Source organism: Clostridium sp. AM42-4, from assembly GCF_003480105.1.
Classification (GTDB): Bacteria; Bacillota; Clostridia; order Lachnospirales; family Lachnospiraceae; genus Brotaphodocola.
The window spans coordinates 1-115,343 of the sequence record NZ_QUIK01000011.1 but is presented as its reverse complement, the minus strand read 5'-3'; the positions used below and the strand labels follow the sequence as shown (position 1 = coordinate 115,343).

The following is a 115,343-nucleotide window of genomic DNA, read 5'->3' as shown; positions in this document are numbered from 1 at the left end:
ATCTGGCTGAATTTGGCGTAAAAGTAATCTGTTACAATTTCATGCCGGTATTTGACTGGACAAGAACGGATCTTTACCATCCGGTAGGAGACGGATCCACTGCAATGTTTTACGAGACCAGTAAGATCCATGAAGATCCGAAAGAAATGGCGGATTATATTTTGAAGAATGCAAATGGTCTTACCTTCCCGGGCTGGGAACCGGAGCGTATGGCAAAGCTGGATGAGCTTTTTGAAAAATACCGTCCGGTTACTAAAGAAAAACTCTGGGAGAATCTGAAATATTTTCTGGAGGCTTTAATGCCAGTCTGCAAAGAAACCGGAATTGTGATGGCAATTCATCAGGATGATCCGCCGTGGGATATTTTCGGACTTCCGAGACTGCTTGTGGATGAAGAATCCATTGACCGCTTTTTAAAAATGGTGGATGATCCACATAACTGTCTCACTCTTTGTTCCGGAAGCTTAAGCTCCAATCCAAAGAACTGCGTGGCTGATATCGTGCGGAAGCATTGCGACCGCATTGCATTTGCGCACATTCGCAATGTGCATCATTTCCCAAATGGTGACTTCATCGAAGCAAGCCACCGTGACTGCGATGGGGAAACCGGTATTCTGGATATTGTGAAGGCATACCACGATTGTGGTTTTGAAGGCTATATCCGTCCAGACCATGGTCGTCAGCTGTGGACAGAGGGGCCAGGCAATGTACGTCCTGGATATGGCCTTTATGACAGGGCACTGGGAATCATGTATATCTGGGGAATCTGGGATATGCTGGAAAAACAGAAAAATGAGCAGGAGGGGCAGTAATCATGAAGCTTTCTGAACTGAAACATGAGGTGACTCCGGAATGGAAGGAAAAAGGATATGAATTACCTTCCTTTGATGTAGAAGCAGTACGGAAAAAAACATATGAAAACCCGACCTGGGTACATTTTGGTGCCGGAAATATTTTCCGGGCTTTCCCAGCGGCTGTATTGCAGAAAGCGCTGGATTCAGGAAAGTATGACCGCGGCGTGGTCGTTGTGGAAGGCTTTGACTATGAGATCATTGATAAAGCTTACCGTCCGTATGATAACCTGAGCCTTTTAGTGGTCCTTAAGTCCGATGGAACGATCCAGAAACAGGTAATTGCTTCTGTGACAGAAAGTCTGAAAGCGGACAAGGGCTTTGCTGATGACTGGAAACGGTTGGAGGATATTTTTGAAAACCCGTCCCTGCAGATGATCAGCTTCACGATTACAGAAAAAGGTTATTCCGTTTCTGATGCAGATCTCGAAAAAGGACTTAACCCGGGCCTGATCATGGGCAAGGTGACTGCTTTATTATATAAACGTTTCCAGGCTGGAAAATACCCGATTACGGTTCAGAGCATGGACAATTGCAGCCATAATGGAGATAAAGTAAGGCAGGCTGTTACTGCTTATGCAAAGAAGTGGAAAAGCATGGGTCTGGTTCCGGCTGGATTCCTGGAGTATGTACAGGATGACAAGAAGGTATCTTATCCATGGAGCATGATTGACAAAATTACCCCACGCCCGGATGAGAAGGTGAAAAAGCTTCTGGAAGAGGACGGCTTTGAGGATTGGGAAACGATCATTACCGATAAGAAGACCTATACGGCTCCTTTTGTAAATGCAGAAGAGACAGAGTATCTGGTTATTGAGGATAACTATACCAATGGGCGTCCACCGATGGAATTAGGCGGAGTGCTTTACACAGACCGGGAAACTGTAGATAAGGTAGAACGTATGAAGGTGTGCACCTGCCTGAATCCACTTCATACAGCAATGTCCATTTATGGATGCATGCTGGGCTATAGCCTGATTTCGGAAGAAATGAAGGACGAGGATATCCGCGGACTTATCACGAAGCTTGGATACATTGAGGCAATGCCGGTTGTGATCGATCCAGGAGTATTAAAGCCGGCGGACTTTATCAAAGCAGTTTTAGAGCAGCGTCTGCCGAACCCGTTCATGCCGGATGCACCACAGCGTATTGCTACCGATACTTCCCAGAAGCTGCCGATCCGTTTTGGTGAAACGATCAAGGGATACCAGAAGGCAGGCCTGAAAACAGATGATCTGGTGCTGTTATCGTTGGTATTAGCAGGATATTCCAGATATCTGAAAGGGATCGATGATGAAGGAAAGAGCTTTGAGCCTTCTCCGGATCCGCTGTTAGAGGAATTGCAGTTCATCGTTGCCGGATTAGAAGTAAAAGAGGGCGAACAGGACTTCTCCTGCTTAAGAAAATTATACAGCAGAACCGATGTATTTGGTGTGGATCTCTATGAAGCTGGTATGGGAGAGCGCATTGAAGCAATGGCAGCAGAATTGTATGGCGGTGTTGGCGCTGTCCGGAAAACACTGCATAAATATGTAGCAGGCAGATAAGGTGACGGCTATGAAATCTTTTATGGATGAAGAATTTCTTCTGTCAACAGAAGCGGCAAGAAAGCTTTATCATGAGTATGCTGAGATAATGCCAATCATAGATTACCATTGCCATCTGAGCCCGCAGGAAATCTACGAGAACAGAAAGTACGAAAATATCACTCAGGCATGGCTTGGTGGAGACCATTACAAATGGCGTCTGATGCGGGCAAACGGAGTGGAAGAAAAATACATTACAGGAGATGCCTCCGACAGGGAAAAATTCCAGAAGTGGGCGAAAACTCTGGAAAAGGCAATCGGAAATCCACTGTATCACTGGAGCCATTTGGAATTAAAACGATATTTTGGCTATGATGGCTATTTGAATGGATATACAGCTGAGACGGTGTGGAATTTATGTAATGAACAGCTTCAGGCAGATGGAAGACGGCCAAGGGATCTCATAAAAATGTCTCATGTCAGACTTTTGTGTACTACAGATGATCCAGTCGATACGCTTGAATGGCATCAGAAAATAGAAGCTGATCCATCGTTTGATGTGCGTGTGCTTCCGGCATGGCGTCCGGAAAAGGCCATGAATCTTACCGGACCGGATTATCTGGATTATCTGGAAAAACTGGAAACGGTAGCTGGAGTCAAGATTGACAGTTTTGACAGTCTGATCTGTGCATTGAAGATCCGAATGGATTTTTTCGAGGCAAACGGATGCCGGATTTCGGATCACAGTCTGGATTATGTTATGTACCAGCCTGCCACGGAAGAAGAAGTGGAAGCTATTTTTGCAAAGAGGCTGGCGGGAGAAAATATCACTGGACAGGAGAAAAAGCAGTTTGAGACAGCTTTTATGCTTAGGATGGGCAGGGAATACCATAAAAAAGATTGGGTAATGCAGCTGCATTATGGCGTAAAGCGGGATGTGAACATCCGGATCTATGATAAGCTAGGGATAAACGTAGGAACAGACTGTATCAGCAATTACGCGCCTGCCGCAGAAATGGCAGATTACCTAAATGCTTTGGCCCAGACAGGAGAGCTGCCGAAAACAGTCTTATACTCCTTAAATCCGTCTGACAATGCAACGATTGGGTCCATAATGGGATGCTTTCAGGACGATAGCGCATTCGGAAAAATACAGCAGGGGAGTGCATGGTGGTTCAATGACCATAAATCCGGAATGATAGAACAGATGACATCTCTTGCTAATTCTGGTGTGCTGGGCAATTTTATTGGAATGCTGACTGATTCCCGGAGTTTTCTTTCCTATACAAGGCATGAATACTTTAGAAGGATCATGTGTGACCTGATCGGAGGTTGGGTAGAGAATGGAGAATACCCGGCAGATTATGAGGTTTTGGAAAAGATTGTAAAAGGAATTTCATATTATAATGCTGTCAGGTACTTTGGTTTTGAAAAACAATTAAGATAAATCCTGACATTGTGCAGCAGAAAGCAAAAAAAGAAAACGCCTCACCGGTGGACAAAACACCGGTGGGGCGCTTTCTTTTGGTTGCAACCCTAATTTTTAAGGTTTTTTGAAAATAGCCATGTCCGGAAAAGAAAACGCAGCGGGTGTGATAGAGTGTAATGCATCAAAGGATTTCGTAAATAAATTGATTGTGTGATTGTGATATTTTTGCTTTGTTTTCTTTTACAGAACAGGACTCTTTTCATCCGTTCATAAGGTTAATGCAGGAGTTTGCGTTTTTATTGCATGAACAGGAAAAAAGTTTGAAATTTTTTGTGGAAGCGTGAAAAAGTAAGGAGCCGGTCTGAAAAGAGGCAGTCTGAAGGAACCAGGGGCTGTGAAAAATCCAGAACGTGCAAGGAATCATAATGCTGGGACTGTATGGGAGATAAGTGCACACTTATAAGTACAACAAATAATATATATAAGTAAAAACTATAAATACTAATAAGCAGAAAAAACACGCTATTCTTCGACGAAAAATTAACAAATCGAAACGCAACTGAATTCTGACAAATTCCAGGCTGATTCCGGCAGAATCCCATTATTGAACGCTATAGGAAACATGTCGAAATATTCATGTTTTTTTACAAAAACAAGCGGCGGTTTCACTCTGCTAACATCGTTCGCGAATTAACAAAAATTTCGGCCAAAAACTGTGAATCTGACATGTTTTCAAAGGAAAAAACGATTGTTATATTGTATACAATATGTAATTTTTGATTGTCGTAAACCGCGAATTATGTTATACTGACCATGATGGCAAAACGAGAGATTTTGTCGATAGCAAGTTGAAAATGTATAGAAAGAGGGTAAAGGAAAATGGGATTGGCTACATTTAAAGGCGGCGTTCATCCTTACGAGGGTAAAGAACTGTCCGAGAGCAAGCCGGTACAGGTCCTGATGCCGAAGGGAGATCTGGTATTCCCGATGTCCCAGGGAATCGGCGCACCGGCGAACCCGCTGGTAAAGAAGGGCGACAGAGTCCTGGCTGGTCAGATCATCGGTGAAGCAGGCGGATTCATTTCTGCAAATGTCATCTGCTCCGTATCCGGTACTGTTAAGGCTGTAGAGCCGAGACGTGTTGCCAGCGGCGGCATGGTAAATTCCGTTGTAGTGGAAAATGATGGACTGTATGAGGCAGTAGAAGGCATGGGCGCAGACCGTGACCCGTCCACTCTGTCCAAGCAGGAAATCCGCGATATCGTAAAAGCAGCTGGTATCGTAGGTATGGGCGGCGCTGGTTTCCCGACCAACGTAAAGCTGTCTCCGAAGAACGAAGATGCAATCGAGTACATTCTCATCAATGGTGCAGAGTGTGAGCCGTATCTGACTTCTGACTATCGCTGCATGATGGAGAATCCGGAAAAAATCATCGGCGGTCTGAAAGTTATCCTTCAGCTGTTTGACAAGGCAAAGGGCGTGATCGGCATTGAGAACAACAAGCCGGAAGCAATCAAAAAGCTGAAAGAGTTAGTAAAAGACGAGCCGCGTATCGAGGTATGCGAGCTTCTGACCAAGTACCCGCAGGGTGGTGAGCGTTCCTTAATCTACGCAATCACCGGCAGAAAAGTAAACTCCTCCATGCTTCCTGCAGATGCAGGCTGCATCGTGGACAACATTGGTACTGTCATCGCTATTTACGATGCAGTATGCAAGACCACTCCTCTGATCGAGCGTGTATTCACCGTAACCGGCGATGCAATCGCAGATCCGAGAAACTTCCGTATTAAGATCGGAACCAACACCCAGGAACTGATCGAGGCAGCAGGCGGATTCAAGACTGAGCCGGAGAAAGTCATTTCCGGTGGTCCTATGATGGGCTTTGCTATGTTCGACTTAGACGTTCCGGTCATCAAGACCAACGGTTCTGTCCTGTGCATGACCAAGGACCAGGTGGCAGCAAACGTGGAGACTCCGTGTATCCGCTGCGGTAAGTGCGTAAGCGCATGCCCGAGCCATATTGTTCCGGTTATGATGATGAAAGCAGCATTAAAGGGCGACTGCGATACCTTTGAGAAACTCAACGGTATGGAGTGTATGGAGTGCGGAAGCTGTACCTTCGTATGTCCGGCAAAACGTCCTCTGACCCAGGCTTTCAAGGAAATGAGAAAAACGGTTGCAGCCAACCGCAGAAAAAAAGCACAGGGGGGAAAGTAAACCATGGCTAAATTATTTAACGTATCCTCATCCCCGCATGTGCGGAGCGAGGAAACTACCCGCAGCATCATGATGGACGTGGCAATTGCCATGCTGCCGGCCACCGCTTTCGGTGTATTCCAGTTCGGCCTGCATGCCCTGCTCGTGATCATTGCGACTGTATTTGCATGCGTACTGAGTGAGTACGTATTTGAGAAAGTAACCAAGAGAACTGTTACCATCAGCGACTTCAGTGCCGTTGTAACCGGTATGATCCTTGCACTGAACTGCCCGTCCGAGATTCCGTTATGGATCCCGATGCTCGGTGGTGTATTTGCGATCGTGATCGTGAAGCAGATCTACGGTGGCCTGGGTCAGAACTTCATGAACCCGGCACTGGCAGCAAGATGCTTCCTGCTTATTTCCTTCGCAGGCAAGATGTCTTCCTTCACCCTGGATGGCGTAACCACCGCTACTCCTCTGAACGTGATGAAGACTGCATGGAAGGCTGGCGAGTCTAACCTTGGCGTAGACCTTATGGCTATGTTCATCGGTAAGATCCCGGGAACCATCGGTGAGGTTTCTGTAGTAGCCCTGTTAATCGGTGCTGCTTACCTGGTATTTAAGAAAGTAATTTCCCTGCGCATTCCGTTAACCTATATCGCAACGGTTGCAGTATTCGTATTCATCTTCGGCAGACAGGATCTGAACTTTGTTCTGGCTCACATCTGCGGCGGCGGACTGATCTTCGGTGCATTCTTCATGGCAACCGACTATGTAACCAGCCCGATCACCCCGAAGGGACAGATCGTATTCGGTATTCTGCTTGGCGTGCTGACCGGAACATTCCGTCTGTTTGGTGGTTCTGCAGAGGGTGTTTCCTATGCAATCATCATCAGCAACCTGCTGGTTCCGCTGATTGAGCGCTATACCCTTCCGGTAGCATTTGGAAAGGAGGGCAAAAAGGCATGAGTAAAGGTGGATTTATGAAAGATGCCTTCGTTCTGTGCGGCATTACCCTGGTAGCCGGCGCATTACTGGGCGGCGTTTATGAAATGACAAAAGCTCCGATCGATGCAGCAAACCTGGCAGCAAAAGAGGCAGCTTACCGTACCGTATTCCCGGACGCAGCAAGCTTCGACGCAGGTGACCTGGCAGACAAGATCCCGGCAGCAAACGAGGAGATCGCAGGACTTGGCTACGGCAAAGTTATGGTAGATGAAGCTGTAGCAGCAAGCGATGCTTCCGGCGCAGCAGCAGGCTACGTTGTAACCGCTACTTCCAACGACGGTTTCGGCGGTGCGATCACCGTTTCCGTAGGTATTCAGTCTGACGGTACCGTAAATGGTATCGAGTTCTTAACCCTGGCTGAGACCGCAGGTCTTGGTATGAATGCGGACAAGCCTGAGTGGAAAGGTCAGTTTGCAGGCAAGAAGGCAGAAGTGTTCTCCGTAACCAAAGACGGCGCAACTTCTGACGATCAGATCAACGCAATCAGTGGCGCTACCATTACATCAAGAGCAGTCACGAATGCGGTGAATGCGGCAGTTTATTTTGTAGATAACTGCCTGGCACAGTAGGAGGTAGGAAGTCATGAATAAATGTATCGAACGTTTATACAACGGTATTATTAAAGAGAACCCGACCTTCGTCCTGATGCTTGGTATGTGTCCGACCCTGGCAGTAACCACCACCGCGATCAACGGTATCGGTATGGGACTGTCCACCACGGCGGTTCTGGTTTTCTCTAACCTTATTATTTCCGCACTGCGGAAGATTATTCCGGATCGTGTACGTATTCCGGCATACATCGTAATCGTAGCATCCCTGGTTACCATCGTTCAGCTGCTTTTACAGGCATATGTACCGAGCCTGTACAGCGCACTGGGTATCTACATCCCGCTGATCGTTGTTAACTGTATCATCCTGGGTCGTGCAGAGGCATATGCAGCAAAGAACGGCCCAATCGAGTCCGCATTCGATGGTATCGGTATGGGCCTTGGTTTCACCGTAGGTTTAACCTGTATCGCAATCGTGCGTGAGCTCATTGGCGGTGGTTCCTTCTTCGGCATGGAGATCATTCCGGAGGACTTCCACGTAACCATCATCGGCCTGGCACCGGGTGCATTCTTTGTACTGGCTTGCCTGACCGCACTGCAGAACAAGTTCAAAGCTCCGAGTGCAACCAACGGTTCCGTACCGCAGTCCACACTGGCATGCGGCGGCAACTGCGCATCCTGCAGCGGTTCTGCATGTTCCTCTAACCACTCTGTCCTGGAAGAGAAAAAGGCAGAAGAGCTCAAGAAAGCAGAAGAGGCCAAGAAGGCAGCAGCTGCAGCAGCTCTCGCTAAGAAGCAGGCAGCAGAGGCAGCTAAGGCAGCAGCCGAGGCTGAAAAGAAAGACGAATAAGGAGGGACAGGTAAATGAAAGAGTTAATTTTAATTATTGTCGGATCTGCTCTGGTTAACAACATCATCCTGAGCCAGTTCCAGGGCCTGTGTCCGTTCCTTGGTGTTTCCAAGAAGGTTGACACCTCCATTGGTATGGGTGCAGCCGTTATCTTCGTAATTACGCTGGCAAGCATTGCAACAAACCTGGTTTACTCTCTGGTGCTGGTTCCGCTGCACTTAGAGTACTTACAGACGATTGCCTTCATTCTGGTAATTGCAGCACTGGTACAGTTCGTTGAGATGTTCTTAAAGAAGAGCATGCCGTCCCTGTACTCCGCGCTGGGTGTATTCCTTCCGCTGATTACGACCAACTGTGCAGTTCTGGGTTCTGCCCTGACCAACGTACAGAAGGGTTATAACTTCATTTTCAGTGTAGCAAACGGATTCGGTACTGCGGTTGGTTTCACCGTCGCAATCGTACTGCTGGCAAGCATTCGTGAGAGTATTGAAGACAATGATATCCCATACAATTTCCAGGGTTCTCCGATCGTTCTGATTACCTCTGGTCTGATGGCGATTGCCTTCATGGGCTTCTCCGGACTGATTTAATGGGAGGTAGTAGAATATGACAGGTTTGCTTTTAGCGGCAGTTGTCATCGGTGCCATCGGTATCATCATCGGTGTGCTCCTGGGCATTGCCAGTGAGAAGTTTAAAGTTGAGGTTGACGAAAAAGAAGTTCTGGTCCGTGCAGAACTTCCGGGCAACAACTGTGGTGGTTGTGGTTTCCCGGGATGTGACGGTCTGGCTGCAGCAATCGCTGCAGGCACCGCTCCGGTTAACGGATGTCCGGTCGGCGGCGCTCCGGTAGCAGACAAGATTGCTGCGATCATGGGTGTTGAGAGCGGCAGCTCTGAGAAGAAGGTAGCTTTCGTAAAATGTAAAGGTACCTGCGACAAGACCAACGTGAAGTACAACTACTATGGAATTACCGATTGTTCCATGGTAACCGTAGCACCGGGTTCCGGCGAGAAGGCTTGTGCTTACGGCTGTATGGGTTACGGTTCCTGTGTAAAGGCATGTCAGTTCGACGCAATCCACGTAGTAGACGGTGTTGCTGTTGTTGACAAAGAGAAGTGCGTAGCCTGCGGCAAGTGCGTAGCTACCTGCCCGAAGGGCCTGATCGAGCTTGTTCCTTACAAGGCAGAGCATCTGGTTCAGTGTTCTTCCCACGACAAAGGACCGGCAGTCAAGAAAGTCTGCACCGCTGGCTGTATCGGATGTACCCTGTGCACCAAACAGTGTGAGTTCGATGCGATCCATATGGAGAACAATGTGGCAGTTATCGATTACGAGAAGTGCACCAACTGCGGCAAGTGCGCAGCAAAGTGCCCGGCTAAGGTTATTATCTAATCTTATTAAAATGAAAGAGTTCCGCGCTCCTGCAGTCCTTATGGACTGCAAGGGCACGGAACTCTTTTTATATCTCCACCTCACAATACATATCAATATACTCCCCAAATCTCGGCAGAGCCAGTGTCAGGAGACCTCATTTTTTCATAGGCATAGGAGGCCAGTGCCTCATCAAATTCCGGCAGAATTTCCTCCAGGCTTGCATTGTGCTGCCATTTGAGGTATCCAAGGATCTGGAAAGCAAAAGGATAGCCTTTGGTAACAAGTGCCATCTGTACAGCTGTTTTTGGCGGAAGATTAAAAACGGTACGGTAGCTGGTGGTCATGGATGGAATGCTCAAAGGTTCCAGAAAGACTTTTGGCGCCCGGTGCAAATTATTTATATTTATATATTATTATTTATACGTATTTATTATATCAAAATGGCAAGGATATATGAAAGCAAACTTTTATCAGAAAAACATCAAAATGCATAGCAATTTATAAGAATAGATGATAAAATAGGGATGTTGTTAAAAAATCGTAAAATGTTATTGTTACTAAAAGGAGAGTTTTATGAATCTGGAAAAGCTATTTCATCTCAAAGAAAACCATACCGATGTGAAAACGGAGGTCATGGCAGGTATTACCACGTTTATGACTATGGCCTATATTCTGGCGGTCAACCCAAGTGTGCTGGGCGCGTCCGGCATGGACAGCGGAGCGGTTTTCACCGCAACAGCGCTTGCATCCGCAATCGGAACCCTGCTCATGGCATTATTCTCAAATTACCCGTTTGTACTGGCACCGGGCATGGGACTGAATGCTTACTTTGCGTATACGGTGGTTCTCTCCATGGGTTACACCTGGGAGATGGCACTGGCAGCAGTATTTGTGGAAGGTGCACTCTTTCTGGTATTGTCTTTAACCAATGTGCGTGAGCAGATCTTCAACTCCATCCCGATGAACTTAAAGTATGCGGTATCTGCTGGTATCGGTTTGTTTATCGCATTTATCGGACTGCAGAATGCAAAGATCGTTGTAGATAGTGCAACCCTGGTAGGAATGTATTCCTTTAAGGCATCGATCGCAAACGGCCTGTTCCACAGCGAAGGAATCACCGTTTTACTTGCGCTCATTGGAATCCTGATCACCGGAGTGCTGCTGGTAAAAAATGTAAAGGGAAATATCCTCTGGGGTATCCTGATCACCTGGGCACTTGGCATTGTATGCCAGCTGACCGGTCTCTATCAGATTAACCCAGAAGCCGGCTGCTACAGTCTGCTCCCGGATTTCTCCAACGGAATCGCAATTCCGAGCCTGGCACCGACCTTTATGAAGCTGGACTTCAGCCGTGTGGCATCTATTGATTTCGTGGTTGTGATGTTTGCTTTCCTGTTTGTAGATATGTTTGATACCTTGGGAACCTTGATCGGTGTGGCATCCAAAGCGAACATGCTGGATGAGCAGGGCCGCCTGCCGCGTATCCGTGGTGCTTTGCTTTCTGACTCCATTGCTACCGCAGTCGGTGCAGTGCTTGGTACCTCTACGACCACAACCTTCGTAGAGAGTGCATCTGGTGTAGCAGAGGGCGGAAGAACCGGCCTGACCGCAGTGGTATCTGCAATCCTGTTTGCATTATCCCTGTTCCTGTCCCCGATCTTCTTAGCAATTCCGTCCTTCGCAACGGCACCGGCACTGATCACCGTAGGATTTTTGATGCTGACCTCAATCTTGAAGGTAAACTTTGAGGATTATACCGAGGCGATCCCGGCATACATCGCAGTGATCGCTATGCCGTTTATGTACAGCATTTCCGAAGGAATCGCCATGGGTGTTATCTCCTATGTGCTCATCAACCTGGTGACCGGAAAGGCAAAGGAGAAGCACATCACACCGCTGATGTACGTGCTGGCTGTGCTGTTTGTGCTGAAATATATTCTGCTGTAATCTTGGCGCAAGATACTTTCTGTGGTATTACGGAAAGATTTGAACTGTGTTATGGTAATTGAATGATTGTGGAAAAGATCCCGTGGAACTGCCGTATGGATGTTCCATCCGGGATCTTTTTCTTTTGATTGTAGAATCAGGTCCTTTCTATTGTAGAGCGGGATTATTTCTATATTGATAAGACAGAGTTTATCCGGCAGTGGTGGGAACGTGGTGACAGTGCAACGCTGATCAACCGTCCGCGCCGTTTTGGAAAGACCCTGAACATGAGCATGTTGGAGCAGTTTTTTTCCGTGGAATATGCGGGGAGGAGCAATCTGTTTGTGAAGTTTTCTTATTTAAAAGACAGCGAAAAACTGACGGATACAGACCGTGCATTTTTCAACCGGATGCTGTCTGAACAGGGGAGAGACAGCGACGCGACATCATCTCTGTACCAGTTATCCAGCTTTCTGAACCGGTACTATGGAAAAAAGGTGATCATACTGCTGGATGAATACGATACGCCAATGCAGGAGGCTTATGCAGATGATTACTGGGAGAAAATAGTGCCTTTTACAAGAAGTCTGTTCAATTCCACATTTAAGAACAATCCATATATGGAACGTGGAATGATGACTGGAATCACAACGATCAGCAAGGAATCAATTTTCTCGGATCTAAATAATCTGAAAGTGATTACGACTACATCAGAAGAATATGCGGATGCGTTTGGCTTTACAGAGCAGGAAGTATTCCAGGCATTGGACGAATTTCACATGGCTGGAGAACGGGAAACAGTAAAGCTGTGATACGACGGATTTACGTTTGAAGGGAAACAAGTTCTGATCATAAAAGGCTGAGAAAGACAGGGCCTGTGGCTCTCTGGTTCTTCAGAGAGCGGCAGGCCCTGTTTGCAGCAGTGATATTTGCCGGATATACTGTGAAACAATAATATTATTTTTCATCCACCACCTGGAAGATGTAGAACTTTAAATAATAGGAAGCCTGTTCACCGCCGGTCCAAAGAATCGGATGGTCGGCTGCCTGGGTGCGGTATTCGACCTGGCGGAGACGTTTGTGTACGTTTCCTGCAGCTTCGCGGATGGTCTTGGTGAACAGTTCCGGATCCATGAAATGGGAGCAGGAGCAGGTCGCAAGATAGCCACCGTCCTTCACCAGCTTCATGCCGCGCAGGTTGATCTCGCGGTAGCCTTTCACAGCATTTTTGATGGAGCTGCGGGACTTCGTGAAAGCAGGCGGGTCCAGAATGACAACATCGAACTTCTCGCCCTTTTCCTCCAGCTCCGGAAGCAGATCGAACACATCGGCACACTGGAAGGTGACGCGGTCGGAAAGACCGTTTAACTCTGCGTTCTCGCGGGCCTGTGCCACACCCAGTTCTGAAGCATCGACACCAAGAACGGAAGCGGCTCCGGCGATGCCTGCGTTTAAGGCAAAGGAACCGGTGTGGGTAAAGCAGTCCAGAACCTTTTTGCCCTTGCACAGCTTCTGGATCGCAAGGCGGTTATACTTCTGGTCGAGGAAGAAGCCGGTTTTCTGGCCGTCCTGCACGTCGACGATGTAGCGGACACCGTTTTCCACGATCTCTACTTTGGTGTCGAATGGCTCGCCGATAAAGCCTTTTACGCGCTCCATGCCTTCCTGAAGACGTACCTTTGCATCGCTGCGCTCGTAAACGCCGCGGATGGAGATACCGTCTTCTGCCAGAACCTTTTTCAGTTTGTCCAGGATCACCGGTTTCCAGCGGTCAATGCCCAATGCGAGGGATTCGACAACCAGAACATCGGAAAACTTGTCGATGACGATGCCCGGCAGGAAATCTGCCTCGCCGAAGATCAGGCGGCAGCTGGAGGTATCCACGGTGGATTTGCGGTATTCCCAGGCATTGCGGACACGCATCTCGATGAATGCGTCATCTACAACGGTATCTTTTTTGCGGGTCATCATGCGGACGGTGATCTTGGAACGGGTGTTGATAAAGCCCTGTCCCATAGGATAGCCGTCGAAGTCGGAGACGGTGACCATATCACCGTTCTCAAAATCCCCTTCAATTTTATCGATCTCGTTGTCGTAGATCCAGGCGCCGCCGGATTTTAAGGTGCGGCCTTCGCCTTTCTTTAAAATAACATTTGCAGACATAATAGATATGCTCCTTTATGATTTTTTTGCTTCTCTCTTCGCCTCTAAGTTGGAAACAACCATGGTGCAGGCTGCGTCACCGGTGATGTTGACGGTGGTACGAGCCATATCGAAGATACGGTCCACACCGGCTACCAGGGCGATGCCATCGACCGGAAGTCCGACAGAGGTCAGTACCATAGCCAGCATGATCATACCGGCACCTCCATGCATTTCATGAAAATCTCGTTTAAGTCATTGAAAGCATTTACGACGCGGACATTTTTCCGCCGACCAGACCAATGGTAACGGCAAACGCGGTCGTGAACAGGTAGAAGATGACGGTCTTCAGTCCGATCGCGCACCGACTTTTTTGATATCACTCATGGAAATGATGCCGCACATAATGGAAAACAGAACAATCGGTACGACGATGAACTTGACCAGATTCAGAAAGATGGTTCCGAATGGTTTAATAAAGGTTTCTGCAAAATCTGCGTGACTCTGCAGCAGCAGTCCGGCGACGATGGCGAGGACCAGTGCAATGAAGATTTTCATTGCCAATGACATTTTCTTTTTTCGTTTATACTTGTATACCCCTTTCTCTTTGGTAATGTTTGTAAAAGATCACTACTGGACACGTTTTTGTGAGCAGTAATGAAAAATCTGAATTGGGGAAAAGCATTGGTGCGGGAAAGCCCGATTGGCTGCTGATGCAGTAAAAAAGGAGACACTGCACCTGAACACACAATGTCCCCGTTGACATTACTTTTATCTTAGCATATCCTTAACGGATGCGCAACCGCTATTGAAGGTGCAAAAAAAGCATGATAGAATAGAAATAATCATGAAAAAACAACAGAACCCCTCTTATATAGGAAGGAAAAAACGTATCTATATGAAAGAAAGCAGAACGGAAGAAACAAGAACGGCGGAAGTGAGAATGACGGAAACGAGAGCAGCAGAAACGGGAACGGAAGAAGCGAGAATGACGGAAGCGAGCAAAAGAAGAAGGAATAAAACGGGATCAGCAGAAACTGCAATGCTACCGGCTCTGCAAAAGCACGACCGGACGAAATATAAGCTGGCGGCCTCCATCAAGGAATGTATGAAGACCACGCCGGTCGACCGCATCACTGTAAAGGATATCGTGGAGGGCAGCGGACTCACCCGTCAGACTTTCTACCGCAATTTCAAGGACAAGTATGACCTCATCAACTGGTATTTCGATAAGCTGGTGCTACAGTCGTTTGAGCAGATCGGTATGGGAAATACGGTGGGCGAGAGCCTGACCCAGAAATTTGAGTTCATTTTAAATGAGAAAGCATTTTTTACCGAGGCATTCCGCTCCGATGACTATAACTCGGTTAAGGAGCATGACTTTGAGCTGATCCTGCAGTTTTACAAGGATCTGATCGCTCGAAAGACCAGCCGTCCGCTGGGAGAGGAACTTGAGTTTTTACTGGAGATGTATTGCCGCGGTTCGGTGTACATGACAGAAAAATGGGTGCTTGGCGGCATGAAGGATTCACCGCGCCGGATGTCTGATAAGCTGGTTGAGGCGATGCCGCCGAAGCTGGAAAAAGTCTTTTCAGAACTGGAACTCTTATAAAATGTTACAAATTAAACAAAATAAATTGTGAGGAATCCACAAAAATGAGAAGAAAGTGACAGAAGTGATACTTTGTCACTTTCTTTTTCTCATTATACTTGTTAAAATAATATCAGTTCGTGAGAGGAAAAATGCCAAACGATTTCGTTTTGGCAAAGTGTCACGAAGAAATTCAGCAAAACAAGAAATCAAATGAGCACAGACTCAAGGAGGATTTTATCATGGCAAACAGAATCGTTTTAAATGAAACTTCTTATCATGGCGCAGGCGCTATCAAAGAGATCGCAAATGAGGTAAAGACCAGAGGCTTTGCAAAAGCTTTCGTATGTTCTGATCCGGATCTGATCAAATTTGGCGTAACCAAGAAAGTAACCGACGTATTAGACGAGGCTGGTCTTGCTTATGAGATCTACTCCAACATCAAACCGAACCCAACCATCGAGAACGTGCAGACTGGTGTTGCAGCATTCAAGGCATCTGGCGCTGACTACCTGATCGCAATCGGCGGTGGTTCCTCCATGGATACCGCAAAAGCAATCGGCATCATCATCAACAACCCGGAGTTCGAGGATGTCAGAAGTCTTGAGGGCGTAGCACCGACCAAGAAACCGTGCGTACCGATCATCGCAGTTCCAACCACTGCAGGTACCGCAGCAGAGGTTACCATCAACTACGTAATCACCGATGTTGAGAAAAAACGTAAATTCGTTTGTGTAGATACCCACGATATCCCGGTTGTTGCAGTGATCGACCCGGATATGATGTCCAGCATGCCGAAGGGCCTGACCGCTTCCACTGGTATGGATGCATTAACCCACGCAATCGAGGGTTACATCACCAAGGGTGCATGGGAGATGACCGATATGTTCCACTTAAAAGCAATCGAGATCATTTCCAAATCCCTGCGCGGCGCAGTAGCAAACACCCCAGAGGGCAGAGAAGGCATGGCACTTGGTCAGTATGTAGCAGGTATGGGCTTTTCTAACGTAGGTCTTGGTATTGTTCATTCCATGGCACACTCCCTGGGTGCTGTTTATGATACCCCGCACGGTGTAGCAAACGCAATCCTTCTGCCGACGATCATGGAGTACAACGCTCCGTGCACCGGTGACAAGTACAAATACATCGCAAAGGCAATGGGCGTTGAAGGTGTCGATTCCATGAGCCAGGAAGAGTACCGCAAGGCAGCAGTCGATGCCGTGAAGAAACTGTCCGCAGATGTAGGTATCCCGGCAGACTTAAAGGCAATCGTAAAAGAAGAGGATCTGGACTTCCTGTCCGAGTCCGCATACGCAGATGCATGCCGTCCGGGCAACCCGAGAGACACCTCTGTAGAAGAGATCAAAGAGCTGTATAAGTCTCTGATGTAATAGCAATCTGATACATAAAACACGAAAGGACCGAAAGCTTCCGCCCCGCCGTATGGCTGGGCAGGAACTTTCGGTCCTTATTCATTGTGTTAACAATGCTGTTATATTGTTTCTTCTCCGCTCCGGTGCGCAGCCGGTGTCTGTCCGGTATATTTCTTGAATAGCACATAATAATATTTCACATTGGAGAATCCCACATTCCGCGCGATGCTGTCTATGGATTCCTGACTGTTTCGCAGGAGTGTTTTGCTTTCCTCCAGGCGGCAGGTGTTGATGCAGTCGTTGATGGAGTGACCGTAGGCGCTGCGGAACATGCGCCCCAAGTAGGCGTTGTTTAATTGCAGGCGGTCGGCAATGCTCTGGGCATTCAGTTCCGGATCGTGGTATTCCTGCTCTACGATTTCCTTTACCTTTTGCGCCAGATTGGAGTATTTCTGTGCTTTTTTCTCACTGTAATTTTCGCAGATCACAGCAAAAGCTTTTTCGAAAGTCCGGTCAATCTCGGAAAAATCGGAGATCTGCTCTACATGTTCCGGCAGCAGGCGTTCTTCCTCTGTAAGAAGATCGGAATGCAGGTCTTTTAAGATCCGGCAGATCGTGTCTTCCGTACGGTTCAGGATATACTGGAACGAATCGTAGCGGTAGGTATAAAGCCGGTCCCGGATTTCCTGCCACTTGGCGAGGCTGGATTCCAGCTTGCCGGCTTTTAAGCGTGCAGTCAGTTCTGTAAAATCTTTGGTGGAAACCGAGTTTTCCGCAGTCTTCTTTTCCAATTCAGTTTCCATAACAACGGTTTGTGCCGCATCCAGTACCAGCGCCAGGCGGTGCAGCTCCCGCAGATTGCCAAAGTGAGAGGTCAGTTCCTGAAAATCAGAAAAGAGTGTGCTGACAAATACCCGGCATTCCAGCGTATCCGCAAGCTGTTTTGCGAATGCGTTCTGTGCATCCGGAAAAGCGTAAGAGGCAATGCAGGCATAAATATTGTCGGATTTTGTGATCAGGATTTCCGGGTGCTCCTGCAGGGCGGCACGGTAAATATCACTGCGGTGATGTGCCTGAATGAGCATCAGTCCATAGGGCGGGACAGCTGTCTTGAAAAGGCGGTCTGCATCTGCCGGGCGTTTTTCCAGCAGCATATCATAAAGAATCTGCTCCAGACTGGTGCGCTCGGATTTGGAAACGACATTCTCAAGCTGTTTTTTTAGCGGAAGTGTTTCTTCATTTGCTGTTGCTTTGAGTGCAGAATCTGTTTCTGGCTCACCAGTCAGACAGGAGTCAATCTGCCGGATGGCATCTTTCATTCGGAGCATAGGCAGAAAACTGTAAAACAGAAGTGCCAGAAGCAAAGCACCGAACAGAAAGCTTAAGCCGATGATGATGCGGGTCGTGATCTGGCGGAACCGGTAAAAACGGGGAACCAGCTCCCGGATGGAGGTGATCCGCAGATAAATATGTCCGCTATCCGGTGACTCATAGTAGAGACAGATTTCATTCCGGTTTTTTCCGAGAATGTAGCCGGATGGCGGATTCTCGGTATCTTCATGGATCTGCTTGTAGTAAGGCTGGCTGGAGGCGCAGAGGGCTTCATCTGCGTAGAGCAGAGGGTTACCGGCAAGGTCCAGAACGATAAAGTCGGAGGAAGGATTGGCTAACAGAAGAAAGTTCTGGTACCAGTCATCGTGAATGGTGACAACCAGTGCGTTTGGCTTCGGCGTGCGGTCCGGGTAGAGCTCATAGAAGATAAAGGCATAGTAATTGTGGTCGCTGTGTTCCTCGTCCCCGTCTTCGTGGCAGTAGACTGCATGGAAGCGCTGGTCTACAGAACGGTCAGAGAGGAGATCGCGGATGGGAATTGCATTGACATCCTCCAGCTTGCGGGCAAAGAACGGACCGGTAGAGTAAACCGTATCCGTGTAACCGTTGTAAACGTAGATGGCTTCCGTGAAATCTGCCGCATTCAGGGAACTGTTCAAGTCCTTCATGATGTAAGATTTTTCTGCCTCGGTAAAGCCGTCTTTCCGGAACAGCGTGGAAATCGTATTAGAATAGAAAAGCTGCCGCTCGAAATTTACCATGGAAGAATTCAGGGTTTCCGTCATGGCATTCACGGAAACGGCAAAGTCGCGGTTGGAATCGGAAATGGCATCGTAGGTGATCTGCTCAAAAAAGCGGGTCATGGAAAATAAAAGGGATACTGCGAGTGCCAGAGTAAGAACACCGGCCAGGATATAGCGGAACTGCCGCTTTAAGGTTCCGGTCAGTTTTCTGTCAGAAACAGGAAAAGGGAGGAAACGGTCTGTTGTTTTACCCATAAAAAACTACCTCCAGGTTCAAAAATTGTACATAGTTCAATTTCCGTATATTTTGTACTTTACACATATTACCACAAAATATACAATGAACTCAACAACAAACGACAAAGAAACATACAAAACGCATAAAAGATGTTGAATTGTCGTTAAGATTCAAGTTTAAAAAAGGAACTTTATATTAAGGAGGGTTATGAAATGAGAAAATGGAGAAAAGCAGCAGCAATGTGTATGGCAGCCGTTATGATGTGTTCCATGACAGCGTGCGGATCCGGTAATAAGGAAAGCGCAGGCACAAGTGCAGCACCGGCAGAGACCAAAGCAGAAGCAAAGAGTGAAGGAAGTGAAGCAGTTTCTGGCGAGAGTTCTGCATCTGCCTGGACCCCGGAAGAAAATGTGACCATGATCGTAGCGTATAAAGCAGGTTCCGGTACCGATAATACCGCACGTGTTCTTTCCCAGTATGCAACCAAATATGTAGGAAAGACCATTGTCATCGATAACCAGGAAGGTGGTTCCGGTTCCATTGGCTGGACTGCTCTGGCAAACGCAAAGCCGGATGGTTATACACTGGGGTTTGTAAATCTGCCGACTCTTTGTTCTAATATTGTAGACGGACTTGCTAATTATACAATGGAAGACTACGTTCCGATCTGCAACCATGTAAATGAGACGGCACTGGTTCTGGTGGCAGCAAACAGCCAGTTTAATACGCTGGATGATCTGGTTGCTTATGCAAAAGAGCATCCGGGTGAATTAAAGGCATCCACCAACGGCAACAAGGCATCCAACCACATCGGCGCACAGCTTCTTGCAAACAGTGCAGACTTTGAATACACCGACATCCCTTATGGCGGTACCGCAGACCAGCTGCTGGCATTAAGACAAGGCGAGGTTGATTTCTCTGTAGCAAAAGAGGCAGATATTGCATCCATGACTTCGGAAGTAAAAGTTCTTGGCGTATTCAGCCCGGAGCGTATGGAGTCCATGCCGGATGTTCCGACACTTGGCGAGCTCGGCTATTATGACCAGTGGTATGGCAGTGCCCGTGCCATCGTAGCACCGAAGGGAACTCCGCAGGAGATCATCGACTTCTATGCAGATGCATTCAAGCAGGCTATGGAAGATCCGGAATATGTGGAAGCAGCAGAAAAAGCAGGCGTAACCACCGCTTATATGAATCCGGCCGAAACCCAGAAGCTGCTGGATGACCAGTACACCTTCTGTACGGATGTTACCTCCAAACTCTGGAACGATTAAGCTTGTGCAGCAAGAGTCAGATTGGTTTTGATTTTCCATGAGACAGAAATCAGGCTGTTTCATCTTGCATATGGGGACTGCGAACAATGGGAACAGTCCCCATATGCGCTAAGAATGGATGCATGTCTGTAAAACAGGCACAAAGGAAATCTGAGTATACATTTCGGCGGAAAGGAATGAGAGCATGAAAAAAACAGACATTGGTGTTGTAGGATTTATGTATGCAGTCGCTCTGTTATTTTTATCCATGACCTTAAAGCTTCCGAAACCAGCGCAGGCATATCCACTTTTTATCATTGTGCTTTTGCTGGGACTGACCACACTTTATGTGGTGCAGATGATCATCGGGGCAAAAAAGAAGGGCGTTGAGAGTGGTCTGGAGGATTTTAAAGGATTTCTTCCAAAACAGTTTTTTCCAATTCTGGTCATGATCGTGGTGTATCTGGTTCTGATGTATTTTGTGGGATTTTACATTTCCACGGCACTGTTCATGGTAGTATCCCTGTTATTTCTCAAAGTGAAAAAATGGCAGATCCTGCTGTCGACAGCAGTCATCCTGCTTTTGGTATACTGCGCATTTACCCTGTTCCTTGGCGTGAAGCTGCCGATGGGAATTGTGTTCGCATAGAGAGGAGGTCTGGCATATGTTAGGTACATTAAGCTTAATGGGCGGCGGTTTCATCAGTGCGCTGAATCCCATCAATATTCTGGCGATCATAGCCGGAACCACCATTGGTATCGTCATCGGATGTCTTCCGGGACTTTCTGCAGCCATGGGTGTTGCATTACTGTTACCGATGACCTTCTCCATGGGAGCATCCACCGGTTTGATCATTCTGGGGGCGATCTACTGTGGCGCGATTTTTGGCGGATCTATTTCCGCGATTCTGATCCATACACCGGGTACACCGGCATCTGCAGCGACTGCCATCGAGGGATATCAGATGACGCTGCAGGGCAAAGCAGGAAAGGCACTTGGAACGGCATGTATCGCTTCCTTCTTCGGTGGACTGCTTTCCTGCATCTCCCTTTATTTTTTTGCGCCAATTTTGGCCCAGTTAGCTATGAAATTCGGTTCACCTGAATATTTCTGGCTCTCCATTTTCGGTCTGACCATCATTGCAGGCGTCTCCTCCAAGTCTATGGTCAAGGGTCTGATCTCCGGTGCACTGGGGCTGCTTCTTTCCACCATCGGCATGGATCCGATGGAGGGTGTGCAGCGTTTCATGTTCGGCCAGTCTTCCTTATATGAAGGTATCAATGTGACCTGTGCCCTCATTGGTCTCTTCTCCATGAGCCAGGCTCTTATTCTGGCAGAAAAAGAAATACGTGCGCGTGGAACCGCAAAGAAATTCAAAGACCGGATGTTATTAAATAAAGAAGAAATAAAACAGATTGCACCTACCGTGGGACGTTCCTGGATCATTGGAAACCTGATCGGAATCCTGCCGGGCGCCGGAGCTTCCATTGCCTGCTTTTTAGGCTACAACACATCCCGCCAGTTCTCCAAACACAAAGAAGAATTTGGACACGGCAGCATTGAAGGTGTAGCGGGTTCTGAGGCAGCGAACAATGCCGTAACCGGCGGCTCCCTGATCCCGATGCTGACCCTTGGTATTCCGGGGGAGAGCGTTACGGCAGTGCTGATGGGCGGCCTGATCATTCAGGGGCTGACTCCCGGACCGGATCTGTTTGTGGGTGAGACCGCAAAGATGACCTACACCTTCTTTGCCGGCTTTGTACTGACCCAGTTTGCAATGCTCGGCATCGGCCTGTTAGGCTGCCGGATTTTTGCACAGATTTCCAGACTGTCCGACGCGATTCTGATTCCGGCAGTATCCGTACTCTGTGTGGTTGGTTCCTATGCGATCCACAAAAACTTCCTGGACGTTGTCATCATGATGATCTTCGGCGTATTAGGATACCTGCTCCGCAAGTTTGACTTAAACAATGCGGCAGTTGTACTCGCTCTGATTCTTGGACCGATCGGTGAAAAAGGTCTGCGTCGTTCTCTGGCACTGTCCAAAGGCAGTCCAGCCATCCTGTTCTCCACTCCGGTATGTTGGGTGCTGATTGTCCTTTGCATCTTCGGTATTCTGTCCCCGATCTTCATGAACCGGGTGGAAAAAATGTCCATGGAAAAGGCGGAAGAACAATGACAGGCCTCTGGCGAAGTCTGATGGATGCAGCATCAGGCTGGAATACTCTGGCAATTTTTCTGCGGCTGGTGCTGGCGATGCTGAGCGGCATGGCCGTCGGTATCGACCGCGGACTCAAACGGCGCGGCGCAGGCGTCAAGACCCATGTGCTGGTCTGCCTGGGCTCTGCCCTGGTCATGATGACCAGTGAATACATGGTGTATGCATTCCCGGGGGAAAAACTGGACCTGGCGAGACTTGGAGCCCAGGTCATAAGCGGTATCGGTTTTCTGGGAGTTGGAACCATTTTGGTGACAGGAAAAAACCAGATACGGGGTCTCACCACCGCAGCGGGACTGTGGACCAGCGCCTGTGTGGGACTGGCCATCGGCATCGGCTTTGCGGAGGGGGCCATCTTCACCCTGATCTTCATGATGCTCACATTAAAGGTGCTGACCCGGGTCGATGTCCTGCTCCACCGCTATGCCAAAGTCTTTGACCTCTATATCGAGTTTGATTCCAGCAAAAATGTCAGCCAGTTCCTGCAGCGCATGCAGGAACTGGAAGTCAAGGTCAACACGCTGGAACTGACAAAAGGAAAAGGCCCGGATAAAGTGCCAAGCGTTGTCATCAGCATAGAAATGCAGAAAAAAAGAATGCGGGTGAATTTGCTGGATGAGATCCGGACGTTGGAATTTGTGAGGTATGTGGAGGAGTTGTGAGGGTTGGGGGGAGAGATATTGCTCCCTGAAATTGGTGAAAATGAGAAAATGGCTGTCCCGGCTTGCGCAAGTGCGTGCGGGATAGCTGTTTTTATTTGTTATCGGTTCATTCGATTTCTGCGCTTTCGGCAAGCGGCAGATGAAAATATGGATGCGATTTATGTCAATTATGGTCGAGAAGAATTTCTTGCATTTTCCTGAACATGACCAGTAAAAATGGCACTCCGGAATTGATTAGTTTGTTACAATATATGAAAGACACAAGAAGCGATAATCCCAATATTTTGTGTTGGGATAACCGCCTTACCCAGATTGATGAAGTTGTAAAAGAGGTAAAGCAGTCAGAAGAATGGGAGGCTGTGCAGATGAGCATTTTATTGATAGGCATGGAGCGGGGACAGAAAATAGGAGAGGCTTTAGGAGAAGCCCGGGGAGAAGCTTATGTGTTGACGGATTTGATAATCAAAAAAATGAAAAGAGGTCTTGCACCGGAGCAGATTGCAGATATGTTGGAAATTAATCTTGCCATAGTGAAAGAAATATGCAACGTAGCCAAAGACTATGCACCGGATTATGATGTGAAAAAAATCAGTGAAGTTTATCAGAAGGAATCATTATGTCCAACCGCAAAATAAGTAACAATGAAATAAGACATGAAAAAGATGCCGCAGAATGGAGTTATCGGTATCTGTCAGCTGTTTAAAATAGCAGAGCATTCATTCGATTTCAATACTTTCTGCAAGCTGCTCCAACTCTTCCAAAGAGAATCCTTCATCGGTTGCAAACGATTCAAATGGGGTAGCCTCATCGAGAAATCTGCTCGGTACATGCAGATTTGCGCATAATGTTGATTACAGGAAATGCAACCCTTTGCATAATCGATGGAGCAGATGCAGCTGTTCATGGACTTGCAGGTGGAAATTTTGTGAGCTTTATCTGTCATCTGAATCTGGTAGGATGGGCAAGGCTGGTGATGTTGGTATTAAAAGAACTGGCAATTCGACTAGGCTCGGTGGCGGACCAGATCATAGAACGATTCTGGGATGAAATGGCAAATCATCTGACTCCGGTAGAGCGGGAGCGGATTCATGCATTTTATCAGCGTATGCAGGAATACGACCAGTATCTGGATTTACTGCTTGCCGAGTATGTGAAACAGGTAGAGAAAGAATACCGGGAATTATATCAGGAAATCCAGGAGACGTTCCGGGACGATACTTTTGTCGGTGAGCGGGCGGAGCATTCTGTGAGGCTGGCAGAGGCTGCGGGAGTAAAAAAAGAAAAGATTGTGCGAAGCCTGGATGACTTGGATGACCTGTTTTTGTAGCAGCGATGAGCATACAAGGGTATATATGAAAGATTGTATGCTAGTAGAAAATATAAGTGAAAATAAAAAGGAGTGCTACGAAAGGGTGTTGAAAATCCCACTCCGATGTGATATGATTTTTTCATTAGCGGACATTTCCAGATGCCGCAGCCAATACAAATGCAATGGTGCATCCTCTTAAGGAGGCAATGCACCATTTTTTGGTTGCAGCAATAGAACTCTCGTTACTGTTCACAGATAGGGATTTTCTGAACTGAAAATCCCGTATGATGCAGTTTTGGCAGCAGATTTTGCCGATTTGGAATGCGAAGCATCGGCAAAATCATGTTGTTGGGCACGCATGCGTGAACAGCAGCGAAAATTTGGTTCGCATCAAGGAGGATATTATGAAAAAGAAGCTCAGTCTTATGCTGGCGGCTGCACTGACGGCTGGCCTGGCGCTGACCGGCTGCGGCGGCAGCAAAACTTCCGATACAATAGAGAATACAGCGAGCGCAGAGAGTGAAACTGCTGCTGAGGTGAAGGGCGTGGACGTGGATACGACCGGTTACCTGGTAGCTGCATTGAATGCGGATATCCAGACGGCAGATGTCCAGAAGACCTCTAAGGATTACGAGGTTCCGTTCAATATTTTCGATCGTCTGGTTGATGTTGAGGTCGACGCGGACGGCAATTCCAAGATCGTTCCGAGTCTGGCTGAGAATTGGGATATTTCTGACGATGGCCTGGAGTACACGTTCCATTTAAGACAGGGCGTGAAGTTCCACAATGGCAATGATTTTACCGCGGAGGATGTGGCTTACACCTTCCACCGCATGCTGACCGTTGAGGGTGGCGTGAATACCGAGTTTATCGACCAGATCAAGGGTGCGAATGAGCTCTTGGCTGGCGAGACCGATACACTGGAGGGTGTTGAGGTGGTGGACGATTACACCATCAAAGTGACTTTAAAGGAGCCGTTTGCCGGTTTCCTGGCAAGCATTTCTTCCCCGGGTGTTTCCATTTATGACAGCGAGGCCACCGAAGCAGCAGGTGATCAGTTTGGTATGGATCCGGCAGTGACCGTTGGTACCGGTCCGTTTGAGTTTTCTTCCTGGAGCTTTAACAACCAGCTGGTTCTGACCCGCAACGAGGATTACTGGAAGGGTGCTTCCAAGCTTCCGGGTGTTGTCATCAAGATCATTCCGGATACCGAGACCCAGTCCATGATGTTTGAGAGCGGCGAGCTTGACATTCTCGACCTGGACTATGCGGCAGATTCTGTTGACCGCTTTACCGAGACGTATCCGGACCAGATCGTGCAGGGACCGCGTGTTGGTATCGTGTACTTTACCATGAACTTTAATAAGGAGCCGTTCCAGGATGTCAGAGTCCGCAAGGCGGTTCAGATGTCCATCGACCGCCAGGCAATCCTGGATGCGCTTTACGGCGGCAGAGGACAGGTGGAGCAGGGAATCTTCCCGCACGGCCTCATCGGCTTTAACCCGGATCAGGAAGAGATCAAGTACGATCCGGAGGCTGCAAAGGCGCTGCTTGCCGAGGCTGGCTATGCCGATGGCTTCGACATGGAGATTGCAGCAGACAGCTCTGCTTCTGACACCATGACCATGGCGCTGGAGATTGTCAGCGACCAGCTTGCTGAGGTTGGCATCCGCGCAGAGATCAAGAATTACGATGAATCTACCTGGTTAGAGACCAGAAAATCCGGTGAGCTTGGTTCCTTCATGTCTACCTGGTCTGCCGATTACAACGACCCGGACAACTTCATTTATACCTTCTTCGGAAATGAAGAGAAGACGAAGATCCGTTCTATCAACTACCCGGATACGGAAGTGATGAACCGTGTAGCGAAGGCGCGTACCATTGTGAACGAAGACGAGCGTCTGGCTGAGTACAAGGCACTGGAAGAGAAGATCGTCCACGAGGATGCGGCATGGGTGCCGATGTTCTCCAGACTGCATCTGTTCGCAGTCAGCAAGCGGGTTGAGGGCTTTGCACCGTTATGGAGCGGTCTGAGTGACCAGCTTTTCTACAACGTATCAATCAACGAGTAGGATCGTGACCGGAGGGAGTTTCCGAAAGGGACTCCCTCTTTTGCCATGTAGAAACGCAGAGGAAGGAAACATTCATGGCCGGTCTGCATGTCAACGGGCATGCCAGATTGTGTGTCTGCATAGAAGGAGGAGAAGGTTTTGTTTAAGAAGATACTGAAGCGGATTCTGATTTCTATTCCGGTTCTGGTGGGCGTGGTGCTTCTGATTTTCATCATGCTGCGCATTGTCCCGGGCGACCCGGTTACCACCATGATGGGCGAGCATGTGAATCCGGCGGTGATCGAGAAGATCAGCAAAGAGATGGGGCTGGATAAGCCTTTGTATGTTCAGTTTTTCCAGTATATTGCCCACGCGCTGCGGGGCGATTTCGGCACGTCCTACCGGCTGAACCGGAATGTGACGAAGATTATTTTAGAGGCATTTCCGAACACGGTAAAGCTGTCGCTTCTGGCGGCGGTAGTTGCCTGGGTGATCGGCATTGTGGCAGGTATCATTGCGGCGGTGCGCCAGAATAAGCTGCTGGACCGCCTGTTTATGGGTGGTGCCCTGATCGGTGTTTCCATGCCGGTCTTTATGACGGCGCTGGTACTCCAGTATTTATTTGCGTTTAAGTTCAAGTGGTTCCCGGTTTCCGGTTTTGATTCCTTCCGCGCCATGATTCTTCCGGCGATCGTGCTGGGGTGGAACTCTGCGGGAAGCATTGCCCGCATGACCCGCTCTAACTTGGTTGAGATCATGCAGAATGACTTTATCCGCACAGCGCGGGCTAAGGGTCTGTTGGAGTCTGGTGTCATTGTAAAGCATGCGCTGAAAAATGCCATGCTCCCAGTTGTGACGATGATGGCGCTGCAGGTGTCCAGCATGCTGTCCGGCGCTGTTTTAACGGAGAGTGTGTTCGGTGTTCCGGGCATTGGTCGTCTGGCAGTCAATGCCATTGAGACCAGAGATATGCCGCTTTTGCAGGGCACCGTTATTTTTACTACGATCCTGATCATTGCAGGAAACCTGGTGGCAGACCTGCTTTATAATGTACTGGATCCGAGAATCAGGGAGGGCGCGTAAATGACAGAAGAGAAGAAAACACAGGAACTGTCAGAAAACGGGCAGAACAACATGGAAAACACATGTGTATCCAAAAGTGGAGCAGATATGGCAAATGCACAGGAAAAAGAGAAGACCGTAGAAACCGTGCAGCAGGATGGCACAAATGCAAAAAACATGCAGACAGATTTCAGCGCTCAGATTGGCGAGGCAGACACCTGGCTGGACAAGGCGAAGATTCTGGTACGTCAGAATAAGCTGGCAGCATTTTCTGCACTCTTGATCATCCTTATGATCCTGATCGCAATCTTTGCCCCGGTGGTGGCGCCTTACGATCATTTACAGCAGAGCCTGGCAGACCGCCTGCAGCATCCGAGCGCAGCGCACTGGCTGGGAACCGATGAGCTGGGGCGCGATGTCTTAAGCCGCATTATTTTCGGTGCCCGTATTTCCTTAACGATTGGTCTGGTGCCGACGCTCATTTCCATGGCAATCGGCACCGTGCTTGGCATGTATGCCGGTTTCTATGGCGGAAAGGTCGATTTCATCATCATGCGTCTGGCGGATGTGATGCTGGCATTCCCGTCCCTGCTTCTGGCTATGGTGGTCATGTATACCATGGGTGGTGGTCTGATCAACATCTTCATTGCATTAAGCCTGGTAAACTGGGCGGGAACGGCCCGCATTGTCCGCTCCCAGACCCTTTCTTTAAAGGAAAAGGAGTATGTGGAGGCGGCACGCAGCATTGGCGTGAAAAAATGGGTCATCATGTTCCGGCACATCCTGCCGAACTGCATTCCTTCCCTGATCGTGCTGTTTACGTTAAATATTCCGTCTGCAATTTTGTCCGAGGCATCATTAAGCTTCCTGGGTGTCGGTGCACAGCCGCCGAGTGCCAGCTGGGGACTGATGGTTGTGCGCGGAAAGAAATATCTGTTTTCCGAGCCGTGGCTTTCCATTGCGCCGAGTGTTGCGATCATGATCGTAGTGATGGCATTTAACTTCCTGGGCGATGGTCTGCGCGATGTGCTGGACCCGTATCTGAAGGAGCAGTAATGCCGGAACTGCATGGAAAAAGACAGCAGTGGTGATTGGCTGTGCCTGACGGGCAGGAGCAGTTGCCAGCAGAGAAGGAGCATTTTTGCCTGACAGGGGCAGGAATGAAAAGGAGAAGAACATGAACGATTCAATCGTATTAGATATCCGTGATCTGAAATCCCACTTCTTTACCGCGAAGGGGGAGGTGCCGGCAGTGGATGGCGTCAGCATTGAGGTACCGGCTGGAAAGATCATTGGCATTGTAGGAGAGAGCGGATGCGGAAAGAGTATGACCGCCATGTCTGTTATGGGACTTTTGCGTTACCCGGGCAAGGTGGTAGGCGGAAGCATTACCCTGGAGGGACGCGACATTACCCACCTTTCCCCGCGGGAACTGGCGAAGGTGCGCGGAAATGAGATCTCGATGATCTTCCAGGAGCCGATGACCTCGTTAAACCCGGTCTATCCGGTGGGAAAGCAGGTGCAGGAGGCCATTCTTTTGCATCAGAAAGTTTCAAAAGAAGAAGCAAAGCAGCGCGTTATTGACATTTTCCGTGCAGTCGGAATCCCGGAGCCGGAGAAGCGCTATAAGAGTTATCCGCATCAGCTTTCCGGCGGTCTGCGCCAGAGAGTTATGATCGGTATGGCTATGGTGTGCCGCCCGAAGGTGATGATCGCCGACGAGCCGACCACGGCGCTGGACGTGACCATTGAAGCACAGATCTTGCAGTTGATGAAGAAACTCTGTGAGGACCAGGGAACCTCGATCATCCTCATCACCCACAACATGGGTGTGGTGGCGGAAATCTGCGACTATGTGTATGTCATGTATGCGGGCAAGGTCATGGAGCAGGCAGAGACCTTTGAGCTGTTTGACCATACCGCGCACCCCTATACGCAGGGACTTTTAAAGTCCATTCCGAAGCTGGATGGACAGGAAAAACGGCTTTACACGATCGAGGGCGTGGTGCCGAACCTCTTACATCTGCCGAAGGGCTGCCGCTTCTGTACCCGCTGCGAATATGCGGTGGAGCGGTGCAGAAATGAAGAACCGCAGATGTATGAGAGTGCCGAAGGGCATAAGGTGCGGTGCTTTCGGAGCGAAAATGCCGGAGCAGAGGAGGTGAGCGTGAATGGAGACAACTGAAAACACAACATGGCTGGCAGATCAGCCATGTCTGGATGGGCTGGCAGAAAACCAGCAGACAGAAAACAGCACGAGTGAACGCAAGCTTCTGCTTCGCACCAATCATCTGGTAAAGGAATTCCCTATTGGCGGCACAAAGAAGGATCCGCTGGTGGTGCATGCAGTGTCTGATGTCAACCTGGAAATTTACGAAGGTGAGACGCTGGCGCTGGTCGGAGAATCTGGCTGCGGAAAGAGTACGTTAGGGCGCTTGCTGATCCGCCTTCTGGAGGCAACCTCCGGTAAGGTGGAGTTTGAGGGGCAGGATATCACTGCCATGAAGGAGTCGGAGTTTGCGAAGATCCGCAGACAGCTGCAGATCATCTTCCAGGATCCGTACGCTTCCTTAAATCCGCGTATGAGCGTGGCGAAGATCATTGCAGAGCCGCTGACAACTTATGGAATGAAAGATAAAAAGCAGTTGGAAACACGGGTGAAGGAGCTCATGAAAGAGGTCGGGATCCCGGAAGAATTTTATAACCGGTATCCGCACCAGTTCTCCGGCGGACAGCGCCAGCGAATTGGCATTGCCCGTGCCATCGCACTGAATCCGAAACTGATCGTCTGCGATGAGCCGGTATCCGCGCTGGACGTTTCCATCCAGTCCCAGGTGTTAAACCTGTTAAAGGATCTGCAGGAAGAATATAAGCTGACGTATCTGTTTATTTCCCACGATCTGAGCGTGGTGAAATTTATCGCAGACCGTGTGTGTGTCATGTTTTTGGGAAGTATCTGTGAGATCGGGGATACGGAGTCGCTGTATGCGCATCCGCTGCACCCGTACACCCGCTTTCTTATGAACGCGATCCCGAAGGCAGACCCGCATCTTCGGACCAAAGAAAAGGAGCTGCTGGTCGGCGAGATCCCGTCTCCGGTGAATCCACCGTCTGGCTGTAAATTCCACACGAGGTGCCCGTATGCACAGAAAATTTGTGGAAAAGAGCAGCCGCCATGTAAGAGTTTTGGGGATAGAACGGTGTTCTGTCATTTCCCGCTTGAGAGCGCGGAGCAATAGAAAAGAGGAAACAGATCATGGAATTTGTATTTGAGCATGTGCGAAAAGAAGAGGCGGACGAGGTCCTGGCTCTCTACCGTTCGCTGGTCGGCACTCCGTTTTGTGCCTGGACAGCAGACTATCCGTCTCGTAGTGACGTAGACTTTGACTTGTCCCGCAATGCATTATTCTGTCTGCGGAACGAAGAAAACGGAGAGATTGCCGGAGTTATCTCCATCGATGAAGATCCAAAGGTGGAAACGCTGTCCTGCTGGACGAAAGAGCTTCAGCCGGGGCGGGAACTTTCCAGGCTCGGTGTGCGCGAAAGCTACCAGAACCAGGGAATTGCCAGAAAGCTGATGGCGGGGGCGATAGAGGAACTGCGCAGCCAGGAATTTAAAAGTGTACACATCCTGGTGGCAAAGGAAAATAAAAAAGCACTGGCGTCTTATAAGGTGTTTGAATATGAAACAGTCGGGGAGTGTTTTTTACACGAACACGATTACTGGTGTTACGAAAAAGCATTATAATAGAAAGAAAAAAGCTGATGACTTCTGCGGAAAAAACGCAGGGTATCAGCTTTTTTGATATGGATCCGGCTGTGACGGTAGGAATTCTGGATCCGCTTAGTTTGTTTTCTCGGTGAGCAGTTCCAGAAGCGCAATCGGAGCCAGAGGTCTGGAAAAATAATATCCCTGGATCATATTGACACCCCACTGTTCCAGCAGGTCCAGTTCTTCCTGGGTTTCCACACCCTCTGAAATGATCAGATAGCCCATCTGCTGGAATGCAGCCACGATACTCTGATAGAAGGTAGCGGCTTTGACATCAGAACAGATGTGAAAGAGCAGGGAGCGGTCCAGCTTGATCGCAGCAAACGGAAGCCGCATGACGGTATTAAAGTTTGCATAGCCGGAGCCGAAATCATCCAGGCACAAGAGAATCCCGGCATTGGAAAATTCTTCGACAGCCTGATTCAGGATATTATTGTATTCGGTTGCCACGGTTTCCGTAATTTCAAACTGGAAATAGGAATGCGGGAGACCGAATTCATCTATGATCCGGATAAAGCGGCGGCTGCAGTCATTTTTGATCAGATCCAGCGGAGAAAGGTTGAATTTGACCGTATGGAGCTGTTTCATCAGATCTTCATGGTCTTTGAGGAAGCGGCAGACACGGCGAAACTGCAGGTCGCTGATCTGGTCGACCAACCTGTTCCTTTCTGCAATCTGAATGAACATATCGGGAGAGATCCAGCCGTACGTCGGGTGACGCAGGCGGCTTAAGGCTTCCAGGGAAACGAAGCATTTTTCATCCAGGGAGTAGACCGGCTGGTAATAGACTTCAAACAGATCCTTTTCAATGGCGGTATGCAGAAACTGTTCGATTTCTTTATTATACACAAAGCTGCTCATGGTTTTCTGGTCATCCTGAACGGTCTCAACGATGCCATTTCGCGGAGCAAGAGATTCCAGATATTCTGCATATTCCAGGATGGACCCTCCATCATTCAGCTTTTCTGCATTGAGGATACCGCAAAGAATGGCAGGGGAGGATAGCTTGTCAGAAGTTTCTGCATTCAGTCCGGAATTCTGCTGAAAAAGCTTTTTTATTTCCGTCAGGAAATATTCATATTCCTGCAGGGAAGAGGCCAGTACGAGAAATCGTTTTCCGGTGATGCGGAAAACCTGCAGTCCGCAGATTTCTTGAAGCTGTTCGGAGATGAGCTTTAGAAACTGGTCCCCACTCTGGGTACCGGCTGCCCGGTTGATCTGGTTTAACTGGTAAAAGGTTATGGTGATCACGTGGAAACTTTTCTTTTCCGCGAGAAATTCTTCTGTTTTCCGGATGAAGTATGGTTTGTCATAGAGCCCGGTCAGACTGTCGGTATTGGCATGTGGATTGTTAATGGTCAAAAACAGTGTCAGGACTGCAAGGCTGAGCCCAAATCCAGTCATCAAAAGCGGTTGATACAGCGCCTGAACGATGACACCGAAAGCCGACAGTACAAGAATCTGAAACAGTGCCTTGATGGTCGCCGGACCAAGTGCTTTTCTCCGGAAAATGATGATCAGAGTGGCTTCTGCAATATGGAGCAGGGCACAGTAATACATGAGCATGTACAGTGGGCCTTTTACGTAACCGGTCTGAGATTCAAAGAAAAACATATTGCCGGTAAACTGATTGCTCAGGATCAAAAAGAGCAGGATAAGTGTTGGAAAGCCCAGGATGAACATTTCACCGGGATGAATGTGCTCTTTTTTATGAAAGGTCCGGATGTAACAGACCAGAACGAAAGGAAGCAAGGTCTGCATTAGGTAAAAGATGGTAGTGGACAAAATGGCGCCCATTCCAAAATCACTATGACCGGAAGCAATGTAGTAAGTGCTGATCAGTTCAAAAAATACATCCAGAATTCCAAGCACTGCCAAATAAAGAAATGTGCGGTTATTCAGATCGTTTGGGCGCTTCTGATTAAAAAACTGCCACAGAACGATGGTAAGAATGATGAACGCGGCAATCAGAAAATCGGAATTATAACTCATAAGGATTCCTCCTGTTCGGACATTCTTTTGTATGGATTGCTGACCTGGGAAGCGGCGGTCTGTCCGCTGCTTTTGTGCTGGTCATAATCGGCCTGGCTCTTCCAGCTGCTGATACTCTGTGTATTTCCCAGGCTGTCTTTAAAATAGCTGTGTCCCAATGTAAGACATACCTGGCAGCGGCTGCTGCCGGACGCATTGAATCTGCGAATCTCTTTCTGCAGCATGGTTTCATAGTCAGAAAAAGAAATTTTTGGATCGGTAAGAATGACGGCAAATTCATTTCCATCGGTACGGAAACATTCAATCGGTTCCGGTGAAAGTTCCCTGCAGACATTCTGGATACACTGCGCGGCACTGATGATCAGTTCATTTCCGGCACTCATGCCATAGGCCGCATTGGCTTCTTTCAGATCCTCCAGTTTCAGAAATGCCAGGAATGCATTTGCGTATTCATCAGAATGCCGTTCCAGTTTTGCAAGATAATGTTCGAAGGCTTTTTTGTTTTTCAAGCCGGTCATCCGGTCTTCCATGGACATTTTTTCCCGGATTTCCTGTTCCATGCGGAAGCGGATATCGTTTGTGATCTTACAGATCAGACCCCAGAACAGAAGCAGGATATACAGCATGATTCCAAACTGGAAGATGGCATCATACCAGTAGATCTTAAAGAGCCAGTATAAGATCAGGGAGATAATGCCGCCCACGCCAAGGATCGCGAATGCAATCAGACAAAGCCCGGCTCCCCGGTTGTGTGTGGTCAGGTATTCGCGGCGTAACAGCAAAATCATGGTAATGACTCCGGAAAACAGCAGGATATGTGTGAGGAAAAGCATATGGATAAACGGTATGCCTGTCAAAAGGTACCAGATCCCCTGGAAAAAAGCATTGGCATAGAGGGCTGCGATCCAGAGACCGGGAAGCGGACTCCTTTTTAATGTCACAGTATTTTGTACGAAGTGAAGCATGGGAACGGACATCAGCATGAATGCGTAAAAGGAGATGAGGCTTCCAATCGCAATTTCTTTTCCATATACATGATAAATCCCTGAGTCGGTAAAGGACCACAGAGAACACAGGAACAGAAACAGTGCGACATCCAGAAAACGTGGTTCGTGAAAATCGTGATATTTCAGGTACAGGTAAATGGCAAGGGAAAGAATCCCAATGCCCAGCATGCCCGCCAGGACGGCAAAGGAAAGCGCATGGTCAATCAGATGCTGTCTTGTCACTGCTGAAGTGGGACCGAAAATGGGCGCGTAAATAAACTGGGGGCTGTCTGGCATGTTTCTATAGACCAGGCAAAGCGGACTGCTTCCGGTCGTTTGTGGGAGGAAAACATCAGCCCAGAGTTTTCCCTTCATCTGGTCATTTTTCAGAAACGCATTTTCCCGGTACTGATAAAGAAGGGAGTCTCCCATGCGGATCTCAAGGCCATACTGGATGCCGCGGGCGGAAAAAATTTTCCCGGCATCGGATCTGGTCAGTTTGTCACAATACAGCGTGAGGCTGCCGTCAGGTCCCGGTGTCAGGTTTGCCGGAAGTCTCACTTCGATGCGCTGTCCGTCCTGCAGTCGGTACCAGTCGCTCACAACGGATACCGGCGCGTTCACGGCAGGCTCTGGTTTATAAAAGCAAAATGACAGAAAGACCAGACACAGCAGCAGAAAACCAATTGCTGCGTATTCCAGTTTTTTCCATTTCGAAAGTTTATTCATGATCCATCTCCTAATGTAGAATGCAGGTATAGAATTTTGCCTGATAGTCTTATTATATCGTACAGAGTGTTTGGATGACAAGATTAGATGGCAAAAATGAGAATCTTCGCTTTACAAACCGTGGAAAATACAGTAAAATAGCGCCTGGGAATGAAGTTCTCCCGTGGGAAACCAAAACCGCTGAAATAAGGCTGATGACTTCTGTGAGAAAATCACAGGGGTCACCAGCTTTTTTTGCATTGCATATCGAGGAGTCACCAGTGGCGCGTCCGATGATTTCGCGTACAATAAGGAGGAGAAAATATGTTAACATCACTATCATTCATTTTTCTGGCAGGTCTGGCCATGGCGGCGATCTGTGCACGTATGAAACTGCCGCGCATCATCGGTATGCTTCTGACCGGTATTGTGCTTGGGCCGTATGTGCTGGATCTGCTGGATCCGTCCATTTTGTCTATTTCATCCGAGCTGAGGCAGATGGCGCTGATCATCATTCTGGTAAAGGCCGGACTATCCTTGAACCTGGCCGATCTAAAGAAGGTGGGACGGCCTGCCGTGATGATGGCCTGCGTTCCGGCGAGCTTTGAGCTTCTTGGGTATGTATTGTTTGCGCCTGTGATCCTTGGTGTGAACCGGATCGAGGCCGCTGTTATGGGAGCTGTTCTGGCCGCTGTTTCACCGGCCGTTGTTGTGCCGCGCATGGTGAAGCTGATCGAAAACGGATATGGTACGAAAAAGAGCATTCCGCAGATGATACTGGCGGGTGCTTCTTGCGATGATATTTTTGTCATTGTCCTGTTTTCTACGTTTTCCGGGATGGCGCAGGGCGGAAGTGCCAGACTGATGGATTTTGTGAATATCCCGGTCTCCATCATCAGCGGCGTGATCGTTGGTGAGGTGGCAGGATGGCTGCTGAGTCTGTTCTTTGAGACGGCTTATGCGAAGGAGCATTATGTCCGCAACAGCATGAAAGTGATCATCGTACTCGGAGTTTCCTTCCTTCTCATGTCGGTGGAAACCTGGTTAAAGCCATTCATTTCCGTGTCCGGGTTTCTGGCTGTGGTCAGCATGGCCTGCGTGCTGAAATTGCGCAGTATCAAAGAGGTGTCTGCACGTTTGTCTGAAAAGTTTGGAAAGCTGTGGCTTGCAGCAGAGGTACTTTTGTTTGTGATGGTGGGTGCGGCGGTGGATATCCGTTATACTGTGGGAGCTGGACTGGCGGCGGTTGTTATGATCACAGTTGCCCTGTTTTTCCGTACCGTGGGCGTGCTGCTCTGTCTGGTAAAGACAGCGCTGAACTGGAAGGAGCGTCTGTTCTGCGTGATTGCTTACCTGCCGAAGGCAACTGTGCAGGCCGCGATCGGTTCTGTTCCGATGGCGATGGGATTGCCCTGCGGGCAGATCGTACTTTCTGTGGCAGTCATGGCGATTCTCATCACGGCACCGCTTGGTGCGTTTGGCATGGATAGCAGCTTTGAACAACTGCTGGGAAATAACACTCTGATAAAAATTGACAAAAAACGATAAAATTCAGAAAAAAGCCAGGATCAGTTTTTGAAAGCTCTTGGTTTTTGCGAGCTGATCGAAGAATACCAGGTTATGGAATATGTATGGGAGATAGTGGACAGCGAAATTTTCCTGTGAAATTTTTATAAAATAAAGCCATTCTGTGCTGACAATTTCACAAAAATCGGATATACTTGTGCCTGGTAATTGCGGAGTATTACGCAGTTGCCAGGTTTTCAGATCGCATAGAAAGAGAGTGATACCCTATGATAGATGAAATTATGGAATACAACCGGAAATTTGTGGAGAACAAGGGCTACGAGCCGTACTTAACCAGCAAGTACCCGGACAAAAAGCTGGCTATTTTGACCTGTATGGATACCCGCCTGTTGGAGCTTCTTCCGACTGCGCTTGGCATCAAAAACGGCGATGCCAAGATCATCAAGAATGCAGGTGGCGTGATCGTGCATCCTTACGGCAGCGTGGTGCGAAGCCTGCTGGTCGGTATTCTGGAACTGGGCGTGGAAGAAGTTATGGTCATCGGCCATACCGACTGCGGCGTACAGGGCATGGATGGAAGCGAGATGTTAGAGAAGCTGGTGGAGCGCGGCATTGACCAGCAGCACATTGATATTGTGCGCCACAGTGGTGTTGACCTGGAGCGCTGGCTTGGCGGCTTTGAGTCTGTGGAATCTTCCGTTCACGAGACTGTGCGCCGCTTAAAGGAGCATCCGCTGATGCCAAAGGATGTGCGCATCAACGGATTTATCATGGATTCTGCGACCGGAGAGTTAAGACGGGTCGAGGGCTAAAATAAGAAGTCTACCGGTTGACATAGCGCCACAGCGTGGTGCGGCTGATGCCGAGCCGTTTTGCGGCGGCGGTCTGGTTCCCATCGCAGAGTGCCAGAACGTGCAGCACAATGTCGCGGCTGATCTGGTCTAAGGACTGCTCCAGGTTTAAGGAGAAGGCTGGTTTTTCTTCGGCGGCTGGCTGCCCGTGAGACATCTCATGAGATATTTCATGGGATGTGGCGTGTGCGGGATGTTCGGCCGGAAACAGAACAGATTCTTCTTTTAATATAGTTTCAATGGTTTCACCGGATATATAGGCGGTGCTGGTTCCCAGCACTGCCTTTTTTAGTATCCGTTTAAACTGCGTCCGGTTGCAGGGGTAGTCGTAATCCAGAAGAAGGCGTGCGGCCTCATCGCTCAGGCCGACTACCTGGCGGCCAAGGTCCTGGTTTAACGTATCGATGTAAAGACTGGCCGAAGCGACCAGATCGTTTTTCTGTTCTCGCATCGGATTGGTGGGAAGCGGGATGCAGCCGAGCATGTTGCTGTATTCCAGAGCAGCGTGGGGAAGATGTCCGTCCCTTGACTGGGTGCAGGAAAAAATCAGCCGGTTGCGGACTTGAAGGTTCGTATCCAGGATAATGGATAGAAGATGCTTCTGGCGCTGCAAGGAGAGCACGCCCAGGTTGGAAATGTAGATCGTGTTCCCATTATCCGTGAAGGGGGAATTGTAGTGGTTGATCAAGAAATTCCAGGTCTTGTCGTTTAACAGGGCACAGTTGATCACATACAGCGGATTGTTGCAGCGATGGCTCTTGGCGTAGTAAATGTAGGCAATACGGTCCTTGCTGGTCCCAATCTCGCCGGTGATCATGAGCGGTGCGTCGGAGGCGGCGAATTTTTCGGTGGCAGCGATGATGCCGCGTGCGAGCTCTGTGTTGCTGTAAAAGCTTTCAGAAAAGTTTTTTTCTGCCCTTTCTTTGTCCATAATGGTGATGCCGTATTTGGAATGGCTGAGCGGGATCTTGGATGGCATGATACGGAAAATGAGGTAGGACTCCTCTCCCTCCTCGGAGAAGCTGGAGCGGATGGAATAGAGCTGGTTTTCCAAGGTAATGAAAAAGGAACGGCGCGGGATGTTTTTGGATTTGGAGATTTCCTTTTTCAGGCATTCGATGAAGGCGTCCTCTTTTCCTGCATCCAGGGTGGAGTACAGGCAGTTACCGTTTAGATCCAGGATCAGGTGGCGGTTGGAGCTGCTGTGGATCAGCGTCTGCATCATGGCGTTGGAGGATAGCAGTCTCTGGTTCTGGTGCCAGGTGCGGATTGCCCCCTCGATCGCCAGCCGCACACTTTCTGCGCTGGAGGTCAGGATGATCGGGGTAATGCCGATCAGCTTTGCGTGGTCGTAGGGGATCATATCGCAGATAACGGTTTTGTAGCCCTGTTCCTTCATATTATCAAGCAGACGGTCGGAATCCTTCCAGTTTTCAGGGGAAAAGGAAAAAATATCCAGCTTGATCTGCAAAAGATCGCAGAGATTTTTGGCAATGGTGGTCAGGGACTGGAAGCCCAGCAGAGCAAATTTGGTTCTGGTGTTCTGGGCCATTTTGATACAGCGCAGAACATCGTAGTAGCTGATGCCGATATCGATGACAGGAATGTGGACGGCCTGTGAGATCATGTTTGCGGTATTTGCACGGGATACGATGATGTCGTATTGCTCGCTGTAGCGTCTGGCAACGGCAAGTCCCTGTTCCATGCTGCCGGCCATGGCGTTGAGCTCAATTTCCGGGTACTGCAGTGCACATTGTTTCATGAGTGTGACAAGTCCTTTATAAGGTGCGATTCCAAGAATGCGGATTTTTTTCGTCATAAAAACCTCCAAGTGTTACAAAGTTAAACATATTATACAATAAATTCATTGAAAATCAAAGCTATTTGCGTGTAGAATATAAATCGTATGAGAAATAAATCTTAAATTTTTGAAAATTAAGATATAAGTGTTTCAAAAATGAACAGTAAGAGAGGGGTGAACACAGTTGGAGGACAGATACCTGATCATTGCGGACGATTTCACTGGCGCGAATGACACTGGTGTGCAGCTTCGGAGAAGGGGCTTTGCAACGGAGGTGTTGTTTTCCGGGAAACCGGTCGGAACGGAGCATTCGGTTGTGATCGATACGGAATCGCGGACGGTACATCCGGACCACGCATACGAGATCGTATCCCATGCGGTAGAGTCGGTGGATTTCTCAGGTTTCCGCTATGTGATCAAGAAGGTGGATTCTACCATGCGAGGAAACATTGCGGCGGAGGTCAAAGCGGTCGATGAAAAGTTCCAGCCGGAGCTGGTCGTTTTTGCACCGGCGCTTCCAGATCTGGGGCGTACAACGGTAGATGGAGTCCAGTGCTTAAACGGTGTGGAAATCTGCCGGACAGAGCTGGCTCTGGATCCGAAAAACCCGGTTGTGGAAGACAATCTGGTCCGTATGCTTGCAACAAGCTATGACGAAAAGGTATTTTTAAAACGCCTTCCCGATGTGCGCAGCAGGGACTTAAGCTTTGATGAGGGAAGAATTTACGCCTGCGATGCAGAGACGAACGACGATCTGAAAAAGATCCTGGTTGCAGCCGGACAGACCGGGAAAAAGGTGTTATACATCGGAACGGCTGGCCTTGCGGACAATCTTATGCAGCTGGAGCGTCCGTCCCTTCCGGCGTTTGGTGTCGTGGCGAGTGTCAGCACTGTCACAAACCGCCAGATGAAATATTGTGAGAAAAAGGGAATCCACATGGTGCAGATTCCGATGCACCGGATCCTTTCCGGCGAGGAGGATACGGCTTCCTATCTGGAGCAGACCATAGAATCCTTAAAGAATGGGGAGGACACCATTCTTCTTGCGAACACCTCGTATGACAGGGAGGAGCTGGAGCTTTCTTTTGAGGCAGGCGAAAAGCTTGGCCTCGGACCGGTAGAGACCGGCGATAAGGTCCGTTCCATCATCGGTCATCTGGCCTTGCAGGTACTGAATCAGGTTCCGGTATCCGGAGTATTCCTGACCGGAGGCGATACTGCATTGGGAATGCTGGCAAACATCGAGGCAGACGGATCGGAGATCCTCTCCGAGATCCGGGTAGGCATCCCGTTAGTCCGGGTGAAGGGCGGTTCCTTCGAGGGCTTAAAGCTGGTTACCAAGGCGGGAGCGTTCGGGGAAGACGACGCGGTTGCATTTGCACTGAGAAAGTTAAAGGAAACGATTTAATCCATATATCATGAAGGAGGAATCACAATGAAAGAATTTGCATTACCTTACGGAAAAGAAAAATTAACAGCAAAGATCGAAGATGAGCATTTTGCAGGTGTTCTCTTATCTGAGCTTCACAGCTACAAGGCACCGAAGAGCGGTGCAGAGCTGGTACAGGATGCCCTGGAGCACCCGATCGGAACCCCGAGACTGTGCGATATGGCAGCAGGCAAGAAAAAGATCGTGGTTATTTCTTCTGACCATACCAGACCAGTACCGAGCCATATCATGATGCCTCTGATCTTAGCCGAGATCCGTAAAGGAAACCCGGATGCCGACATCACCATCTTGATCTCTACCGGTCTTCACAGAACTACAACTAAGGAAGAGCTGGCAGCAAAATTTGGTCCGGAGATCATGGCAAACGAGAAGATTGTAGTGCATGATTGCGACGATAAGGACAATCTGGTTTACTTAGGAAAGCTTCCGTCCGGCGGCAACCTGATCATCAACCGTCTGGCAGCAGAGGCTGACCTGTTAGTAGCAGAGGGCTTTATTGAGCCGCACTTCTTCGCTGGCTTCTCCGGCGGCAGAAAGAGTGTCCTTCCGGGCGTTGCAAGCCGTGAGACTGTTATGTACAACCACAACTCCGGTTTCATTGCTGACCCGCATGCACGTACCGGCGTGATCGAGGGCAACCCGATCCACAACGATATGCTGTACGCAGCAAGAGCAGCAAGACTGGACTTCATCGTTAATGTTGTCATCGACGCAGCACATGATCCGATCTTTGCAGTAGCTGGTGACTGCGATCTGGCTCACAGAGTTGGCCGTGAGTTCCTTGCTTCCAAGTGCCAGGTAGATGCGATCCCGGCAGATATCGCAATCTCCACCAACGGTGGTTACCCGCTGGATCAGAATATTTACCAGTCTGTAAAGGGCATGACCGCAGCAGAGGCAACTGTAAAAGAGGGCGGCGTGATCATCATGCTTTCCAAGGCAGCAGACGGACATGGCGGCAAGTACTTCCATGAGACCTTCCGCGATGAAAAAGATCTGAACCGTATGATGCAGACCTTCCTCGACAGAAAGCCGGAGGAGACCATCATCGACCAGTGGCAGTCCCAGATCTTTGCAAGACTGCTGTTAAAGGCAACCGTAGTATTTGTTTCCTCCTGCGATGACCAGCTGGTAGAGGATTTGCATATGGTTCCGGCACACAGCATGGAAGAGGCTATGGAGAAGGCAAAAGCAATCGTGAAGAAGGACGATTACAAGGTAACCGTAATCCCGGATGGCGTATCCGTGATCGTAAGAGAATAATCGAAAGAGGAGGAATATTATGAAATTTATCCTGATACCGGATTCCTTTAAAGGAACCTTAAGCTCTGAGCAGATCTGCGAGATCGCAAAGGAAAAGGTAGAGAAGCATTTTCCTGGGGCAGAAACCGCATGTGTTCCGGTTGCGGACGGTGGTGAAGGCTCTGTAGACGCATTCTTGACTGCGCTTGGCGGCAGCAAGGTATCCGTAAAGGTAAAGAATCCTTACTTCGAGGACATGGATTCCTACTACGGACTGATCCATGAAGGAAAAACTGCAGTCATCGAGATGGCTTCCTGTGCAGGTCTTCCGTTAGTAGAGGACAGAAAGAACCCGAAGCTGACCACGACCTATGGCGTTGGCCAGCTGATCCTTGCAGCAGCAGAAAGCGGCGTTGAGAAGATCATCGTAGGTCTTGGCGGCTCCAGCACCAACGATGGTGGATGCGGGGCAGCAGCTGCAGTAGGCATCAAGTTCTACGACAAGGACGGCAAGGAGTTTGTTCCGACCGGCGGAACCACCGCAGACATCGCAAAGATCGACCTGAGCGGAAAAGCAAAGGTTCTCGACCAGGTTGAGATCGTTACCATGTGCGATATCGACAACCCGATGTACGGACCGAGCGGAGCATCTTACATCTTCGGACCTCAGAAGGGTGCTGACGAGGCAATGGTTGAGGAGCTGGATGCAGGCATTAAGAATTTAAGCCGCGTGATCGCAGAGGCAACCGGCGAGGACATCAGCCAGGTACCGGGAACTGGTGCAGCAGGTGCCATGGGTGCCGGCATGATCGCTTTCTTTGGCTCCCGTCTCCAGATGGGCATCCAGACTGTACTGGATACCGTAAACTTCGACGAGATGATCAAGGATGCAGATTACATCATTACCGGAGAGGGCAAGCTGGATTCCCAGAGCCTTCGCGGAAAGGTAGTTATCGGCATCGCAGAGCGTGCGAAGAAACAGAATAAGAATGTGATCGCTGTTGTAGGTGGTGCAGATGACAGTGAGATTGATAAAGCTTACGAGATGGGCGTGACCGCAGTATTCCCGATCAACCGCCTGCCACAGGATTTCTCGGTCAGCCGTCACCACAGCAAGGAAAACCTTGGCTACACGGTCGATAACATTTTAAGATTACTTGCAACAAAGTAAATGCTTTAAAAGGGGGATAACAGAATGAACATTTTAAAAACTGTGAAAAAGATTCCTGGCGGATTAATGGTAGTTCCGCTGCTGTTAGGTGCGATCATCAACACGTTTTTCGGCGGCACCATCTGGACCATGTTTGATGGTACCTTTACCACTTACCTCTGGAAATCCGGTGCAATGCCGATCCTGGCAGTATTCATTTTCTGTAACGCGACAACCATCAACTTTAAGAAGGCTGGTGTTACGATCTATAAAGGCGTAACGATCACGCTGGTAAAGGTTGGTATGGGTATCATCATCGGCTTGATCTGCGGTAAGCTCTTTGGCGAGGCTGGCTTCCTTGGCCTGTCTACCCTGGCAATCGTAGGTGCGCTTGCTAACTCAAACGGTGGTCTGTACGCAGCTCTTGCAGGTGAGTACGGCGATGCGACTGACGTAGGTGCAGTTTCCATCCTGTCCATCAACGATGGCCCGTTCTTCACCATGGTAGCATTAGGCGCTGCCGGTGTTGCAAAGATCCCGATGTCTGTTTTAGTTGGATGTATCATTCCGGTTATCGTAGGCTGCATTCTTGGTAACCTGGACGAAGATATCCGTAAGTTCTGCGAGCCGGGTGCTTCCATGCTGATCCCGTTCTTCGCATTCCCGCTGGGTGCAGGCTTAAACATCATGAACCTGTTAAAGGCAGGCGCTCCTGGTATCCTCTTAGGTATTGGATGTACCGTGATCACCGGTCTTGCCGGTTACCTGGTTTACAAGCTGTTAAAGATGGATTATCCTGAGGTTGGTGGTGCGATCGGTACTACTGCAGGAAACGCAGCAGCAACTCCGGCATCCGTAGCAGCAGTAGATGCAACCCTGTTAGCAGTATCTGAGGCAGCAACTGCACAGATCACCGCAGCGATCATTGTTACCGCGATCTGCTGTCCGTTACTGGTATCTACCCTTCACAAGATGGAAGAGAAGCGCAGAGCAGCTAAGAAATAAAAAAATGAATGGATTTTTGGCCCGTGACTGTGAAGCATTGGCAAAATCCGTTGTGTAATCGCTCAGGAAAGGGCCGGATGGATTGACGCCTCCGGCCCTTTCCGTGTAAGATAGAAGTGTGATATGAAATGGAAGATTCAGGAGGTTTTGGTATGAGCGAAAAGAAGATTGTGGGAATTACCATGGGAGACCCGGCCAGCATTGGACCGGAGATCACCGTGAAGGCTTTTGCGGACAAGTCTTTATATGACCTGTGCCGTCCGGTCGTAGTGGGAGATGCCTGTGTGATGGAGGCAGCACTGCCGATCGTAGGACACACGGAAATGAAGATCAACTCGGTCAAGGATGTTGCGGATGCAAAATTTGAGTACGGGACCATCGACGTGCTGGATATGGGACTGGTCGATATGGACCAGTTAAAACGCGGTGAGGTTTCCGCTATGTGCGGCGAGGCAGCCTTCCAGTATGTGGCAAAGGTGATCAACCTTGCGTTAGAGCATAAGGTGGATGCAACTGTCACCAACGCCTTTAACAAAGAGGCTGTTAACCTGGCTGGACATCATTATTCCGGTCACACCGAAATCTATGCAGAGATGACTGGAACCAAAAACTACACCATGATGCTGGCCCATGAGAACTTAAGAGTGGTTCATGTTTCCACCCATGTATCCCTGCGCGAGGCATGCGACCGCGTGAAGAAGCAGCGTGTGCTGGATGTCATCCGGATCGCAGATAAGGCATGTAAGGAGCTGGGAATCAAGGAGCCGAAGATCGGTGTTGCAGGCCTGAACCCGCACAGCGGCGAGCACGGGCTGTTTGGCCATGAGGAGATTGATGAGATCATCCCGGCAATCGAGGCAGCCCAGGCAGAGGGCATCAACGCAGACGGCCCGGTACCGCCGGACAGCTTATTCTCCAAGGCAAGAGGCGGCTGGTATGACATTGTGGTTGCCATGTACCACGACCAGGGACATATTCCGTTAAAGGTAGTAGGCTTTGTATACAATCATGAGAAAAAGGCGTGGGATGCAGTTTCCGGTGTGAACATTACCCTGGGACTTCCGATCATCCGTGTATCCGTAGACCACGGAACCGCCTTTGACCAGGCAGGAACCGGAACTGCCAGCGAGCTGAGCCTGCGTAATTCCATCGAATACGCAGTCATGTTTGCAAATAACCGGCAGTCATAACATTTAGGCTGCTGCAGAACAAACTGCGGCAGCCAGTTCAAGTGAAAAAAGCCGGACAGTCCCCGAGGGCACTGTCCGGCACATAAATCTGGCAAGATACGGGGACATCGGCGCAGACGCTGGTATCTCCTGTTTTTTAATGTAAGGAAATTCTTCTAGCGCATGACATTTGTGTCCCCGGTTTTCATAATGCGGAGGATTTCGTCTTCGCTGACCAGATTGAAGTCATGCTGGATCATCAGCTTCATAACGCTGGCGGTAATGGAAAAGTCGATCAGCTTCTGTGGGGAAAACTGGTGGACAAGCCCATGAATCAGGGCACCGGCAAAGGCATCCCCTGCGCCGACAGCTTCGAAGCTATGCACGGTATGGACAGGACTTTCGTAAAAATGTCCGTCTTTCAAATAAATGCCCATCCAGTCCCCGTCCTCAGCGGTTTTCAAATTGCGCAAGACACTGGCAACGGCGCCGCAGTTCGGGTAAAGCTCCTGAATCTGTTTCATTCCCTGACGGTAAGTTTCAATCTGGTCGATGCCGTGGGCCATGTCACCGTCGAAGGCGTGGATGCCAAGGGTTGCTTCGAAATCCTCGTCGTTGGCGATACACAGGTCTACATACTGCATCAGCTCCTTCATGACGGACTGGGCCTTCTCGCGGGACCACATTTTCGCACGGTAATTTAAGTCGCAGATGACGGTGATGCCATGTGCGTGGCAGTATTTCAGTGCACCCAGAACCGCCTGTTCCACAGAATCGCTGATTGCGGGAGTGACACCCGAAAAGAAGAAGATACCGACACCGGAAAGCAGCGTTTCCCAGTCAAATTCGTTGGCAGCTGCTTCGGCCAGGGCGCTTCCGGCCCTGTCATAAAGCACGTTAGTCGGGCGGATATCGCTGCCCTTTTCAAAGTAATAAATGCCGAGTCTTGGACCGCCACGCAGAATGCGGGAGGTATCGACCCCGTAGCGGCGCAGCTCATTAAATGCGGCATCGCCTACCGGGTTTTTTGGAAGTTTGGTAACGAATGCAGCGTCATCACCAAGGGTGGCAAGTGACACGGCAACATTCGATTCCGCACCGCCGTAGCTGGCCTCAAAGCCGTCTGTCTGTACGATCCGAAGGTGGTCCGGTGTTTTTAAACGGAGCATGATTTCTCCGAAGGTAAGTATTTTCATGGAAAGATTGTCCTTTCAATAAGAATCGGTTATGGATTGTCTTTTTAGGTTCGGTGGTTTCATTATACCACGCTTTTGGGTAGAGAGAATGTATTTTGTGGCTGAAAGAGGGGAAAAGCTGTGGTAGAATGTTATTGTACACGGATAGGAATTTTCTGAACTGAATTTATGTAGTGAAAGGCATGAGCCGCGAAAAATAGGAAATGGAACCGGCATATCGTGTGCAGAAAGAGGAATCAGTATGGACGAACGTTTACAGAAGCAGATTGACTTTATTCTGGAAATCGATAAAGAGAAAAATATTTTCCGTCAGACGCACCTGACGGGACACGGGCGTAATGAGAACGACGCGGAGCACGCCTGGCATATGGCGCTCATGGCATATCTTTTGCAGGAATATTCCAATGAAAAGATTGATGTGGCGCGGGTTATGCTTATGTGCCTGATCCATGATGTGGTGGAGATCGATGCGGGGGACACCTACGCCTACGATACGGAAGGATTGAAAACCCAGAAGGCAAGGGAAAACGCAGCAAAAGAACGCATCTATTCCCTGCTCCCGGATGACCAGAAAGAGAAGCTGGTGGAAATCTTCGATGAATTTGAAGAGCGCAAGACCCCGGAAGCAAAATTTGCAAGAGCGCTGGATAACCTGCAGCCGCTTTTATTGAATAACAGCAATGACGGTGGAGACTGGAAACGTCACGATGTTACGGCCAAGCAGGTTTACGGAAGACAGTCCCGTACCCGCGAAGGCTCGGAAAAGCTGTTCGAGATCACGGACCAGATCCTGAAAGAGAATATTGCAAAGGGGAATATCAAAGAGTAATTTTATATAGGAAATACAAACGGGGCGCAAGTTCCGCAGCCGCCATGTCTGGCAGCTGCGGGAACTTGCACCCCTTGTTTGTTATTGTACGGAATTATTATTTCGTTGCAGGTGCTTCTTCCTCGGTATCTTCCTCAACCTTTGCATATTCACCAAGATGGAACAGCTGGGAATCGGCAGTGGTAACTACGGTAACACCTTTTTCTTCCAGCTTCAGGTCTTTGACATACAACGTCTTGGTTCCCTGCGGAAGTTTTGCCAGATCGATCTCGATCGGGTCAAGCAGATGTGCCGGGTCTGCTTTGTAATGAATCTCGGTAATCTCTGGTTCGAAGACGCCCTGAACGACTTCTTCATTTACAAAGGTGACCGGAACGGTTGCAGATACAACTTCACCTGCGACCAGTGCCTGGAAATCCAGTGCCAGGATTTTTTTGCTCAGTGGATCGTAATCAATATTTTTTACCAGGGCATCGACCTTTTCACCTGCGATATCCAGCATGGTCTGTGCACCCTCTTTGGCTTTTTTAATGAAGCTCAAGGCATCCTTTTCTGCGTATTTCAGAGCTACATTTTCTTTCATCTCACGACCATATAAAACGCCGGTGGTGTAGCCTTCTCTTCTTAATTTTTTTGCCTTTACCTCAGGGTCTCTTTTTTCAGCTGCTAATGTCATCATAATAATCTGCCTCCTACTTTGAATGGCCGGAGAAAGAAATCCTTCCGGTCTTATAATCGTTATTCATTCGTGTAGCTGGAGAGCTTGATGTGTTGCTTTAAACATCGATTGGTTCTTCTTGCACTGACTGTATTATAGCACTTCTGGAAAAAAGTGAACCTTGAAAAAGTTACAAAAAAACAGTACACAAAGAAATAAAATTAGCAATATTTTCAGAAATTAGCACTCTTTTATGCAGACTGCTAATAATAAACGGGAGGAAATTAGGCATTTTCCCGGATTTTGATGGAGTGCTCAACAAAATTTTTTTCCTGAACCGGTAGTGTCCCGGCAGTCAGATATTCAAAAAGCAGATTCAGGGAGAGGGAACCCTGTCTGCGGGGCTGCTGGCTGATGGTGGCGGATATGACACCGGAGCGCAGCATATCCAGGGTCGTGGGGACTTCATCAAAGGTAACAACTTTTGGATGACGCCCGGATTCCTGAATGGCTTTGCAGCCGCCGGATACACCGGCAGCAACAAAGAACAGGGCATCAAGATGTGGATTTTGCTGCAAAAGCTGCTTTGTCAGTGCATAACTTTCAAATTCGTCGTCATGATTTTCCAGAATCTCGGCGATGTGGATTCTGGGATAGGACGATTCCAATGTTTCAGTGAGCCCGCGGATACGTTCGGAGTGGCATAGCACATTCCTGGAACCGGTGATGATGCCAAGTCTTGTTTCTCCATCAGTCATGAGTGCAAGGAGTCCGGCAGCAGTCTGGCCACCACGGATGTAATCGCTGCCAACGTAGGCCATTCGCCGGGAACCGCAGATGTCCGTGTTGACTGTGATGACCGGAATCCCCCGGGAAACCAATGTGTCGATTTTTTCCTGGATCGAGGGATGGTTGTATGGTGCCAGCAGCAGTCCCTGAATGTTTTCCTCTAGCAGTTCATCAATGGCAGCAAGCTGGGCAGTTACGTCGAATTCAACCCGTCTGGTCAGCGTTGTTATGCCATAGTCAGCAAGTTCCCGGGCTTTTGTCTGTACGCCCTCGCTGACTTCATCAAAAAAGGGGTTATTCTTGCTAAATAGGACAACGCCGATCTTATTTTTTTTCTTTTGTGCAGCCAGAGCCAGCCCGGCTTTGTTGGGACGGTAGTCCAGGGCTTTTGCGATTTCCCGTATTTTATCGGCAGTCTGCGGACTGACACCGCTCCGGTTATTCAGAACCCGGTCCACGGTCCCACGGGAGACGCCGGCCAGTTCTGCGATATCTTTGATTCGTGCCATGAAAATCCTCCATGCAGTTTTCTGTATTTCCCGGTCCTTGTGAAACAGCCGGGAAAGACCGTTGCTGTTCATGGGCAATGTCAGGAACAAAAGATCCGGGGTACAGGAAGGTATTCTTTATGAAATAAACAATACACAAAATAAGGGAAAAAGTCAAATGAAGGGAAGCGTGCACGAGCACGTAAATAAAACAAATAAGTGGACTGATATAGGAAAAAGAAACAGAAAAAGAAGCGTAAAAGCAAAAAACAGGAAAGAAACTTATGCATTTTCAACAAAAAAAGTTGCGATATGAAAAATATCATGTCAAAGTATTGAAAAGTGTTCTCAAAAACGATAAGATAAGAACTAGAAACGTGCACGTGCACGAAATGAGCGGTGCATTACAAAAAGGGAGGATTGCTATGCTGTATATCGGAATAGATCTTGGAACATCAGCGGTGAAATTGCTTCTGATGGATGGAGCAGGCCAGATCAAAAAGATCGTTTCTAAAGAGTATCCTATTTATTTTCCACATCCCGGCTGGTCGGAACAGAAACCGGAAGACTGGTTTACCGGTACTATGGACGGTCTAAAGGAACTGCTTGACGGCTGTGCCAAAGACCAGGTGGCAGGCATCAGCTTTGGCGGGCAGATGCACGGCCTTGTGATCCTGGACCAGAACGACCAGGTGATCCGCCCGGCGCTTTTGTGGAATGATGGACGGACCTGGGAGGAATGTGATTATCTGAATAACGTCATTGGCAAAGAAAAACTTTCGGAATATACGGCCAATATTGCTTTTACGGGATTTACCGCACCGAAGATTTTATGGATTAAAAATAAGGAACCGGAACATTTTGCGCGGATCGCGAAGATCATGCTCCCGAAGGATTACATCGCTTACCGTCTGACCGGGGTGCATTGCACCGATGTGTCGGATGCGTCCGGCATGCTGTTGTTTGATGTGAAGAACCGATGCTGGTCGAAAGAAATGTGCGAGATCTGCGGAGTCCGTGGGGAACAGCTGGCAAAGGTCTATGAGTCTTACGAGTGCGTGGGAACCGTACTCCCGGAAATCGCGGATGAGCTTGGGATCTCTCATACAGTACGGGTAGCAGCAGGTGCCGGAGACAATGCAGCAGCCGCAGTTGGAACCGGTACCGTGGGAGATGGCATGTGCAATATTTCCCTTGGAACCAGTGGGACCATTTTTATTGCCTCCGAAAAATTTGGCGTGGACAGGCATAACGCACTGCATGCGTTTGCCCATGCGGATGGACATTATCACCTGATGGGCTGCATGCTCAGTGCGGCTTCCTGCAATAAGTGGTGGATGGATGGAATCCTGCAAACTTCGGATTATGCAAAAGAGCAGGAGATGATTGGAAAGCTGGGAGATAATCATGTGTATTTTCTTCCATATCTTATGGGTGAGCGTTCTCCGCACAACGATCCGAATGCCCGCGGCATGTTCATCGGCCTGACCATGGACACCAGCCGTGCCGATATGACCCAGGCAGTGCTGGAGGGTGTGGCTTTTGCACTGCGTGATTCCCTGGAAGTAGCAAAATCCCTTGGAATTCAGATCGGGCGCACGAAGATATGCGGCGGCGGTGCGAAAAGTCCGCTGTGGAGAAAGATCATTGCAAATGTCCTGAACCTGAAGGTGGACATGATCGAGAGTGAAGAGGGACCGGCTCTGGGCGGTGCTATGCTGGCTGCAGTGGCCTGCGGGGAATATGAGAGCGTGGAGGAAGCAGCCCATAAGATCGTGAAGATTACCGGAACAGTAGAGCCGGAACCGGAACTGGTGGCAAAATATGAAGCACGTTACCAGGTGTTCCGTCAGATCTACCCGGCCTGTAAACCGTTATTTGCGCTGATGAAATAGGGAGGAATATGTCATGGAAATAAAGAAAGTGACAGATCCGGAATTCCGGAAATATGGAAAAATAGTGGAGAAGATTGATTTTTCCGGACTGATCCGGGCACTGGAGGAAAAAACGCCGCTTCCGGAAGCTGTTGTGTATGAACCTTCCGTAGAAGCTTTGGAGGCGGAACCGGTATTTCAGTTATTAGAGGGGAAGGCATATGGAGAGATGCCGGTACAGATTGGCTATTGCAATGGGCATAACCACAAACTGAATGCATTGGAGTACCACCGTTCTTCAGAAATCAATGTGGCAGCTACGGATGCGATTCTTCTGGTTGGGCATCAGCAGGATATCACACCGGAATTTACTTATGACACGTCTCTGGTGGAAGCATTTTTACTGCCTAAGGGAACGGCAGTAGAAGTGTATGCCACAACCTTGCATTATGCGCCGTGCAGCGTGGGAAACCAGGGCTTCCGGGTTGGGATCATACTTCCGCGCGGAACGAATTATCCGTTGAAAGATGTACATGCAGGCTGGGAAGACCAGCTGCTTGCGGCAACCAATAAATGGCTGATCGGACATCCGGAAGGTGGTTTGCCGGAGGGAAGCCATCTGGGACTGGTTGGAGAGAATATCACAGTATAGGATTCATTCAATTTTATTTTAGGAGGATAAAAGCATGAATAACATTCCAGAAGTAAAAGTAGGCATTGTTGCGGTGAGCCGTGACTGTTTCCCGGAGTCTTTGTCTGTGAACCGCAGAAAAGCACTGGTGGATGCGTACAGCAAAAAGTACGATGCAAAAGACATCTACGAGTGTCCGGTATGTATCGTAGAGAGTGAGATCCATATGGTGCAGGCACTTGAGAACATCAAGGCAGCCGGCTGTAATGCGCTGGTTGTATATCTTGGAAACTTCGGACCGGAGATTTCCGAGACTCTGCTGGCAAAACATTTTGACGGGCCGAAAATGTTTGTTGCCGCAGCAGAGGAGAGCAAGGATAACCTGGTTCAGGGACGCGGAGATGCTTACTGCGGCATGCTGAATGCAAGCTACAATCTGGCATTGCGCAATATCAAGGCTTATATTCCGGAGTATCCGGTCGGAACCGCAGACGAGTGCGCAGATATGATCCATGAATTTCTGCCGATCGCAAGAGCGGTGATTGGACTGTCTGATTTAAAGATCATCAGCTTTGGTCCGAGACCGTTAAATTTCCTGGCATGCAATGCTCCGATCAAGCAGCTTTATAATCTGGGCGTGGAGATCGAGGAGAACTCGGAACTGGATCTGTTTGAAGCCTTCAACAAGCATGAGGGAGACCCGAGAATCCCGGATGTTGTGGCAGATATGGAACAAGAACTGGGTGAGGGCAACAAGAAGCCGGAGATCCTGCCAAAGCTTGCACAGTATGAGCTGACCCTGCTTGACTGGATCGAGGCACACAAGGGCTACCGCAAATATGTGGCGATCGCCGGAAAATGCTGGCCAGCATTCCAGACTCAGTTTGGCTTTGTGCCTTGTTATGTCAACAGCCGTCTGACCGGACGCGGTATCCCGGTATCCTGTGAGGTGGATATCTACGGCTGTTTAAGTGAGTTCATTGGAACCTGCGTGAGCCAGGATGCCGTGACACTTCTGGACATCAACAATACCGTGCCGTACGATCTTTACGATAGCGAGATCAAGGATAAATTTGACTACAAGAGCCATGATGTATTTATGGGCTTCCACTGCGGCAATACCACCACGAAAAAGCTTTCCTTCTGTCAGATGAAGTATCAGCTCATTATGGCAAGAAGCCTTCCGGAAGAGGTAACCCAGGGAACCCTTGAAGGCGATATTGTTCCTGGTGATATTACGTTTTTCCGTCTGCAGAGCACCGCAGACAACAAACTGAGAGCCTATGTGGCAAACGGAGAGGTTCTTCCGGTGGCAACACATTCCTTTGGAAGCATTGGCGTATTCGCAATTCCGGAGATGAAACGTTTCTACCGTCATGTGCTGATTGAGGGTAATTTCCCGCATCACGGTGCCGTGGCATTCGGCCATTACGGAAAAGCACTGTATGAAGTATTTAAATACATTGGCGTTGATGTGAAGGAAATTGGTTACAACCAGCCGGCGGGTGTACGCTATCCGACAGAAAATCCTTTTGCATAAAATGAACGGATTTCTATAACGAAAAACAGGGTGAAGTCTCAGAAAGAGGGGCTTCACCCTGTTTTTGTCTGCGGTGCATATGGAGAAGATGCCAGTGTGTATCCGATGATTCTTAGGACATCAGGATGATTAATATTCGATATAAGGGTGCGCCAGCCAGTAGTCGGCGGCCATGCGGATAAATGTTTCCATGGCGGCATTGATATAATGGTTTTTTGCATAGGCAGTAGACAGCTCCCAGTAGGATTCCGGCCCGAGTGTGAAATAGGCTACATCATCATCTTCTATGGCATAATAGCGTGGAATAATAGAACAGCACTGTCCATTGGCGGCGAGGCGCTGCATGGTCCGCATACTGATGGATTCAAACAGCAGCTTCGGTTTGAATCCGGCTTTCACGAAAAGCCGGTCGATAACAGCGCGCAGGGTTGAGGTCCTGCGTACCAGGGTAAACAGGTCATCCTTAAATTCCGTCAGGGAAATCTCTGGATAGTTTTCCGGAGCGCGTTTGTCCTGGTAGGCCAGCGGGTGGGTCCTTGGAACGCACAGATAGAAGGGCTCGTACAGGATATGCCGGTAGACGATATGCTTATATGGTAACATCCTCTTTTTATTATTTTCCGGGGCTGCCGGTGTTTCAGAGCCGGGACCTGGTTCACTGGGAGCAGATCGGAAACGCGATCTCGAGACCGGATCAGTTGGACTTCAGAAACTGCGACAGCTCGGAAGGGTTGTGGGCAGCTACGATCCGGTATCATGAAGGTACGTTTTATATCATTAATACACTGGATGTGCAGGGACGGACTTACCGTTATAACTATATTGTGACGGCGAAAGATCCGGCAGGTCCATGGTCCGATGCGGTGATTATTGAGGGAGCCGATGGAATCGATCCGTCTCTGTTCTTTGACCAGGATGGGAAAATGTGGTACTGCAGCAATTTAATTCCGGAAGATCTGAAGTTTCCATATCATAAGGTCATTTACGCCTGCGAACTGGATCCGGAAACCTTTCAGATTTGTGGGGAAAAGCACATTATCTTCGATTCCAATGTGGATCATACATTGTTTACAGAGGCTCCTCATATTTATGAGATTCACGGGATGTACTATTTGATGACGGCCAGCGGAGGAACCCAGACTAACCACTGCGTGAACATTTACCGCAGCGAAACGCTTCTGGGACCTTACGAACCATGTCCAAGAAACCCGATCGTGACAAACCGCAATGTCCGGCTGAATAATGACCTCGGCATTGCGGTGGTTGGACACGGAGACTTGATCGAAACCCAGAAGGGTGAGTGGTATATGGTTCTTCTTGGTATCCGTCCATATCAGAAATACATAGAGGATTATGACCGGTACCTGCCAAGAAAATGGATCCGCGAACCAGACCGCAACAAGGACGCACAGTTTAATCTTGGCCGGGAGGTCTGCATGATCCCTATGGCCTGGGATTACGATAACTGGCCGATCGTGGACAACCACAACGGCATGGTAAATCCCATGGAGCGTAAGCCGGATCTGGACGAATGGCGGCCGCCGCTTAAGAGCCGGGTAGATAACTTTGAAGATCCGGTTCTGGACATGATCTGGTGCATGCGCCGTCCGGTGAAGACTCCGTTCTACACCTTAACGGAGCGGCCAGGTTACCTGCGGCTTTATGGAAATGACGCAAGGCTGAGGACACCCGCACCCAGGCCCTCCTGGTACACTGCTGGCAGAAGGTCAGAATGGAATCCACGGAACCATCGAAGTAGCTGAGATGATGGGAAGCGCGGTACACTTGCATGCATCGGTCTGCGGAAAAGACACAATCATTATTGTAGATACCATGAACCTGGATAAGGGTCAGAACCTTTCCATTGGTGCAAATGTTCAGTTCACGTTTGACGGAACTGTAGCGCATGTATTCTCCAAAGATGGATTAAATCTGGAAATGAAATAGAAAATCGTAATGCCTTCGGGGCGCAGCTTGAAAAAAGCTGCGCCCTGTTGTGCTTTTTGGGTAGCTGTTTCAATTCAAATAATTCCGCATGCTTTTCAGCGCGTTCTTCTCCAGCCTTGACACCTGTGCCTGGCTGATATGGATTTCTTCTGCCACCTCGGTCTGGGTCTTTCCCTCGAAAAAACGAAGGTCTATGATGTGCCGTTCCCGCTTCGGCAGCCGGTCCATGGCTTCCCGCAGAGAGATTTCTTCGACCCAGCTTTCCTCGGAACTCTTTTTATCTTTGATCTGGTCCATGACATAGAGCGGGTCACCGCCATCGGTAAAGATCGGCTCATATAGGCTGACCGGACTCTGGATGGCATCCAGCGCATAGGTGATCTCTTCTTTGCTGATTCCGATTTCCTGGGCAATCTCCATGAGGGTTGGTTCGCGGGAGTTTTTGCGGGTCAGTCCTTCCCTTGCATAGATGGCTTTGTAGGCGGTATCCCGGAGCGAACGGCTGACCCGGATCGAATTGTTGTCACGCAGATACCGGCGCACTTCCCCTAAGATCATGGGAACTGCGTACGTAGAAAACCGGACATTCTGGGTGATATCAAAATTGTCAATGGCCTTGATCAGGCCAATGCAGCCGATCTGAAACAGGTCATCGACATTTTCATTGCTGCTGGAAAAACGCTGGATCACGCTTAGGACCAGCCGTAAATTTCCTTTGATGTACTGTTCTCTGGCGTCCTCATCGCCATCCAAAATGCGCTGAAATAATGCATCTTTTTCCTCGTTCGTAAGCAGGGGCAGCTTCGCCGTATTGACTCCGCAGATTTCCACTTTGTAGCCTGCCATGTTCCTTACCTCCGCAGATGATGTTTATGGGCTGTAACGATTCAGCATGAGATTTTGTTATGAACCGTTACATTTGTTTTCTATAAAGATGATTTACGGAAATGAGGGGATTTATACGTTGATGGCGCTTCCAGAAACTGGATTTTACATTGCAATTAGGAGAAAGGTTGTTTATGATAAAGTCAGAATACCTGCAGTGCATAAGGTGAAACAATCCGGTATCATAACGGAAATGAGACAAGTGTGCAGCGGGCAGAACTGGATAAAGGAGCAAAGAACAATGGGACATTTTTATTTTGTAAGACACGGCCAGACCATCTGGAATGTAGAAGGAAAAATCTGCGGGGCAACCGATATTGCCCTGACGGACCTGGGACACAAACAGGCGATAGAAACAGGAAAAAAGATTCTGGAGGAGCAGATTCATGCGGACGAAATTCTGTATTCCCCGCTGATGCGTGCAGCGGATACGGCAAAGCATATTTCTGAGATGACCGGAATTCCGGCCCGGGTGGAGCCGCGCCTAAAAGAGCAGAATTTTGGCAAATGGGAATCGACACCGAGAACAGGAGCCGAGTTTCGGCAGGCGAAGCAGTCATTTGCGTGCAGCTATGAGGGCGGCGAGTCCATGCTGCGTCTGGCCCAGCGGATTTACAATCTGCTGGATGAGATCAAGGCGCAGTCGGATGAGAAAACCTATATTCTGGTGGCGCATAATGGAATTGCCCGGGTAGTACAGTCCTATTTTACGGATATGACAAACGAGGAGTTCGCGGCGTATGGTGTGAAAAACTGTGAGGTTGTGCGGTACGACTTCTGAGAATTCTCGTAAAGCAGCAGAATGAGCGTATGCAATGGCTGGAAAAATATAAAACAAACACTTGACGTAAAGCTGGGTTTAGGAGTTATGATATCTTTAGAATGGTAAAAAAGGAGGATTTATCTATGAGCGACCAGAAACCAGTTGCAGCAACCAATGGCGACCAGTATGTACCATATGACCAGAGAACCGGCGAGGAGTCCGTCGTTTATTTTACCAGAGACCTTTCCGAGGAAGGGTTAAAGAAGGTTTATAACCGCATCAAGGAGCATATTTCCGGAAAGACCGGCGTGAAGCTTCACACCGGTGAGAAGAACGGTCCGAATATCATCCCGCGTCCGTGGGTAAAGGAGCTTCTGGCTTACGAGCTTCCGGATGCAAACATTGTGGAGACCAACACTTACTACGAGGGAGACCGCTATACCACCGAGCAGCATCGGGAGACCTTAAAGGTAAATGGCTGGACTTTCTGCCCGGTCGACATTATGGATGAGGACGGAACTGCCATGCTTCCGGTTAAAGATGGCAAATGGTTTACCGAGATGAGCGTTGGCAAGAATCTGTTAAACTATGATTCCCTGCTTGTCCTGACTCATTTTAAGGGTCATGTGATGGGCGGCTTCGGCGGTTCAAACAAGAACATTGGTATTGGCTGTGCAGACGGAAGAGTCGGCAAGGCGATGATCCACACGGTAGAAGGTTCTGATAATATGTGGAGCATTGCTACGGAGGAGCTGATGGAGCGGATCACCGAGTCTACAAAGTCTGTTGTTGACCATTTTGGTGACCACATTGCATTTGTAAATGTGATGCGCAACATGTCTGTTTCCTGTGACTGCGAAGGCGTTGCAGCAAAGCCGGTTGTTACCCCGGATGTGGGCATTGTGGCATCTGCAGATATTCTGGCAGCAGATCAGGCCTGCGTGGATATGGTCTTTGCCATGAAAGAGGACGAGCACAAGGCTCTGACAAAGCGCATGCTCACCCGCCACAGCATGCGCCAGCTTTCCTATATGAAGGAAATGGGCATGGGCAATAACCGCTATCGTCTGATCGACCTCGATAACGATGATGAGGTGATCGATGCAGCAAAGGCTGTTGAGGGTGTAGTACCGTTTGGCCAGGTAAGAAAAATCAAATACAGCAAATAAGAGATTGATCTTTTCATAAAATGGAGAGAGGTCCGGGAAAGCGCGAAAAAGGAATGCTTTTCCCGGACCTTTTTGTTGATAAGGAAGCTTTTATGAAGTAAAATAAAACAGTCTGTAGAATTTGACCGATATATTTAGGAGAAACGATTATGAATACAAAATTATCATTCGCAAGTGACTACATGGAAGGTGCGCATCCTTCTATTTTAGAAACATTACAGGAAACCAATTTTCTGGCATCTCCGGGCTATGGAACGGATTCCTTCACGGAGTCTGCAAAGCAGAAGATCCGCGAGGCCTGCAAGGCGCCGGATGCAGAGGTGTATTTTCTGGTTGGAGGAACCCAGACCAATGCTACGGTGATCGATGGACTTTTGCAGTCTTACCAGGGTGTGATTGCTGCAGATACCGGTCATGTCAGCATGCACGAGGCGGGTGCAATCGAGCATAGCGGGCACAAGGTGCTGACGCTGCCTCATGAGCTTGGGAAGCTTTCGGCAGAGGAAATCCGTGCATACCTGAAAACATTTTGGAGCGATGAAAACCACGAGCATATGGTCATGCCTGGTATGGTTTACATTTCCCAGCCGACGGAGTACGGCACGCTTTACTCCAAAAAGGAATTAGAGGATATCAGCAGCGTCTGCCGTGAATACCAGATCCCGTTTTATGTGGACGGCGCCCGTCTGGCGTACGCGCTTGCGTCTCCCGCAAACGATGTTTCCCTGCAGGACCTGGCCGGGTTATGTGATGTTTTCTATATTGGCGGCACCAAGTGCGGAGCATTGTTTGGCGAGGCGGTTGTGATTCCGAAAGCCGGACAGATCCCGCATTTCTTCACAATCATCAAGCAGCATGGTGCGCTTTTGGCAAAGGGAAGAATCCTGGGAATCCAGTTTGATGTTTTGTTTACGGAGCACCTTTATGAGCAGATTGGAAAAACAGCGGTTGCATTGGCAGCAAAGATTCAGGATACGATAAAAGCAGCCGGAATTCCGCTGTATCTGGAATCTCCGACCAATCAGGTCTTCTGTATTATGGAAAACTCCCGCTTGGAAGCATTAGGAAATGAGGTGGAGTACAGCTTCTGGGAAAAGGCTGATGAAACCCATACAGTCATCCGCTTTGCGACAAGCTGGGCAACACAGGAGGAAAACGTGGAGAAGCTGTGTGAATTGCTGAGAAGAGAATAGCGGAAAGGGTTACGATTTGCAGGCAGGAATTTCCTGAATCAGCAGATGCGTTACTAGTGCCTTCCCGATATGCAGCGCAATTAAAAATGTGTTTTTTGTGTTAATTTTTCTCCCTCCCCTTGTTATTTGGAAAATGCGTGTTATAATACAAATAGAACAAAACTATAACGACAACAATAACATTTTTCTTCAGGCAGTAGCCGCTTCAGAAGGTAAGGTGAGAAATATGGCAGCAAAGAAAGATTTTTATGAAGTTCTCGGTGTTTCCAAAACAGCGAGTGACGCAGAAATAAAGAAAGCATACCGTAAGCTGGCAAAGAAGTATCATCCAGACAGCAATCCGAATGATACCGTGGCAGCAGAACGGTTTAAAGAAATCAATGAAGCATATGACGTTTTAAGTGATCCGGAGAAAAAGAAACTCTACGACCAGTTTGGCGCGGCAGCGTTTGAAGCCGGGTTTGATCCGAAGGCAGCAGCCGGAGGATATGGCGGCTTTGGTGGATTCGGTGGTGGAGCCGGTGGTTTTGGCGGCGGCTTCCACGGATTTTCCGGCGGTACAGGTGGTTTTCACGGTTTTTCGGGTGATCCAAACGGCGGCTATCAGGAGTTCCATTTTGAGGGCAATCCGGAAGATATGGACGATATTTTTGGTGGCATGTTCGGAGGTATGTTCGGTGGACACGGAAGCAGGCAGAAAGGCACTGGCTCGAACAATCAATCTGGAGGAAGCGGACGAAGCAGCTTCCATGGTGGTTTTGACAGCAGTGGCTTCCAGAGCCGTGGTCAGGATGTAACTTCCGACTTGACGGTTACGTTTGATGAGGCAGCATTTGGCTGCGATAAGATCATCACACTGACCGGCTCGGATGGACGCAAGCAGACCTTAAAACTTCATATTCCAGCTGGTATGGAGGATGGCAAGAGCATCCGTCTGCAGGGCAAAGGCGGTGCCGGAATCGGCGGCGCACAGGCCGGAGATCTTTTGATCTGCATTCATGTCAGTGAAAAACCTGGATTTACCAGAAAAGGAGCAGATGTGTATACGACAGCCAACATTCCGTTTACGACAGCAGTTCTTGGTGGGGAAGCAATCATCCAGACGCTAAATGGACGGGTATCCTGCCACATCAAACCGGGAATCCAGTCTGGTTCCAAGATCCGTCTGAAGGGCAAAGGCGTAGCCAATATGCGTGACCCGAAGACCTTTGGCGACTTATATGTCACCGTTCAGATTGAAGTGCCGACGAATCTGTCGGCAGAAGCACTTGCGAAACTGAAAGAATTTGAGAAGGCCAGCAGTGGAAAGAAGGGCGGATTTCACGCCGCGTAAATGAGAAGGGACTTGTGTGTGAAATGACTGATCTATAGAGTGGATTATTTCACAGTGCAGTCCCTTTTTGGGGGATAAAGAACCTGCTCATATCAGTATGTTCCAATTCCAACAGCTTTACTTTATTACCAATCCCGCCTGCATATCCGGTCAGACTTCCATTCGTGCCCACCACCCGGTGGCAAGGCACGATAATGGAAACCGGATTATGCCCGACAGCGCCGCCGACAGCCTGGGCTGACATTTTTGCGAGTCCATGCCGGTCGGCCAGTTTCCTGGCAAGAGCTCCGTAGGTAACGGTCTGTCCATAGGGAATTTCCAGCAGCAGCTTCCAGACCTCCATGCGGAAATCGGAGCCGGTCAGATGAAGCTTTGGTGTGAAATCGGGTTCCTTTCCCTGAAAATAGAGATCCAGCCAACGGCGGGTATCAGTAAGAATTTCAGAAGCTTCTTTCTGACCGGCAGCAGCACTGCCGGTCGGAGTCTTCTCAATTTTTTTATATTCTTTGTTCTCTAAAGTATCTGCAAAATATTTCCCATTTTCCAGCCACAGTCCGGTAAGACCTGCCGAATCAGCTGCAAGCAGGAGCGTCCCGAGGGGCGAAAAATAGGTGGATGTGTATATCATAAAAAATCCCCCATGTAGTGCTACTGCTTCTGCCTCGTAAAATGCAAGATCACATGTATCAGCCGTTTTTCATCAATCGGCTTTGCCAGATGCGCATTCATTCCAGCTTCCTTGGAACGGCGGATATCTTCGGAGAATGCGTTGGCGGTCATGGCGATGATGGGGACGGAAGCAGCCTGCGGGTGCCCGGAAGAACGGATTGCCTGTGTGGCTTCCAGTCCGTTCATTTCCGGCATCATGACATCCATAAGGATGATGTCGTAATAGCCGACAGGGGCTTCCAGAAATTTTTTGACAGCAGCTTTTCCATTGTGTGCAGTGTCGACGCTGGCACCGGCATGCGCCAGCAAATATTGTGCAATCTCCAGATTTAAGTCGTTATCTTCGACCAGAAGAATGCGCAGACCGTTTAAGGTTAAGGTTTCCTCGCGTTGTTCGGATGCAGCAGGTGGATTCGGATCCAGTTCCATTGGAATTTCCAAGGTAAAGCCGAGGATGCCGTTCATCGGGGTGCAATAGAAGCCCCCTGTGAAATCCACGCTTATGCTGCTATGCCCTGATGCTGTTTGTTTCCTGCATATGTGCAGGATAAACTATGCCTTGTTTTTTTCGTAAAGGATCATGAGCCCCTTTAGCAGAAGGGCATCGTCGTAAATGATCTTGTGGCGGCAGAGCGGAACCACAAAGCGGGAAAGTCCGCCGGTCGCAATGATTGTGGCTGGTTCGCCGATTTCTTCTTCCATATGGTCAATAATTCCGTCGATCATGCCGGCATTGCCGTACATGATGCCGCTGCGCATACAGTCAATGGTGTTTTTCCCGATGACACGCTTTGGAATGTCAAGGCTGATGGATGGCAGCTGTGCCGTTTTGCTGCTTAAGGAGTCTAAGGAGACCCGGAGACCCGGATAGATGATTCCGCCGATGTAATTTCCGCTTTTATCAACCACGGACATGGTTGTTGCGGTTCCCATATCGATGATGATGATCGGCCCCGGGTATTCGCGGATCGCTGCAACGGCGTCTACGATCATGTCGCTTCCCACAGTCTTCGGGTTATCCATGATGATATTCATGCCGGTTTTGATACCAGCGCCGACCAGCATGGGATGATAACCTAAAATCTTCTTTACGGCAGAAGAAATCGGTGCGTTGAGCGGCGGAACGACAGACGACATAATGGCCCCTTCAATGTCGGATGGATTGATCTGGTGGATTTCCAGAATGTTCTTGATGTTGATGGCATACTCAGTGCCGGTTTTTGCGTGGTCTGTGGTGACGCGCTCTACAAAATAGGTTTTCTGGGAATCGATACAGCCGATAACAATGTTGGTATTTCCCATATCCAGTGCTAAAATCATGGATGAAGCTCCTTTTTTCTTTATTGTCTGCAGCAATGAAACGTTTGTTTGCAGCCGAATTTTTTTGGGTCTGCACAGCAAAGGTACAGACGTATAGATTATCTACAATCCTACCATATTTTACAGGGAAAGACAATCGGAATACACGCGTCTTGTCGTTTCTGCCCCTTTTATTGGCGGTTGAAATATGATATACTTACAAGACTGTTTGTATGAAAAATGAGGAGGCTTTGACTCTTATGTTAAAAGGAAAAACTGTGGTGCTGGGTGTCAGCGGCGGGATCGCTGCTTACAAGATCGCAAGCTTGGCAAGCATGCTGGTGAAGCAGCATGCGAATGTGCGCGTGATCATGACACAGAATGCTACCAATTTTATTACCCCGACGACGTTTGAAACCTTGACCGGGCAGAAATGCCTGGTGGATACCTTTGACCGGAATTTTGAGTTCCAGGTGGAGCATGTATCGCTGGCGAAGCAGGCAGATATTTTTATGATCGCGCCTGCTACGGCAAATGTGATCGCCAAGGTGGCCCATGGCCTGGCCGATGACATGCTGACGACCACGTTTCTGGCATGCAAAAAGCCGAAATATATCGTGCCGGCCATGAATACCCAGATGTACGAAAACCAGATCACGCAGGACAATCTGGAAATCTGCAGAAAATATGGCATGCATGTCATTGACCCGGCGAGCGGTTACCTGGCCTGCGGCGACACCGGAGCCGGAAAGATGCCGGAGCCGGAGACTTTATTTGAATACATTCTGCAGGAGCTTGCCTGTGAGAAGGACCTCGCCGGAAAGACGGTTCTGGTGACAGCCGGACCGACCAGGGAGGCGATCGATCCGGTACGTTATATCACCAACCATTCTACCGGAAAAATGGGCTATGCCATCGCGCGGGCAGCCGCAAGGAGAGGCGCCGAGGTGACGCTGGTGAGCGGACCGGTGGATCTAAAAGCACCGCTCGGCGTGAAGCTGGTGCCGGTAGTCAGCGCAAAGGATATGTTCGATGCCGTGACCTCGGTCAGTGAGCAGCAGGATGCCATCATCAAGGCGGCAGCGGTAGCCGATTACCGACCGGCGGTTGTGGGTGCGGAGAAGACCAAAAAGAGTGATGGCAACATGAACATTGAGCTGGAGCGCACGGATGACATTCTGGCATGGCTGGGTGCGCACCGGAGAGCGGGGCAGGTGCTTTGTGGTTTCTCTATGGAGACCCAGAATATGCTGGAGAATTCCCAGGCGAAGCTTGCAAAGAAAAAGGTGGACATGATCGTGGCCAACAGTCTGCGGACTGCCGGGGCCGGATTCGGCACCGATACCAACATCGTGACCGTTATCACGAAGGACGGCGCTGAGGAGCTGGAGTTGATGAGCAAGGATGCCGTGGCACACGAACTGTTAAATCGTATTTTTCCACATGCTTAGTCCTTGCAAAAGCGGTGTGTGTCTGGTAAACTGTAAGTTTGGAACGAAAAATAAAAGCGGATAGATTCAGAACGCTTTCACCTTATATACATTCGGAAATTTCGAATGTACAATATAGAACGGAGGACAAACTTTTGTCGAATATAACAGAAGAAATCAAGAAACGAAGAACCTTTGCGATCATTTCCCACCCGGATGCCGGTAAGACAACCCTGACGGAGAAATTCCTGCTTTACGGAGGTGCCATCAACCTGGCTGGTACCGTAAAGGGAAGAAAGGCCGCAAAGCATGCCGTATCCGACTGGATGGAGATCGAGAAGGAGAGAGGTATTTCCGTAACCTCATCTGTTATGCAGTTTGAATACGATAACTATTGCATCAACATTCTGGATACCCCGGGACACCAGGACTTCTCTGAGGATACCTACCGTACCCTGATGGCGGCCGACAGTGCAGTCATGGTCATCGACGGTTCCAAGGGTGTTGAGGCACAGACCATTAAGCTGTTCAAGGTCTGTGTCATGAGAGGCATCCCGATCTTTACTTTTATCAACAAGATGGACCGCGAGGCACGCGACCCGTTTGAGCTGATGGATGAGATTGAGAACGTGCTTGGCATCCGCACCTGCCCGATCAACTGGCCGATCGGCTGTGGAAAGAACTTCAAGGGTGTGTATGACCGCCACGAGAAGACCATTACCACCTTCACGGCTGCCATGGGCGGACAGAAGGAGATCGATTCCCAGACCTTCCCGGTAGAGGGAACCGATGTCGAGGCGGTGATCGGAGCCGATTACCACCAGCAGCTGTTAGATGAGATCGAGCTTTTGGATGGCGCTGCCGATGAGTTTGACCAGGAACGTGTCAGCCGCGGTAATTTATCCCCGGTATTTTTCGGTTCCGCACTGACCAACTTCGGTGTCGAGACTTTCCTGCAGCATTTCCTGAAGATGACAACCTCCCCGCTGCCGAGAAAGGCGATCACAAGAGAAATCAGTCCGTTTAACGACGATTTCTCCGCGTTTGTCTTCAAGATCCAGGCAAACATGAATAAGGCACACCGCGACCGTATCGCGTTTATGCGTATCGTATCCGGCAAGTTCGAGGCCGGCATGGAAGTAAACCATGTGCAGGGCGGCAAGAAGATCCGCCTGTCCCAGCCGCAGCAGATGATGGCGCAGGACAGAAAGATCGTCGAGGAAGCATATGCAGGCGATATCATCGGTGTGTTCGATCCGGGTATTTTCTCGATTGGTGATACCTTATGTCTCTCCAACGAGAAGTTTGAGTTCGAGGGCATCCCGACCTTCGCACCGGAGCATTTCGCACGCGTGCGCCAGATCGACACCATGAAGCGCAAACAGTTCTTAAAGGGTGTCAGCCAGATCGCCCAGGAGGGCGCGATCCAGATCTTCCAGGAGTTCAACACCGGTATGGAAGAGATCATCGTCGGCGTAGTCGGTGAGCTGCAGTTTGAGGTTCTGACTTACCGTCTGGAGAATGAGTACAATGTAGAGGTGAAGCTGGAGAAGCTGCCGTACGAGTATATCCGCTGGATCGAGAACAAGGACGAGATCGATGTGGCCAAGATCCAGGGTACCTCCGACATGAAGCGCATCAAGGACTTAAAGGACAACCCGCTTCTGATCTTTGTCAACAGCTGGAGTATCGGCATGGTAGAGGACCGTAACCCGGGATTAAAGCTGAGTGAGTTCGGGCGTAACTAGAAGTCATAAAAAATATATGGAGGAAATAAATCATGAGCAAGATTGACGTAGTAAGAGCTGCAATGGTAGAGGCAATGAAGGCAAAAGACAAGGCTAGAAAAGACTCCCTGTCCATGCTGCTTTCCGCACTGAAGAACGCGCAGATCGACAAGCGCGAGGAGCTGACTGAGGATGAAGAGAACGCAGTAGTAAAGAAGGAAATCCGCCAGACCCAGGAAACCTACGACATGGCTCCGGCAGACCGTACCGACATCCGCGAGGAGGCTGCTGCAAGACTTGCCGTTTACAAAGAGTTCGCTCCGGAAGATATGAACGTAGAGCAGATCACGGAGGTGATCAAAGGAGTTCTTGCAGAGCTTGGCATTGAGCAGCCGACCGGGGCAGACAAGGGCAAGATCATGAAGGTTCTGATGCCGAAGGTAAAAGGCAAAGCAGATGGTAAGCTGGTAAACCAGACTCTTGCCGGCATGATGAAATAAATCATTTCTGGACGCATTTGTGTGAATAACAGCGAAATGCTGTAAAATGACAAAAATAATAGACTTTGGGGGTTAATCTTATGTACAAAGAGAAAATCAGCGCCTGGGTGGACGCTCACAAAGATGAGATGATCGAGGATATCTGTGAACTCTGCCGCATCAACAGTGAAAAGATGCCGGAGGAAGAAGATATGGACATGCCGTTTGGCCCGGGTGCCGCAGAGTGTCTGGATACGGCTCTGGATATGGCAGAGGGTTACGGTTTTGAAACCTGCTCTTATGACGGATATGTGGGCTGCGTGGATATGAATGAACTTCCGCACCAGCTGGATATCCTGGCACATCTGGATGTTGTTCCGGCAGGAGAGGGCTGGACTGTGACAGAACCGTTCAAACCGGTTGTAAAAGACGGAAAGCTTTACGGCCGCGGTACTGCAGATGATAAAGGTCCGGCTGTGGCAGCACTGTATGCCATGCGTGCAGTCAAAGAGCTTGGCATCCCGCTTAAGAAAAATGTCCGCCTGATCCTTGGTACGGATGAAGAGTGCGGCAGCAGCGATATCAAGTATTATTACAGCCAGGAAAAGGAAGCACCAATGACTTTTTCCCCGGATGCAGCTTATCCGCTGGTAAATACAGAAAAAGGACGTTTCCCTGGCCACTTCACTGCAAAATTCGCCTGCTCGGATGCACTCCCGAAGCTGGTTTCCATTCAGGCGGGAACCAAGGTCAACGTGGTTCCAGGAAAGGCAAAGGCTGTCGTGGAAGGCTTTACGGCAGATGTGTTAGAAACAGCTGCGGCTGAGACAGAGACAGAAACCGGGATCCGCTTCGATTTTGCGGTTGAGGGAGCAGTCACTACGGTAACAGCAACCGGAATTGGTGCGCACGCATCGACTCCGGAGGTGGGAAACAACGCGCTGACCGGACTTTTAGTATTCCTTGGAAAGCTGGCATTTGCACCGTGTGAGCAGATCGATATGGTGCGCAAGGCAGCAGCCCTGATCCCGCACGGCGATGTAAACGGACAGACGCTTGGCGTATCCATGGAGGATGAGCTTTCCGGAAAGCTGACCTTATCTTTTAATATGCTGACGGTCGATGCCGGAAGCCTGGACGGGGAATTTGATGGCCGTGTGCCGGTATGCGGAAATAATGACAACGTGCTTGAGGTTGTGAGAAGCCGCATGGCAGAGCAGGGTCTGACCCTGTTAAATAAAGAGATGACTCCGCCACATCATGTGCCGGGCGATTCCAAATTTGTAAAGACACTTCTTGCAGCTTTTGAAATGTACACAGGCCGCAAGGGCGAGTGCCAGTCCATGGGCGGCGGCACATATGTGCATAATCTGAAAAATGGCGTGGCATTCGGTGCAGCGATGCCGGAAACCGACAACAAGATGCACGGTCCGGACGAGTTCGCGGTTGTGGATGAGCTGGTGGTAAGTGCCAAGATCTTTGCACAGGCCATCGTGGACCTTTGCAAATAATGGGATGTTGTTTGGCAACGCAGGAACAGTAAGGATTTTCTGGGCGGAAAATCCCGTATGATATCGTTTATGCAACAAAATAGCAGAGGGTGAGTAAGGATGAAAAATCATGTTTACTCACCCTTTTTGTATTTAAATAAAAATACTTATAAACCTATTGACATAGTAGGTAAAGGTAGTTATAATACAAAACATCGAATCACCTACGGAAATGCAGGGTGATTAAAAAATCAAACAGACGTAAGACCAGTGAAAGACGAATAGGAAAGGCAGGTACATACCATGAGCAAAAATTACAAGTTTGAGACCCTTCAGCTTCACGTAGGACAGGAGAATGCAGATCCGGCAACCGATTCCAGAGCAGTACCGATCTACGCAACCACTTCTTATGTATTTAAAGATTCCGCACAGGCAGCAGGACGTTTCGCTTTAAGTGAGCCGGGCAATATCTACACTCGTCTGATGAACCCGACCTCCGATGTATTCGAGAAGAGAGTTGCAGCCTTAGAGGGTGGTATCGGAGCACTGGCTACCGCATCTGGTTCCGCAGCGATCGCTTATGCGATCCAGAACATCGCAAAGGCAGGAGACCACATTGTATCCTCCACCAACCTGTACGGCGGAACCACCAACCTGTTTGAGAACACACTGCCGGAGCAGGGAATCACCGCTACCCTGGTTGATCCGTCCGATCCGGAAAACTTCGAGAAAGCAATCCAGCCAAACACCAAGCTGCTGTATTCCGAGACACTTGGCAACCCGAACTCCGATGTGGTAGATCTGGAAGCAATCGCAGCCATTGCACACCGTCATGGTATTCCGCTTATCGTGGACAGCACCTTTGCAACCCCGTATCTGTTACGTCCGATCGAGCATGGTGCTGATATCGTAGTACATTCCGCTACCAAGTTCATGGGCGGCCATGGTATCGTAATGGGCGGTGTTGTCGTAGACGGTGGTAAGTTCGACTGGGCCCAGAACGATAAGTTCCCGGGATTAAGCAAACCGAACCCGTCTTACCATGGTATCGTATTTACCGAAGCATGCGGAAATGCTGCTTACATCACCAAGCTCCGCACCACGCTGATGAGAGACTTAGGTGCTACCATTTCCCCGTTCAACTCCTTCCTGTTACTGCAGGGCCTGGAGACTCTGTCCTTAAGAGTAGAGCGTCACGTAGAGAATGCCTTAAAGGTTGTTGATTTCTTAAAGAATCATCCGCAGGTAGAAAAAGTAAACCATCCGTCCCTGGCAACCGGCCGCCAGAAAGAGCTGTATGACCACTACTTCCCGAATGGTGCAGGTTCTATCTTTACCTTTGAGATCAAGGGCGATGTAAACACCGCAAAGAAGTTTACCGAGAGCCTGGAGTTATTCTCCCTGCTGGCAAATGTGGCAGATGTAAAATCCCTGGTTATCCATCCGGCATCCACCACACATTCCCAGTTAGACGAGGAAGGCCTGCTGGCATGCGGCATTAAGCCAACCACCATCCGTCTTTCTATCGGTACCGAGCATATTGATGACATCATTGATGACTTAAAGCATGGCTTTGAGGCAGTAAAGTAAAGAATACAAAACAAAATATAAGATCGTTACAAAGAAAAGGATAAGGTATCCTGCAGTTTTCCCCCCCCAACATAGACTGCAGGATGCAAAATCCACAACTGTTTGTGCAGCGCGTGGGCAGTGACCATAGACACAATGCAGCACAAGGAGGAGATCATCATGGCAAATATCTATACTTCAGCAGATCAGCTGATTGGAAAAACTCCGCTTCTGGAGCTTACCCATATCGAAAAGAAATTAGGTTTAAAGGCGAAAATCCTGGCAAAGCTTGAGTATTTTAACCCGGCAGGCTCCGTAAAGGACCGTATTGCAAAAGCGATGATCGATGCGGCAGAAAAGAGCGGCCAGTTAAAGCCAGGCTCCGTGATCATTGAGCCGACCTCCGGAAACACCGGAATCGGTCTTGCATCTGTGGCAGCAGCACGCGGATACCGCATCATCATTGTAATGCCGGAGACCATGTCTGTGGAACGCCGCCAGTTAATGAAAGCTTATGGCGCAGAGCTGGTACTGACTGAGGGAGCAAAGGGCATGAAGGGCGCGATTGCCAAGGCCGATGAGATCGCCAAAGAGATCCCGGGTGCGTTTGTAACCGGACAGTTCGTAAACCCGGCAAACCCGCAGGCTCATTTCGAGACCACAGGACCGGAGATCTGGGCAGACACCGACGGAGCAGTAGACTATTTCGTAGCAGGTGTCGGCACTGGCGGAACCATTACCGGAACCGGCCGTTACTTAAAGTCCCAGAACCCGGATGTGAAGGTTGTTGCAGTAGAACCGGTTTCTTCTGCAGTGCTTTCTACCGGTGTGGCAGGACCGCATAAGATCCAGGGAATCGGCGCTGGCTTTGTTCCAGATGTGCTGGATACAAAAATTTATGACGAGATCATTCCGGTCAGCAACGATGACGCGTTTGCGGCCGGCAAGGAAATTGGTAAAAATGAAGGCGTGCTGGTAGGAATTTCCTCCGGTGCTGCTGTATGGGCAGCCATTGAACTGGCAAAACGCCCGGAAAATGAGGGTAAGACGATCGTTGTGCTTTTCCCGGATACCGGAGACCGCTATCTGTCCACCCCATTATTTGCAGACTAAGACAGAAGGTTTTGCAGCCTGTGATTTGTGATACGCAAAACAGCCTGCGCGACAGTGAAAGAGAAAATAGAGAAGGATGGTTTGGGGATTATGATGATTTCAACAAGAGGAAGATATGCACTGCGCGTGATGGTGGACTTGGCAGAACATACCACCGGGGCTTTTACTCCGTTAAAGGAGGTGGCTGAGCGCCAGGAAATTTCCCAGAAATACCTGGAATCGATCATGTCCAATCTGTCCAAATCAGGCTTTGTAGAAGGTGCACAGGGAAAAGGCGGCGGATACCGCCTGACCCGCGCCCCGGAAGATTATAAAGTGGGCGAGATCCTGCGCCTGACAGAGGGCCCGCTTGTGCCGGTTGCCTGTCTGGAGCCGGGGTCTAAACCCTGTTCCATGTCATCACACTGCAGGACCCTTCCCATGTGGAACCGTCTCAACCATGTGATCAATGATTTCTTTGACAGCTATACCATCGCCGACCTGATGCAGACCGAAGATGGTGGGGACTACATTATTTAAAGATAATCTTGACAAACCTACTAACCTGGCGTACAATACGCCACATAAGGTAGAAAATACAAACTACGGAAACGAGGAACCAGTTATGACTCAGTTTAAGACCATGCAGATGAATATGGCTATGATGTGCGGCATGATGATGAACATGTGCCGTATGTTCGTGTGCGATCAAATTCATCCATAATCTGCAGGGTCAGGAAAGAGCATAGAAGAAGCTGAAAGAATCATAGAAGAGACGCATTCTAATTGCCGCAAGCCTTTGCAGGTTTTGCGGCTTTTGTTATATCATGGAATGTGTGAAGCTGCTATTGTATCTGGCAGAATTTCTGGACAGCAATGTTCCTTTATTTTCGCATACAGGAAAGGAAAATATCATGGCATTCGAGGAAACCATCATCGAGTTAAAGCACATGGGTAAGGAATTTAAGACGGCGAATGGTCCGGTTAAAGCCTTAGATGACATTAACCTGGAAATCCGCCGGGGTGAGATCTTTGGTATTATCGGACTTTCCGGAGCCGGAAAGAGCACGCTGGTGCGCTGCATCAACATGCTGGAGATCCCTACCTCCGGGGAAGTACTTTTTGAGGGAGAAAATCTGGCGGCTTTGAGCGAAGCAGGCCAGCGCAAGGCGCGGCAGTCCATGGGCATGATCTTCCAGCAGTTCAATCTGCTGGCGCAGCGAAACATTCTGAAAAATGTGTGCTTCCCTATGGAAATCGCAGGAGTTCCAAAACAGCAGGCGAAGGAACGCGCCATGGAGCTTTTAAAGCTGGTTGGCCTGGAGGATCGGGCAAAGGCATATCCGGCTCAGCTTTCCGGCGGACAACGGCAGAGGGTAGCCATTGCCCGTGCCATTGCCACTAACCCGAAGGTGCTTCTCTGCGACGAAGCTACCAGCGCACTGGACCCGAACACCACCAAATCGATTCTCGAACTCATCAAGCAGATCAACCGGGACCTTGGCATTACGGTGATCGTGATCACTCACGAGATGGCAGTTATTGAGGCAATCTGTGACCGGGTTGCTATCATCGACCACAGCCAGATCGCGGAATCCGGGCGGGTATCGGAAATCTTCTCCGAGCCGAAATCGAAGATTGGCCGCCAGCTGATCCTGGGCGATGCAGTGGAAAATGTGAAATTTGACAACTCCAGAAAGATCCGCATTACCTTCGACGGGCGCTCCTCTATGGAACCGGTTCTGGCCAACATGATCCTGGCAAGCAAGGTGCCGGTGAACATTCTGTACGCATCGACAAAAGACATCGGAGGCACGGCCTACGGGCAGATGATCATTCAGCTTCCGGAGGATGAGGCAGATGCAGCGCGTGCCCTGCATTACTTAAAAACCGTACAGGTACCGTTTGAGGAGGTGAATGGCGATGTTATTTAGTCAGCAGATCTTAGAACTGATCCGCAATGGAATCGGGGAAACCTTATGTATGGTGATCATTTCCACCGTGGTTTCCTATATCATCGGAATTCCGCTTGGCATCATCCTGGTGGTGACCGACAAAGAAGGAATCCGTCCGGTGCCGGTGCTGCAGAAGGTGCTTGGCCTGGTCATCAACCTGCTCCGCTCCGTTCCATTCCTCATTCTTCTGATCATGATGATCCCAGTGACCAGAAAGATCGTGGGAACGAGCCTTGGCTGGAAAGCAGTGGTGCCGCCGCTTGTGGCATCTGCGGCTCCCTACATTGCCCGCATGGTAGAATCATCCTTTAAGGAAATCGATGCCGGAGTGATCGAGGCAGCAAAATCCATGGGTGCCTCCACCTTCCAGATCATCTGGAAAGTGCTGCTCCCGGAATCAAAGCCGTCCCTTCTGATCGGCGCGGCAATCTCGACCACGACCATTCTTGGCTATTCCGCTATGGCAGGTGCAGTCGGCGGAGGCGGCCTGGGCGGTATCGCGATCAACTATGGTTATTACCGTTATGAGACCGACATCATGCTGGTGACTGTGGCAATCCTGGTCATCATCGTTCAGATCATCCAGGAGATCGGCATGAGACTGGCAAGAAAGAGTGACAAGAGAATCCGTTAAAACGGGATTTAGCAGCCGCAAACGGCTGTCGGCCAAAGGCCATATAAATCAAAATTATTTATCGAGGAGGATAAGTATTATGAAAAAGAACATTGGTGTAATCGCAGCAGCATTTTTAGCAGCAGCAGCCCTGACCGCATGCGGCGGCAGCAAACCGGCTGAGACCACTGCAGCAGAGACAAAGTCAGAGGCAGCAGAGACTACCGCAGCAGAGTCTGGCGCAGAGGCTGAGAGCAGCGAAGCAGAAGCAAAGACCGATGATTTAAAGGAACTGACCGTAGGCGCAAGCCCGGCTCCTCACGCAGAGATTCTGGAGGCTGCAAGGGAAGAGCTTGCAAAGAAGGGTTACGATCTTAAGATCGTTGAGTATACCGACTATGTACAGCCGAACATGGCACTGGATGCAGGCGATCTGGATGCAAACTACTTCCAGCATCTTCCGTATCTGGAGCAGTTCAATGAGGAGAGAGGGACCAAGTTAGTCAGTGCAGGCAAGATCCACTATGAGCCGTTCGGCATCTACGCAGGCAAGACCGCATCCTTAGACGAGCTGGCAGACGGCGCAAAGGTTGCTGTACCGAACGATGCAACCAACGAGGCACGTGCACTGCTTCTTCTGGAAGCACAGGGCCTGTTAAAGCTGAAAGATGGTGCAGGCTTAAAGGCAACTAAGACCGACATTGTGGAGAATCCGAAGAACCTGGATATCCTGGAGGTTGAGGCAGCACAGGTTCCGCGTTCTCTTCCGGATGTTGACATTGCAGTTATCAACGGTAACTACGCGATCGAGGCTGGCTTAAAGGTATCTGACGCATTGGCCGTTGAGGCTTCTGACTCTGAGGCAGCAACCACCTACGGCAATGTCGTAGCTGTTCAGGAGGGCAAGGAAGAGGATGAGAAGACCAAAGCACTCATGGAGGCTCTGACCAGCGATGCAGTGAAAGAGTACATCGAGCAGACCTACGAGGGCGCTGTTGTTCCGTTATTCTAATCAAAGAGTCCTAAACAAGGTATGAATTGAAAAAATGCTGATCGCCGTTTACAGCCGCTGAAAAAATGACAGGCGGGTGCGGTGACAAACAGAAGATGATACGCATAGACTACAGTAAGGAATTTCAGGTTCCGGATGTGGGCTATGCGTATTTTTGATCTAAAAAAAAAGAAGTCATCAATATCTGTGACTGCAAAAAGCTGGGCTTTGTGGGCGATGTGGAGTTTGATCCGGAAACCGGCTGTATCACGCATCTGATCGTTCCGGGGCCGGGGTGCCTGTGCGGGATCTTCGGACGGGAAAAGGAATATATCATTCCATTTAAGAATGTGTGTCAGATCGGCAGCGATATCATTCTGGTGGAAGTAAAAAAGCTAAAGGACATTGAAAAACCGTGCAAATGCGAGTAAGGGGATTACATTGGCCTGTGCGTCATACGACAGCAGTTTACTTGTTTGGAGGGGAAGCATCGGTGCTGTTTTCGTTTGCACGATGCCTGAACCGTATCATGGAAAGGGCATGAAACCGAATTTGCTTGCGAAGAAGGTTCAGATGGGTTAAAATAGAAACAAAGAATTGCGCAGGAGGAAAAATTTTGAAGTGTCCGTTTTGTAACGCAGCCGATACCAAGGTCATTGATTCGAGACCGGCAGAGGACAATAGTTCCATCCGCCGCCGTCGTCAGTGCGTGGTCTGCGGAAAGCGTTTTACTACATATGAAAAACTGGAAACCATGCCGCTCATGGTCATCAAAAAGGATCAGACCAGAGAACCGTATGACCGTTCCAAGATCGAGGCTGGAGTTGTTCATTCCTGCCATAAGCGTCCGGTGTCCATTCAGCAGATCAACCAGATGATCGACGAGATTGAAAACCAGATTTTTACCATGGAGGACCGGGAAGTAGAAAGCTCCGAGATTGGAGAACTCGTCATGCAGAAATTAAAGCAGCTGGACGAGGTGGCCTATGTGCGTTTTGCGTCCGTTTACCGGGAATTTAAAGATGTGAATACCTTTATGGAGGAGCTTGGAAAGCTTCTGGAAAATAAACGAAAGTAGGCAGGAAAAGAAACGTGATATTAGAACCATTTTACCCGAAAGAATGGCTGGACAGCACCTACGAGATCGACTGGGAGCAGTGGAAAAGAAAAGGAATCCGGGGCGTTTTGTTTGATATCGACAATACACTGGTTCCACACGGTGCTCCGGCAGACAGCCGTGCGATCGCACTGTTTGAAAAGCTGCATGCGCTTGGTTTCCAGACATGCCTTCTGTCCAATAACAAGGAGCCGCGGGTGAAATCCTTTGCGGACCAGGTCCATTCCCCCTATATTTACAAGGCAGGAAAGCCGGGAGTGAAAAATTATAACCGGGCGGTACAGGAAATGGGACTTTGCAAGGAAGAGGTCCTGTTTGTGGGCGACCAGCTATTTACCGACGTGTACGGGGCGAACCGGGCCGGGATTTATGGAATCCTGGTAAAGCCGATCAACCCGAAGGAAGAGATCCAGATCGTGTTAAAACGGTACCTGGAAGCGGTTGTGCTTTATTTTTACAGGAAGCACAACAAGTAAGATCAGAAGATTAGAAAATCCGAGAATGTGCTACTGGCACTTCCACAATATGCAGTACAACAAAAAAGAGGCGGTTCCCATGCTGTGTGGGAATCGCCTCTTTTGTTTAATATTTGATCAAAAATGTGCGGAGTATTAAACTCTGGACAGATACTCACCAGTACGGGTGTCAATCTTGATCTTATCACCGTTGTCAACGAACAGCGGAACGTATACGGTTGCGCCAGTCTCAACGGTTGCCGGCTTGGTAGCGCCCTGTGCGGTATCGCCCTTGAAGCCCGGCTCGGTGTTGGTGATCTCGAGCTCTACGAATAACGGCGGCTCTACGGAGAATACTTTGCCGTTGTAAGAGCAGATCTTAACAACCTCGTTCTCCTTAACGAACTTTAATGCGTCACCGATCACGTCGGAAGTCAGAGCCATCTGCTCGTAGTTCTCCATGTTCATGAAGTTGTACAGATCGCCGTCCTCGTACAAATACTGCATATCTACGCGGTCGATTCTTGCAGACGGGAACTTCTCGGTCGGACGGAAGGTTCTCTCAACTACGGAACCGGTCATAACGTTTTTAATTTTGGTTCTTACGAAAGCAGCACCCTTACCTGGTTTTACGTGCTGGAATTCTACAATCTGGTATACTGCACCCTCGATTTCCAGGGTAATGCCGTTTCTAAAATCACCTGCTGAAATCATGTGATATTCCTCCTTGAATTTGCGTACTCGCTATTAATCTACTATATTCTATACTAAAAACCGCTGTTTTTCAACTGTTTTTTCGTGTTTTGCCGTGTTTTGCCGCGGTTAGCAGGGGCTTTTGCGGTATTTTTTCTGCATCCGGACTGGCGTTTGGTCCTGCCGCGGGTTATCGGCTGAGCTGGTCCAGGATATCTTTGGTATCGGACATGAGCTGAGAATCCGTGGAATGTTCCATCACATACTCAAAATCAGCTTTGGCCAGACCGGCTTCATCTGTATGAAGATAGCAGACTCCGCGGTTGTAGAAGGCAAAATCCGCAAAGCAGTTTCCCTCGATTGCGGCAGTGAAATACGGAATAGCCGTTTTATAGTCTTCCCGGTTCATGCTGATGGAACCAAGGTAGAAATTGCATTCAGCCAGGTAAGCACCCTGTTCATAGGCTTTTCGGAGATAGCTTTCCGCGGCTTCTTCCTGTTCCAGGTTCATGTAGGAAGAGCCAATGAGGAAATTTAGTTCTCCGTCCTCTGGCTCTGCGATGGCATATTTCTGAAAATCGGCAAGGGCACCCTCAAAATCTTCAAGGGAATAACGGCAGACACCGCGGGCATAGGCAATTGCATCGGCATATTCCGGGAGTGCTTTTTCCGCATTGTTGTAAGCGGTGATGGCATTTTCGTAGTCCATCTGCTGCTGGTAACAGTCTGCGATGTACATCAGTACATCCGTCTGGGATGGATCAATCTGGTACATGGTTTCGTAGTCGGTACGGGCTTCGGCGTATTTGCCGTTTTCCTCCAGTAGCTGTGCCCGGAGCTGTCTTGCATCGTAGAGATCCGGGGCCAGGCGGATAGTGGTTTCCAGATCGGCCATGGCTTCATCGGACCGGTTTAACAGGACATAAAGTCCGGCTCGTTTCAGGTAATACTGGGGATTAGCGCTGTCCAGTGCAAGCAGATGATTGATTTCATCAAGTGCTTCATCATAATTGCTCTGGGTCACAAGTTCAGAAAAATGATCCAGGGCAGCATTTTGCTCGTCCAGTGACAGCTGCTGCTTTTCCTGAAGCTGTTCGGCTGCCTGATGCGACCGGTGCTGTTCATACTGTTCCAGAAATGCAGTGGACACGTAGGGGAGCGCCAGAGATACAATGAGAATCAAGGCAATCCCCTTTTTTCGTGCGTTGATTTTAAAGAAAAGACCGCGGCGGCCTGTAGAATGATGTTTCATAAATGCCCCTTTCTCTTATGCAGGTTCATAAGGGTTGAAATTATGGATTAATAACCTCAGGGTATCACAAGTAATCTAAAAACTCAATAAAAATAGCAAAACTTTGACATTAGAGATGGTAAAATGCTATAATTTATGACAATAACAGCGGATTTTTAGGACAGAGAGGAGAAATGCTTATGCAAAAAAAGGTGGCGCAGGAGGCACTGGAACTGACGCGGGAGTGCCTGATGCAGTATTGGCAGCTGAATCCGGAACTGGTACTGTCTTACTGTGATGAGGATGTATTATGGACCGGGGCACTGCAGAAGCAGTTTATTGTCGGGAGGGAAGCGACTGCGGAAGATCTGCGGGGTACTATGCGGGATTTAAAACCATGCCATTTAATGGAACAGGATTTTTTTGTAGTGCAAAACAGTGGAAATGTCTGTACGGTGGCAGGGCGTTATCTGGTTACGACTGATGAGCGTGTGGAATTTTTCCTTCAGGTGCAGCAACGCTGCACGTTTGTCTGGGAGCAGAGAGATGGGAAACTGAAAATCTGTCATATGCATATTTCCAATCCGCTGGGCGAACTGAAAACAGCGGGAGATGAGATGTTTCCCAGCACCATGGGCAGAATGGCGCATAAATATCTAATGCGCCGGTTTAGTACACTGACAGATAAAACCAAGCTGATGGCTACAGATCTGGAGGACCGGGAACACATCTTTCTTTTATCTGAGATTCTTTATGTGGAGGCAGGCGGACGCATAAGCATCATTGCTTTTCTTTCCGGAGCGAAAATACCAGTGCGTATGACATTAACAGAGTTTCAGAAGAAAGCAGATGAGAGGTTTGCGGCAGTGCACCGGAGCTATGTTATCAACACGGAGTGCATTTCCCGGATCAAGAAATATGAGGTGGTACTGATCGACGGGACGCGGATTCCAATTCCGGTGAAGAAGTACCGGGAAACCAGAGAAATGCTGTTAGAGCGGCTGCAGTAGGAAAATTTCAAAAATAAGTTTTCGATGTCAATATTCATGCCTTTCATGCAGAAAACATTGAATGAAGAAGTCTATTTCTGTATAATTAAAGTAGAAAACTGTATTTTTCCAAAGGATGACAAAAAAGTCAGAAAACATAAAAGCTACGGATACATATAGTGAAAAGGACGAGTCAGTTACGTTTAGAAAGGAATGGCGAATCTATGGGTATACAGGAAAAGGCAATGTTAGAGTACCGAAAGACCATGAAACGGGCAAAAGGAATGATCGCGGTTCTGGGACTGTGTATGGCAGTTACAGGGACATCGGTTTCTTATGCGGCCGGCGGCACTGCAGATTCCGGCTATGAAAGCAGTCAGGATGCTGCGGTCGGAGACAGCGCAGATTCTGGCGGCGGAAGCTTTGAGGCCGGTGACAGTTCGGGCGGAGGCGGATCCGGTGGAGGCGGCGCTTCTGAAAGCGGAGACAGCTCCAGCGGTGGCGGAAACTCTGAGGCCGGAGGCAGTTCTGGAGGAAGCGAAGCTGGAGGAAATTCCAGTGAAAGCGGAGACAGCTCATCTGGAGAAAGCAGTTCCGGAAGCAGCGGTTCTGAGAGCGGAAGCAGTTCGGAAGATGGCAGCGGAAACTCTGAGAGCGGAAGCAGTTCGGAAAGTAACAGTGGGAATTCTGAGAGCAAGGACAGCTCAGAAAATGACGGCGAAAGTTCTGGGGACGGAGATAACTCAGAAAATAACAGCGGAAATTCCGAGGATGGAAACGATTCGGAAACTGATTCCCCAAAAGGATCTGAATCCGGAAATCAGTCCGGCAGCGGATCTGAAACAGGCAATAATTCTGAGACAGGCAATGATTCTGAAGATGATAAAAATTCCGCAGACAAAGGCAATCCTGGACTTGGAACAGGTTCTGGAAATGTACAGAACCCTGAGCAGGGAAGCGTTTCAGATGACGGCGTGAATTCCAGTGCAGATTCTGATGATAAGAACCGTGCAGACACTGGAAATGTTCAGCAGGACGGTGAAATGACTGGAGAAGGCCAGAACAGCAATACTGGAGCATTTGAAACAGACGCAGCGGATACTGGAGAAAACGCAGGAACATCCGGCGGAGGTTCCGGCTCTTCAGGAGGCAGCGCAGGATCATCCGGCACCGGTGCAGAAATTTCAGAAGCCAGTCAGGCAGAGTCAGGCGCGATCGGTGAGGAACAGCCGGAATCACCTGAGACTGAAGAATCACCTGCCGCAGAGATACCGGAAGAGCAGAAGCAGGAGATTGCAGCACAGGCGGCGGCTCCGAAAGCAGCTCCTGCAGTGCAGGCAGCGAATGAGCTGGAAGTAGAGGATGCAAACTCTACGGCAATTGATGTCAGAAGTGATGAAGCCATTGAAATTTCCATCGGTGATAACTCAAAGCTGACCGTTATCGTCAAGAATGGGGCAGCAACAAAGAAAACCGCCTACACGAATGCAAACATCACCTCAGTAAAGATCGCTTCAAAGACGAAGATCAGCTTCCGGGATCCAGTGAATATAAAGAATAAAGTCCTGGATCTGGCAACAGCCATTATGGAACTGATTGCTAAGCAGATTGAATTGAAGCCGAGTCAGAACGTGACGCTGAAAGTCAAAGAACTGAAACTTACCGCTCAGGATACCGGCTCTGCCACAGCGGGGGATGTATTTCTGAATGTGGTGAAGAAGGTGTATGATTCGGATACGATATATGCTGGCATAAAAAATATGACGATTGTCGCCAGTGGTGATACGGACGATAAGGGGTCTGAAATTACTATCACGGCGACGAACAAAGCATCTTCAGCGGCGGACAGTACATCGGCAGGACAAGAGGCCGATGCAGATACCAGTGATTCAGGCGTATGGTCATCCGTCAATGGCGAGATTGAGGATATTGACGGATACCTGGCAAATGTAAAAAATATCGAGACCATCATTGAGATTGAGGATTGCAGTTTTACCGCAGATACGATCACCTTATCTTCTATGAATGATCTGACCATGAGCACGAAGAGTGTTGGCATTGGAGTGGCAGTCAATGTAGCGAATGTTTCTTCAGCAGTTCTGGTAAAGAACAGTGATTTCACATCCACCAAAAACATTGAGATGACAGCAAAATCCGTGATCAAATCGGATGTAAATGCAGATGCAAAAGTAGGAAATATTGCAGTTGGCGTTTCTGTTATTGGTGGAATTACCAAAGTAAGTATTGACAGTACAAATGGGAATAACATTTCTGCAGGCGGTGACCTGATTCTGACAGCAGAGAGCAATGCAGCAGCAACAAGCAATGCGCTGGGAAAGAAAACGAATTCCAGCCAGAGCGGAGCATTTGCAGGTGTGTCAGTGATCAATTATGACACCATGGCAAATATTGGCGGAAATGTCAATGTAACAAAAGTACGCAACCTGAAGGTTTCCTCCACGCAGCACGGAGTGAACGGCACCACTGTAAAATCTGTAAAGTCGGAGGAGAAAAATTCTTCTGTAAAGGAAACAGCCCTGAATACGATCCTTGGAATCATAAACAACTCCCTGGAGAACATTCAGCTGACTACCAGATTGAAACAGAAGGGCAGCGAGATGGCTTCTGATGCCAAGACGAAGATCAGCAGCTGGTTCCACAAAGATGAAGTAGAAGGCAAGTTAAGCGAGTCTCTGGAAACAGCCAGCGGCGAAGACAGCGGAGTGGGAAGCCTTTTTGAAGAAGCAGAAGCAGAAATCAGCAATAAAATCAAACTTACCTTCCAAGATACAGCTGGAAGGAATGTAACAGGCGTTACCGTAAAGATTACGCCAAACGAAGGGACTGCATCAGCTCCAAGACTCTGGACACTGGATAAGAGTAATGTTTATGAAGGAACGGAGTTTGCGAATGGTTCCTATACCATAACCATCATTGTACCGAGTGGTTATGCAGTTCCGGCAGATCAGGTAATCGAGATTGCTTCCGGAAAAGGGTATAACGGAATTGTGAAACTGGCAAAGACAAGTAATACTAAAAATCAGCTGGTTGGAGCAATCGCAGTAACAATTGTAAATTCCACAAATGAAGCATCTATTACAACAACAGGCACAATTAATGCCGGCGGAAAAGTAGAAGTGCTCGCAAACGCAGTTTCCAATAATACAACGGTTGCAGATGCTTGTACCATTCCAAGCGGATTAGAGGATGATGCGAAGGATAATGAATTCCGGTTTGCGGCAGTGACAGAAGATGGTTCTACTACACTTCCGGTAACGGCAACTCTGACGAAAGTAACACAGGACGGTCAGACAGATACCGGCAATCCATATAATCAGACATTCCTGGACAAAGACGGACTGATTAAATTTACAAACGGAGCCACACAGAATGAAGACCAGTCAATAAATGAAAATCAGCAATTAACAGCAGGAAAATACAAGCTGGTATTCAAACTTCCGGGAAGTTTCGGTTTTGCTCCGAAGGATATGACAGGAATCACAGTTACGGATGAAACAAAAAATGGAACTACTTACAAAGTATATACCATGTATATTACTTTAACAGCAAACAACACCAATGGAGTAAAAGGCTTAAAGCAGCTGATCACTATGAAAGCCAATGGTGATACCTCCGGAAAGAATGGAACTAATATTTCTGCAGGTGTGGCAATCGGAGTTGGTGTTGTGAATAATCACAACGAAGCTTACATTTCAAATGCAACGATCAACGCAAATGATCTTACGGTTGCGGCAGTTACAGGTGAACAGAGTATTCTGGTAGAAGTGGATGAAAATGGAACAACAAAAACAGAAAACAGGACCTACGATAATCTGTCTTCTGTAAGTACAACAGCAGGATTCAACTCAGGCAATTTTGGACTGGGTGGGGCTATTTCAGTAAATGTAGTAAATGACATTACAAATGCCTACATCAGCAAGGCGACTATTAATATAGGAAGAGATCTTTCTATTGCAGCGAGCAGTAAGAGCAACGCAGCAACAAAAGCCGGATCCGATGATTCCCAGAAAGAATTTGCAAAGTCCACCGGTGTCGGAACTGCAATTGGTGTTGGTGTAGTCAGCAATACTACAACCGCAGATCTGGAAGAGACGACAGTAGTAAACGGAACAGGAAACAGCAACAAGTTTAACTCCTTGACCGTGAAAGCAGAATCTGAGGGTGAGATTACTGTGGAAGCCATTGCCGGAGCAGCCGGAGGCAAGGCAATCGTTCCGGTGGTTGCAGTAAACATTTTAAATGGAACCACAAGAGCAAAGGTTGCAGCGAACAGTCAGCCAGTCGCACTGGTCGGAAATCTGACGGTCTACGCAAAATCAAATAAGAAGAAATCCACCAGGGCCAGCGGAAAGGCTGCAGGCTGCAGCGTGGCAGTGGGCGGAGCCGTGACCGTATCCGCAGGAAAGCTTCATCAGTATGCGTACATGAACCGTACAGTGACAGGTGCAAATGACATCAGTGTAAAAGCAGAAAGCGGAAACTCGGCAGAGACCATCAGCATTGCCGGTGCCAATGGAGCAGATGCACCGAGTGAAGATGACAGCAATTCTGATAGCAGTGATGACAGTGATCCGCAATCGCCGGATAATCTGGTGAACAAGGCACTGGCAAGCGGCAAAAAAGTCGGTTCCGGTACGGATGGAATCTCTGAGACAGAGTCCAAGACTCCACAGTCCGCAGAGACCACCGAAGGAAAAGTAACCGCAGCGGCGGCTGTGGCAGTGGAAGTATGGAATGATGAAACTGTAGCCAGTGTCAAAGCAGATACAGTTTCCAGTGGTAAGCTGGAAGTGATTGCCCTGGCACACAACAATGTAACTGTGAAAGCCAATGCATCTTCCACTTTAAGCACCAATGGTGTAGGCGTCAGCGTAGCAATTCTGGTCGGCAATTTAGTGAACCGGGCAGAAATTTCAGGAAGCCACAAGACCGGTTATTTCCTGGTTCGTGCAGGAATGCCGACTGATAGTAGCGGAAAAGAAACAGCCAATACCATCGAAGTGATCAGTATCTCCGGTGCAGGTGCTTCCAACGTAGGTGTAGCCGGAGCGGCTGCAATCAATATTTTCAATACTGCCTACACTGCAAATGTAAATGGAAACCTGACAGCAGAAGGAAGTCAGGAGAGCAGTGTGACAGCAAAAGTAAACCAGAAGATTACCACCAAGGCAGGCGCAAGCGCAGACCTTCAGGGAGCAGAATCTGGAAACAGCGGCAGCACCGGAAACAGCGGCAGTACCGGAAACGGCAGCAATAGCGGAAGCAGCTCTGGCGGAAGTGATAAGAGTGTTGGCGTAGGCGCGTCCTTCGGACTGACCATTGCGGACACAACGGCAGAAGCAAAAGTTGCAGGCGGAAACATTAAAACAGCAGGCAATTTCGCTGTGAAATCTGTGATCAACAGTGAGATTGAGACTTATGTGGAAGCTGGTAATGATGCATACGAAGATGCCGATGGCAATAGTACTTCTGGAAGTTCTTCTGATAAGGCTGACAGAAAGTATGATTCCCTGGACGCAGCAGTTTCTGTATCTCTGGTAAGCAGCAATGCAAACGCAGAGATCAGCAGCGGAAGCAATGCAGATACCGATGATGGTAATCTGGATATTTATGCAGAGAGTGTCTCTAAGACGGAGACCACCGCAAAGGGCGATGCGGAAGCGAAGAACGCAGCAGTCGGTGCCTCCGTAGCCGTAAACCTGGTGGCAGAGAAAGTCAGCGCACTTCTGGCAGGAACTGCATCGGTTGGCGGAAACTTTACCGTACATGCCATTGCCAAAGCACAGGATCTGGCAAAAGCGTACGCAACGGCGTCTGGTGTAGATTTATCCCGTTACGAGAAGAAGTACAATGCAACCATTGCTTCTATATTAGATGGTTCAGCATTTAAGAAAAACAATAACAACTCTGGAAAGAGCAATACTTCTTCTGATAATAAAGTAAACGAGAAGATCGACAGCAAGCTGAACGCTGAGGATAAGAACAAGACCAGTTCTGATACCAGTCTTTCCAACAAAGTCCTGGCGGCAGCAGATGTGAAGACTTCCGAGCATTCTGTGGACAGTGGTTCAACCGACACTACAGGAACGAATGCAGCCAATGCGGCAAATGCAAAGAAGGATGCTCAGAACGGCAAGACCGGAACCACAAACAATCAGGAAAATCCGGTATCCGTGGCAGCAGCAGTCGGCGTTTCCATCGTATCCCACGATGTAAGCGCAAGAGTATCCGGTACTGTGAAGAAGGCTAAAACAGTTACCATCAAAGCAGAGAACCTTGACAACTTTGAGATGCTGGCAACCGGAGCGGCCGTTTCTAAGAAAACCTCCATTGCTCTTGGTGTGGCAGTGGTGATCAATAACAGTAAGACTTTAGCAGAATTAACTGGCAATCTGGGTGATGAAACTCAGAATACGAAAGTTGGCAATGTGCTGATCCGGGCAATCACCAGACACAATATGGATGAGGATTACAGGACCAGACTTGGTGCAGAAGCCATTGCCGGAGCAGCAAATGGTTCTGCAGCTGGTGGTGCGGCAGCGGCAGGCGCGGTAGCACTGATTGTATCGAATGCAGAAACAATTGCAAAAGCTGGAAATAATGCAGTAATTTATTCCGATGGCGATGTAACAGTAGAAGCCATTGAGCAGAGCAAACTGGCAGCCCGGGCATGGGGCGCATCTGTAACCAGCAGCAAGTTCAATGAGCAGAACGGCAGCGGAAAGACCAGCGAATCCGCAGGTGGTTCTACAACAGCAGGAATTGGCGCATCTTATGCCATGATCTATGTGAACAACAAGACAACTGCAGAGATCGGTGACAATGCGCAGATCACAGCAAAGAGTCTTCTGGTCAAGGCAGAGAAACAGCAGGTAAGTGCCAAGGCTGATGATATTGGCGGAAACATCAAGATCAACGGCGTGATCAAAACTGGCTCCACCCAGATCAAAGATGGCAAGGTTGAGATCAATACAACCGATGATGCACAGAGTTCTGAAGACCTGAAATTATCTGATCTTGCCAGTGTAGTAAAGGATCTCTGGAATCTTCTTTCCAATAATAACTACTACCTGGAAGCCGTCGGCGGAGCAGCTTCTGCTGAGAATACAAAATTTACCGGAGCAGGTTCCTTTACGGTTCTGGTGATCAATGATTATGTGGCAGCACTGGTTGGCAAGAATGTAACTTTGATTCTGACCGATGGTCTGACCGTCAAAGCAGCTTCCAAAGTAAATGCAGTGACCATCGCAGGTTCCGTGGCATATGGCGGCAGCAAGAGTGCCGGTGTTGGCATCAATACCATCATTCATAATTCTGAAGTCTATACAGGACTTGGTGAAGATTCTAAGGTTACTGGTGCAAACGATGGGGCATGCAATGGCGATGTGACTATCAGCGCATCCGGTGAACTGGATCTGACTTCGATTCTGGTAGCAGCAGCGGCTTCTTCTTCTAAGTCAGGCAATGGAACACAGGCTGCGGGAGAAGGTGTGGTTAACATTTTCGTAAATGGAAACAACGTAACCGCAGAGATTGGCAAAAACGCAACCATTAAAACGAAGGGTAACGTAAAATTAACCGCAGCATCCAGACTTGGCTATACCGGAATTACCGGCGGTATCGCGGCATCTGGCGGACACGGAATCGGTGCTTCTGTCAGCGTGATCGTGGTCAATACCAATACTCTGGCACAGATTGGCAATGGCGCAAACATTACGGCTGGCGGAAACTTAACCGTAAGTGCAGACAGCGAAGAGACCATCGTGGCAGTGATCGTCAATGGAGCGGCAGCTGGAAGCAATGGTGTGGCAGCAGCAGTCAGCCCGGCAGTCAATGTGATCAGGGGCAGTACCGTTGCAAGAGCTGGAACCGGAACTTATAACGTCAATGCGATGTCTGTAACTGCAAACAGCAAGACTGTCATCGTGATCGTTTCCGGCGGCGCGGCAATCAGCAGCGGAAAATCCGGTGTCGGCGGTTCTGTACAGGTGAACGTATTCTTAAAGAAGGTTCTGGCAGAGATCGCAGACGGAACCAGCAGTGATTATGCAGCGATTATCGCTCCTGGCGGATTGACTGTAAGTGCAGATGCGACAGAAAAGAATTATATTTTTGTCATTGGTTTAGGCGGCGGCAAGAGCGCATCTGTATCTGGTTCCATCGGCGTCATCGTCATCAGCAACGATGTTATGGCGAAGATTGGCGATTATACACAGATCGGTAACGCAAATAGCCGCGGCAATGTAACTGTATCAGCGAAAGATTCCATGATCAACGTGGTTCTGGCTGGCGGATTTGCCGGTTCTGCAAGCGGTGCAGCAGTTGGACTTTCCAATGCAGATGTGATTGCAGATGGAAAGACTCAGGCACTGATTGGTGACCATGCAACGATCTATGGAAACAATGTAGCTGTAACAGCAGCATCAGATAAGAAATTTATCAACATCGTCATCAGCGGCGGCGTATCCGCAGGCGGAACAACGGTAACCGGTTCTGCAGCAGTGGTAGTTGTCGGGGACACGGTGAAGTCAGCGGTTGGTAAGAATTCCGTGATCAATGCCAACGGCGATGTACAGATCATTGCTCTGGGCAGTACCGATATCATTGATATCGTTGGCAGCCTGGGATTATCTACCAGTGGTGCAGCTGTTGGAGCTTCCATCGATACTATCGTATATCAGGGACTGATTTACGCAGGTGTTGGCAAGGGAACAAAGATTACCACCAGCAATAGCGGCAACGTGATCGTTTCTGCAAAGAGTGATGATACTCTGGTGGATCTGGTGATCGGAGCTGCCGGTGGTTCCAGTGCGGCAGTGAATGGTTCTGTAGCAGTGATTGTAGCAAAACAGAACGTATTCGCGCTGATCGGAACTCCAGACAGTAACAATGAGAACGCAGACGCATCAGGAACTGTGATTTCTGCAGATGGCAGTATCCAGGTAACCGCAGAAGCAGAGCAGACCATCCTCTCCGGAGCAGGTTCTGCAGCAATCAGCGCTGGAAGCGCAGGTGTTGGTGCAGGTGTGATTGTGATTACGGATACTCACAGAACATGGGCAGAAGCTGGAATTGGCGCTGCACTGGATGCTCTTGGCAAGAACAGTGTCAGCGGTAATTTTGGCAAGCTGACAATTACAACAGACAGCACCAGCGGCAATGTGGTTTCCAGACGCGGAAAACATAACCAGATGACCATCAACGGCATCATCATTGGTGCTTTCAACACAACCAATATTCACGCGATCGCAGTTACCGGAGCAGGCGGATCCAGCGCAGGTGTCGGCATTGCAACAGTAACCGTAGTAGAAAAGGCGAAAGCCCAGGCGGTTATCAATTCTAATGCGAAGATCAACCAGGGCAATCGCGTGGGAGCAAATCAGAAGTCCAGCGTTTATGTCATCGCATCCAATGACACCGTAGAAAGTGTCTCGGGTGGTGCGGCGTCAGGCGGCGGAACAGCAGGTGTCTCCGGTGCAGTGGTTGTCTACACAGGAATTAAAGAAACCACAGCAAGAATTGGTGATGGAGTACAGATCTTTGCAGAAAATGCAATTGTAGTTCTGGCTCATTCCGATAATCAGATTTACGCAAATGTCATTGGCGCGGCAGCAGGCGGAACTGCCGGTGTGGGAGCAACCGTATCGGTTATCGTTCTTCAGGATACTACAACCGCAAGTGTTGGCGGAACCTTAAAAGCTGGAACTATTACCATTCAGGCAGAGTCCAATCAGTACCTGCAGCTTTCCGCAACATCCATTCAGGGCGGCGGAACGGCGGCAGCAGGCGCATCGGTGGGAACCATCGTATTCAAGGGCAAAACTCTTGCAGAGGTTCGTCCAGGTGCAACCTTAATTGCAGCAAGTGGCGATATTCTGATCTGTGCAGTATCCAAAGAAACCATCGATATGACGGTGATTGGTGCGGGCGCAGGCGGAACAGCAGCCGTGAACGGTTCCTTCGCAGTGTTAGTCATGAATGTGACCACACAGGCAATTGTTGGAAACGGATGTACTCTGAAAGCAGAGAATGGAACGATCACAGTAAAAGCAGAAGATGCAACCAGCCTGAATTTGAAGACAGGTAATGTAACTGTTGGCGGAACTGCGGCAATCGGAGCAGCGATTGAAGTTGCGATTTACCGCAATACCGTAACTGCAATGATTGGCAACAATTGTACAGTGCTTGCAAAGGCAATCTTAGTTCAGGCAGCGTCAGACCGCGGCATTACAGCGAAAGCTGTCATGGCAGGCGCAGGCGGAACTGCAAGTGTCAACGGAAGCATTCTGGTACTTTCCATTGGCGCTGCAACTACAGACAGCGACGCCAACAAGGCCAATACAAACGGCGGCGGTAATTCTTCTGACAAAGCAAGTGATGAAGCATCAAAGCGTGGCCAGGCGGCAGTAAATCATGGTTATGGTCAGACAGTTGGCGCTGGCGACCAGAATAATCAGTATGTGGATGAGGCAAATAGCATCATCAACGGACTGAAAGAAGAGAACAAGTCTCTGATCAGCGGATACTTTACCAGTGCTTCTGTAGATGATGAGACATATGCAGGCATTGGCGATGGTGGTTCCACAACCGCAACAGACGGCGATGTTACTGTAGAAGCAACAGAAAAGACAAAGTTAGACGCAATTGCAGGAGCAGCAGGCGGAAGCGGCACAGCATCCGTTGGTATCTCCATGAATCTGGCGATCATCAACGGCACAGCAGAGGCAAGACTTGGCGGTACGGTAAGAGCTGATAAAGGAAATGTCAAAGTTCACGCACAGAATATTTTAGAGATTCCGAACTTCATTTCCAGCGGCGGTGGTGCAGCTGGTTCTGCATCCGTGGCAGGAACCATTACAGTCATCAAAGTTGGCGAGCAGGCAGCTGCTTATATCGCACCGAATGCAAACGTATACGCAGATGGCAACGTGATCGTTCTGGCAGAAAGTGCTCAGGACATCCGGGTGATCAACGGAAGCGTAAGCGGCGGTGGCGCAGCAGGAATTGGTGTGGCTACCAATGTGATTGTTTTCTCTAACAAGACACATTCTTATATTGGTGATGGAGCAGTCGTTACTGCCAATGCAAACAGAGGAAATGTAAACTTTGCAGACGGCACAACAATTTCTGATGTAAATAAGAATTATAAGAACTTAAATGATAAGGATACGACGACCGATTATGTGTCTTCTAAGTCTAATGAGTCTGCTCAGTCTGGTGTTTTAGTAGGTGCGAAATCTTCCCAGAAGATCCGCAGCTGGGTAGTCAGCGGAGCAGCAAGCGGAGCCGTATCGGTAGTTGGTTCTGTCAATGTATTAGTATTTGGCAGTGAGACCAAAGCATGGATCGGAAAGAATGCCAAAGTTACAACAAAGAACAATGGTGATATTCTGGTGATCGCAGTGGATACCACTTCCATTCAGGATGTGGCAGGTAATATAGCTGCCAGCGTCACAGTCAGTGCAGGCATCTCCAACGACACCATTACCTTCCAGAAGGTGACCAGCGCCTATGTAGATGAAGGCGCACAGTTAACCAGCGGAAGAAATATCATCATCAAGGCAATCAGTGATGAAGCCTATGTGGTAGTCGTAGTCAGTGCCGGTGCGGCAGTTGGTGCAACACCAACAGGTGCTGTGAACGGAGCAGTTTCTACGATCATCATAAAGAATGAGACTACAGCAGAGGTGAAAGCCAATACTGCAGCTACCATTCTGACTGCAAACGGCAGTATCGCAATCTGGGCAGAAGATAACCAGAATCTGTATGTGATTGCAGGATCAGCCAATACTGCCATCAGCGCAACCGGAGTATCCGTCAGCGGCGCGGCAGGTGTAGCGGTTGTGAAAGCAAGCAATACGGTTCAGGCATTGGTTGGAAAACTGGCTCAGTTAAATGCTTATGGAACGACAGGTATTACTTTCTATACCGGCGAGTTAGATGGCAATGATGGCGACCGGAAGAGAAACCGCAAGAAAGCGCCTCAGTACGGCGTTCTCATCGGAGCATTTAACACCAATAATCTGATGGCAATCACTGCGTCTGGTTCTGCAGGTACTGGCGCAGCGGGATCCATTGCTTCTACCACAGTTGTATCCAATACGGTAGTACGGGCAAAAGTAGATAACGGAGCGAGAATCAATCAGAACAGCCGGAAACATGCAACACAGAGTTCCAGTGTGAAGGTCATTGCCATGGACTCTACGGAGAGTGACACGGCAGCCGGTGGTGCGGCAGTCGGTATCGCAGGAGCAACTGGAACCATTGTAGTGACTTATTTAAAGAAGACTGTAGAGGCCATCTTAAATGGTACGGTTTATGCACCGGGTGGGGTTGACGTCCTGGCAGTCAGCGATAACAATATATTCCTTCTGACAACCAGCTTGGCAGGCGGTCTGGCAGGCGGCGCGGGAAGCGCGTCCGTTCTCTACACAGAGAATACCGTAACCAGCCAGCTTGGCGGAACCATGGAGGCAGGTACAGCAGCAGTCAATGTAAAAGCCATCAACCGGCAGTACATGACTTCCGACGCGGCATCCGTATCTGTCAGCGCAGTCGCAGTGGGCGGTGCAGGAGCAAGCATCATCTTCAAGAGCCATACCAAGGCGGAAGTGCTGGATGGCACATCCATCCAAGCCGGTTCTCTGAATGTGAATGCACAGTCCCAAGAGACCATCACCGGTGTGGTGGCAGCAGCAACTGGCGGAAGCACCGCAGTGGGTGGATCTCTGATCCTGATCATTGCCAATGCAGATACAACCGCAAGAATCGGAAACAACGTAACCATCAATCTGAGCGGTGATTTAACCGTTCAGGCAGAAGATATTGTAACCATTGACATGACAGCAGGTACCGTATCCGGCGGTGGAAAAGCTGTGGGCGGTGCAGCAGCAGTTCTGATCTTCAAGAATACCGTTCTGGCAGAGATTGGAACAAACGGCAATATTACAGCAGCGAACCTGAATCTGACAGCAGACTCTAAACGGGACATTACGTCTTATGTAGCTGCAGGTTCCGCAGGTGTCGGCGCTGTATCCGGCAGTGTACTGGTAATTCTGGTTGGCAGCAAGCAGAGTGATGATGCAAAGACGGCTATGAAGCGGAATGATAAGAATGATGTAAGTTCCAATAGCCAGAGCAGCATCAACGAGGCTCTGCAAAATGCCAATGGTTTAACTGGCGAGAACTTAAAACTGGATATCACAGGCTACTTCACAGGCGAAACTGCCAATGCAACAACGGCAAGAATCGGTTCCGGAACTGTGATTACCCTGACAGGTAACGCCAAGATCAAAGCAGCAGAAACAACCACAGTAACTGCATATGTAGGTTCTGTATCTGGAGGTGGTTTGGCAGCAGGCGGTGCGGTGGCTATCGCAATCTTAAATGGCACGGTTCAGGCAGAGATCAATGGAATCATCAATGCAAGCGGCACCGTAACCATTAATGCAGAGAACCAGATTACCAGCAATGCCTTTAAGGCGGCAGCAGGTTCCGCAGCAGGAGTCATCGGACTGGGCGCAGCCGTGGCTTACATGGATGTGACCGGAACAACGAAGGTTCTGATCGGAAGCATCGGTTCTGTAAATGGAGAATCCGGAGTTCATGTATTAGCACAGTTAATCATCAATGCAAATCCGACAGCAGACGGTTATGCCGGTGGATGGGCATCCGCTGGAATGGCAGCAGCCAGATTAAAAGTAACCGGAGCAACCATCGTAGAATCACAAAGCGGCAGCAGGCTTGTGTCTGCAAAGGGCAATGTGAAACTGAATGCATATCAGGATATTACTTCTACAGCAAACACTACAGCGGCAGGTGTTGGTTATGGGGCAACAGGCTCCGTGACTCTTGCATTTGTAGATGTAGAGAGCACAACAAAAGTGGTCAGTGGAGCCAATGTAACAGCAGAAAATGGTTCTTACGATATTCTGAGCAACAGCATTTTAACTGCAACAGCAAATGCATACGGTTTGTCAGCAGCATTAGGCGGATCTGTTCAGGCGGCGATTGCCAGACTGACAGTAAAACCGGTTGTATTGGCATCGGTTACTGGCGGTGAGATTCAGACTAAGAATATAAGAGTACGGGCATTGTTCAATGTCAATGATAATAACTCTTATAGCAATGCTGGTAAGCTGGAATCCAATGCATATGCAGGAGCAGCCAGTGGTCTGGTAAGTGGTTCCGGTGCATCTTCGGAAATCACCGTAGACGGCAGTGCAACCGCGGAAGTAACTAATGCAACTCTGGCACTGACAGAGGACGCCCTGGTACTCAGCAAAGCCAACGGAAGTTTAACCGGTAACGGAGCAGGCTTAGCGGCAACTGTTGGCGCGGCAGTGGGTGGAGTAGTGGTGAAGATTAAAAATACCTTCAATACTATTGCACAAATCACCGGAACAACCATTACCAAAGCAAGAAACGTCTCCGTTCTGGCAGATTACAGCGGAACCGTAAAAGGAACTGCCAAAGGAACCGCAGGCGGACTTCTGGCAGCCGGAACTGCACAGAACCTGGAAATCACAGAAGATATTACAACCACAGCTGAGATTGCAAACAGTACCATCACAGCGAATGGAGCGGCATCTGCAGTAGCACAGGATGAGCATGATGTAAATGGCACTGCATCCGGACACAGTGCAGCGGGCTTTGCGGCAGGCGGTCTGACTAAGATCACCACGAAGATTACCAATAAGACTACTGCAAGAGTAACCGGAAGTACCATAACCGCACAGAATATCCTGATCCAGGCAGCCGCAAGCATCAACAAAGACACCACAGCGACGGCATCTTCCGGAGCATTTGGCGGATCAGCCAATGACGTCAGCGATGACACCACAGTTAATAATCAGACTTACACGGAAGTGGGAAGCGGAAGCAAGCTGACAGCAATCGATGCAGATCAGGATGGTGACGCAATCGTGATCATCGCGGCATCCAATAACTCTTATAAAGGTTACGCAACTGCAATCGCAGGCGCAATCATTGCCAAAGGTGTCGCGAAGGCAGTTCAGAATGTGACCGATGATGTGCGGGTTAAGATTTATCCGTCCGCGATTCTGGCAAATAAGGGCAATATTAAGATTTATGCGTCAGCGAAAGACATTACTTCCAACTTAACCGCTTACGGCGGAGCTGGCGGAGTGGCAGCAGGAACCAACGTAAAGGCAGAGGCAACCACTACAGCCAATGCAGTGGCAGAGTTCTTAAATGGAATTTCCGGCAGCCATGCGTCAGTGAATGCAAAGTCCGGAGATGTATTTATTGGAACAAGTACCAATACAGAGGCAAAGGTTTACGGCAGAATTAAATTTACCGTAGATGGCCTCAGCCACATTTCCACCGATGTCGTGAACAGGATGACCATCAATTCGCTGATCAATCTTGGAAGCTGCACAGAGTTGTCAGCGGCGAAAAACCTGGATATTCAGGCAGTGATCGGCCGGATTTACGCATATGCATCGGCATATTCCGAGACGGGTTCTATCATCAATACCCAGTCTAAGCCAAACGCGACGGTAAATGTGACAGCAAACGCAAAAGTAACTGGCACCAACGTAAGGCTGCACGCAGGTCAGACACTGACTCTGTATGCAATTTCGACCAATGATATTTATACCAATGCTTACAGCTATGGCTATACCGCAGGCGGTACTGGTTCTGTCATTTCTACAGCAACCAATAACACAAAAGTCTATGGCAATGTAGAAATTTACGGAAGTGATTCTTCCATGAACGCAAAGGATATCGCCATTGGCGCGGCAGCAAAGAGCGAGAGCGAAGTGTCTTATACAAAGAAAGCAGAGTATAAGGCAGAAACGGTAACGGAATTTATCAAACAGACTGTTACCAGAACCAAGAATGTCATTGAAAAGGTTTCCGAAAAGATTTGTAAAAAGCTTCCGTGGCCTCTGAATAAGATCGTCAAGTGGATTACAAAGACAATCGTGAAGGTCATCACCTGGGTAGAGGAGATTGTAGTAGAAAAGATTCTCCAGAGTGCAACCGATAAGAAGGAAAACGGGGAATACAAATCTGAAAACAACGTAATCTTAAATGGTAATATCTATTATGGAAACAATGCGGACGTAAATATTGTCATTGAGGAAAATGGAAATATTGCGAACAGCGATGTAACCTATGAGAAGAATGGTGACAATGTCATCATCAAATCTTTCAGTTCCAAGGCAAACGGAAGCTTAAAGATTGAGTCACTCTATGGCAAAGTAAGCGGAACCGTGAAGATTCACAGCAACAATGTGATCACCAGATTAAATATTACCAACAACTCTGCGAAGAATCTGATTTTGAAAAATATCGATCTTTTAGCAGAGTACGATGCAGACAGCTGCGCGTACACCATCCTTTGCAGTGATTATTCCAGGTTTGTGATGGATGATGTGGTGGATAACACCAATCAGCCAGAAGTAACCATTACAACCAATACCGGAAAGAATGTAACCTTTGATGGATGGTTCTCCTATTACACAGCAGTCTTAAATGTTCTGTTCAATGGACAGCGAGGAAGCGTATACTTTGGAGATAATGCGAAACTGGATGTAGCAAAGCTCAATATTCAAAATGCTGAAAATGTAGGAACTGATGGCAGACCGCTTCATGTGAATCTGTTTGTAACGGGCAATGATGATAATAGTCTGAAACGTCCGGAACTGATTGTGGATGCAGCAGGCAATGTTTATCTCCAGGTTGGACTGAAACGCTATATTGAAGTCCAGGGAACAACGACAGCAGAAGCAGAGAAGGCAGCAAACGCAGCAGCAGCGAAGATCAGAAACGTAGATAAGGCTCTGATTCAGTCTGTTAACTGCAGGAATGTACGCCTGATCATGGCTCTGCCGAAGCTGCTGGTTGGTGTTCTGGTTGAAGATCCGGTAACTGGAAAACAGACCTATACAACCACAGAATCTGTGAATACTGCATTGAATATTGTGTCAGCAAGCACCAGGGCAGTACAGGAAATTTCTCAGACATTGTATGAGAAAACGGAATTAGATGCCAATGGTGAGTGGAAGACCAGGTATTATACAGATTCCGCATGTACAACCGAATATCAGGCAGCAGATGGAAAACATGTAGAAGAGCGGTATGACACCACTGGTTTTGAGTATTATCTGGTAACCACAGATAGGGATGGAAATGTGAACTATCAGAAACTGGATCGGTCAGCGGAGTATCTGACCGATGAAGCTGGCAACTTTACTGGTGAGGTAAAAGTTGTGATCAATGGTCAGGCGCAGACCATGACACTGGGAAGCGACGATGCAATCCGGTATCTGAAAACATTGGCTGATGGAACTTACACAGATCAGCTTTCGAAGACCTTTTGGCTAGTGGATGATGAGGTCACTTTGATTTACAAACCAGCAGAGGGAAGTGCTGATGCAGGTGAGTATGATCAGATCCGTTACAACAAGGATACAAAGAAGTATGAAGTAGTAAAAGCTGAAACGGTAATTAAGGAATATGATTACATTACCTATGATGAAACGAAGAATCAGTATGTTGGTGTAACGGTAAAATCCGTTGAGAAAACCCAGGATATAACTGATATGACTCAGGGTAAGACCGTTGAGTACGAGTATGACAGTCTCGGCACATATGATCTTGGAAGCATCAATGCCGGGAATGATGCAGAAATCCGCGGTCTTGGCAATGCGGATGTGGACGTCAATCTGACGGAAACCATCACTGCTGGTGATGATCTGACTCTGGTGGCCGGCACTGTAACAAGACAAGGAAACCAGAGTGTGGATCTGAGCGCGGCTGGCATGTCCGTTCAGATAACAAAGAACTTTGGTACTTCCGCCGATCCGATTCGTGTATCGGTTGGAACGAAGGGATTCAACACTGCGGCAAACAGCACCGGACCAATCTATCTTGAAGCAAAGGACCGGGAGCTGGCCATTGGCTCTATCACTTCCGATGGTGTGGTAGAGATCAGCACTGACAAGGCAGTGAAGGCACTTGGCTCAGACATCAACATCAAGGCAGACGCTCTTCGGATCTTAAAGAGCAGTGCAGTGGGAACGGCAGATCAGAACTTAAGAACTAATATTTCCGGCAATATGGAAATCATTTCCACGGGTGATATCTATGTAACACAGCAGGGCACAGCCTATGTGAAGAATATCACAAGCAGCAGGAATAACGGTACGGTTTCCCTGACAGCTGGAAGTATTGCAAATGAAGCAGACGGAACTACCGCAGCGATCACCGCATCCAGCATCCTTCTTCACGCAACCACAGGAAGTATCGGAAACACCGATAAAGTGATGAATGTGGAAGCAGGAAACAGCACTCTCAGCGCAGTGTCAGATAGGAGCAGCATTTATCTGACCGATCTGACCGGAAATGTAAACCTGGGACAGTTAAAGGCGGCAGGTAATATCGTCTTTAAGACAGCAGGCAGCATCATCGGCAAGAACACCGCAGCAACTGTGATCGCAGCAGACGCTGACTTAAGCAGTACAAACGGCAGCATTGGAACCGCAGAAAGTCCATTAAAGACCCAGGTAACCTCCATCACTGCGGCCGCAGAAAACGGAAGCATCTACTTAGACAACACAGCAGAGAGCGGAATCTTATCCATCGGCAGAGTTAAAGCCGGATCCGACATTCAGATCACGGCAAATGGCATGACCGGAACTGAAGATGGAGATCAGGCAGATGTGACCGGCGAAAATCTGAAACTGACTGCAGTGGATGGCTCTATCGGAACCGCGGACCGGACGCTTAAGGTAGAGGGAACGACACTGGATGGTGATGCAGCGGAGAGTATCTGGCTGAAAGTACTGGACGATATGACAGTAAACCATCTGACAGCACAGAAGAGCATTGAGCTGGAAGCACTGAAAAATGTAACTGTGAAGCAGCTGACTGCACCGGAGCATATTCTGGTTAAGGCAGCTGGTAAGGTAATTGCAGGAAGTATTGGAAACGATGATGTTCATGCAACAACCAAGAAACTGGATATGATCGCAGAGCAGATCGCGGAAGACATCAGTTACCTGAAAGTGAAAGGTTATGGAAATGAGGCTGAACTGGAACTGCAGGTGAAAACCATGACAGGCGTGTATATCCAGGATAGCAGCAAGATTTTGAAACTGAAGAAAGTTTCTTCTGACAGCAGTGACGTGAAGATTAAGACAGCCGGAGCTATGGAAAATGGTCTGGAAGACACGGACACTGAGGCTAATGTCACTGCCAGAAACATTGTTCTGGAAGCAGATACTGTTGGAACGGATGAAAAAGCGCTGACCACTAACCTGATCGTAGATAAGAGTCTGGATCCGGCACAGAATGCGCTGATCGTAAAGGCCAACGGCAGCATCAACCTTCACGATATCGGAACCGAAGGAATTCTCCCGATTGCCGAGTTAAGTTCCGCAAACGGTGACATTTTCTTACGCATGGATCGCAGCACTGCTATTGAGAGCATCAAAGCAGAAAACGGAAGCATTACCAGCCATGTACAGGGCGACTATACGGTGAATCATATGACGGCTGGAAAACAGGTGAATATTTACGCGACCGGAACCATTACCGGAAATGTGAATGGAACCTTTACCATCGGCCATGTGGAAGCAGGCACGGAGGATGACCGTAATGACATCACCTTTACTGTGACCGGCGGTGATCTGTTAAACGGCCTCGCAGAAGAGGAAGAAGACCAGACCAACTTCCGGGGCAGCAATATTACTCTGACGGCGAAAGCCGATGATTCTGGAAACATTGGAAATATTGGATCTTCAGAGCACTGGATCACCACGGAGACGGAAGGCGTTTTAAATGCAGAGGCTGGCCGTCAGATCTGGTTAAAAGACAGCAGGGCAGAAGGCATGCTGAAGCTTGGCAGTCTGAAAGCAGATGACCGGATCACCCTGACAGCTGCCGGAGATATCGTAAACGGTATCCCGGATCAGGATGGCAGCGTAAATGTATCAGCAGAGGAGATTTCCCTCCGAGCAGATGGAAATATCGGCGCGAAGGATAAGGTACTTCTGACAGAGACAAAGAACGCAGCGCTTGAGGCAGAGAATATTTACTTAAAGAATCAGGGAAGCCTGAATCTGAGTAAGGCAGAGGCAGCAGATATGGAACTGGAAGTATCCGGAAACCTGACGTCTGCTGGTACAACTGTGAAAGCAGATCACCTGGTTGTAAAAGCGGACAACGCAGACTTAAAGACCCGCGTGAATGAGATTGCCGGAACAATTGCCGGAAATCTGGTTCTGGAGAATGAGGGAAGCCTCAGCGTGAAAGACCGTCTGCAGGCCGGTGATACCGTGGAAATCCGCACAAGCGGAGGTACTCTGGATATCAGCGGAAGCCTGGAAGCGGAGAATACGAAGCTTTCCGGTGCAGATCAGGTAAATGTCCGCGTGACCGATCAGATCGGAAATCTGGATGTGACAACTTCAGAGAGTGAAACTTCCGGTATTTCCCTGGATATGGAAAGCTCTTCTGAGAAACAGCAGTTTACGTTAGGCACCCCGGGCAGCGTGAAGCTGACCACCACCATAGAGGACGAACATATTGATCTCTTTGGAAACCGCGTGAAAATCGCAGGCGGCACAAACAGTGCGCTCTTGCAGTTCAGCCGGATCCCGGGCAGCTTGTTTGTTCTGGTACCGGGCGGAAACAACCGGATTAACGTAGTAACTACTATGACAGAGACTATCATCCGAACAGGAAATGGCAGTGATACCTTTATCCTGGGCGGAGCGGTGGAGGATGAAGAAGACATGGAGTACACCTTCGACTACTCCGGCAGAAATGGCGGAGAGGCCCAGAGCGGCATGATGGGAGCAGGAAATCAGCATAAGCTGGATATTTCCACCGAGGGTGGAGAGAACACCTGGCATCTGTGGATGAGCGGCGCTCCGTTCTACCTGGAAGGCGGAACCGGCCATGATACCTTTATCCGCTACACCTTCACCATTACCGATAAGGATGGAAACACAAAAATCTTTGCAACTCCCCATTACAATATTTCAAGTAAGGGCGGAAATATCACAAAGATTGGATTCCCGTCATCCGGAGGCAACAGACGGCCGGTTGTGAGCGGAACCCAGGGAACCTGGATCCTGACTGAGGCAGGAACCTGGCAGTTTGCAAAACAGACCGGCGGATGTCAGACCGGCTGGATGTACCGAGGCGGCAAGTGGTGGTACTTCAACGAAGAAGGCATTATGCAGACCGGCTGGATCTTATCCGGCGGACGCTGGTACTACCTGCTTCCGGGTGAAGGCTCCATGCTCACCGGATGGCAGCAGATTGACGGCGTATGGTATTATTTTGCACCGTATGATCACGTGCAGTATCCGGCAGGGAGCATGTTCTGTCAGGAACAGACTCCGGATGGCTATTCTGTAGATGAGAATGGCCGGTGGATCGCGTAACAGAAGCAGTAAAATGATGTGGCTGTCTGCACAGTGTGTGAACAGCTGTCACGGAAAAGGGATTGTGCCCGTGCGGTGCGATCCCTTTTCTTGCATTTTACCCGTAAATCAGGTATAATAATACATCAGGATAAAAGGAAGAACTAAGATCAAAGGAGAGAAAAAGGTGAAAAGAATTCTGGATCTGATCGCAGACGAGATGCAGTCTGCATTTACCGCCTGCGGCTATGACGCGTCCTACGCAAAGGTTGTATTATCCAACCGCCCGGACTTATGTGAGTACCAGTGCAACGGTGCTATGGCAGCAGCCAAGGCCTATAAAAAGAAACCAATCGATATCGCAAATGAAGTCGTGGAAAAGTTAAACGGAGACGGCATGTTTTCCGAGATTAACGCCGTTATGCCGGGCTTCATCAACATCCGCTTAAATGCAGCTTATCTGGCTGATTACATGAACGGCATGGCAAAGGAAGAAAAGCTTGGCGTGGAGGAAGAAGGTCACGGCGAGACCATCATCGTGGACTACGGCGGAGCCAATGTGGCAAAACCGCTCCATGTCGGTCATCTGCGCTCTGCTGTCATCGGTGAGAGCGTAAAACGCATGGGCCGCTACTTAGGCTACAACATGATCGGCGATGTACATCTGGGCGACTGGGGCCTGCAGATGGGACTCATCATCGAGGAGCTGCGCGACCGTAAGCCGGATCTCGTTTATTTCGATGAAACCTATACCGGAGAGTATCCGTCCGAGCCGCCGTTTACCATCAGCGAGCTGGAGGACATCTACCCGACCGCAAGCGGCAAATCCAAGGTGGACGAGGCATTCAAGGAGCGTGCACAGACCGCAACCTTTAAGCTTCAGAAGGGCTATGCGCCGTATACTGCCATCTGGAAACACATCATGAAGGTTTCCCTGGCTGACTTAAAGAAGAACTACGGCAATCTGGACGTTCATTTTGAACTCTGGAAAGGAGAGAGCGACGCAGAGGAGTACATTCCGTGGCTGATCCAGGATCTGCAGGACAAGGGTCTGGCATACGAGAGCCAGGGTGCCCTGGTTGTAGACGTGACTGAGCCGACCGACTCCAAGGAGCTGCCGCCGTGTATCGTGCGCAAGTCCGATGGTGCTGCCCTTTACGCAACCTCTGATCTGGGAACCATTCTGGAGCGTGAGAAGGACTTCCAGCCGGTAAAATACATTTATGTTGCCGACAAACGTCAGGAACTTCACTTTAAGCAGGTCTTCCGCGTAGCAAAGAAGGCTGGTTATGTAAAACCGGAAACCCCGATGGTGCATATCGGTTTTGGTACCATGAACGGAAAGGACGGAAAACCGTTTAAGACCAGAGATGGCGGCGTTATGCGTCTGGAGCATCTCATTGCAGATATCAATGCAGCTGTTTATGACCGTATCATGGAAAACCGCAGCATGGATGAGGCTGAGGCGAAGGAGACCGCAAAGATCGTCGGCCTTGCAGCCTTAAAATATGGTGACTTATCCAATCAGGCAGCAAAGGATTACATTTTTGATATCGACCGCTTTATCTCCTTCGAGGGAAATACCGGTCCATATATCCTGTATACCATCGTCCGCATCAAATCCATTCTGGGCAAATACGAGGCACAGAATCCAGACGCAAAAGCAGACACTATTCTCCCGGCAGCCAGCGATGCGGAAAAAGCATTGATGCTGGAGCTGTCCAAATACAACGACGTGATGGAAAATGCATTCGCAGAGACTGCACCGCACAAGATCTGCCAGTACATCTTCGATCTATCCAATGCCTTCAACAGCTTCTACCACGATACCCGTATCCTGGCAGAAGAGGACAAGGAACGCCAGGCAAGCTGGATCGCGCTCATCACACTGGTAAAACGCGTGCTCGAGGCCTGCATCCAGGTACTCGGATTTGAGGCACCGTCTAGAATGTAACGTTACAGCAGTGACATGCAGAGGACAGTGAATTCCGGAGGCGAGTGAGCTTGCTCACAGAGCCTCTGGATTCGCTGGAATCTATAGGGCGAAGCCCGCGCAGCGAGATGGAGCGAAGCGGAATCGAGCTGGGGCATGTCAGCTCGGAAAAGTTGGTGAAGAAACTTCTGTTCACAAGAACGCGAGGAGGCATTATATGAAGATCATGGAGTCTGCCACCAGCACATTCTGGAAGGGAGAGCAGGGAATCCAGGCCTCCGTCCAGGATGGGGATCGGTTATACAAAGTAAATTTATATGTCAAGGGTAGTCAGGTTCGCGACTACTCTTGTTCTTGTGTGAATGGAAATTCCTACAAGGGCATGTGCGCACATGCAAAGCTTGTATGGGAACAATGGAAAAAAGAACAGGAGCTGCATTCCGGCCGTCCTGTCTCTACCTCACAGGAGATCCGCACCATGATCCGGGAGTATACCAACCGGGAAGTGGCAAAGATCATAGAGGATTCTGAGGAGACAGAGATCCGGCTGGTGCCGCGCCTGATGTTAAAAAACGGTTCTGCCAGTCTGGAATTTAAGCTGGGGCGGGATCGTTTTTATATTATCAAGGATCTGCTGGCATTTGCGGAGGCAGTGCGAACCGGAGCCAGTGTCTCTTACGGAAAACAGCTGACGTTTCACCACAGTCTGAATGCGTTTGCACAGGAGGACCGGGAGCTTTGTGCCCTGCTGTTAGAATTGGTGCAGGTTTATCAGGAACATTTCGAACAGTTCCGGAAGAGCTCATTTGTGACGATGCAGGGTCTCCGCACCCTGAATTTAAACCGGGCAAACCGGGACCGCTTCTTTCAGCTTATGGAGGACCGGGAACTGGAAGTCGAATTTGGCGATGGAAGCCATGTCAATGTGAAGGTGCAGCAGGAATGCATGCGGCTGCCGGTCCAGATCTGCCGCGCAGGCCGTGACGGCATTGCCGTGTCAGTGGACCAGGAGCTGTTTGGAATTCCGGGAGAACGCGGCTGGTATGTAGGAGACCAGACCCGCCTTGTATGTCTGGATGAAATGGAATCCAGGGAGCTGGGGGTATTTTTAGAACAGGTTTTGAAGGATAAAAAGAGCCATACGTTAGATATTCAGGACCGGGACATTCCGTTGTTTTACGAGCGTGTCCTGCAAAAAATACTTCCCTATGCAGAATTGACGGTGAACGATGTGGACCTGGAAAGCTACCGCCCGAAAGAGTTGAAGGCGCAGTTCTCGTTCGACAGCACCGGCCCGGATGAGATCACCATGAAGCCACTGCTTTCGTACGGAGATTTTTCGTTCTCTCCATTAAATGACGATAAGGTTCCGCGGATCATCTGCCGCGATGTCCCGGCCGAATTTAAGATCAGCCAGGTGATCACAAAATATTTCCAGTACCGCGACGGCGAGTCGGAATTTCTGGTGATCCGGGGCGATGAAGACGCGCTGTACCGCCTGCTTTCGGAGGGCATGGAGGAGTTTATGTCCTTAGGTCAGGTGCTGGTGACGGATGCGGCGAGAAAGATCCGCGTGCTGCCGTCACCGCAGGTGAAGGTAGGGGTGCAGACCTCCGGAAGATGGCTGGAGCTGAACGTGGATGCGGAGGGCATGAGCCGGAGCGAGCTGCTTGATATCCTTGCCGGTTACGATCCGAAGAAGAAGTATTACCGCTTAAAGAGCGGAGAATTTTTAGACGTTGATGAAAACGGGCTGATGACGGTAGCCCGCATGACGGACAGTCTTGGGATTGGGCGGGAGGAATTGTTATCCGGTACCGTCAAAGTCCCGGTCTACCGGGCCCTTTATCTGGATTGTATGTTAAAAGAGGGCAACGGCATCACGTTTTACCGCGATAATCTGTTCCGCGCAGTTGTGCGCGGTATGAAGTCGGTGGAAGACAGTGATTATGTGGTCCCAGACTCGTTAAAGCAGGTGCTGCGCGGTTACCAGAAGACCGGCTACCGATGGCTGAAAACCCTGGATGTAAATGGGTTTGGCGGCATTCTGGCCGATGACATGGGACTTGGAAAAACCATCCAGATCATAACGCTTTTGCAGGCAGAGGCAAAAGAACGCCCGGACTCCCAGACTCTGATCGTATGTCCGGCTTCCCTGGTTTACAACTGGGAAAACGAATTAAAACGCTTCGCACCGGGACTGACCGTACAGACGGTAACCGGGACTGCGCCGGAGCGGGAGGAGATTCTGCGGCAGGCGGCTGAAGTGAAAGCGGAAGCCAAGAAACAGGCTGCAAAATCTGCAGAAGCAAATTCCATGGAACCTGTCACGAAATCTGTCGGGGACAATTTGGAATCTATTCAAAAGGATATGGAATCTGTTCAAGACAGTTTGAAATCAGGAAAGGAAAATCTGAGAGTGGCATCAGATCAGGAATCCGTGACAGTAATCCGGCACCCTCAGATTTTAATTACTTCATATGACCTTCTAAAAAGGGACATCGCATTTTACGAGCCGTTCCAGTTCCGTTTTCAGGTGATCGATGAGGCGCAGTACATCAAGAATCCGTTGACGCAGAGCGCCAAGTCCGTGAAGCTGATCAAAGCGCAGACGCGGTATGCCCTGACCGGTACTCCGATTGAGAACCGCCTGTCTGAGCTCTGGAGTATTTTCGATTACTTAATGCCGGGATTCTTATTTACCTATTCCCGGTTCCGCAAGCAGTTCGAGACTCCGATCACCAAAGATGGAGACGGGCGCGCGCTGGAGAATCTGCGCCGTCTTTCTGCTCCGTTTGTGCTTCGCCGGTTAAAGAAGGATGTGTTAAAGGATCTTCCGGACAAGTTAGAGACGGTTGTATACTCTATGGCGGAAGAAGAACAGAAGCAGCTGTATACAGCACACGCTCTGGCACTAAAAGAAGAACTGGAGCAGATGAGCGGTGATACCTATGGAAGCGAGCACATCCAGGTACTGGCAGAGCTGACCAAGCTGCGTCAGATCTGCTGCGACCCGTCCTTATGCTTCGACCGCTACAAAGGCGGTTCGGCAAAGCTCGATACCTGTATGGAACTGATCACAGGCGGTATCGCAGGTGGACACAAGATCCTCTTATTCTCCCAGTTTACTTCCATGTTAGAACTGATCGGAGCGCGTTTAAAGAAAGAGGGAATCGCTTTCCATGAACTGACGGGAGCAACGCCGAAGGAAGAGCGCATCCGCATGGCCGGGGCCTTCCAGACTGACGATACGCCGGTGTTTCTCATTTCCTTAAAGGCCGGAGGAACCGGACTGAACTTAACCGCTGCCGATGTTGTCATCCACTACGATCCGTGGTGGAATGTAGCAGCCCAGAACCAGGCAACCGACCGCGCACACCGCATCGGCCAGGAAAAACAGGTATCCGTATTTAAGCTGATCATGAAAGATACCGTAGAGGAAAATATCTTAAAGCTTCAGGAACAGAAGCGGGATCTGGCCGACCAGATCATATCCGGAGAGCAGGTGTCCATCGGAAGCCTCAGCAAAGAAGAACTGCTGAAAATCCTGTCTCCACAGTAAATAAACAATATCGTACAGTAAACACAAATGGGCCGGAAGGTTTCGTACCCGCCGAATGGCGGGGACGAAACCTTCCGGCCCTCGTTCGTTACTGTGCGATATTGTTATGCAGCTGCTTCTGAGCGGTTGCCAGCATCAGCTTGATACGGTTTAACTGGTTTACCTCGCTGGCGCCCGGATCGTAGTCGACTGCGATGATGTTTGCCTCCGGGTGGGAAGCACGCAGCTCTTTGATGACACCTTTTCCTACGATATGGTTTGGCAGGCAGCCAAACGGCTGGGTGCAGACGATATTCTTCACACCGCTGTGGATCAGCTCCAGCATCTCGCCGGTTAAGAACCAGCCTTCACCGGTCTGGTTACCCAGGGAAACATAGTGCTTTGCCATGTCAGCCAGATCGCTGATGCGGGACGGCGGGGTGAAGTTTTTGCTGGCTTCCAGCTCCTTGCGTGCAGTCTTGCGGAAATACTCTAAGAGAGAGATCCCCAGGTTGCACAGGCGGGCGGTGGAGCGCTTGCCGCCAAGGTGGTCTGCCTTGAAGTTACTGTTATAGAAGCAGTATAAAAGGAAGTCCATCAGATCCGGCATAACAGCCTCAGCTCCCTCGGATTCCAGCAGGTCCACGATGTGGTTGTTGGCAAGCGGGGAGAATTTTACCAGAATCTCGCCGACAATGCCGACCTTCGGCTTCTTAATATCTAACCGCGGCAGCTCGTCGAAGTCGTGGATGATTCCCTTAATGTTTCTTCCAAATTCCATCATGTTTGCGGAGCACTTGGAAAGGCTCTTGATGCAGCGGGCCTTCCATTTCTCATGCAGTGCGTTTGCGGAACCCGGAACCTTTTCGTAAGGACGGGTGGCATAGAGCACGCGCATGAAAATATCGCCGTAAACAACGCCCTGCATGGCCTTGGTGATGAGTCCCGGTGTGAAGGTGAAACCAGGGTTGGTCTCCATGCCGTTCGCATTGACGGAGATGACCGGGATCTGCGGCATACCGGCTTTTTCCAGTGCACGGCGGATAAAGCCAATGTAGTTGGAAGCACGGCAGCCACCGCCGGTCTGGCTCATCAGGACTGCAGTGTGGTCCAGGTCATATTTGCCGGATAACAGCGCATCCATGATCTGGCCGATGACGATCAGGGACGGATAGCAGGCATCGTTGTTGACGTACTGCAGTCCGACATCGACCGCATTTTTGCTGTCATTCTGCAGCACCTCGATCTTGTAGCCGAATGCACGGATAGCCGGTTCGATCAGCTCAAAGTGGATCGGAGACATCTGCGGGCAGAGCAGGGTGTAGTCTTTCTTCATTTCCTTGGTGAAGACAACACGGTTGTAAGCGCTGGATACGACCTTGCGCTCGAAATGCTTCTGCTGGCGCACCTTTAAGGCTGCAATCAGGGAACGGATACGGATTCTTGCCGCACCGAGGTTATTGACCTCATCGATCTTTAATACAGTGTAGATCTTGCCGGAGCCGGTCAGGATATCGTGTACCTGGTCGGTGGTAACGGCATCCAGGCCGCAGCCGAAGGAGTTGAGCTGGATTAAATCCAGGCATTCGCTGTTCTTTACATAGGTGGCAGCGCGGTACAGTCTGGAGTGGTACATCCACTGGTCGGTGACGATGAGCGGGCGCTCTGCATCGGCCAGGTGGGAGATGGAATCTTCCGTCAGGACTGCAAAGCCGTAGGAGGTGATTAGCTCCGGGATACCGTGGTTGATCTCCGGGTCTACGTGGTAAGGGCGGCCGGCCAGGACGATGCCGTGGCGGTCGTGCTCCTTTAACCAGGCAATGGTTTCCTCGCCTTTTTTCTCCATGTCATGGCGGGACGCAAGAAGCTCTTCCCATGCAGTGTGTGCTGCTTTCTGCACTTCTACAGAAGAAATATGGTATTCCTTGCCAAATTCCACAATCAGCTGTCTGGTCAGCACTTCTTCGTTAGTAAAAGCAAAGAACGGATTCATAAAGTGGACATCGAACTCAGAGAGCTCTTCCACATTGTTTTTGATGTTTTCCGCGTAGGAGGTAACCATCGGGCAGTTGTAGTGGTTGCCTGCTTGAGGTGTCTCGTTGCGCTCGTACGGAATGCACGGATAGAAGATATCGCGCACACCCTGACGGATCAGCCAGGAAATATGGCCGTGCACCAGCTTTGCCGGGTAGCACTCAGACTCACTCGGGATGGACTCGATGCCAAGCTCATAGATTTGTCTGGTGGACTGCGGGGAAAGGATGACACGGAAGCCCAGTTCCTTTAGGAACGTAGCCCAGAACGGGAAATTCTCGTACATGTTCAGAACACGCGGAACACCGATGGTGCCGCGGGTGGCTTCATCAGCCGGGAGTGGCTCATAGTCAAACATCCGGTGATATTTGTAAGCGAACAGGTTCGGGATTTCTTTCTTTGCTTTTTCTTTTCCAAGACCGCGCTCGCAGCGGTTTCCGCTGACAAACTGACGTCCGCCGTCGAAACGGTTGATGGTGAGGACGCAGTGGTTGGTGCAGCCCTTGCAGCGTGCCATGGAAGTCTCATATTTTAAGGAAAGGATCCGGTCAAGCGGAAGCATGGAGGTGCCCTTTTCATGGTTGCAGCGCTCTCTTGCGATCAGCGCGGCACCGAACGCGCCCATGATACCGGCGATGTCCGGGCGGACTGCTTCACATCCGGCAATCTTTTCAAAGCTTCTGAGCACGGCATCGTTGTAGAAGGTGCCGCCCTGAACAACCACATGGGTGCCCAGGTCCGAAGCATTGGTGATCTTGATTACCTTAAATAATGCATTTTTGATGACGGAGTAAGCAAGACCGGCAGAGATATCGGCTACGGTAGCGCCTTCCTTCTGTGCCTGCTTTACGTTTGAGTTCATGAATACGGTGCAGCGGGTACCAAGGTCCGTCGGGTTCTTGGCAAAAAGCGCTTCCTTCGCGAAGTCAATGACGGAATAATTCAGGGACTTTGCAAAGGTCTCGATGAAGGAACCACAGCCGGAAGAACATGCCTCGTTCAGCTGCACGCTGTCCACGGTATGGTCTTTGATGCGGATGCACTTCATGTCCTGTCCGCCAATGTCCAGGATGCAGTCTACATCCGGCTCAAAGAATGCTGCTGCGTAGTAGTGGGAGATGGTTTCAACCTCTCCTTCATCTAACATCAGGGCAGATTTTAATAAGGCCTCGCCATAACCGGTCGAGCAGGACCAGGCAATGTGTGCGGTTTCCGGAAGCTTTTCCTTAATCTCGGAAATCGCGCGGATGGCGGTGGCGATGGTGCTTCCGTTGTTGTTGTCATAGAAGCTGTAGAGAAGGCTTCCGTCCTCGCCGACCAGGGCCACCTTGGTGGTGGTGGAACCGGCGTCGATTCCCAGGTAACAATTGCCGCTGTATGTGGATAAGTCTCCTTTTTTTACCTGATGCTGTGCATGACGGGTCTGGAACGCATCGTAATCGGCCTGGGATGCAAAGAGCGGCTCCATACGTTTTACCTCAAACTCCATCTTAATGCCGGAGGTAAGACGTTCGATCATATCGGTCAGGGATACGGTTACCTTCTCGTCTGCATTCATGGCTGCACCGATGGCAGCGAACAGATGGGAGTGGTCCGGTGCGACAATATGGTCTGCATCCAGATTCAGGGTGCGGATAAAGGCCTGGCGCAGCTCCGGCAGGAAATGCAGCGGGCCGCCGAGAAATGCCACGGTGCCGCGGATCGGTTTTCCGCAGGCAAGACCGCTGATGGTCTGGTTGACCACAGCCTGGAAAATGGATGCGGAAAGATCTTCCCTGGTAGCGCCCTCATTGATGAGCGGCTGGATATCAGATTTTGCGAAAACGCCGCAGCGGGCTGCAATCGGGTAGATCATCTGGTAATTTTTGGCATACTCGTTTAGACCGGAAGCATCGGTCTGTAAGAGGGATGCCATCTGGTCAATAAAGGAACCGGTACCGCCGGCGCAGATTCCGTTCATGCGCTGGTCGATACCGCCGGTAAAGTAAATAATCTTTGCGTCCTCGCCGCCCAGCTCAATGGCAACATCGGTCTGCGGGGCATAGTCCTGCAGGGCAGTAGCAACCGCTACGACCTCCTGAGTGAACGGAACCTCTAAGTGACCGGACAGGGTCAGGCCGCCGGATCCGGTAATGCTTGGGGAGACAGTCATCTCGCCCAGCTTTTCTTTTGCTCTTGATAATAAAAGAGCGAGCGTCTCCTGAATGTTAGCATAGTGGCGCTCGTAATCGGTAAATAACATATGATGTTCGCTGTCTAAGACTGCGATTTTTACGGTAGTGGAACCAATATCGATTCCAAGAGTATTATTATGTAATAAATTCATTTGATGCGGGGAAAACCCCTGCCTCCTTATCTAAAAAGACACACTTCCTCAGCGTACAGTGCAGAGTTTAACATAAAATCTCACATAATACAATTTGTGTATGTGTAAAAATTTAGTTAAGAAATCTGGAAACTTCTGTCAGAATTGAAAAAGAACGATCAATAGATTTGACAAACAAGAACTCAGAAATTATAATAAGATAGCCGAAACAGGGAAAGGAACGAAAAATCATATGATACGCATATTTAAAACGGAAGATGGAGCGATTCATCAGGTTGACGAAGCGGAATCCGGCTGCTGGATCGCACTGACAAATCCGACTGCAACCGAGATCCTTGAGATCGCGGAACGCTATGAGATCGATCCGGATCATGTCCGGGCCCCTCTGGATGAAGAAGAACGATCCCGTATCGAACTGGAAGAGCATTACAGTCTGATCCTGGTCGATATCCCTGTTATCGAGGAACGTAACGAAAAAGACTGGTATGTGACCATCCCTATGGGCATCATCATGTCAGACAGCATTATCATTACCGTGTGTCTGGAAGAAACACCAGTATTAAACGCATTCATGGACGGAAGAGTCCGTGACTTCTATACTTATATGAAGACACGCTTCATTCTCCAGATCCTTTACAAGAATGCATCCCTTTATCTGCAGTATCTGCGCATCATCGACAAGAAGAGCGATATCGTAGAAAAAGAGCTTTACAAATCCCCGCGAAACCAGGAACTTATCGAGATTCTGGAGCTGCAAAAGAGCTTGGTGTACTTTACCACATCCCTGCGCTCCAATGAGGTCGTACTGGAGAAGCTGCTAAAGAGTGAGAAAATCAAAAAGTATCCGGAGGATACCGAGCTTCTGGACGATGTCATCATCGAGAACAAGCAGGCAATCGAGATGGCCAACATCTACAGCGGCATTTTAAGCGGCACCATGGACGCGTTTGCTTCGGTTATTTCCAATAACCTGAACATCGTCATGAAGTTTCTGGCCACCATCACGATCGTCATGTCGATCCCGACCATGGTTTCCAGCTTTTACGGCATGAACGTGTTAAGCAGCAGCATGCCATTTGCAACAAATCCGTACGGCTTTTCCATTGTGATCGTGCTTTCCATCGTGCTGACCTGTGCGGTGGCATGGGTTTTTGCAAAACGGAACCTGTTCTGAGTGGATGAGTGCTGTTGTGGCGGGCAGTTGCCAGCACAGTGACTGCATCTGTTTTTTGCAGCCAGAACGGAACCGATAAAAAAGACAGAAAGGAAATTGCATGAAATTTTTCACGGATTTCGAACGAAAGTATCAGAAATATGCCATCCGGAACCTGATGTATTACATCACGATCCTTTATGCGGCCGGTCTGGTGGTATGGCTTTTAGATCCCATGATCTACTACAATTATTTGAGCTTAAATGTAGGCATGATCTTACGTGGGCAGATCTGGCGTCTTGCCACATTTCTGATCTATCCGCCGGCCTTCGGCTCCTGGAGCTTTACCCAGATTTTTTATGGCCTGATCGCATTGTTTCTATATTATAATCTGGGGCAGACACTGGAATATGTCTGGGGCTCTTTCCGCTTCAATGTATTCTTTATCATGGGAATCCTGGCGCAGATCGTGGCCGCATTCGTTGGCTACTTTGTGTTTGGCCAGAATTGGCTGTTAACCACAGGCTTTTTGAATGCATCGTTGTTCTTTGCTTTTTGCATCATCAATCCGGACGCGCAGTTTTACATGTTCTTTGTGCTGCCGGTAAAAGCAAAATGGATCGCGATCGCCGAGGCAGCCGTTTATCTTTACGATTTTATCATGGGAAATATTGCGGTGAAAGTAGAGCTGGTACTTTCCATGATCACCATCATCCTGTTTTTTGCCATGACCCGAAACTACAAGCGCTATGCGCCAAAGGAGATCAAACGCCGGCAGGAATTTAAGCAGCAGGCGAAGATCGTGGTTCCGGGAAAGACCCGTCACCGCTGTGCGGTGTGCGGCCGGACCGAGCTGGACAATCCGGAGCTGGAGTTCCGCTATTGTTCCAAATGCGAGGGTAACTATGAGTACTGTCAGGATCATTTGTACACGCACAAGCATGTTACAAAGGATTCTGTGCAAGAATAGATTTATAAAATAATTTTGGAGGACAACACATCTATGAAAAAGACAAAGATCATCTGCACCATGGGACCGAACACCAATGACCGCAACCTGATGAAGGCGCTTGCTGAGAACGGCATGGATATTGCACGTTTCAACTTCTCCCACGGCGACTATGAGGAGCAGAAATCCCGTCTGGATATGTTAAAGAGCATCCGCGATGAGCTGGATCTGCCGATCGCAGCCCTGCTGGATACCAAGGGACCGGAGATCCGTACCGGCCTGTTAAAAGATGAGAAAAAAGTAACCTTAGTTGAGGGACAGACTTATACCCTGACCACCCGCGAGATCGTTGGTGACGACCAGATCGGTTTCATCAACTACAGCGGACTTCCGGCAGACGTTGAGGCTGGCAATACCATCCTGATCGATGACGGCCTGATCGAGCTGAAGGTTCAGGAAGTAGTAAACGGCACCGATATCGTCTGCACCGTAGTAAACGGCGGCGAGCTTGGCATGCGCAAGGGCGTAAACGTACCGAACGTAAAGATCAAGCTTCCGGCACTGACTGAGAAGGATAAAGCAGATATCCGTTTCGGTATCGAGCAGGGCTTCGATTTCATTGCAGCTTCCTTCGTTCGTACTGCAGATGCGGTTCGTGAGATCCGTGCGATGTTAGACGAGGCTGGTTCCCACATCCAGATCATTGCAAAGATCGAGAACGCAGAGGGTATCGAGAACCTGGATGACATCATTGAGGCCAGTGACGGCATCATGGTAGCTCGTGGTGACATGGGCGTAGAGATCCCGGCTGAGCAGGTTCCGCACATCCAGAAGACCATCATCCGCAAGTGTAATCTGGCATGCAAGCCGGTTATCACCGCAACCCAGATGCTGGATTCCATGATCCGCAACCCGCGCCCGACCCGTGCAGAGGTAACCGACGTTGCAAACGCAGTATACGATGGTACCGATGCAGTGATGCTGTCCGGCGAGACTGCAATGGGTAAATATCCGGTAGAGGCATTAAAGATGATGGCTCAGATCTGCGAGACTTCCGAGCGGTACTTAGACTACAATGCATACCGCATGAGAAGAGTATCCACCGCAAACCGCAAGAACATTTCCAACGCAGTTTGCTACTCTTCCGTATCCACTGCCCATGACCTGGAAGCAGATGTCATCATCGCTCCGTCCATCAGCGGATTTACCACCCGCCTGCTCTCCAAGTGGAGACCGAGCACAACCGTAATCGGCCTGTCCCCGAGCGCAACCGCAGTACGCCAGATGCAGATCTACTGGGGCGTAAAACCGTACCAGGCAAAGCGCGCAGATTCTACCGACCTTCTGATCGAGTCTTCCGTTGAGCTTCTGAAGGAGAAGAACGTGATCAAGAGCGGCGATGTTGCAGTTGTAACTGCTGGTGTAGTAAACAAGAATACCCGTCACGAGCCGGCGAGCAGCACCAACATCATGCGTGTGGTAGTGGTTGAGTAATTTGAATAATTTTTGTATTAATTTTTCATATTAATCGAAAGAACTAGACAAGGAAGTCTGATATGGGTTACAATCAGTTTGATTGCGGCCTGTTCAGGCTTCCTGTTTTTTCGTTTATAGGAATTATAGCCTATGAAACAAAAACACCCTGCACACCAAGGAGGTTGTGTCTTGATGCGGGCATGTGGAAAGATAAATCCTGCAAGAGCAGATTTTGTATAGAGAGGAGATACCGATGGAGAAAAAACCATTTGTAACAAAAGCACAGTTAGAGGAGATTACAAAGACCTACCCGACCCCGTTTCATCTGTACGATGAAAAAGGGATCCGAGAGAATGCAAAGCGCTTAAAAGAGGCATTTTTCTGGAATAAGGGTTACAAGGAATATTTCGCAGTAAAGGCAACTCCGAACCCATACATTCTGAAAATCCTGCAGGAATACGGCTGCGGCACCGATTGTTCCTCTGCAACCGAGCTGATGATGTCTGACGCAACCGGCTTTTCCGGTCACAACATCATGTTTTCTTCCAATGATACTCCGCCGGAAGAGTTCAAGCTGGCAAATGACCTGGGTGCCATCATCAACCTGGATGATATTACCCATATTGAGTGCGTAGAAAAGGTTCTTGGTTATATTCCGAAGACCATCAGCTGCCGCTATAATCCGGGCGGACTGTTCAAGATCAGCAATGATATCATGGACAACCCGGGCGATGCGAAATACGGCATGACCACCGAGCAGATGTTCGAGGCGTATAAGATCCTGAAAGAAAAAGGCGCTGAAAACTTCGGTATGCACGCATTCCTGGCAAGCAACACCGTAACCAACGATTATTATCCGATGTTAGCAAAGGTTCTCTTCGAGCTTGCTGTTAAGCTGAAAGAAGAGACCGGCGCCCACATCACCTTCATCAACCTTTCCGGTGGAATCGGTATTCCTTATCGTCCGGACCAGGAACCGAACGACATTATGGCGATCGGCGAAGGCGTACGCAAGGTTTACGAGGAAGTTCTGGTACCGGCTGGCATGGGCGATGTAGCCATCTACACCGAGCTTGGCCGTTTCATGCTTGGACCTTACGGCTGTCTGGTTACCAAGGCCATCCACGAGAAGCACACCCACAAGGAGTACATCGGCGTCGATGCCTGCGCAGTCAACCTGATGCGCCCGGCTATGTATGGTGCTTACCATCACATCACCGTAGCTGGAAAAGAAGATGCTCCGTGCGACCACAAGTACGATGTAACCGGTTCTCTCTGCGAGAACAACGATAAGTTCGCCATCGACCGCATGCTCCCGAAGATTGATATGGGTGATTTGTTAGTCATTCACGACACCGGAGCACACGGCTTCGCTATGGGCTATAACTATAACGGAAAGCTCAAATCCGCCGAGCTCTTATTAAAGGAAGATGGCTCCGTGCAGATGATCCGCCGTGCCGAGACACCGCAGGATTATTTCGCAACACTGGATATCTGCCCGATGATGGAGAAATATCTGAAATAACAATTTAAGTATATGACAAGGGCCGTGTGAGTTGCCGAAAGGCAACTCACACGGCCCTATTAAAGTTAATCAAATTGTTAATTTGCTTTACAAAACGGTATAATATCCACTTATGGATAATATACAGATTTCGGCCAAACTGATTTAATAGAATAAGATTGTAGCTAAGTGTGCAAAATGCAGTTGGATAAGCTTATAAATCAGGAGGGACGGACATGATAACGTATGATCCGCTTTGGGAGACCATGAAGACCCGTGGTGTTTCCCAGTACCGGCTGATCAAAAATTATGGTGTCAGTTCCGGGCAGATCAACCGATTGAAGAAAAATGCGTATGTTTCAACGCATACGATCGAGGTGCTGTGCCAGATTTTAAACTGCAGGGTAGAAGATATCATGCAGTACGATGAAAAAAATACAGGAGAAAAAGAATAGCAGGAAGGGCTGGAAACGAAAAGCCCGATAGTGAATAGTAAGCGTTTTGTTTTATATGTAAGTGGAGAAGGGGCTGTCGCACTAACGTGCGGCAGCTCATTTTATATATCCAAC

Annotated in this window: 83 protein-coding genes, 1 pseudogene and 1 riboswitch (1 of these 85 running past the window's edge); of the genes and pseudogenes, 65 read left to right on the top strand and 19 right to left on the bottom strand. The window is 49.2% G+C overall.

Annotated features, from left to right (window positions below; all coding sequences use genetic code 11):
- The 9 genes from uxuA to DW922_RS10450 all read left to right on the top strand — a co-directional run.
- A protein-coding gene (gene uxuA, locus DW922_RS10490; RefSeq protein ID WP_118726496.1) for a mannonate dehydratase crosses the window boundary here: on the top strand, positions 1-812 show its 3' portion. Its footprint begins 283 nt before the window's first position; the window shows 812 of its 1,095 coding nt (coding positions 284-1,095); the start codon falls outside the window, past its left edge; its stop codon occupies positions 810-812.
- A gap of 2 nt (positions 813-814) precedes the next feature.
- Positions 815-2,398 carry a mannitol dehydrogenase family protein gene (locus DW922_RS10485; protein ID WP_118726495.1) on the top strand — a complete coding sequence of 528 codons (1,584 nt, stop codon included), beginning with the start codon at positions 815-817 and terminating at the stop codon, positions 2,396-2,398.
- Between the two features lie 10 nt (positions 2,399-2,408).
- The gene (uxaC, locus tag DW922_RS10480; protein WP_118533974.1) at positions 2,409-3,824 is read left to right on the top strand and encodes a glucuronate isomerase; all 1,416 of its coding nucleotides are present in this window, start codon (positions 2,409-2,411) and stop codon (positions 3,822-3,824) included.
- An 861-nt stretch (positions 3,825-4,685) separates the two neighbouring features.
- Entirely contained in the window at positions 4,686-6,023 is a 1,338-nt protein-coding gene (gene rsxC / locus DW922_RS10475; RefSeq protein ID WP_118726494.1) for an electron transport complex subunit RsxC, read from the top strand.
- Positions 6,024-6,026: 3 nt separating this feature from the next.
- Positions 6,027-6,974 (top strand): RnfABCDGE type electron transport complex subunit D, encoded by a 948-nt coding sequence (locus tag DW922_RS10470; RefSeq protein WP_118726493.1) that lies wholly within the window; start codon positions 6,027-6,029, stop codon positions 6,972-6,974.
- On the top strand, positions 6,971-7,582 hold the full coding sequence (locus tag DW922_RS10465) for an RnfABCDGE type electron transport complex subunit G (protein WP_118541610.1): 612 nt from the start codon (positions 6,971-6,973) through the stop codon (positions 7,580-7,582). The genes DW922_RS10470 and DW922_RS10465 overlap by 4 nt, the downstream gene beginning before the upstream one ends.
- A gap of 13 nt (positions 7,583-7,595) precedes the next feature.
- Positions 7,596-8,411, top strand: a complete 816-nt coding sequence (locus DW922_RS10460) for an electron transport complex subunit E (protein ID WP_118541612.1) — start codon at positions 7,596-7,598, stop codon at positions 8,409-8,411.
- A gap of 14 nt (positions 8,412-8,425) precedes the next feature.
- Complete coding sequence (rsxA, locus tag DW922_RS10455) at positions 8,426-9,001, top strand: electron transport complex subunit RsxA (protein ID WP_118541614.1); 576 nt, start codon at positions 8,426-8,428, stop codon at positions 8,999-9,001.
- Positions 9,002-9,017: 16 nt separating this feature from the next.
- A complete protein-coding gene (locus DW922_RS10450) occupies positions 9,018-9,803 on the top strand; it encodes an RnfABCDGE type electron transport complex subunit B (protein ID WP_118541616.1) in 786 nt (261 codons plus the stop codon).
- A gap of 92 nt (positions 9,804-9,895) precedes the next feature.
- Here the strand turns inward: DW922_RS10450 and DW922_RS10445 are convergent, their stop codons facing one another.
- Complete coding sequence (locus tag DW922_RS10445) at positions 9,896-10,129, bottom strand: hypothetical protein (protein ID WP_243032172.1); 234 nt, start codon at positions 10,127-10,129, stop codon at positions 9,896-9,898.
- Between the two features lie 229 nt (positions 10,130-10,358).
- On the opposite strand from DW922_RS10445, the gene DW922_RS10440 reads away from it, so the two are divergent.
- Positions 10,359-11,732, top strand: a complete 1,374-nt coding sequence (locus tag DW922_RS10440; protein ID WP_118726492.1) for an NCS2 family permease — start codon at positions 10,359-10,361, stop codon at positions 11,730-11,732.
- A gap of 149 nt (positions 11,733-11,881) precedes the next feature.
- Complete coding sequence (locus tag DW922_RS10435; protein WP_118718171.1) at positions 11,882-12,523, top strand: AAA family ATPase; 642 nt, start codon at positions 11,882-11,884, stop codon at positions 12,521-12,523.
- A gap of 145 nt (positions 12,524-12,668) precedes the next feature.
- On the opposite strand, the gene DW922_RS10430 is transcribed toward DW922_RS10435, so the two are convergent.
- From DW922_RS10430 to DW922_RS18415, 3 genes are all read right to left on the bottom strand, one after another.
- Entirely contained in the window at positions 12,669-13,874 is a 1,206-nt protein-coding gene (locus tag DW922_RS10430; protein ID WP_118718170.1) for a class I SAM-dependent rRNA methyltransferase, read from the bottom strand.
- Positions 13,875-13,889: 15 nt separating this feature from the next.
- On the bottom strand, positions 13,890-14,069 hold the full coding sequence (locus tag DW922_RS18420; RefSeq protein WP_347560300.1) for a cation:dicarboxylase symporter family transporter: 180 nt from the start codon (positions 14,067-14,069) through the stop codon (positions 13,890-13,892).
- Between the two features lie 132 nt (positions 14,070-14,201).
- Positions 14,202-14,423: a cation:dicarboxylase symporter family transporter gene (locus DW922_RS18415; RefSeq protein ID WP_347560299.1), complete on the bottom strand. Its 222-nt coding sequence runs from the start codon at positions 14,421-14,423 to the stop codon at positions 14,202-14,204.
- A gap of 328 nt (positions 14,424-14,751) precedes the next feature.
- On the opposite strand from DW922_RS18415, the gene DW922_RS10420 reads away from it, so the two are divergent.
- Together DW922_RS10420 and fucO are read left to right on the top strand one after the other, a co-directional pair.
- A complete protein-coding gene (locus tag DW922_RS10420; protein ID WP_347560298.1) occupies positions 14,752-15,465 on the top strand; it encodes a TetR/AcrR family transcriptional regulator C-terminal domain-containing protein in 714 nt (237 codons plus the stop codon).
- 221 nt (positions 15,466-15,686) lie between these two features.
- Positions 15,687-16,835 carry a lactaldehyde reductase gene (gene fucO / locus DW922_RS10415; RefSeq protein WP_118541656.1) on the top strand — a complete coding sequence of 383 codons (1,149 nt, stop codon included), beginning with the start codon at positions 15,687-15,689 and terminating at the stop codon, positions 16,833-16,835.
- Between the two features lie 101 nt (positions 16,836-16,936).
- Here the strand turns inward: fucO and DW922_RS10410 are convergent, their stop codons facing one another.
- On the bottom strand, positions 16,937-19,147 hold the full coding sequence (locus tag DW922_RS10410) for a helix-turn-helix transcriptional regulator (protein ID WP_118706687.1): 2,211 nt from the start codon (positions 19,145-19,147) through the stop codon (positions 16,937-16,939).
- 195 nt (positions 19,148-19,342) lie between these two features.
- On the opposite strand from DW922_RS10410, the gene DW922_RS10405 reads away from it, so the two are divergent.
- From DW922_RS10405 to DW922_RS10340, 13 genes are all read left to right on the top strand, one after another.
- Positions 19,343-20,404 carry a tripartite tricarboxylate transporter substrate binding protein gene (locus DW922_RS10405; protein ID WP_118718167.1) on the top strand — a complete coding sequence of 354 codons (1,062 nt, stop codon included), beginning with the start codon at positions 19,343-19,345 and terminating at the stop codon, positions 20,402-20,404.
- Positions 20,405-20,588: 184 nt separating this feature from the next.
- Entirely contained in the window at positions 20,589-21,032 is a 444-nt protein-coding gene (locus DW922_RS10400; protein WP_118541662.1) for a tripartite tricarboxylate transporter TctB family protein, read from the top strand.
- 16 nt (positions 21,033-21,048) lie between these two features.
- The gene (locus DW922_RS10395; RefSeq protein WP_118726491.1) at positions 21,049-22,563 is read left to right on the top strand and encodes a tripartite tricarboxylate transporter permease; all 1,515 of its coding nucleotides are present in this window, start codon (positions 21,049-21,051) and stop codon (positions 22,561-22,563) included.
- Positions 22,560-23,264 (top strand): MgtC/SapB family protein, encoded by a 705-nt coding sequence (locus DW922_RS10390; RefSeq protein WP_118726490.1) that lies wholly within the window; start codon positions 22,560-22,562, stop codon positions 23,262-23,264. Before DW922_RS10395 ends, DW922_RS10390 begins: the two co-directional genes overlap by 4 nt.
- A gap of 3 nt (positions 23,265-23,267) precedes the next feature.
- Complete coding sequence (locus tag DW922_RS10385; RefSeq protein ID WP_118718166.1) at positions 23,268-23,465, top strand: hypothetical protein; 198 nt, start codon at positions 23,268-23,270, stop codon at positions 23,463-23,465.
- A gap of 2 nt (positions 23,466-23,467) precedes the next feature.
- Entirely contained in the window at positions 23,468-23,899 is a 432-nt protein-coding gene (locus DW922_RS17665; protein WP_182436747.1) for a hypothetical protein, read from the top strand.
- A 290-nt stretch (positions 23,900-24,189) separates the two neighbouring features.
- Positions 24,190-24,591, top strand: a complete 402-nt coding sequence (locus DW922_RS10370) for a hypothetical protein (RefSeq protein ID WP_147353374.1) — start codon at positions 24,190-24,192, stop codon at positions 24,589-24,591.
- 386 nt (positions 24,592-24,977) lie between these two features.
- Positions 24,978-26,645: an ABC transporter substrate-binding protein gene (locus DW922_RS10365; RefSeq protein WP_118726489.1), complete on the top strand. Its 1,668-nt coding sequence runs from the start codon at positions 24,978-24,980 to the stop codon at positions 26,643-26,645.
- A gap of 138 nt (positions 26,646-26,783) precedes the next feature.
- Positions 26,784-27,707, top strand: coding sequence for an ABC transporter permease (locus DW922_RS10360; RefSeq protein ID WP_118726488.1), 924 nt, complete (start codon positions 26,784-26,786; stop codon positions 27,705-27,707).
- Complete coding sequence (locus tag DW922_RS10355; RefSeq protein WP_347560297.1) at positions 27,708-28,742, top strand: ABC transporter permease; 1,035 nt, start codon at positions 27,708-27,710, stop codon at positions 28,740-28,742.
- Positions 28,743-28,863: 121 nt separating this feature from the next.
- Positions 28,864-29,871, top strand: a complete 1,008-nt coding sequence (locus DW922_RS10350) for an ABC transporter ATP-binding protein (protein WP_118718162.1) — start codon at positions 28,864-28,866, stop codon at positions 29,869-29,871.
- Positions 29,858-30,925, top strand: coding sequence for an oligopeptide/dipeptide ABC transporter ATP-binding protein (locus tag DW922_RS10345; RefSeq protein WP_118726487.1), 1,068 nt, complete (start codon positions 29,858-29,860; stop codon positions 30,923-30,925). The genes DW922_RS10350 and DW922_RS10345 overlap by 14 nt, the downstream gene beginning before the upstream one ends.
- A gap of 17 nt (positions 30,926-30,942) precedes the next feature.
- Positions 30,943-31,434, top strand: coding sequence for a GNAT family N-acetyltransferase (locus DW922_RS10340; RefSeq protein WP_118726486.1), 492 nt, complete (start codon positions 30,943-30,945; stop codon positions 31,432-31,434).
- Between the two features lie 96 nt (positions 31,435-31,530).
- Here DW922_RS10340 and DW922_RS10335 read toward each other — a convergent pair whose 3' ends face one another.
- Positions 31,531-33,450, bottom strand: a complete 1,920-nt coding sequence (locus DW922_RS10335; protein ID WP_118726485.1) for a GGDEF domain-containing phosphodiesterase — start codon at positions 33,448-33,450, stop codon at positions 31,531-31,533.
- Complete coding sequence (locus tag DW922_RS10330) at positions 33,447-35,165, bottom strand: diguanylate cyclase (protein WP_118726484.1); 1,719 nt, start codon at positions 35,163-35,165, stop codon at positions 33,447-33,449. The genes DW922_RS10335 and DW922_RS10330 overlap by 4 nt, the downstream gene beginning before the upstream one ends.
- A gap of 137 nt (positions 35,166-35,302) precedes the next feature.
- Positions 35,303-35,376: riboswitch (Fluoride riboswitch) on the top strand.
- A gap of 92 nt (positions 35,377-35,468) precedes the next feature.
- On the opposite strand from DW922_RS10330, the gene DW922_RS10325 reads away from it, so the two are divergent.
- Entirely contained in the window at positions 35,469-36,692 is a 1,224-nt protein-coding gene (locus DW922_RS10325) for a cation:proton antiporter (protein ID WP_118726483.1), read from the top strand.
- Between the two features lie 245 nt (positions 36,693-36,937).
- Positions 36,938-37,483, top strand: coding sequence for a carbonic anhydrase (locus tag DW922_RS10320; protein WP_118726482.1), 546 nt, complete (start codon positions 36,938-36,940; stop codon positions 37,481-37,483).
- 10 nt (positions 37,484-37,493) lie between these two features.
- Here DW922_RS10320 and DW922_RS10315 read toward each other — a convergent pair whose 3' ends face one another.
- Positions 37,494-39,341, bottom strand: a complete 1,848-nt coding sequence (locus DW922_RS10315; RefSeq protein ID WP_118726481.1) for a sigma-54-dependent transcriptional regulator — start codon at positions 39,339-39,341, stop codon at positions 37,494-37,496.
- Between the two features lie 166 nt (positions 39,342-39,507).
- On the opposite strand from DW922_RS10315, the gene DW922_RS10310 reads away from it, so the two are divergent.
- From DW922_RS10310 to pdxA, 5 genes are all read left to right on the top strand, one after another.
- Positions 39,508-40,731, top strand: coding sequence for a four-carbon acid sugar kinase family protein (locus DW922_RS10310; protein ID WP_118726480.1), 1,224 nt, complete (start codon positions 39,508-39,510; stop codon positions 40,729-40,731).
- Between the two features lie 27 nt (positions 40,732-40,758).
- On the top strand, positions 40,759-42,036 hold the full coding sequence (gene larA / locus DW922_RS10305; RefSeq protein ID WP_118718154.1) for a nickel-dependent lactate racemase: 1,278 nt from the start codon (positions 40,759-40,761) through the stop codon (positions 42,034-42,036).
- Positions 42,037-42,052: 16 nt separating this feature from the next.
- Positions 42,053-43,186, top strand: a complete 1,134-nt coding sequence (locus tag DW922_RS10300; RefSeq protein ID WP_347560304.1) for a glycerate kinase — start codon at positions 42,053-42,055, stop codon at positions 43,184-43,186.
- A 24-nt stretch (positions 43,187-43,210) separates the two neighbouring features.
- Positions 43,211-44,170, top strand: coding sequence for a 2-keto-3-deoxygluconate permease (locus DW922_RS10295; RefSeq protein WP_118718152.1), 960 nt, complete (start codon positions 43,211-43,213; stop codon positions 44,168-44,170).
- A gap of 152 nt (positions 44,171-44,322) precedes the next feature.
- Positions 44,323-45,360 carry a 4-hydroxythreonine-4-phosphate dehydrogenase PdxA gene (gene pdxA, locus DW922_RS10290; RefSeq protein WP_347560296.1) on the top strand — a complete coding sequence of 346 codons (1,038 nt, stop codon included), beginning with the start codon at positions 44,323-44,325 and terminating at the stop codon, positions 45,358-45,360.
- A 155-nt stretch (positions 45,361-45,515) separates the two neighbouring features.
- Here the strand turns inward: pdxA and DW922_RS10285 are convergent, their stop codons facing one another.
- The gene (locus tag DW922_RS10285; RefSeq protein WP_118726478.1) at positions 45,516-46,535 is read right to left on the bottom strand and encodes a sugar kinase; all 1,020 of its coding nucleotides are present in this window, start codon (positions 46,533-46,535) and stop codon (positions 45,516-45,518) included.
- 241 nt (positions 46,536-46,776) lie between these two features.
- Here DW922_RS10285 and DW922_RS10280 point away from each other — a divergent pair, with 241 nt between their 5' ends.
- A complete protein-coding gene (locus DW922_RS10280; RefSeq protein ID WP_118726477.1) occupies positions 46,777-47,364 on the top strand; it encodes an HD domain-containing protein in 588 nt (195 codons plus the stop codon).
- 97 nt (positions 47,365-47,461) lie between these two features.
- Here DW922_RS10280 and DW922_RS10275 read toward each other — a convergent pair whose 3' ends face one another.
- Both DW922_RS10275 and DW922_RS10270 read right to left on the bottom strand, forming a co-directional pair.
- Positions 47,462-48,043: a 50S ribosomal protein L25 gene (locus tag DW922_RS10275; protein ID WP_118718150.1), complete on the bottom strand. Its 582-nt coding sequence runs from the start codon at positions 48,041-48,043 to the stop codon at positions 47,462-47,464.
- A gap of 263 nt (positions 48,044-48,306) precedes the next feature.
- Entirely contained in the window at positions 48,307-49,320 is a 1,014-nt protein-coding gene (locus DW922_RS10270) for a LacI family DNA-binding transcriptional regulator (RefSeq protein WP_118726476.1), read from the bottom strand.
- A gap of 404 nt (positions 49,321-49,724) precedes the next feature.
- On the opposite strand from DW922_RS10270, the gene xylB reads away from it, so the two are divergent.
- Genes xylB through DW922_RS10255 form a run of 3 tightly spaced genes read left to right on the top strand, consistent with a single transcriptional unit; the run spans position 49,725 to position 53,344 of the window.
- Positions 49,725-51,194 carry a xylulokinase gene (gene xylB / locus DW922_RS10265; protein ID WP_118726475.1) on the top strand — a complete coding sequence of 490 codons (1,470 nt, stop codon included), beginning with the start codon at positions 49,725-49,727 and terminating at the stop codon, positions 51,192-51,194.
- A gap of 13 nt (positions 51,195-51,207) precedes the next feature.
- Entirely contained in the window at positions 51,208-51,825 is a 618-nt protein-coding gene (locus tag DW922_RS10260) for a DUF4867 family protein (RefSeq protein WP_118726474.1), read from the top strand.
- A gap of 34 nt (positions 51,826-51,859) precedes the next feature.
- The gene (locus DW922_RS10255) at positions 51,860-53,344 is read left to right on the top strand and encodes an L-fucose/L-arabinose isomerase family protein (protein ID WP_118726473.1); all 1,485 of its coding nucleotides are present in this window, start codon (positions 51,860-51,862) and stop codon (positions 53,342-53,344) included.
- Positions 53,345-53,473: 129 nt separating this feature from the next.
- Here the strand turns inward: DW922_RS10255 and DW922_RS10250 are convergent, their stop codons facing one another.
- Positions 53,474-53,947: a LysR family transcriptional regulator substrate-binding protein gene (locus DW922_RS10250; RefSeq protein WP_118718146.1), complete on the bottom strand. Its 474-nt coding sequence runs from the start codon at positions 53,945-53,947 to the stop codon at positions 53,474-53,476.
- On the opposite strand from DW922_RS10250, the gene DW922_RS10245 reads away from it, so the two are divergent.
- Both DW922_RS10245 and DW922_RS10240 read left to right on the top strand, forming a co-directional pair.
- Positions 53,938-55,107, top strand: a complete 1,170-nt coding sequence (locus DW922_RS10245) for a glycoside hydrolase family 43 protein (protein ID WP_118726472.1) — start codon at positions 53,938-53,940, stop codon at positions 55,105-55,107. The genes DW922_RS10250 and DW922_RS10245 overlap by 10 nt on opposite strands.
- A 1-nt stretch (position 55,108) precedes the next feature.
- Positions 55,109-55,291, top strand: a complete 183-nt coding sequence (locus DW922_RS10240; protein ID WP_118726471.1) for a hypothetical protein — start codon at positions 55,109-55,111, stop codon at positions 55,289-55,291.
- 69 nt (positions 55,292-55,360) lie between these two features.
- On the opposite strand, the gene sigG is transcribed toward DW922_RS10240, so the two are convergent.
- On the bottom strand, positions 55,361-56,137 hold the full coding sequence (gene sigG / locus DW922_RS10235) for an RNA polymerase sporulation sigma factor SigG (RefSeq protein WP_118726470.1): 777 nt from the start codon (positions 56,135-56,137) through the stop codon (positions 55,361-55,363).
- A gap of 280 nt (positions 56,138-56,417) precedes the next feature.
- Here sigG and DW922_RS10230 point away from each other — a divergent pair, with 280 nt between their 5' ends.
- From DW922_RS10230 to DW922_RS10215, 4 genes are all read left to right on the top strand, one after another.
- Positions 56,418-56,957: a histidine phosphatase family protein gene (locus DW922_RS10230; protein ID WP_118726469.1), complete on the top strand. Its 540-nt coding sequence runs from the start codon at positions 56,418-56,420 to the stop codon at positions 56,955-56,957.
- A gap of 125 nt (positions 56,958-57,082) precedes the next feature.
- A complete protein-coding gene (locus DW922_RS10225) occupies positions 57,083-58,108 on the top strand; it encodes a DUF362 domain-containing protein (protein WP_118718141.1) in 1,026 nt (341 codons plus the stop codon).
- Positions 58,109-58,257: 149 nt separating this feature from the next.
- The gene (locus DW922_RS10220) at positions 58,258-59,301 is read left to right on the top strand and encodes an aminotransferase class V-fold PLP-dependent enzyme (protein ID WP_195715043.1); all 1,044 of its coding nucleotides are present in this window, start codon (positions 58,258-58,260) and stop codon (positions 59,299-59,301) included.
- 226 nt (positions 59,302-59,527) lie between these two features.
- Positions 59,528-60,634: a J domain-containing protein gene (locus tag DW922_RS10215; protein WP_118726467.1), complete on the top strand. Its 1,107-nt coding sequence runs from the start codon at positions 59,528-59,530 to the stop codon at positions 60,632-60,634.
- Between the two features lie 49 nt (positions 60,635-60,683).
- Here the strand turns inward: DW922_RS10215 and DW922_RS10210 are convergent, their stop codons facing one another.
- From DW922_RS10210 to DW922_RS10200, 3 genes are read right to left on the bottom strand one after another with little or no spacing between them, the layout of a single operon-like run.
- Complete coding sequence (locus DW922_RS10210; protein ID WP_118726466.1) at positions 60,684-61,262, bottom strand: methylated-DNA--[protein]-cysteine S-methyltransferase; 579 nt, start codon at positions 61,260-61,262, stop codon at positions 60,684-60,686.
- 20 nt (positions 61,263-61,282) lie between these two features.
- The gene (locus tag DW922_RS10205) at positions 61,283-61,801 is read right to left on the bottom strand and encodes a response regulator (RefSeq protein ID WP_243032171.1); all 519 of its coding nucleotides are present in this window, start codon (positions 61,799-61,801) and stop codon (positions 61,283-61,285) included.
- Positions 61,802-61,855: 54 nt separating this feature from the next.
- A complete protein-coding gene (locus DW922_RS10200; protein WP_118718138.1) occupies positions 61,856-62,623 on the bottom strand; it encodes a type III pantothenate kinase in 768 nt (255 codons plus the stop codon).
- Positions 62,624-62,862: 239 nt separating this feature from the next.
- On the opposite strand from DW922_RS10200, the gene coaBC reads away from it, so the two are divergent.
- The 13 genes and pseudogenes from coaBC (at position 62,863) to DW922_RS10130 (ending at position 75,541) form a co-directional block, all read left to right on the top strand.
- Positions 62,863-64,053 (top strand): bifunctional phosphopantothenoylcysteine decarboxylase/phosphopantothenate--cysteine ligase CoaBC, encoded by a 1,191-nt coding sequence (coaBC, locus tag DW922_RS10195; RefSeq protein ID WP_118726464.1) that lies wholly within the window; start codon positions 62,863-62,865, stop codon positions 64,051-64,053.
- A 134-nt stretch (positions 64,054-64,187) separates the two neighbouring features.
- Complete coding sequence (locus DW922_RS10190; protein WP_118543620.1) at positions 64,188-65,780, top strand: peptide chain release factor 3; 1,593 nt, start codon at positions 64,188-64,190, stop codon at positions 65,778-65,780.
- A 32-nt stretch (positions 65,781-65,812) separates the two neighbouring features.
- A complete protein-coding gene (locus DW922_RS10185) occupies positions 65,813-66,259 on the top strand; it encodes a GatB/YqeY domain-containing protein (protein WP_118543619.1) in 447 nt (148 codons plus the stop codon).
- An 80-nt stretch (positions 66,260-66,339) separates the two neighbouring features.
- Positions 66,340-67,749 carry a dipeptidase PepV gene (gene pepV / locus DW922_RS10180; protein ID WP_118726463.1) on the top strand — a complete coding sequence of 470 codons (1,410 nt, stop codon included), beginning with the start codon at positions 66,340-66,342 and terminating at the stop codon, positions 67,747-67,749.
- Positions 67,750-68,031: 282 nt separating this feature from the next.
- Complete coding sequence (locus tag DW922_RS10175; protein WP_118726462.1) at positions 68,032-69,318, top strand: O-acetylhomoserine aminocarboxypropyltransferase/cysteine synthase family protein; 1,287 nt, start codon at positions 68,032-68,034, stop codon at positions 69,316-69,318.
- 159 nt (positions 69,319-69,477) lie between these two features.
- Entirely contained in the window at positions 69,478-70,410 is a 933-nt protein-coding gene (gene cysK / locus DW922_RS10170) for a cysteine synthase A (RefSeq protein WP_118726461.1), read from the top strand.
- A 90-nt stretch (positions 70,411-70,500) separates the two neighbouring features.
- On the top strand, positions 70,501-70,929 hold the full coding sequence (locus DW922_RS10165) for an RrF2 family transcriptional regulator (protein WP_118718356.1): 429 nt from the start codon (positions 70,501-70,503) through the stop codon (positions 70,927-70,929).
- Between the two features lie 374 nt (positions 70,930-71,303).
- A complete protein-coding gene (locus tag DW922_RS10155; RefSeq protein WP_118718355.1) occupies positions 71,304-72,323 on the top strand; it encodes an ATP-binding cassette domain-containing protein in 1,020 nt (339 codons plus the stop codon).
- Positions 72,313-72,978, top strand: a complete 666-nt coding sequence (locus DW922_RS10150; protein ID WP_182436745.1) for a methionine ABC transporter permease — start codon at positions 72,313-72,315, stop codon at positions 72,976-72,978. Before DW922_RS10155 ends, DW922_RS10150 begins: the two co-directional genes overlap by 11 nt.
- A 79-nt stretch (positions 72,979-73,057) precedes the next feature.
- Positions 73,058-73,969, top strand: a complete 912-nt coding sequence (locus DW922_RS10145) for a MetQ/NlpA family ABC transporter substrate-binding protein (RefSeq protein WP_118726460.1) — start codon at positions 73,058-73,060, stop codon at positions 73,967-73,969.
- A gap of 173 nt (positions 73,970-74,142) precedes the next feature.
- Positions 74,143-74,379 (top strand): annotated as a pseudogene (locus tag DW922_RS10140) (PRC-barrel domain-containing protein); the annotation flags it as partial.
- Positions 74,380-74,564: 185 nt separating this feature from the next.
- Positions 74,565-75,026, top strand: coding sequence for a transcriptional regulator NrdR (nrdR, locus tag DW922_RS10135; RefSeq protein ID WP_118718130.1), 462 nt, complete (start codon positions 74,565-74,567; stop codon positions 75,024-75,026).
- A gap of 17 nt (positions 75,027-75,043) precedes the next feature.
- Positions 75,044-75,541 (top strand): YqeG family HAD IIIA-type phosphatase, encoded by a 498-nt coding sequence (locus DW922_RS10130; protein WP_118726513.1) that lies wholly within the window; start codon positions 75,044-75,046, stop codon positions 75,539-75,541.
- 135 nt (positions 75,542-75,676) lie between these two features.
- Here DW922_RS10130 and efp read toward each other — a convergent pair whose 3' ends face one another.
- Positions 75,677-76,234, bottom strand: coding sequence for an elongation factor P (gene efp, locus DW922_RS10125; RefSeq protein WP_118718129.1), 558 nt, complete (start codon positions 76,232-76,234; stop codon positions 75,677-75,679).
- A 169-nt stretch (positions 76,235-76,403) separates the two neighbouring features.
- The gene (locus DW922_RS10120; RefSeq protein ID WP_118726459.1) at positions 76,404-77,465 is read right to left on the bottom strand and encodes a tetratricopeptide repeat protein; all 1,062 of its coding nucleotides are present in this window, start codon (positions 77,463-77,465) and stop codon (positions 76,404-76,406) included.
- 179 nt (positions 77,466-77,644) lie between these two features.
- Here DW922_RS10120 and DW922_RS10115 point away from each other — a divergent pair, with 179 nt between their 5' ends.
- The 4 genes from DW922_RS10115 to DW922_RS18055 all read left to right on the top strand — a co-directional run bounded on the left by DW922_RS10115 (position 77,645) and on the right by DW922_RS18055 (position 105,353).
- Positions 77,645-78,454 (top strand): LytTR family transcriptional regulator DNA-binding domain-containing protein, encoded by an 810-nt coding sequence (locus DW922_RS10115; protein ID WP_195715042.1) that lies wholly within the window; start codon positions 77,645-77,647, stop codon positions 78,452-78,454.
- A 203-nt stretch (positions 78,455-78,657) separates the two neighbouring features.
- A complete protein-coding gene (locus tag DW922_RS10110; protein WP_118726457.1) occupies positions 78,658-99,879 on the top strand; it encodes a hypothetical protein in 21,222 nt (7,073 codons plus the stop codon).
- 166 nt (positions 99,880-100,045) lie between these two features.
- A complete protein-coding gene (gene argS, locus DW922_RS10105) occupies positions 100,046-101,812 on the top strand; it encodes an arginine--tRNA ligase (RefSeq protein WP_118726456.1) in 1,767 nt (588 codons plus the stop codon).
- A 196-nt stretch (positions 101,813-102,008) separates the two neighbouring features.
- Positions 102,009-105,353: a DEAD/DEAH box helicase gene (locus tag DW922_RS18055; RefSeq protein WP_243032170.1), complete on the top strand. Its 3,345-nt coding sequence runs from the start codon at positions 102,009-102,011 to the stop codon at positions 105,351-105,353.
- A gap of 88 nt (positions 105,354-105,441) precedes the next feature.
- On the opposite strand, the gene DW922_RS10095 is transcribed toward DW922_RS18055, so the two are convergent.
- Entirely contained in the window at positions 105,442-109,692 is a 4,251-nt protein-coding gene (locus DW922_RS10095) for a 2-hydroxyacyl-CoA dehydratase (RefSeq protein WP_118718126.1), read from the bottom strand.
- A 232-nt stretch (positions 109,693-109,924) separates the two neighbouring features.
- Here DW922_RS10095 and DW922_RS10090 point away from each other — a divergent pair, with 232 nt between their 5' ends.
- The 5 genes from DW922_RS10090 to DW922_RS10070 all read left to right on the top strand — a co-directional run bounded on the left by DW922_RS10090 (position 109,925) and on the right by DW922_RS10070 (position 115,229).
- On the top strand, positions 109,925-110,866 hold the full coding sequence (locus tag DW922_RS10090) for a magnesium transporter CorA family protein (RefSeq protein ID WP_118718125.1): 942 nt from the start codon (positions 109,925-109,927) through the stop codon (positions 110,864-110,866).
- Positions 110,867-110,966: 100 nt separating this feature from the next.
- Positions 110,967-111,815, top strand: a complete 849-nt coding sequence (locus tag DW922_RS10085; protein ID WP_118726455.1) for a hypothetical protein — start codon at positions 110,967-110,969, stop codon at positions 111,813-111,815.
- Between the two features lie 33 nt (positions 111,816-111,848).
- The gene (gene pyk, locus DW922_RS10080) at positions 111,849-113,288 is read left to right on the top strand and encodes a pyruvate kinase (protein WP_118718123.1); all 1,440 of its coding nucleotides are present in this window, start codon (positions 111,849-111,851) and stop codon (positions 113,286-113,288) included.
- 235 nt (positions 113,289-113,523) lie between these two features.
- Complete coding sequence (locus DW922_RS10075) at positions 113,524-114,795, top strand: diaminopimelate decarboxylase (protein WP_118726454.1); 1,272 nt, start codon at positions 113,524-113,526, stop codon at positions 114,793-114,795.
- 215 nt (positions 114,796-115,010) lie between these two features.
- Complete coding sequence (locus DW922_RS10070) at positions 115,011-115,229, top strand: helix-turn-helix transcriptional regulator (RefSeq protein WP_118718121.1); 219 nt, start codon at positions 115,011-115,013, stop codon at positions 115,227-115,229.
- The last annotated feature ends 114 nt before the right edge of the window (positions 115,230-115,343 follow it).

Coding starts and splice junctions, on each gene's coding strand:
- DW922_RS10445 (WP_243032172.1), bottom strand. CDS start 10,129: ATGACCACCAGCTACCGTACCGTTTTTAATCTTCCGCCAAAAACAGCT.
- larA (WP_118718154.1), top strand. CDS start 40,759: ATGAAAGAATTTGCATTACCTTACGGAAAAGAAAAATTAACAGCAAAG.
- DW922_RS10350 (WP_118718162.1), top strand. CDS start 28,864: ATGAACGATTCAATCGTATTAGATATCCGTGATCTGAAATCCCACTTC.
- DW922_RS10285 (WP_118726478.1), bottom strand. CDS start 46,535: ATGAAAATACTTACCTTCGGAGAAATCATGCTCCGTTTAAAAACACCG.
- DW922_RS10335 (WP_118726485.1), bottom strand. CDS start 33,450: ATGAGTTATAATTCCGATTTTCTGATTGCCGCGTTCATCATTCTTACC.
- DW922_RS10095 (WP_118718126.1), bottom strand. CDS start 109,692: ATGAATTTATTACATAATAATACTCTTGGAATCGATATTGGTTCCACT.
- DW922_RS10215 (WP_118726467.1), top strand. CDS start 59,528: ATGGCAGCAAAGAAAGATTTTTATGAAGTTCTCGGTGTTTCCAAAACA.
- DW922_RS10120 (WP_118726459.1), bottom strand. CDS start 77,465: ATGAAACATCATTCTACAGGCCGCCGCGGTCTTTTCTTTAAAATCAAC.
- DW922_RS10210 (WP_118726466.1), bottom strand. CDS start 61,262: ATGATATACACATCCACCTATTTTTCGCCCCTCGGGACGCTCCTGCTT.
- DW922_RS10340 (WP_118726486.1), top strand. CDS start 30,943: ATGGAATTTGTATTTGAGCATGTGCGAAAAGAAGAGGCGGACGAGGTC.
- DW922_RS10110 (WP_118726457.1), top strand. CDS start 78,658: ATGGGTATACAGGAAAAGGCAATGTTAGAGTACCGAAAGACCATGAAA.
- DW922_RS10175 (WP_118726462.1), top strand. CDS start 68,032: ATGAGCAAAAATTACAAGTTTGAGACCCTTCAGCTTCACGTAGGACAG.
- DW922_RS18415 (WP_347560299.1), bottom strand. CDS start 14,423: ATGTCATTGGCAATGAAAATCTTCATTGCACTGGTCCTCGCCATCGTC.
- cysK (WP_118726461.1), top strand. CDS start 69,478: ATGGCAAATATCTATACTTCAGCAGATCAGCTGATTGGAAAAACTCCG.
- DW922_RS10390 (WP_118726490.1), top strand. CDS start 22,560: ATGACAGGCCTCTGGCGAAGTCTGATGGATGCAGCATCAGGCTGGAAT.
- DW922_RS10165 (WP_118718356.1), top strand. CDS start 70,501: ATGATGATTTCAACAAGAGGAAGATATGCACTGCGCGTGATGGTGGAC.
- DW922_RS10365 (WP_118726489.1), top strand. CDS start 24,978: ATGAAAAAGAAGCTCAGTCTTATGCTGGCGGCTGCACTGACGGCTGGC.
- DW922_RS10260 (WP_118726474.1), top strand. CDS start 51,208: ATGGAAATAAAGAAAGTGACAGATCCGGAATTCCGGAAATATGGAAAA.
- DW922_RS10145 (WP_118726460.1), top strand. CDS start 73,058: ATGAAAAAGAACATTGGTGTAATCGCAGCAGCATTTTTAGCAGCAGCA.
- DW922_RS18055 (WP_243032170.1), top strand. CDS start 102,009: ATGAAGATCATGGAGTCTGCCACCAGCACATTCTGGAAGGGAGAGCAG.
- DW922_RS10085 (WP_118726455.1), top strand. CDS start 110,967: ATGAAATTTTTCACGGATTTCGAACGAAAGTATCAGAAATATGCCATC.
- fucO (WP_118541656.1), top strand. CDS start 15,687: ATGGCAAACAGAATCGTTTTAAATGAAACTTCTTATCATGGCGCAGGC.
- DW922_RS10355 (WP_347560297.1), top strand. CDS start 27,708: ATGACAGAAGAGAAGAAAACACAGGAACTGTCAGAAAACGGGCAGAAC.
- DW922_RS10220 (WP_195715043.1), top strand. CDS start 58,258: ATGAATACAAAATTATCATTCGCAAGTGACTACATGGAAGGTGCGCAT.
- DW922_RS10345 (WP_118726487.1), top strand. CDS start 29,858: ATGGAGACAACTGAAAACACAACATGGCTGGCAGATCAGCCATGTCTG.
- DW922_RS10225 (WP_118718141.1), top strand. CDS start 57,083: ATGAGCGACCAGAAACCAGTTGCAGCAACCAATGGCGACCAGTATGTA.
- DW922_RS10460 (WP_118541612.1), top strand. CDS start 7,596: ATGAATAAATGTATCGAACGTTTATACAACGGTATTATTAAAGAGAAC.
- rsxC (WP_118726494.1), top strand. CDS start 4,686: ATGGGATTGGCTACATTTAAAGGCGGCGTTCATCCTTACGAGGGTAAA.
- DW922_RS10250 (WP_118718146.1), bottom strand. CDS start 53,947: ATGTTACCATATAAGCATATCGTCTACCGGCATATCCTGTACGAGCCC.
- coaBC (WP_118726464.1), top strand. CDS start 62,863: ATGTTAAAAGGAAAAACTGTGGTGCTGGGTGTCAGCGGCGGGATCGCT.
- DW922_RS10255 (WP_118726473.1), top strand. CDS start 51,860: ATGAATAACATTCCAGAAGTAAAAGTAGGCATTGTTGCGGTGAGCCGT.
- DW922_RS18420 (WP_347560300.1), bottom strand. CDS start 14,069: ATGATCATGCTGGCTATGGTACTGACCTCTGTCGGACTTCCGGTCGAT.
- DW922_RS10070 (WP_118718121.1), top strand. CDS start 115,011: ATGATAACGTATGATCCGCTTTGGGAGACCATGAAGACCCGTGGTGTT.
- DW922_RS10240 (WP_118726471.1), top strand. CDS start 55,109: ATGATGGGAAGCGCGGTACACTTGCATGCATCGGTCTGCGGAAAAGAC.
- DW922_RS10295 (WP_118718152.1), top strand. CDS start 43,211: ATGAACATTTTAAAAACTGTGAAAAAGATTCCTGGCGGATTAATGGTA.
- pyk (WP_118718123.1), top strand. CDS start 111,849: ATGAAAAAGACAAAGATCATCTGCACCATGGGACCGAACACCAATGAC.
- DW922_RS10150 (WP_182436745.1), top strand. CDS start 72,313: ATGTTATTTAGTCAGCAGATCTTAGAACTGATCCGCAATGGAATCGGG.
- uxaC (WP_118533974.1), top strand. CDS start 2,409: ATGAAATCTTTTATGGATGAAGAATTTCTTCTGTCAACAGAAGCGGCA.
- rsxA (WP_118541614.1), top strand. CDS start 8,426: ATGAAAGAGTTAATTTTAATTATTGTCGGATCTGCTCTGGTTAACAAC.
- DW922_RS17665 (WP_182436747.1), top strand. CDS start 23,468: ATGACCAGTAAAAATGGCACTCCGGAATTGATTAGTTTGTTACAATAT.
- DW922_RS10185 (WP_118543619.1), top strand. CDS start 65,813: ATGAGCAAGATTGACGTAGTAAGAGCTGCAATGGTAGAGGCAATGAAG.
- DW922_RS10450 (WP_118541616.1), top strand. CDS start 9,018: ATGACAGGTTTGCTTTTAGCGGCAGTTGTCATCGGTGCCATCGGTATC.
- efp (WP_118718129.1), bottom strand. CDS start 76,234: ATGATTTCAGCAGGTGATTTTAGAAACGGCATTACCCTGGAAATCGAG.
- xylB (WP_118726475.1), top strand. CDS start 49,725: ATGCTGTATATCGGAATAGATCTTGGAACATCAGCGGTGAAATTGCTT.
- DW922_RS10155 (WP_118718355.1), top strand. CDS start 71,304: ATGGCATTCGAGGAAACCATCATCGAGTTAAAGCACATGGGTAAGGAA.
- pdxA (WP_347560296.1), top strand. CDS start 44,323: ATGAGCGAAAAGAAGATTGTGGGAATTACCATGGGAGACCCGGCCAGC.
- DW922_RS10405 (WP_118718167.1), top strand. CDS start 19,343: ATGAGAAAATGGAGAAAAGCAGCAGCAATGTGTATGGCAGCCGTTATG.
- DW922_RS10280 (WP_118726477.1), top strand. CDS start 46,777: ATGGACGAACGTTTACAGAAGCAGATTGACTTTATTCTGGAAATCGAT.
- DW922_RS10430 (WP_118718170.1), bottom strand. CDS start 13,874: ATGTCTGCAAATGTTATTTTAAAGAAAGGCGAAGGCCGCACCTTAAAA.
- DW922_RS10400 (WP_118541662.1), top strand. CDS start 20,589: ATGAAAAAAACAGACATTGGTGTTGTAGGATTTATGTATGCAGTCGCT.
- DW922_RS10275 (WP_118718150.1), bottom strand. CDS start 48,043: ATGATGACATTAGCAGCTGAAAAAAGAGACCCTGAGGTAAAGGCAAAA.
- DW922_RS10230 (WP_118726469.1), top strand. CDS start 56,418: ATGGGACATTTTTATTTTGTAAGACACGGCCAGACCATCTGGAATGTA.
- DW922_RS10200 (WP_118718138.1), bottom strand. CDS start 62,623: ATGATTTTAGCACTGGATATGGGAAATACCAACATTGTTATCGGCTGT.
- DW922_RS10090 (WP_118718125.1), top strand. CDS start 109,925: ATGATACGCATATTTAAAACGGAAGATGGAGCGATTCATCAGGTTGAC.
- DW922_RS10485 (WP_118726495.1), top strand. CDS start 815: ATGAAGCTTTCTGAACTGAAACATGAGGTGACTCCGGAATGGAAGGAA.
- DW922_RS10315 (WP_118726481.1), bottom strand. CDS start 39,341: ATGACGAAAAAAATCCGCATTCTTGGAATCGCACCTTATAAAGGACTT.
- DW922_RS10395 (WP_118726491.1), top strand. CDS start 21,049: ATGTTAGGTACATTAAGCTTAATGGGCGGCGGTTTCATCAGTGCGCTG.
- DW922_RS10115 (WP_195715042.1), top strand. CDS start 77,645: ATGCAAAAAAAGGTGGCGCAGGAGGCACTGGAACTGACGCGGGAGTGC.
- DW922_RS10270 (WP_118726476.1), bottom strand. CDS start 49,320: ATGGCACGAATCAAAGATATCGCAGAACTGGCCGGCGTCTCCCGTGGG.
- sigG (WP_118726470.1), bottom strand. CDS start 56,137: ATGGCAGGCTACAAAGTGGAAATCTGCGGAGTCAATACGGCGAAGCTG.
- DW922_RS10330 (WP_118726484.1), bottom strand. CDS start 35,165: ATGAATAAACTTTCGAAATGGAAAAAACTGGAATACGCAGCAATTGGT.
- DW922_RS10440 (WP_118726492.1), top strand. CDS start 10,359: ATGAATCTGGAAAAGCTATTTCATCTCAAAGAAAACCATACCGATGTG.
- DW922_RS10420 (WP_347560298.1), top strand. CDS start 14,752: ATGAAAGAAAGCAGAACGGAAGAAACAAGAACGGCGGAAGTGAGAATG.
- DW922_RS10320 (WP_118726482.1), top strand. CDS start 36,938: ATGATAGATGAAATTATGGAATACAACCGGAAATTTGTGGAGAACAAG.
- DW922_RS10470 (WP_118726493.1), top strand. CDS start 6,027: ATGGCTAAATTATTTAACGTATCCTCATCCCCGCATGTGCGGAGCGAG.
- DW922_RS10075 (WP_118726454.1), top strand. CDS start 113,524: ATGGAGAAAAAACCATTTGTAACAAAAGCACAGTTAGAGGAGATTACA.
- pepV (WP_118726463.1), top strand. CDS start 66,340: ATGTACAAAGAGAAAATCAGCGCCTGGGTGGACGCTCACAAAGATGAG.
- DW922_RS10325 (WP_118726483.1), top strand. CDS start 35,469: ATGTTAACATCACTATCATTCATTTTTCTGGCAGGTCTGGCCATGGCG.
- DW922_RS10465 (WP_118541610.1), top strand. CDS start 6,971: ATGAGTAAAGGTGGATTTATGAAAGATGCCTTCGTTCTGTGCGGCATT.
- DW922_RS10245 (WP_118726472.1), top strand. CDS start 53,938: ATGGTAACATCCTCTTTTTATTATTTTCCGGGGCTGCCGGTGTTTCAG.
- DW922_RS10410 (WP_118706687.1), bottom strand. CDS start 19,147: ATGGGTAAAACAACAGACCGTTTCCTCCCTTTTCCTGTTTCTGACAGA.